This window comes from Bacillus cereus group sp. N8 (genome assembly GCF_016483685.1).
In the GTDB taxonomy this organism is placed as follows: domain Bacteria; phylum Bacillota; class Bacilli; order Bacillales; family Bacillaceae_G; genus Bacillus_A; species Bacillus_A proteolyticus.
On the sequence record NZ_JAEHBK010000007.1, the window covers coordinates 1 to 115,343 of the forward strand.

A 115,343-nucleotide genomic window follows, 5' to 3' on the forward strand; every position below is an offset into this window, starting at 1 on the left:
ATTGGCAGCCACTCTCGCAAAGGAAACTGCCATGATAATGCCTGTATTGAGTCATTTTTCTCCCATTTTAAATCGGAAATGTTGTATTTGAATCATTTTAAAACAGAAGCAGATTTAATACAAGCAATTGAAGAGTATATTTATTTTTATAACTATAAACGGTTCCAAAAACGACTCAACCACCGAGCTCCGATAGAATATCGAATCTCGATGGCTGCTTAGTCTTTTTAATATTGTCTACTTGACAGGGATAAGACCACGTAAAGCCGTCAGCCTCTTTCTTTATTATATATTACGCCTTATGACACTCTGGACAAACGCCATAAATTTCTAAGCGATGACTATTAATAACGAAGCCTGTCGTTTTCGCAGCTTCCTCTTCAAGCTGTTCCAAACCTCCATAAGGAAAATCAACAATCTTACCACATTTTTCGCAAATCACATGATAATGTTGACTTGTAACATAATCAAATCTACTTGAAGCGTCTCCATAAGTTAATTCCTTTACAAGTCCAACCTCTTTAAATACACGTAAGTTATTATAAACAGTTGCAACACTCATATTTGGAAACTTACCTTCTAATGCTTTATAAATGTCATCCGCTGTTGGGTGCGTCATAGATTCCACAAGGTACTCTAAAATAGCATGACGCTGTGGAGTAATGCGTACACCCGTATTTTTCAGCATTTCTAGCGCTTCTTTTAATTCTTCTTTGACCACCGTCATGCACCCCGATTCTATACGGATTATTATTTTATAATTCTTATAAAGAGTGTACTCCTTTTCTTATAAATCGTCAATATTTCTACTATAAGTATGTGGTTTATTTTTGTATATAGGCTTATTCTTATGTATCTTTCCCTATTTTTTATACATTTACATAGAAAAAAGTGCGACATAATCGCACTTGGAATACTATCATCTGAGGAGGTATGCCCTACACTTCACTTTATGTAAGACGATAAAATATGTATAGACACTCGCCTTACTTCTATATATTTTACCTCCCCAATGGATTTACTTTATATAAGAAAGAACATCTTCAATATGTCCCTTCACTTTCACTTTACGCCACTCTTTTACAAGCTCACCGTCTTTATTAATAAGGAATGTAGAACGCTCGATTCCCATGTACTCTTTTCCAAAGTTCTTTTTCAATTTCCAAACATCGTACAATTCCGCTACCTTATGATCCTCATCTACTAAAAGTACAAATGGAAGTTCATGCTTCTCAATGAATTTCAGATGTCTGTTCGCTGAATCGGGACTTACACCAAGAATAACTGTATCTTTCTCTTGAAATACTCCATATGCATCTCGAAAATCACATGCTTCAGTTGTACACCCTGGAGTCATATCTTTCGGATAAAAATATAGAACTACGTTTTTACCACGAAAATCAGCTAAGCGAACTTGTTCCCCGTTACTTCCCTCTAATGTAAATTCTGGAGCCATTTCTCCTACTGTGATCATTGTTATCACTCCTATTCTTTTCTTTTACTATATCAAATGCGATCTTATTTTTCATTGTCTATTACAGACCTCATTACAAAAGCAAACGGTAGTGTATATCCAATTAGCGCTTCTGCAATCGCAATCCATCTCCCTATTCCAATCGGAGCTATATCACCGTACCCAACGGACAATAAAGTAACTGCGCTAAAATATAAGCAAATTTCTACAAGTTGAAAAGATTGAGCATGCAAGCTTTCTCCATCTTCTTTTAAAACTGCAAAGCCCATTTCTTCTAATACAACATAACTTAACCCAAACGCAATCAATACCGTTGTATAAATTAAAAATAAGGAGGCTAAATTATAAAGCGAAAAGAAACGCCTAGAATCTGAATATGAACTCCATAACAATTGGACACTTCTCAAAATAGCAATTGCTGCAACTAATAGAATAAATCCCCATAACATGTCCTCCACCTCATTTTATATGTATGAGACAGCCATTGGATTTATCCCTTAGAAACAAACAAGCTTCTATAATTAATTCCCAGCACCCCGGTACCTTTTTACCCCTTGATTCCAAAGAGTTATTGCAATCGTAAAACAGATAATACCAACGAATGGTGTTGCAAACGCATAGCTATTCCACTCTGTTTTTCTTAAAAAGTATGCTGCTGGATATACCCCCACAAATGCAAACGGTAAAACAAACGTTAAAATAAAGCGAATAACACGGTTATAAATATCAACAGGATAGCGTCCATAATTCCCTATGTTATACATAAGCGGCATAATCGAACTTTTCGCATCCGACCAAAACCCAAGGCTTGCAAGCGTAACAAATATCCCGCCATACACAAGCGCCCCTCCCCCTACCATTAGTAGGAATAAGAAGAAATCATACCAGTAAAAAGATAACTGTAATTCTACTGCTGCATATCCCATTACAATAATTCCTGTAATCGCTCCAATTAAAGATTCAAGTTCCATTCTTTCTAATATAATTTGAAACAAACTATGAATCGGTCTCGTTAATATACGGTCCATTTCTCCTTTAATAATGTAACGATCATTAAAGTCCCATATGTTAAAGAAAGCTGAGAAAATGGCAAACGGTACTAAAAAGAAACCATAAATAAAGATAACTTCTTCTCTACTCCAGCCTTTTAATGCTTGCGTATGTCCAAACACAACGAGAATAAAGATTAAATTAACAGCCTGCAGTGATAAATCAGAAAGTAATCCAACGATAAAATCGCCCCGATACTCCAATTTTGTTTTTATATATTGGCTTGCATATTGCAAAAATAGGTTTATATATATCATCTCATCATCCCCCTTGTACAATTAGACGTTTTCTCGCCGTTCTCCACATGAGTACAATTGGAATAATAAGTACAATTGCCCAAATTACTTGGAATAATAATGCCTCATACAATTTACTTCCTTGTATACCTTCTGAAAAAATCATACTCGGAATATAACTAATGGCCTGAAACGGTAAAAATACCATTGCTTTTTGAGCCCATAACGGATAAAAACTAATCGGTAATAATAAACCAGAAAATAAATCGATAACAACACGTTTCGCATACATAATTCCACTATTATTAAATAAGAAGAATGTGAGCATTCCGGTCATTAAATTTATTTGTGTATTAATGATAAAACTAAATATTAAAGATAAGAAGAAAAATAACCACGTTTGAAAATCCGTTGTAATTTGCAATGAAAATAATAAGGTAACGATAACCATACCTGGAATTGAAAAGAATGCAAAACGAAATATCCCTTCACCGAGACCTTGCATCACTTTCATCCCTAAATAGTTATATGGACGAATCAGTTCTACCGCTACACGTCCTTCTTGAATTTCCATCGCAATTTCTCTATCTATATTATTGAAATAAAAAGCACGTGCCATCCATGCGATCGCAATATACGTAGTCATTTGCGAAATAGATAAACTTTCAATATTCTCTTTTCCACTATAAATTGCTTGCCATAAAAAATAATACGCACCGATATTAATTGTATAAATTAAAATCCCGCTGTAATAATTTGTACGATAAGCAAGCATCATTAAAAAGCGAATACGGATCATTTCAATATACTTACCCATGCTTAATACCTTCTTCATAAATGTTACGAATAATTTCCTCTGTAGACACTTCGTTAATTTTTAAATCTTTAATTTGAAAAGCTTGTACTACTTTAGAAATAAGCATTGAAATAATAATTTCTTCATTCGGGATTTTAGCAACCCACGCATTTTCCTCTTTCGCTTTTGACCAAACGACATGACTATCTGGCATAACCATTGATAAAGCCTGATAGGAAACTGGTGCAATAAATTGAAAATGTATTTCCTTCTCTGCTCCCCACTGCGCACGAAGATTATTTAAAGAACCGTCATACATAATGTTTCCTTCATCAAGCATGATGACACGTTCACATAAAGCTTCAATATCAGTAATATCATGTGTTGTTAATAAAATTGTTGTTTTATAACGTTCATTCATCTCTTTTAAAAATTCTCGTATTTTCAGTTTCACAAGAACATCAAGTCCAATTGTTGGCTCATCTAAAAATAATAATGGCGGATTATGAATTAACGCTGCTGCCAATTCACAACGCATTCTTTGACCAAGAGATAATTTCCGCACCGGTTTATCCAATAAAGGACCGATATCTAACGTTTCAATTACGTGCTCCATATGTTCCTTATACTGAGCATCCGATACACCATACACTTTTTTGAGTAAACGAAACGATTCTTGTACCGCAATGTCCCACCATAACTGCGAGCGTTGACCAAACACAACACCAATTGTTCTTACAAAGTCTTCTCTTTGTTTATGTGGATTCATTCCATTTACTGTAATCTGCCCTGATGTCGGAGTCAAAATCCCCGTAAGCATTTTAATTGTTGTTGATTTACCAGCACCATTTTCACCGATATAACCAACCATTTCACCTTGTTTTACAGTAAAAGACACATCATTTACTGCTGGTACTATTTTATAATTACGATTTAATAAATCGCGAAATGCACCCTTTAAACCCGGACGACTTGAATAGGCTGTAAACTCTTTACGTAACCCTTGTACCTCAATTACCGATTTCATAATCGGACCCCCTTCCTAAATGTCACAACGAATAGTTTACCCAACTGCCTTCTCTATCACAAACAATACGTCTTTTCGAAAAACATGTTAGAATAATACATAGATTTTTGTAAGGAGATGAATGGTAGTGAAATTCACAAAATCAGAAGCATTACATAAAGAAGCATTAGAACATATCGTTGGCGGTGTTAATAGTCCTTCCCGTTCTTTTAAAGCAGTTGGCGGCGGCGCTCCTGTTGCAATGGAACGCGGGAAAGGCGCTTATTTCTGGGATGTAGACGGAAATAAATATATCGATTATTTAGCTGCATACGGTCCTATTATTACTGGACATGCTCACCCGCATATAACAAAAGCGATTACAACAGCCGCTGAAAATGGTGTACTGTACGGAACACCAACAGCACTAGAAGTAAAATTCGCAAAAATGTTAAAAGAAGCAATGCCTGCATTAGATAAAGTCCGCTTCGTGAACTCTGGTACAGAATCAGTAATGACAACTATTCGTGTTGCTCGCGCTTACACTGGTCGCACAAAAATTATGAAATTTGCTGGTTGTTACCACGGCCATTCTGATTTAGTACTTGTAGCAGCTGGATCTGGTCCTTCTACTCTCGGAACTCCTGACTCAGCTGGCGTACCACAAAGTATCGCTCAAGAAGTTATTACTGTTCCTTTTAATAATGTAGAAACTTTAAAAGAGGCATTAGATAAATGGGGTCACGAAGTAGCAGCGATTCTTGTAGAACCGATTGTTGGAAATTTCGGTATTGTAGAGCCAAAACCAGGATTCCTTGAAAAAGTAAACGAACTTGTTCACGAAGCTGGCGCATTAGTAATTTATGATGAAGTTATTACTGCTTTCCGCTTTATGTACGGTGGTGCTCAAGACTTACTTGGTGTAACACCAGATTTAACAGCACTTGGTAAAGTTATCGGCGGCGGCCTTCCAATTGGCGCTTACGGTGGTAAGAAAGAAATTATGGAACAAGTTGCTCCGCTCGGCCCTGCATACCAAGCTGGTACAATGGCAGGAAACCCTGCTTCTATGGCATCAGGTATTGCATGCCTTGAAGTACTTCAACAAGAAGGTCTTTATGAGAAATTAGATGAACTTGGCGCAATGCTTGAAAAAGGAATTTTAGAGCAAGCGGCAAAACATAACATCGATATTACAGTAAACCGTCTAAAAGGTGCATTAACTGTATACTTCACGACAAATACAATTGAAGATTACGATGCAGCCAAAAATACAGATGGGGAAATGTTCGGTAGATTCTTCAAGCTAATGCTTCAAGAAGGTATTAATTTAGCACCTTCTAAGTACGAAGCATGGTTCTTAACGACAGAACATACAAAAGAAGATATCGAATATACAATTGAAGCTGTTGGAAGAGCATTTGCTGTTTTAGCAGACAATAAATAATACTGTTATTACAAGGAAAAAAGAAAGCTCACCTTTCTTTTTTCCTTTTTTCTATTTCATAAATCCCGCATTAATAGTATAATTATTCATAATTATCTGTTTTATATTCTTTTAGATCGTTATTATCTCTGTGTACAAGGTGATTTACACCTTAAATAGTAAGATTATTCATTCTTTTACAAGAGGGGGGATTGACGGATGCTCAATAAAAAAAATACATGGACACCGTCTTTATTTCGAGATTATAGAAATGCAGAACATGATGCGTGTGGAATCGTTTCTGTTATGGAAAAACGAAGAATTCCTACCAAAGAAAACATCGACCTTTGTATACAATCACTAGTCAAAATGAATCATAGAGCTGGTTTTATTAATGGCGAAGGGGATGGTATCGGAATTCATATCGACATACCAAAAGCACTTTGGAATGAAAAACTGAAAAGTAGCGGATATAATCCAACGATTGTGGATCATCCCCACTTTATCGTTGGACATTTTTTTCTAAACAAAAAAGAAAATATTGTTGATTTAAAAAATTACATTCGCACGCAATTAAACAACGAAAGCTTTACTATTGTTTTCGAAAGTGATGATGTAATAAATTCCGATGCACTCGGCCCACTTGGTAAACAGGAAGAACCTTTATTTTGGCAAGTTGCCCTTATCGCTGAAAATGGAGTTAAAAATATTGAGCAAACATTATTTGCTGTAACGATAAAAATAGAGGAAAACGAAGCGATTCACGTTGCTTCATTAAGTCGTGATCACGTTGTATATAAAGTTCTAGGTGCTGGAGATACACTTGTTGCCTATTACAACGATTTACAACACCCACTTATCGCTTCAACTATGACACTAGGACATAATCGCTATTCTACTAATACATTATCTAATTTTTTTCGTGTACAACCATTTAGCATTCTCGGACATAATGGTGAAATTAATACAATTGCCAAATTACGTGATCAAGCCGAAATGATTCATGTACCACTTACTGTCGGGGGAAGTGACTCCCAAGATTTAAACCGCACCTTAGAAACCCTTCTCGTTCAGTACAACTACAGCTTATTTGAAGCAATGGATATATTATTTCCACCAATTATTAATGAAATAAAACTTTACGAAACAAACTTACAAAACTTATACACTTATATACGTGAGGCTTGGGGGCATTTCGCCCAAGGTCCAGCTGGCATCATTTCACGTTATAAAGATGAAGCTGTTTTCAGTGTCGATTCTCTTGGATTGCGCCCAGTTTGGAAAGTAGAGACAGAGAGCTCCTATATTTTCTCTTCTGAACCTGGAGTTGTATCACCAACTGAGTATGTAGCAGGGCCGAAACCACTCGCGCCTGGAGAAAAAGTTGGACTAAAATGGAATGAACAAGATGAGCTTATTCTCTATGAATACGACAGTTATCAAATTGAAGTATATAACCGTTTTAAGAAACGAATCGATATTACCAATTATCATGTAAACTTATCTATCCCTGAAACGAAAGAAACAAAAGGGTTATGTGATTCTGTTCAAGTTGAAACGAAGCAATACGTTGCTTTCGGCTGGGATCGAGAACATATTCAACTCCTTGAACAGATGGCAACAAAAGGTGTCGAACCAATTCGTTCACTTGGGCATGACTCACCACTTGCCGCACTTGATACAGATAGACGAAATATTGCCGATTTCATTAAGGAAAGTGTAGCCGTTGTGACAAATCCAGCCATCGATCGTGATCGAGAAGTTGAACACTTCTCCACACGTACTGTACTCGGAGAACGTCCAAGTTTATTAGATAACTCTAAACAACCATTTGTAATCGAGATGCTTTCTCCAATTATTTTAGAAGGAAATTTAGCTCAGCCTATCGCGGCAGACTTACAGACGATTACGTACGAACAACTTATACAGCTATTCACCACTTATAGCTCTGTCTCTACAATTTCTGTTACATTTAGTCCATCAGAAAATTTACAAAGCGCGTTAAATCGAATTAGTTCCGAAGCGATAGCATCCGTTAAAAATGGGGCTTCCCTACTATTATTAGATGACGCTAACTCTCATCAAAATGAACTATTATGGATTGATCCACATTTAGTTACCGCTAAAGTACATCAAGCATTAACTGAAAATAACTTACGCCGGAAATGCTCTCTCATTATACGTTCCGGTGCCCTTCGCTCCTTACACGATATCGTCACACTATATGGATTGGGGGCAGACGGTATTAATCCATATTTATTATTCGCAACTGTAAATGATGGAACAAAAGCACCAATTACTAATTTGTATACCGCACTTAATAAAGGCCTAGAGAAAGTAATTTCAACGATTGGAATTCATGAATTACGCGGTTACGGTCGCCTCTTCTCCTCTATTGGATTACATGAGGAAATCGCAAATACATTACAAATTACAAATTTCTTCGGTTCAAATGATTTAGCTTTTTCACTTGAAGCAATTGCTGAAGATGCAAAAATTCGTGCCATTGATTATAACAATCCACAAGTTAGAATGAGAAAATCATTTCATATATTCCCGCGGATTTGGAAAGCAATTGGTGATGTTGCCAAAGGAAACTCTTATGATGATTACCGCGAAAAGTTAAGTGAATTAGAAGAAAATAACTCTATCGCAATCAGGCACCTTATTCAAACAAAACAAACAAAACATGTAATTCCGACTGAAGAAGTGTCCATCGGCATACACAATCATGATTTACCATTTATTATTAGTTCCATGTCATTCGGTTCTCAAAATGAAATAGCCTTCCGTGCATATGCAGAAGCTGCTGATCAGCTAAACATGATTAGTTTGAACGGTGAAGGTGGCGAAATTAAAGATATGATTGGCAAATACCCAAATACACGCGGACAACAAGTTGCATCTGGTCGATTTGGAGTAAACGCTGAACTACTAAATTCATCAAATTTAATTGAAATAAAAATTGGTCAAGGAGCAAAGCCTGGTGAAGGTGGACATTTGCCTGGTTCAAAAGTAACTGCCAAAATCGCTGAAGCACGTAATGCTACAATTGGTTCGGATTTAATTTCACCTTCTAACAACCATGATATTTATTCAATTGAAGACTTAGCCCAAATGATTACAGAAATTAAAACGGCTAATCAACTTGCAAAAGTAGCTGTAAAAGTCCCTGTCGTTCCTAATATTGGAACAATTGCTGTCGGTATTGCAAAAGCTGGTGCTGATTTTATTAACATTAGCGGGTTTGATGGTGGAACAGGTGCTGCACGTATTCATGCATTGCAACATGTAGGTCTTCCTGTAGAAATCGGTGTTAAAGCGGCACATAACGCTCTATTAGAAGCACATATGAGACATAAAGTAGAGATTTGGGCAGACGGTGGTATCCGAAGCGTAAATGATGCCTTAAAAATCATGCTCCTTGGAGCAAACCGGATTGGATTTGGTACATTATCAATGATTGCCATCGGCTGTACAACTTGCCGTGGTTGTCATCTCGATACGTGCCACGTCGGAATTGCAACACAAATTGAATCTGAAGCTCAAGCAAAAGAACATGGACTGCGCCGTTTCGTTCCACGTGAATTAGAAAGCGCAGTTGCCGGGTTATTAAACCTATTCACTACTTTCGGTACAGAACTAAAGCGTTTAACAGGGCAGCTCGGTTACACAAACTTACAAGATATTGTCGGACGATCAGATTTATTAGAACAAATTCGAGGCAAGAACTTATTAGACTTACGAAACTTAATACAAACGATAGAAGATTCATCCGTGAAAATAACGGAATCTGTACAAGAAAAACAATTTGAATCAACTAATTCTCTCCAGTCAAAAGAATTAGTAAGCGTCGGCGTAGAGCAACGTGTAATGGGCGGTCTAGAATCCTGTTATCGTGTTCGTAGTAAATTATATGAAAACACTCATCTTGAACCACTTACATTAAAGTATACAAACGGTTCTGTTCCTGGAAACGGATTAGGCGCGTACAATAGCGAGAACTTATTTATACACGTAAACGGCGGTGCGCAAGACGGCATTGGGAAAACTTCATTTGGTGGTGGCATTTATATAACGAAAGCAAAAGGAAAAGATGGAACATATTATAACGGTTCTGTCGGAAAAGGATTTGGATACGGCGCTCAAAAAGGTGCATTATACGTGCAAGGTAACGCTGATGCTCGTGCTGGCATTCGCCTTTCTGGGGCAGACATGATAATTGGAGGTCGAATTACAAAACCACTCCGTGAAAAAGAACAAGGGAATATAGGCGTATATTCCAATATAAAAGGGTTTGCTTTTGAATATATGACAAATGGTCGTGCTCTTGTTTTAGGAGATCCTGGCCCATGGATTTGTGCCGGCATGACTGGTGGTGTTGTTTATTTACGTCATGAGCCACACTTAGGTTTAACAGAGCAAGCCTTAAAACAAAGAATCGCTAAAGGTGCAAATGTAACATTGCAGCCAATTAGCAAAAATGGTTTGCAAGATGTAAATGAATTATTATTAGACTACATTCGTGTATTAAATGAGCATGAACAATATGAAGAAGTCGCTTTATTAACACCATTATTAGATAATATCCAGCTTCACTTCTATGAAATTATCCCGAAAAAAGAACAGGCGGACCCATCTATCTCAACTGAATGATAAAGTGAAATTTTAATCAGTGGAGGGCCATCTCCCACTGATTATTAGCCTTCACCAATCGGGCATTAATGCGGGATATGTACAATATTTATTTTCATAAAAAAATTGACGAAGCAAGCATCGCATAGTAATCTATAATAACAATTTGAAACCTGCTGAATTTCAGCAGGTTTTTTTATTAAAGAATAGATGTTTAAAGAGAATTTGGAGAAATTATAAATTGATTGTAATTTATTTATTAAACTTTTTAACATCACTAAAATATCACTTGCTAACATATTGTAATGAATGTATAGTATCATGTTGTACATTCATTATGACAAGAGAAAGGATATCAATAAGGGTATGAAACTTGGTGCTCGCATTTTAAAAACGGGTATTGCCATTACATTAGCTTTATTTGCTTGTATTTTACTTCACTTACCGAGTCCGGTATTTGCGGGAATCTCAGCTATCTTCGCTGTTCAGCCGTCTGTATACCGTTCGTATTTAACGGCACTTGAACAAATTCAAGCAAACGTAATTGGTGCGGTATTCGCTATCGTATTTGCTACTGCTTTTGGACATAATCCTTTTATTATTGGATTAACATGTATATTAGTAATTGCTCTTACATTACAATTACGATTAGAAAACACAATATCAATCGCTCTAGTTACAGTTATCGCCATTATGGAGTATCAAGGCGAAGATTTCTTTAATTTTGCCTTACTTCGCTTTGCGACGATTATGATCGGAATTATTGCGGCTTCACTTGTAAATTTAGTATTTATGCCGCCAAAATACGAAACAAAGCTTTATCACCGTATCGTTGATAATACAGAAGAAATTGTGAAATGGATTCGAATGAACAGCAGGCAAGCTTCTGACTTTACAACGTTAAAAACTGATATTGATCGTATGAAAGAAAAAATGATCAAACTAAACCATTATTATTTGCTGTATAAAGAAGAAAGAAGCTACACGAAAAAGGTACAGTTCGCAAAAATTCGTAAGCTCGTTTTATTCAGACAAATGTTAGCGACAACAAGCCGCGCTTTAAGCACGTTAAAGTCATTACATCGCACTGAAAATGAACTGCGCTATATGCCAGAAGAGTTTCAGGAATCTATTCAAAACGAACTTGATTCATTAACGCATTATCACGAACAAGTTTTATTAAAATTTATTGGTAAAGCAAAGAAACAACAATCCGTTGAGATGCTTGATGAAGTTGAAACAGGTAAACAAGAATTGATTGATATCTTTATGGATTATCAAAATAAGGACGATGAGGAAGCATATAAAATATGGTTACACCTCTTCCCTCTTATTTCTTCAATTATTAACTACAGTGAGGAAGTAGAGCATTTAGATTTACTTGTGGATAGCTTCTACACATACCATAAACCAGAGAGTGAACTCCAAATCGAAGATAAAAAAGAAGACGAATAAAAAACAGCTCCTTTTATGCTAAAGGAGCTGTTTCTGTTATATGCTGAAGTTGATATAGATTGTAATAAAATCCCCTCTTTTTCATTAGCTCTTCATGAGAACCCTTTTCTTTTATTTCACCATCTTCAACATAAATAATTGTATCAACATGCGTAATCGTCGCTAATCGGTGTGCAATGATAATTGTTGTCCGATCTGCCGCTAACGCTTGCAGTGCCTCTTGAATATATCGTTCATTTTCTAAATCTAAAGCGGAAGTTGCTTCATCTAATATAAGTAAAGATGGATTCTTTAGAAAAACCCGCGCGATTGCTACACGTTGTCTTTGCCCACCCGATAATTTCACACCACGTTCCCCAACGACAGTATCATAGCCCTCTGGCAACTCTGTAATAAAATTATGAATTTGTGCAGCTTTGGCAGCTGAAATCACTTCCGCCTCTGTAGCTTTCGGATTACCATATAAAATATTAGCCCCGATTGTATCGCTAAATAATAAATTATCTTGTAGCACAATTCCAATATGACTACGTAAATTTCTCATATTATACTTTCTTACATCTATCCCGTCTATATAAACTGCACCTTCAGAAACATCATAAAAACGTGGAATTAAACTAGCAAGAGATGACTTTCCTCCTCCACTTGCCCCTACAAGCGCAACCTTCTCTCCTGGTCGCATAATTAATGACAGATTATGCAATATTTCTTTTTCATCCGCATTATAACGAAAAGAAACATTATCAAATATAACTTCTCCATCTAACCTTTTCGTTTGCACCGCATTTGGTACATTAACAATATCGTATTTTTCATCTAACAGTTCAAACACTCGATCCATCGAGGCGAAAGATTGCGTTAATGTTGTAGATGAATTAACGAGGCGACGAAGCGGACTATATAAACTATCCATATATCCAACAAAGGCCACCATAGTCCCCAATGTTAATGACCCTTGAATTACCTCATACGCCGCAAAACCAATAACGAGTAACGGCCCTAAATCCGTTAACGTATTCACTGCCGAAAACGTTCTCGCCGTCCAACTTGTATGCGCTAGTGCTTTCGTTAAAAATTCATTATTTCTCTTTTCAAACTGGCCCCTTTCATACTCTTCTAATGCAAAGCTACGTGTCACTTGCATCCCTTGAATACGTTCATGTAAATATCCTTGCATCGTTGCTAACGCTTGTGAACGTTCTTTCGTCAATTTTCGGAGACGTCCGAAAAAATATTTCACTGCAACAACATAAATAGGTAAAATCAATAAAGCAACAAACGTTAACTTTATATTCATAGAAAACATAACAATAATAGCAATCGCAATTGTTGCAGTATCTAACCAAACATTCATTAAACCGGTAATTACAAAATCCTTCGTTTGCTCTACATCATGGATTACACGTGAAATAAGCTCTCCTGTTTTTGTGTTCGAATAATAACGCAAGCTCAATTTTTGCAAGTGACCAAAAATATGTTTCCGCAAATCATATAGTATTGTATTGGCGATACGTTGCGCGAAATATTGACGATAATATTCAATCGGTGGCCTTAATACTGCAAAAATAAAAAAAGCTATCCCAATCGCCGTTATTAATTGGGACGTTTTATCTTGAAGTGAACCCCCACCTTGAATTACATCGTCGATAATATACTTTAATAACCACGGCATAATAAGCGGGATACCGAACTTAACTAGACCGATAACAATTGTAATAGCAATAAGCCATCGATATGGTTTAACAAATTGTAAATATCTTTTTATACCTTGCACATAATCCCCCCTCTAATAGGACAAACCTGCCGGGAAATCCCCTGCAGGTTTGTTTTAATTTCTGTACATTAAATATCTTTCGTACCACATATCTACGAAATCCGGTGCAAATGGACCTTTTCTTTGATGAATCCACTGTGTTAAATGCGCTACATTTCGTTTTAAAATTGTATCAATAACAGGTGGATACTGCATGATTTGACTATGCTTTTCATACTCATCTTCATCTAAAAGTGTATATGTCATATCCGGATACACTTTTATGTCTAAGTCGTAATCAATATACTTTAATGCTTCAGAGTCATATGCAAAAGGAGAGCTTAAATTACAATAATAATATACTCCTTCTTCTCTCAGCATTCCAATCACATTAAACCAATAATTAGCATGGAAGTAACAAATCGCAGGTTCGCGAGTAATCCATGTTCGACCATCTGATTCCGTAACTACTGTACGATCATTTGCTCCGATCACAAGGCTCTGCGTCCCTTTTAAAATTGTTGTCTCTTCCCACATTCTATGAATGGAGCCATTATGTTTATAACTATGTATTTGTACCTTTTCTCCTTCTTTGGGAAATCCCATATATGCTCCCTTCTTTCAACCGCAAATGCTTTTCTTAAGTTGTCTTAACTACCCCTTGAACTGCATTCACTTTTTTTCTATTATAACTTTTTTGTCAAAATTTTAAAACTAAAGCGATAGGACACTTGTTTTCATGAGGAATATAATGAAGTTTATATTATTGAATACCACATCACTAACCCTTTTAACGAAGGAACATTCCCTATGAATTAGCAATACGTATTTTAGAAGATCCAACGAAGATATAACAAAAAGAAAAGCCCCCTCACCTCTGTTTAAGAAAGGACTTTTCACCTAAAATCAACAACATATCTCACCCTTAATTTGAAATTGTTTTTTCGGTTTCAAAAGATTGAATCACATTATTCGTTTGCTGTTCAAATTTTTCATGTAAAAGTTTTAATGCTATTTCTGTTCTATATATTTCTTGACGGATAAAATGCAATTCTTTTTTATCGCACGTATCCCTTTCACTCATTTCAATTTGCTGATACTTCTCTAAATGCGATTGTAACTTTAAAAGCTCATCCATCGTTTCCAACTGCTCTCCTACCAACTTATCAAAATCGTTCATCACTTACCCCCTTTTAAATTCATTCGCCAGTTATAATTCCTATTACATATTTCTAATCGCGCACTTCTTTCTCCTTTGACTACATTTGTTGACTTATTAGAAGTTATGTCGTTCCCTTTATTTTCATTACAATGACCCGCACACATAGAAAACACTTCTCTCGAACGGAGAAGTGTTTTTCCATCATTACTGATTTGAGCTAGAAGATTGTGATTGTTTTGCAGCTGATTGTGCATTTTGTTTTTTCACTGCATGCACATCTGTTTCAGTTGCAAACTCTGTACCATAACTAGCATTTGCACTCTGAGCAGCAGAAGCTTGTGCTTTCTGTGCCTCTGATTGTGCGTTCGCTTGTTTTACTGCTTGTACATTCGTTTCAGTCGCAAACTCTGTACCATAGCTAGCATTTGTACTTTGAATGCTAGCACCAGAAGTTTCCTTATTATAACCTTGTTGTTTTTTACTCATCTTTCTCACCTCCACAATCAATAATGTAACCAATTCAATTAGAAGTTATCCTTAATTTTCTTTAAAAAAATTCACGCATATATCTCTTATCACTCATTCAAACTACATATGATGGAGGTGGGAATATGTATACTGGACGTGATATGACTGAGCTAACTATGATTTCCAAAAATGAATGGAACAAAGATGAATTGGCTCATTTTCATCATTCATTTCAGCAAATTATGCCTTATCTAAATGTAGAAGGACAAACGATTTATAAAGAAATTGTGAAAGAAATCGAGTCACGTGGCGGATTATAAAAGCATGGATTTTTAGCCTCGAAATACAAATTTCCCCCAATAAAAAAAACGTGTTCCAAAGTTCTAGAACACGTTTTTTTCATTTATTGCATTGTAATTTTCTTCACACAATTTTCGTAAATTGTACGATGCGATTTCGAGAAAGGTAACTGTTCAAATGCTTCTTCCGATACAATTTTCAATGTATCTGTTTCCACAATATCACCGGTTACTTTTCCGTAAAATATAAATATATCCCAAGTACGATGTGTAAAAGTATGCTGTACATTCATGGCGTATTCATCCATGGAAACCGTGAGCTCAAATTTTTCTTTCATATAATCTGTAAGCTGCTCCTTCTGATTTCGGATCCCTTCGCCAAGTTCAACATTTGGAAATTCCCACATATTAGCCAACAACCCGGTATCCGGACGCTTATTAATTACGTAACGACCATCTTCAGTTTGAAGTACTCCTGCAACAAGCGGTACCATTGTAGGTGCTTTCGCTTTACTCTTTACTGGTAATTCTTTTTGAACACCCTCAGCGTATCCTCGGCAATGTTCACGTACAGGGCAAAGTAAACAAGATGGATTTTTCGGTATACAAATTAATGCTCCTAATTCCATCAAACCTTGATTAAAATAGGATGGATTTTTAGCTGAAATAATTTCACGCACAATCTCTTCAAACACTTTTCTCGTTTTTGGTTTTGCAATATCATCCCACACTGATAAAATACGAGATAATACGCGCATAACATTTCCATCAACCGCCGGCTCGGGTATACCGTATGCAATGCTTAAAATGGCACCTTTTGTATATGGTCCCACTCCTTTTAGTTTTTCGATTTTCTTTACATCGCTCGGTACTTCCCCGCCGTATACTTCTTTTACTTCCTTTACTGCTGCATGTAAATTTCGCGCTCTAGAATAATAACCTAAGCCTTCCCATGCTTTTAATACGTCTTCATCATCGGCATTTGCTAACGCTTCAAGCGTAGGAAACTTCCCCATAAAATTTGCGTAATATGGTTTTACAGCTTCCACCCTTGTTTGCTGTAACATAATTTCCGAAACCCAAACACGGTATGGATCTTTATTTTTTCGCCACGGTAAATCACGTTGTTCTTTTTCAAACCAACCAATTAAATCATTTTGAAATTGCTCTATGTTAAACTTATTTAATATTTCAAGTGTCAAACTTGATCCCCCTCATTTTTTTGCATATACGTACTATTATAAAGATTTTAGGAAAAAATTTAAGTAAGATGACATAGGAAATAGAAGGCAAAGGACTTGAGGTATCGAATAAAAAGAGTTACATTAATAAAAAACGGAGGTGGATTTCTATGGACACAGCCACTCACCTTGTTATGGGCGTTACTCTAGGCAGTTTGGCAACATTAGATCCAACCATAGCTCAAAGTGATGTTGGGCCACAAGCAGTGATGCTTGCAACAATTGCTGGTTCCAATATTCCTGATATCGATACAGTTTTAAAATTACGTAATAACGCTAAATATATAAGAAATCATCGCGGGATTACTCATTCCATTCCTGCAGTAATTCTTTGGTCATTCCTTATAAGTGGCATCTCGTTCGCCTTCTTTTCAGACGCTCCATATCTGCATCTACTACTTTGGTCATTTATTGCCGTCTTTCTTCATGTCTTTGTGGATATTTTCAATGCCTATGGTACACAGGCATTAAGGCCCTTCACCAAAAAATGGGTAGCACTTGGCATAATTAATACGTTCGATACTGCCATTTTCTTTATCCATATACTTGCGATTGCTTGTATGCTTGTCGGATCACATAAAGGATATACTGCTTTAGCAGCGTATATATTAATGTTTGTTTACTACATCGGCCGCGTTATGATGCATCGAAATATTAAAAGTGTAGTATACAAACGTTTCAAAAATGTAGAGAAAGTAATTATTTCTCCTTCTTACAAATTTTATCATTATCATTTAGCCGTCGTTACAACGGAACATTACTACGTCGCAAGATGGCACCGCGGTAACATCCTTGTATACGATAAATTTGATCGCGTACCGTTCCCGAATACTGCCATTATGCAGGCTGCTGTGCGAGATGAAAATATATCTGCTTTCTTATCTTTTTCACCTGTATATCGCTGGGATATTTTCGATTATGATAACTATTATGAAGTTCGATTCATTGATTTGCGGTATCGAAGCAAAGATTATTATCCATTCGTCGCAATCGTTCAACTCGATCAAAATTTAAATATTATTAGTTCATATACTGGATGGATTTTCAGCGAAGAAAAACTTCGAAAGAAATTAGAATTGCTTCCACATTAAAAAAAGCGACTTAAGTCGCTTTTTTTTAATGTTTCAAATGATCTTCTTGATTGATTAAATGGCTATACTTTGGATTATTTGTACGCATTTCATGAAGGCGCGCTCCATGATTATTAATCCATGTTCGTACTACTTGCTCAGTCATTTCCTCACCTTGGTAACGACCTGATTTCGCATAAGTTGTTTGAAAATCTTCCCACAGTAATTCAACCCACGCACGAGCTTGTCCGTAAGAAAGCTTGTCATTCTTGTCTAATAATTCTTTCGTTAATGCTTCATAAATATCATTCATGTTCTAGTCTCCTTTTACCTATTTATCCCTTCATTTCTAAAGGATAGTTTCTTCTATTTTGCACATTCTATAAGTGATACTTCTTAAAGAGGTATCAACTGATGATGAGGAGGGCGTTCGCAATGGGTAAACAAGCCGAGTTTTGGTCTGAGTCAAAAAACAACAGCAAAATCGACGGTCAGCCGAAAGCGAAATCACGCTTCGCTTCGAAACGACCTAACGGCACAATTAACACGCACCCACAAGAACGTATGCGTGCTGCAAATCAGCAGGAAGAGTAGTACAGGTACAACCTAAAAAATTAACTTCCTACACGAGGTGATAAAGATGAGCTACCGTGATCGTTTAGATAGTCGTTCTGAATTATTTAACCATACGTGGACTCGTCCGAAACATGCGAAAGCGCAAGTTAACGGACAGACGCAACAGACCCAGTCTCTCATTATATTGGCCAATGAATGTAAAAAACGCCAATTTTAGAATCTCCTATCTCCTTTAACGCCTACCAAAGATGAAAACCAGAGAGATATTCGCTCTCTGGTTTTTATTTTTCTTGCAACAAGGAGATTGGTATCCCAATCTCTTCATTATCGTTTTGCTTATAACCCCAAGCAAATACCCCATTGAAGTACGTGATTTTAAATAATACACCAGGTTCTTCTACTAATTCATATGTCTCACCAATATGGAATTTGTTTATATCAGTCATGTAAGCACGGGCCATGGCCATCTTTCTCATTAACACATCGAATTCATTTACAATTCCAAGTTGCTCAGCCTTTACTGCTTGCTCCTTCAAAGCCCCAATTTCTTCTCTAAGCTCATGCGTTGTCATTTCACTGTAGCGTTTTGGCATATTCATTTTATTATTCCCCTCATCCCTCTTCACGTTTCATTTGTAAAAATATCTCTATCTCATCAATAGAGAATCCTTTTCGATATAACGCTTGTTTCATCTTATTTTCGAATGTCCATCCATCATACTTCTTATATTTCTCATAATATTTATTCCCATGATAGTGTAACGCTTCTTGTTGCTGTTCGTCATCTTTTTCGTCTTTCAATTCTTCTAGACAAATTTGAATCACATCTCTAGAATATCCTTTACGCACAAGCATTTCGTCTAACTTTAGCTTCATTTGTAAAAAGGAATGTTTTTGATAAGATCTTTTCTTCTTTTCTATAAGAACCAAAGCATTTTCAATTTGCTTCTCCTTTGGATACTCTTGTAAACTATGTGTAATGATTAGATCCTGAACACCTTTATTTAACAGCTCTATCTTTATAACAGTCGGACCTTTTCGATTCACATTACTTTGCGTTCGCGTATATAAAATGGCATACTCTTTATCATTAATATATCGGTCATGTAATAATTTCGAAACGACTTCAGAGATGATGGCCTGTCCCACTTCTTTTTTTCGTAAAAAATCTTCTATTTCTTGTTTTGTTCTCATTTGATAGGATAAATAGGAGATTGCTTGTAAATATGCTTTTTGTACCTCTTCATTGTACAAAATATTTCCTAACGCTATTTCATCAATTTCTAAGCCTTTTTGTAATCCGTGTTTCATTAAGATTACTTGATCCACACTAAATCCGTACTCTTCACCTTGACCTTTATCAATATAAATATTAAATCGTTCTTTCGATCGTTTTTGCACTTCTATTTTTGTAATGACAGCCATACTCTCACCTCTCTACTATTTTAACATAGTCGAGGAACATTTTTGTTTTTCAAGAATATATATAATGAGGAGGAAATGATTGTGAAAATCGCAATTTCTGGTGGCTCTGGCTTTATCGGCAAATACCTTTCTAGTTTTTTTATTCAAAAAGGATATACTGTTTACATTCTCACTCGAAAAAAAACTACTAAAACTTCACACACTAACCTTCAATACGTACAATGGACACCGGATTTACAGACCTTCCCCCTCTCTTCTATCGATGTAGTTATTAATCTAGCTGGAGAGTCTATTAATAGTAGATGGACAAAGAAACAAAAAGCAGCAATTTTAAACAGTAGAATTCAAACAACAAAAGGACTCATTAAACAATTGCAAGCACTTGGTACAAAACCACACACATTTATTAACGCAAGCGCTATTGGATACTACGGAACATCTGAAACAGAGTCTTTTACCGAGCAGCAAGAAATTCCAGGAAATGACTTTTTAGCAGAAACAGTATTTTTATGGGAGCAAGAAGCATCTAAAGCATGTTCTCTTGGAATAAGAACAATCTACTCAAGATTCGGAGTCGTATTAGGTGCAGACGGAGGAGCTCTTCCAAAAATGCTACTTCCCTATCGATTCTATATGGGAGGTACAATTGGATCTGGAAACCAATGGTTATCATGGATTCATATAGACGATGTCGTTCGCATGATTGACTTCATCATACACAAAGAAGAAATTGATGGTCCTCTTAATATTACAGCCCCCCTACCTATAAGAATGAAGGAATTTGGAGAAACCATTGCAACTATAATGGGAAAGCCTCATTGGTTACCTGTCCCTTCATTTATGCTTCACGCTTTATTGGGTGAGATAAGTATACTTGTACTAGAAGGGCAACATGTATTACCTATTAAAGTAATTGAACATGGGTACCAATACACATTTCCGACAGTAAACCATGCATTACAAAATATACTTTCGCATACAATGTAGTACTTCTAAAACACAGTTTTACAAGGGGTCTAGGATCCAGAGCATTACTACACAAATAACCTTTCAGTTACTTTTTCTTAAATTCCATTAACATTGTAAAGTAACAGAAATGAGGTACCTATGAAAATATTGCTCAAACAAGCCATTGTGTACCCTATTACATCTCCAAAGTTCCAAGGTGATGTACTCGTTATAGGCGAACGAATTGCTGAGGTCAAACCTTCTATTCAGCCTACTCAAGATATGACCGTTATAGATGCGCGAGCTCTTCATCTCTTACCTGGATTTATTGATGTCCATACTCACCTTGGTCTCTATGATGAAGGCACTGGTTGGGCTGGAAATGATGCAAATGAAACCTCTGAAGTTTCAACACCGCATATCCGTTCTTTAGACGGAATCCATCCTTTTGATATTGCATTTCAGGATGCTGTACAAAATGGTATTACAACTGTTCATGTTATGCCTGGGAGTCAAAATATTATCGGGGGTACTACTTGTGTAATAAAAACTGCTGGAACTTGTATTGATCATATGATTATTCAAGAACCTGCTGGTTTAAAAATTGCCTTTGGAGAAAACCCTAAAAAAGTTCATAGTAACGGAACAAAAGAATCAATAACACGTATGGGTATTATGGGTTTACTTCGAGAATCATTCTACGAAGCACAACACTATGGACATGAAGCTGATTTTCGAATGCTTCCTATTTTAAAAGCACTTCGCCGGGAAATACCAGTACGTATCCACGCTCACCGCGCAGATGATATTACTTCTGCTCTACGCTTTGCAACAGAATTCAATCTTGATTTACGTCTTGAACATTGTACAGAAGGACACTTTATTGTTGAAGAGCTTTCGAAACACAATTTGAAGGTTTCAGTTGGCCCCACTCTTACACGCCGTTCTAAAATCGAACTTAAAAACAAAACATGGGATACTTACCATATATTATCAAAAAACGGAGTGGAAGTTTCTATAACAACAGATCATCCCTATACACCCATTCAATATTTAAATGTTTGTGCTGCTGTCGCAGTAAGGGAAGGATTAGACGAGAAAACTGCATTGGAAGGAATCACTATATTTCCAGCGCGAAATTTACGTTTAGAGGATAGAATTGGAAGCATTGAGGTTGGAAAAGACGCCGATCTCGTGTTATGGACACATCATCCTTTCCATTATTTAGCCAAGCCTGTACTAACTATGATTGATGGGAAAATAATTTACAAAAAAAATAAAAAAAACTAGTTTATTTTTTTGACTAGATAAAGTATTATACGATTATAAACTGAATGAAACCATAATCAATTTGTGTCGTGATTATCATTTTCAAATTGATGAATGGGGAAGGCAAATGGTGCGCCACCAGCGTTATAAACTGGTTCTAGTGGGTTCGATTCCCACCCCGAAATTTTTTAAAGATTGATATAAAAATTTCGAGGGTGGGGTGCTTTTTCGTCATGCTACCCTCGTGTGAGGAGGAGTTAGTGTGTTGAAAAAACGCGACTTACACGACAGCCACGTTCTATACGAATTAATGGTGGATCCAGCTGTCTTCCCTTTTGTGCGTCAAAAGGCTTATTCTTATGAGGAATATTTATTTTTAACAAAACAAACGATTGAAGCTGAAGAGCGTGGGGAATTAATTTCACGCACAATTTTAGATGAATGGGGTAACCCTATCGGAACAATTACTTTATTTGATGTGCAAGAAAAAGCCGGGTTCCTTGGAACATGGCTTGGAAAACCGTACCATGGCAAAGGCTATAATAAATTGGCGAAAGATTCATTTTTTAGCGAACTTTTCTATGAATTAGATATTGAAACAATTTTTATGCGTATTCGCAAAATAAATATTCGTTCTATTAAAGCTGCCGAAAAATTACAATATGTAAATCTAGCAAATGAAACAAGAAAAGCCGTTTATGATGAAATTAATGCAAATGAAGAAGTTTATAACTTATATGAAATTCCAAAAGATCAATATACACTTGCTACAATGCGAGATACAACATTCCAAGATGCTCATCAATTAAAAGAAGCATAGTCTAAATTTTTTGAAATGATAATTATTCAATACTAGTTTGACATATATGTATATCACCCCATGTCTTTGGAAACGATAGATAGTGACTTTAAGACACGAGGTGATTTGTAATGGATAAAAAGAAACGTGACAAAGCGAAAAACACATTATCTAGTACACAGGAAGTTCTTTATCAACGAGAATTTCGAAAAGCAGATCGTGCAGCGGGATATCGCTCAAAAAGTATTTAAAGTGAAACTGAATAATTAGAAGGTTTTCCCCCCTAATTATTCAGTTTCATTGTATAAGATTTTCCAATTAATTAACAAAAAAGGTTCCTTATTTATAAGGAACCTTTTTTGTGGACAACTTTATCCACAAAATCCATAGAATTGTGCATAAATTCCAAAAATCTTTTGCGAATTCATTTATTTAACTAAACACCAAACGCACGAATTGTGGATAATTTTCTAAAAATTGTGGACTATGTGGATATAGTTGTTAATATTCCGATTTTACTGTCTAATGAAAGCGCGATCCTTTGTGGATAAGTTAATAATTCAGGCTTACTTTTGTTACAATAATAAAAAAACCCTCTTTAAAAGTTTAAAAGAGGGGTTTCATATTAAGTAAAAGATTCGGCAAGAGCTGGTGATTTAATAGGTATACGACTCGGCTCTGCATGATTTTCTGCCAAAATTGCATCCACGATATGACCAGCTGGTTCAGGACGATAAATACTTTTCATCGCTTCTTTCATTTGGAGAAGCTTTATATCATCTTGCAATAACGCCTCTGTTTTTGCAAAAACTTCACTATCATCACGGATTACAACTGCAGCCCCTTTTCTTTCAAAATACAACGCATTTTCATTTTCTTGTCCTGGGACAGGCTTATATAAAATGACAGGTACTTGTAATGCTGCTGCTTCGCTTAATGTAATACCACCTGGCTTCGTAATCATACAAGAAGTAACACGGAATAACTCATCAATGTTTTCAACATAACCAAATACTTTTAAAGCATCAGAACTTTGCTCCTGCAGCCCCAATAATTCCTGCTTTAAAGCTTCGTTTTTCCCACAAACGACAACTACTTGTAAGTTTGGTACTGACATAAATGACTGGCATAGTTCTTTTACACTTCCTAGCACACCATGAGCACCTGCTACAATTAGTAAAATCTTTTTATCCTTACATAACTGATATTTATTATATATAATTTCTGGATTGATCTTTAGCTCAAAACTACTACGAATCGGAATCCCGGTTTCAACAATTTGCTCTGCAGGCACACCAATATCAACCATCACTTTTTTCACATGATCGGTTGCTACAAAATAACGATCTACTTCTCGATGGATCCATATTTTATGAACGCAAAAATCTGTTAATACGTTATAAACAGGAATAGAAATACCTATTTGCTTTTTCAATTCTGGTACAGCGATGATTGGAAAGGTATTAATAACAATATCCGGTTTCTCTACCTCTAATAGCAACTTCAAACGCTTTCTTCCAAAATTCGCATACCACGATGCTATTTTTTTATCATAAATTTTCTCTACACCATAATAAAACAAACGATATAATTCTTTTCCTATCGTATAGCTTTTTAAATATAAATATTTTGTAATATCGGTTATAACTGGATGTGATTCTCCAAACAAGTCGCATACAATTACATCTTTGATTCCTTTTTGGCGAAAGGTTTGTTCTAATGTTTTCGCTACTTGCACATGACCGTTACCGTAATGTGCAGTTAATATTAAAACCTTGGGGTTTTTTATCAAACAAATCCACTCCTAGCTTTTTGTTTCTCCATATTGCATATACGACAATAGGAAAAACATTTTCCTTAAACATTACATACTCGGATTCCAATATTCCCCTGTTAGCTATGTACCTGTCGTGGATATGCAAAGCATATAAGATTGACCCCTTAATCCTATCTGTGCTCATATCTTTACATTATACTTTCCTATAAGAGCTTTCGCAATAACTTACAAATGTTCTATATTCCATGATACTCACTCTTTTACTTCTTAATTCTTTTTACTATTTTGATTTCCCTTTACAATTATGTAAATTTCTCCGCTTACTCTTTACAAAAATATGGATATTCTCTCTTCAGTATACTCTGTTCTGAATATATACTCTAGATTTTATTATAAAGTGAAACTTTAATCAGTGGGGGTTTTATTCATCCCCCACTGATTATTAGCCTTCACCAATCGGGCGTTTACTGTCCACAAATAGCGGGATAAAGAAACAAAAAGTCTAATCCAATATTTGGATTAGACTGCTTTTAAAATATGTTTCGCATGCTCAACATTTTCTTCTGTCGGTGGATTCACATCCGCAAGTGGATACTTATGTCCAAGTGCCTCCCATTTATAAACACCAAGTTTATGGTATGGTAACACTTCCACTTTCTTAACATTCGATAGACTTTGAATAAAGCTTGATAATTTTTGCAGATCCTCTTCACCATCGGTAACACCAGGAACCAATACATGTCTTACCCAAATTGGTTTCTTTTTATCCGATAAATAACGAGCAAATTGTAAAATGTGTTCATTTGGTTTCCCTGTTAATTTACGATGTTTCTTTGAATCAATATGCTTCAAATCCAATAAAACTAAATCTGTATAATCCATTAAAATATCTAGCTTATTTTGGAATTCTGGTTCTTCAGAATAACAACCGCCAGAAGAATCGATCGTTGTATGGATACCATATTCTTTACACTTTTTAAACAACTCAATCAAGAAGTCTAGCTGTAATAGTGGCTCTCCACCGCTAACTGTTATACCGCCTCCAGAAGCTTCAATAAATGGAAGGTAACATGTCACATCCTGCATCACTTCTTCAACTGTTATTTCTTTACCTTTACCGATTTCCCACGTATCAGCATTATGACAATATTGACAACGTAATAAACACCCTTGTGTAAATATGACATAACGAATCCCTGGGCCATCAACAGTACCACAAGACTCTACAGAATGTATTCTTCCTTTTACCATGTTACTTCCTCCTTTATTGAAACAGCCTCCCCCCGCTATATATTAAAAGCGGAGGGACACTTTTTTCACTTACATGCTTTCATGCATTGTACGGTTAATTACATCAATTTGTTGTTCACGAGTTAATTTAATAAAGTTAACAGCGTAACCAGATACACGAATTGTTAATTGGGGATATTTTTCAGGGTGCTCCATTGCATCCATTAATGTTTCACGATTAAATACGTTAATATTTAAGTGATGCCCTTCTTTTATTGCATATCCATCAAGCATAGATACTAAGTTGCGTACTTGTACATCATCTTCTTTACCAAGTGCTTTTGGAATGATAGAGAATGTATTAGAAATACCGTCTTGTGCATCTTCATATGGTAATTTAGCTACAGATAATAGTGACGCTAATGCACCTTTTGTATCACGTCCATGCATTGGGTTTGCGCCCGGTGCAAATGGCTCTCCAGTACGACGTCCATCTGGAGTGTTACCAGTTTTCTTACCATATACAACGTTAGATGTGATTGTTAAGATTGACATTGTATGAACAGAATTACGGTATGTTTTATGTTTGCGAAGCTTGTTCATAAATGTTTTCACAAGATTTACTGCGATTTCATCTACACGATCATCATTGTTACCGTATTTAGGGAAATCTCCCTCAATTTCGAAATCAACTGCAATACCATTTTCATCACGAATTGGTTTTACTTTTGCGTATTTAATTGCACTTAAAGAGTCTGCTACTACAGACAATCCTGCGATACCTGTTGCCATTGTACGAAGAACATTTGTATCATGAAGTGCCATTTCAATACGTTCATAGCTATATTTATCGTGCATATAGTGAATTACATTTAATGTATTTAAATATAGACCAGCTAACCATTCCATTGTCATATCGAATTTATGCATAACTTCTTCATAATCTAATACTTCAGAAGTAATTGGTGCGTATTCAGGACCAACTTGTGCTTTTGACTTTTCATCTTTACCACCGTTAACCGCATATAGTAATGCTTTCGCTAAGTTTGCACGTGCTCCGAAGAACTGCATTTGTTTACCAATTCTCATTGCAGATACACAACAAGCAATACCGTAGTCATCGCCGTAATCAGGACGCATAATGTCATCATTTTCATATTGAATTGCTGATGTTTTAATAGACATTTTCGCACAGTAGTTTTTAAAGTTTTGCGGTAACTGTTTGGACCAAAGAACTGTTAAGTTTGGTTCTGGAGCTGGTCCTAAATTATCTAATGTATGCAAGAATCGGAATGAGTTTTTTGTTACTAACGGACGACCGTCTAACGCCATACCACCGATAGATTCAGTTACCCAAGTTGGATCACCAGAGAATAGTTCATTGTAATCAGGTGTTCTTGCAAATTTCACAAGACGTAATTTCATAATGAAATGGTCCACAATTTCTTGTGCTGCTTCTTCTGTTAAAGTACCATTTGCTAAATCTCTTTCAATGTAAACATCTAAGAATGTAGATGTACGTCCAAGACTCATTGCTGCCCCGTTTTGCTCTTTAATTGCTGCAAGGTAAGCAAAGTATAACCATTGGAAAGCCTCTTGTGCATTTGTAGCTGGCTTAGAAATATCGAATCCATGAGAAGCAGCCATCTGTTTTAACTCTTGAAGTGCACGCATTTGCTCAGATAATTCTTCGCGTAAACGCATTGTCTCTTCGCTCATTACACCGCCAGTTAAATTAAAATCAGCTTTTTTCGCTTCAATTAAACGATCTATACCGTACAATGCTACGCGGCGATAGTCACCGATAATACGTCCACGTCCATATGCATCTGGAAGACCAGTAATAACACCTGATTTACGAGCCGCTTTCATTTCTGGTGTGTATGCATCAAATACACCTTGATTATGAGTTTTACGCCAGTCTCTGAAAATACTGCTAAGTTCTTTATCCATTTCATATCCATACGCTTCACAAGCTTGTTCCGCCATACGAATACCACCATATGGTTGCAAAGAACGTTTAAATGGTTTATCAGTTTGGAAACCGACCACTTTTTCAATATCTTTATTTAAATATCCTGGTTCATGTGATGTAATAGAAGAAACAATTTTTGTATCCATATCAAGAACGCCACCGTTTTCACGTTCCTTTGTTGTTAAATCCATTACTTGATCCCAAAGTTTTTTCGTTTCTTCAGTTGCTTCCGCTAAGAAAGAGTCTTCTCCCTCGTAAACGTTTACATTATTTAAAATGAAATCGCGAACATCAATCTCTGCTTTCCATTTTTCACCTTTAAAGTTTTCCCACGCGTTTTTTACATTTTCTAATACTTGAGTCATCCTAATCTCCTCCATTTTTGATTAGTACAGGACTACGTTTTTTTATATAACAGCTTACACACTTAGAATACTACTTTTTTTCGAAAGTGGACGAAATAGTTGTGACATGTTTGTGAAATGTTGAGCAAACCACTACATACATAGTGTTAACCTCATACAAAACTCTTTAGAATTAACCCTTTCTTTAATTGTATTTTTTTGGTATCCTTATATACGAGTCCTATTTTGTAATATAAAAACGATACCCATTGTAGAGCTGTAATACTCTTATCTCCTAATCTGTTATAGTTTTTATAACGGAACAAAAAAGTGTACATATGTTGTACACTTTTTTTTGTTACCTATAAAACATCTCTTTTTCTATTTCCATCATAGAATCCACCACGACCGCCCTTTAATGCGATTAATTGCTCTACCCCTTCTATATGATCACCTATAATTCGCAAGACAGCTGGAGGATGACCTATTTTTGCAAAATGTTCACTAAGGCGAATACGGTTCATCTTATCGACCTCAACACGACTTACACATGCGATTTCGAATCCTGAAAGAATAGCTTTCACTTGCGCTACGCAAGGTGACAGTAAAGATCTATATCCAATTGATTTCAAACACGACCTGCTAAACGCATTAGGTACAGCAATAAGAGAGCCTACACCTAAATCTTTTCGATTACAAGCTACATTTAATGCATATTTAAATGCAGTTACAAAATGCAGTGGTACTCTCAAATCTAAATAATGATTTAAATCATTTAATGCGACATCTGTTCCATCTGCAATTGCTTTTGCAAAGGGATATAGCTCACTAGCAGGAATAACAAAATCGCCGTCTATAAATAACACAATTTCTCCTTTTGCAAAATAAGTTCCAAGCGAACGCCCCACATCGTTTCCAAGTGCTTCTTTATATACAATTGTTGTTGCTCCCTTGTCTTTTGCAATTGTTGCCGTTTTATCGGATGAACCATTTACAACAACGATGATTTCAAAAGGTTCAATTTTACGAAGCTCTTCTATAACGTTCCCAATTGTTTTCTCTTCATCTTGTACAGGAATAATTACCGATAATTGCTCTCCTTTATACAAATTAGATGTAACGCCCCATCCTTGAGAAAATCCTTCAAAATTTAAAGTATGATAGACACTCTCTCTTTTCCTATTCCCATCATAATATCCTCCGCGCTCATCGCTGCCTACTATTCGCTCTGCTACAGCTTCTATATGATCACCTATCATTCTTTTTTCAGATTGAGAAAGATCCGTGCCATATGCAGCATGCTCGAGTGGACGAAATTTATTCGGCGTAATAACGTCAATTGCACAATGACGACTAATTTTCCATTTACTTTGTGCTAAGCGTAAATGAGCCACAATAGGATTAACAAAACATTCATATCCAATACTTTGAGCAACTTCTTTCGTCAACGCATGGGGTACAGATAATAAAGAATCAATTTTTAATTCTTCGCGCTCTAACATTGCATTTAATATTTGGCGCCATACTGTAATAGAATGTGGTTTTTGATTCTTTAAAAATAATGCGTCCAAATTATTTAAAGCGATATCCGCCTGATCATGCAAAATCGGATTAAGGAATAATTGTAATTTTGAAGTTTGAATAGCAAAATCACCATCTACAAACAGTAATACATCACCTATCGCATGTTTCGCACCAACTGCACGTCCAACGTCGTTACCAAGTGACTCTTTATACTGGATTACTGTACATCCTAAGCTCTCAGCAATCGCTTCTGTGCCATCATTACAACCATTTGCTACTACAATAATCTCTACTGGATTTAGTGGTTTTACCGATTGAATCACATCTGAAATCGTATCCACTTCATTACATACAGGAATAATAACCGATAATGACTTAGCCATTGTTTTCTTCACGAAACCATTTAATAGTTTCTTTCAATCCCTGTTCCCACGTTACTGTCGCTTGAAATTGAACAAGTTCTCTTAATTTTGTTACGTCTGGTCTTCTATTTGGAATTTCCTCAAAACCATGTGGGTATACTTCTTCAAAAGGAACATGTAGAATTTTCGAAGAAGAATTCGTTAGTTCTTTGATTACTTCTGCTACTTCTTTAATATTTTTTTCATTCTCAGAACCTATATTAATAATTTCACCATTTACATTCTCACCCATTGCGCGAATTGTTGCCTCGACCGCATCACTTACATACGTAAAGCAACGTGTCTGCTTTCCATCTCCATACACGAGAATATCATCACTTTGCAAAGCCGCACGAATAAATCGTGGTATTACTCCTGCATACGGACCATCTTTCGCTCTTGGACCATAAATATTAAAATAACGAACAATCGTTACAGGTAAACCTTCTAATGCGTATCCTAAACATAATGTCTCTTCTAACGTTTTACAAACTGCATAACTCCAGCGTATTTTAGAAGTTGCACCGTATAAACGATCTCCTTCTTCAAAGAATGGCGGCTCTCCCTTTCCATATACTTCAGAAGTAGATGCAAATACTACTTTCTTCTTCCCTTTTAACGCTGCTTGCAAAATGTTCCTCGTCCCATCAAAATTTGTTTCAATAAGCTCTACACTTTTTTCCATTGTCGTTTTAACACCTAATATTGCCGCTAAATGAAATACTACATCATGTTGATTTACTAATTCATAAATAGAACTTTTATCCAAAACACTTATTGGAATAAACCGAATTTCTTTCATTAATTCATCATGATATTTATTTTTCCCTTTATAGAAGTTATCCACAATCGTTACTTCATAACCTCTTTTCACCAATTCTTCAGCTAGATGCGACCCAATGAATCCTGCTCCACCTGTAATCAAACATTTCTTACTCATACACTCACCTTCTTTATAATTCCACGTGTATCTATTAATCGCTCAATGCCTTTAAATAGATTCCAATCGATATTAGAGTGATCCGTTACAATTAAAATACAATCCGCTTGTTTAATTCTTTGTTCATCTAATGGGACGGATTGATATAGTGTATCTCCAATTTTCGCTGTAGAAATATACGGATCATGATATTCTATCTTGTATCCTTCTTTTATTAATAATTGAATAATTGGCAACGCTGGTGATTCTCTCAAATCATTTACATCTTTCTTATATGCAATTCCTACAATTAAAATCGTTGCTGGTGATTGCACCACACCTTTTACTTTCCCGATTATTTTCTCTGGCATTTCTTCATTAATTACATGTGCTACCTCAATTAATTGACTAATTGCTCCAGCCTTTCTTATTCTCCATTGAAAATACAAAGGATCTACCGGGATACAATGTCCCCCTATTCCTGGTCCTGGCCAATACGGAGTAAATCCAAACGGTTTTGTAGATGCAGCTTCAAGCGCCTCATAAAAATTAATATTCAAACTTTCACAAAGTATATTTAACTCATTTACTAATGAAATATTAACTAAGCGCTGAATATTTTCAAATAGCTTACACATCTCGGCTACTTTCGGAGAGCTAACTGGAACGACTACATCAAATATAGTGCTATACAAATCCTGTACTTTTTGTTTACACTGCTCGGTTTGTCCACTAATAACTTTCGGAATTGTTTCGACTGAATACTGGCTATTCGCTGGATCAATTCGCTCTGGAGAATACCCAATATAATAATCTTCTCCTACCTTTTTACCTGTTTGAGAAATAATAGGAATGATAACTTCTTCCAGTGTACCTGGATATGTGGAGCTTTCAAAAATGAAGGTTTGTCCTTTTTGAAGGTGTTGTTGTATATAATAAGAGGCTGAAACGAGGGCACTTAAATCGGGTTCTTTATTCTCATTAATTGGCGTTGGCACAGTCACAATAACATACTCACTATTTTGGAACTCCGTAACACCTTTATCTGGTGTATTTACTATTAATTTTCTCTCGTTCAATAAATTTTGTAATACGTTAGAAGAAACATCAGGAATATAACTTTCTCCTTTGATTATTAATTCTATCTTCCTAGTATCTTTATCTAATCCAAGTACAGCATGTCCTCTTTCTGCAAAAAGGACAGCCAAAGGAAGGCCGACATATCCTAATCCAATAATAGTTACTTTACTACTAGCATCCATCTATATTTTCTTCTTCCTTTCTCAATTGTTGAATTATATCTCTATCCCGCTCTCCATCTGTAAATCCTCCGCGTTCGTCCGTATATTGTAATAAATACGCAATCGCCTCAAGCTGATCACCAAAAATACGGTCAAATGCTGGAATACGTCCATTTACAAACCCATGTTGCTCTGGGCGTACTCGATTTGTTTTTATAACATCTACAAATTCCACTGCTGTAATAGAACATTCTTCTAAAATAGCTTTCATTTGAGCTAATGGGGGAATGATAAGAGAATCATATCCAATTTTCTCTATTACCTTTTTACGCATAGCATGTGGTACTGCCGTTAACGAGTTGTTCCATAAGTCTGGTCGTTTTGCTACCAAATTCACGAAATATTTCCCCATACTAATTGGATCTGCCGGATGAAACATATCTAACAAACATTGTAAATCATTTAATGCCACATCATTCCCGTCTTCAATAGCATGCAAAAATGGAATTAGTTTTTTTGCCGGAATAGCAAAGTCACCATCAACAAATAAACAAATATCTGCCGTAGCATGCATAGCCCCTATCGCTCGTGCTACATTATGTCCAAGCGCCTTCGTGAATTCAACTACAATAACATTCTCTAACTTTGCTTGTTTAATCGTCTCACCATCTGCTCCATTTGCAACAACTATAATTTCATCTACACCTGCTTTTTTCACTTCTTGTATAACAGATCTTATAGTCATTTTTTCTTCTGACACTGGTATAATCGCACTATATTTCGCCTGTTCCTTCTTTAATAAAACTGGTTTATACTTCCCTATAAACTCTCTATCCCTGTTCCCCTCCGAAAAACCGCCACGTTTACCATATGTTTCGATTACATATTGCAAAGCACGTAAATGATCACCCATAATACGACTAGTCGCTTTCGGATAAGGAGAACCTGGTGATGTACCAGTATGCACAGGACGAACTTTATTTGTGTGAATTACATCGACCGAAGCCATATCAACAATATCTACTCCTCTAGACATCGCCATCGCTTGAAATAATGCTGGATCTGCTAAATTCCACCATCCAAGCCTCTCGATAACTTCTCTACTCATCGCATGTGGAATTGCGATTAATGATCCGACAACAAGCTCTTTTTTATTCAAATAACGATTCAACATACATTTTCCAACTGTCGTATAATGTGGTCTCACCTTTAAATACACAGACCATGTTAAATTATTCACAACAATTTGATGCCCCCGCTGGATTCCTTTCACGAAACGTTGTAGCTCTATATTATCAATAACGATATCACCATCTAAAAATAATACGATGTCACCATTTGCTTCTCTAGCTCCAATTGCCCTTCCAACATCATTGCCAAGAGAATGTTTATAATAAATCACGCGGCAATGATGTTGGAAGGCTATTTCTTTTGTCTCATCTGTCGATCCATTATCTACTACGATAATTTCATAAGGCTCGAGCTTCTCCACTTCTACTAAGACTTGTGATAAAGTACTTGCTTCATTATGCACCGGAATAACAACTGATACTTTCATACTTGCATCACTCTTACCCTTCCAAGCGAACATAAGAAATAATAGGAATACGTACAAGTACATCTTCCGGTGGTCCATAAGAAGGAGAAGTACGAACACTTACTGCCCCGTCCGTCACAGATAAAAGAATACCTGCAACGATTTCTACAGCTGTCACAACTTGCACTAACTCACCAACATGGTTACGCAATTCATCAGTAAATAACATATATAAGTCTCCTTTCTTACACTTCTTTAATTGATATAATACTTGTAAATGGTAATAAAACTTCAGTTCCTATTCCTTCTTGCAGCGTTAAGAAATCGTCACCAACTGCTACAATAACACCCGTTAACTGTCCAACTGTCACAGTAATTTCGACGTTTTTACCTAAATACTGCTTTGCAATTTCTTTAAATGGTGATGTATTACATTCTTTTAAAATGTTACAAATAATAGATTGGAATTGACTTGATTCTATAAAATCTTCCGTAGCTTGCTTAGAATTTCTTTGAATAAACCTTGCGAAGTTTTGCGAAAATAAAAGTCGTTCCACAGCAGGCAATAACTTATTATCTAAAAAATAATCTAATTGTCTATTAAACAATCTCGATAACTTTTTCCAATACTTACCGAACAGACACATACACTTCTCCTCCTATTATTTTTAAATTATAAAAATACATCCATACATCTTAATGTATACAAAACAAACTTTTTTGTGATAGGTAAGACATACATTTTTCAACGAAACAATATGTTCTAATCACACAAAAAAGATAGATGGTATCCCATCTATCTTTATATATATTTTAATTTTTAATTGTAACTATCGCAGAGACACTATAATAAACTGCTCGTGGTAATTCTGCCTGTTCACTTATAGAAGCTGTAACAAGTGAACCACCACTTGCCGAGAAATACTTAGCAGCTTCTAACGGAATACCATCTTCTTTCACATCAATATGCGTGCCATCTCGCCAGTCTATTTTCTGCATTGTTGCTGAAAGGTCTCCAGTCACTTTACCAAATTCTTTACCATTCACCCCTAAAAAGATCCATTCCCACTTTGTTAAACTTAGTACTTGTTTCAACTCTCCAATTTTCTTTCCATCTACATCAGAAAAAATATAGAAATTACGTACTCCCATCTTCTTTTGAACACGCAACAATCTTTCTCCCGAGTGATTATATAAATAAAATTGTTGCTTATGTAGTCCCTTAAAAAGAAAAGAAAGTACAGCTTGCCATACACGTTGAATAACAAAATCATACTCTTCTTTTAAAAAACCTACTGTATTTCCATCTAATCCAAAGTACGTTATTACTTGAAATACCCCTACCTCTTTGCGAACAACAAATTTTTGTTGCTCAAATAATTCAGAAGTCTCTATATTATAATTTTCCTGTTTAAGCATTTTTGATCTTCGTTTTTCCGTAAAGCTATATATTAATAATCCAAATGCTGGTAGTACAACACCTATTAATTTTAGATTTTCTTTCTCCGAAGTGAATAGCATCCCTTTGTTATATTCCATCACTAATACAATTGCGACGATAATCCATACAATGACAGATACAAACAAAATTCGTTTCGCATTACGTGCGTGATGCTTATGTATGCTCATATCCCTCCCCCTTTTCCATTTATCCCGCATTAACGGGCAGTAAGACCCCCACTAATTAAAGTTTCACTTTATTTCATTATCCCATTGCACATACACTTCCTCAATAAAAAAAGACTATCCAAAAGGGATAGTCTTTTACACTTCAATATTTCGTAACATCGTATAAATATCGTTATTCACTTTACCAAACGATTTAATGTTATTTTGAATGTTAGATAATAAAACAACATATACACTACCATTTTTACTAAATCCATTTAAGCAATTCCAACCTGGCATTACACCATGATTTGAATAACTGCCCGGATCGACATACCAGCCAAATCCGTAATCTTTTTTGACGGCAGTAAACATTTGATTATAACTCTCTTTCGAAATTAATTTTCCAGAGAATAGCGCTTCATTAAATAAATATAAATCATGTGCACTCGTATATATATCACCACAACCATATAGCTGTGACATACTTGGAATATTAGGTGTTGTCATATTGTTATTTACGATTTTATAACCCGTTGATGGGAACCTTGTTTGCTCTAACTCTTTACCGAAACCAGAATGTTTCATACCCGCAGTAGCAAAAATATGTTGTTTAATATATTCTTCTAACGGTTGTCCACTTACCTTCTCAGCGATATAGGCAAGTATTGAATAGTTCGAATCGGAATACTTCCATTTCTCTCCTGGACTCCCAATACGCTTTTGCTTTCCTATTCTTTTTATTAATTCCTCATGAGAAATATCCTCTGTTCCTTGCTCATATTCAGGAATTCCTGATGTATGTGTTAATAAATGTTTTAACTTTATACCACTACCTTGCGGGAAATCTGGAATATACTTTGCAACCGTATCTTCTACGTTTAATTTATTTTGATCTTTTAATTGCATAATAGCAGTCGCTACAAATGCCTTCGAAATAGAACCAATATAGAAAGTTGTTTCCGAATTATTCGGTACTTGCTTCTCTTTATTCGCCATACCATATCCTTTATTCAAAAGAACTTTCCCGTTCTTCACAATAACAGCTGTCCCGCTAAATCCTGCATTTTGTAAATATTGATCCAATTGAGCGTTTTCATTAATTTCTTGAGGCGGCCCTTCAGCAGGTTTCTCTATAACTTGCGCCTGCTTTATCTGTTCTTCCTGTTCTTTTTGTTTTCTTTGTTTTTCAGCTTCTTGTCTTTTCATTTCTTCTTGCTTTTTTATCTCTTCTTGCTTCTTCATTTCTGCTACTGCTTTTAAAGTTTCCTCTTTTTTATTATGCGCAACAATTTTTGTATACATGAAATATACAAGTGAACATAGTAGGACGAGAATGATTGTTCTTTTTATGTATACAAACGGACGACGTACTTTCCCACTAACAGTATTTTTTTCCTGATCCATGATTACCCTTTTCCCCTTATTTACCGATAATTTAATTCATCTACACAAGACTTTTTTCAAATCATTTCAGTAGATTATAGACACTCCATTCTATGTCATCCCTACTTTATCACGCGCTGAACATATTACCAACCTATATGTATAAAAAAGAAAAAGAAAATTTACAAAAGTAAGATTCCCTTTAAAATTTCAACATAATAAAAGAGGATATCCTGTAAAAGACTGGTGTTATCAATCTTTTTGGATATCCTCTTATCTAACTATTTATACGTTTTTTTTCATATCATCGGCAACAGATTCAACATTTGTACCTACGATAACTTGTACACTTGTGTTACTTAATTTCATAACACCTTTTGCACCAGCACGTTTTAATGCTGCTTCATTTACTTGACCAGCATCTTTCACTTGTAAGCGTAGACGTGTTGCACAGTTATCAATAACTGTTAAGTTTTCTTTTCCACCTAAAGCTGCTACGTAAGTTTCACCAATTGAACCTGCAACTGGTGCATCACCCTCTTCAGCTAACTCATCGTCATCTTCACGACCAGGAGTTTTTAAATCGAACTTCTTAATTAAGAAGTAGAATACTACGAAGTAAATTGCTGCGTAAATTAAACCGATTCCCGCTAGCAATACTGGTTTTGTTGCAATACCAAAGTTTAAAACGTAATCGATTGCACCGGCACTAAATGAGAAGCCATCGTGAATGCCAAGTGTTGTTGTAATGAATAAAGAAAGACCTGTTAATACTGCATGAATACCGTATAATACTGGTGATAAGAACATGAATGAGAATTCAATCGGTTCTGTAATACCAGTTAAGAATGAAGTTAATGCTAGACCACCTAACATACCTGTAACCATTTTACGCTTCTCTGGTTTAGCAGCCGCAATCATTGCGAAACACGCTGCTGGTAAACCGAACATCATGATTGGGAAGAAACCAGTCATGAACATACCTGCTGATGGATCTTTTGCAAAGAAGCGTGCAATATCACCATGAACGATATCACCAGCTGCATTTGTAAAGTCACCAAGTACAAACCAGAAGTATGTGTTCATTACATGATGTAAACCGATTGGGATTAATAAACGGTTTAATAATCCGAATAAACCAGCACCAACTGACCCTAAGTTCACGATGCCGTGTGCTACCGCATCAATACCACTTTGAATTGTTGGCCAAATTTGACCGAATACTAATCCTAAAAGAAGCATTACAATAGAAGTAATGATTGGTACGAAACGTTTCCCCGCAAAGAAACCTAACCATTCTGGTAATTTAATCTTATGGAATTTGTTATATAGTAATCCAGCAACAACCCCAGCAATAATACCACCAAGTATGGCCATATTTATTTTTGGCGTTAACGCCGCTGCTTTTGAAACTTTTGTCATTGTATCTGCTAATTTAGTTGGATCTACTGAACCTACTAAATCCTGAACACTTTTTAATTTATCATTCAGCTCCGCTGCTGAATATGCCTTACTTAGAGCGTTCGTTGTATTTTGTAAAACAAGATATCCGATTGCCCCAGCAAGTCCTGCTGCTCCACTACCATCAATAGACAAACCGATTGCAACACCAATTGCAAAAATAAGTGCTAAATTATCAAAAATTGCTGCACCGGCCTGTGCCATAACAGGAATATTAAATACGTCTTCTTGTCCTAAACGAAGCAATAATCCTGCTGCTGGTAGTACGGCGATTGGAAGCATTAACGCTTTACCAATACGTTGTAAAAACTGCAACATTTTAATTCCCCCTATCAAATTTATGAAATCGTTATCATTATAATTACGCTTTAGAAAACGCTTTCTATTACATAATCATAATAACATATAGTTGTATAGATGTGTAGTTTTTATTTTCGAACTTTTTATGGATAAGTTTTCTATTTCCAAACTGTTATATAAAAGGGAAATTCTCCTTGTTAGCTACACAATATACAGACAAAAAAACTTATTATAGCACAAATAACTTTCGTTTTATCATTCCACTTTTTCATGTTATTATTTATTTCTGAGCATATCGGGAAAAGTAAACTTAGTTAATTCGAAATAGGAGCGTTGGTACTATGCAGTGCATTGAAACAAACAACTTACAACAGTTGTTAGAACAAGTAAAACCATATACGAAAAAAGGAAAGCTTGCTACTTATATCCCCGAACTAGGAAATGCAAATCCAGATGATTTAGGGATTGCCATTTTCCATAAAGAAACAGAATATATCCATGCTGGCAACTCACAAACACTATTTACTCTTCAAAGTATTTCCAAAGTAATTACACTTGCACTTGCCCTTTTAGATCGTGGTGAAGAATATGTATTTTCTAAAGTTGGAATGGAGCCAACTGGTGATCCTTTTAATTCTATTATTAAGTTAGAAACGACAAGTCCTTCCAAACCTCTTAATCCAATGATTAATGCAGGTGCACTAGCTATTACAAGCATGTTGGCAGGAAAAAATAACGAAGAAAAAATGGAGCGTATTCTTCATTTTGCACGTGAAATAACAGATAATCCTACAATTAACTATTCTTCTAAAGTTGCCAATTCAGAATTAGAGACTGCTTACTTAAACCGTTCACTTTGTTACTATATGAAACAAAACGGCATTATAGATTGTGACATTGAAGAACTTATGGATTTATACACTCGTCAATGTGCAGTTGAAGTAAATTGTATCGATTTAGCACGTATTGGCTTAATTTTTGCAATGGATGGCTACGATCCATACAAGAAAAAACAAATTATCCCTAAACATATTACAAAAATTTGTAAAACATTTATGGTTACTTGCGGGATGTATAATGAATCTGGTGAATTTGCAATTCGCGTTGGAATCCCTGCAAAAAGTGGTGTAGCGGGCGGTATTTTCGGCTGCGTAAAAGGCGAAATGGGAATCGGCATTTTCGGACCCGCTTTAGATGCAAACGGAAATAGTATCGCTGGTTTTAAAATTCTTGAATTACTTTCTGCCCAAGAAGGCTGGAGTATATTTTAATTTCGGAAGTTATCCTGCTATACTAGCAGGATTTTTTATTTCACGAAAAATTTAGTTTCACCAATCATTAATAACAAAATAAAAACAATAATGAAAGTTTCGCTTTATTATGCATATTTGCTCCCCCCTCCTGAATAATATAGTACAACCTAACGCTATATGTGGAGGTGTAAAAGATGAAACTGATATTTCAAATGGAAAAACAACCTGTTCTTGAAAAAACAATTCTTCTTTTTATATTGAGTATTGTAGAAAGCTTGAAGTTAAAAGTTGTTTCACTCGATGAAGCTCACCGATACATATTCAATTTAGAGGTGCTTGAATTATTAATGGATCGGAACATCGATGATCAAGTACTAGAGCTTATTCATTTCGGAATGGGACTTGAAGACATTCATCATGTGCTTCCTGAAGAACTTGAGCATACTATCGAAGAATTAAAGTGGCTTTGCATCCAAGTATTAAGTGAGTACAGTATGCATGAAGAATCGGAACAATTAATTGAAGATATACGTTAAAAAAGCACCTATGTAGGTGCTTTTAATGTTTTTTTAAACTATTTTTATACGTTTCAATATTAACAGGTAATTCTTCCTCTTCTAATGTATGCTCATTTACATCTTTATGAATATGAGCACCTTTAGGCGGTTGATGATCATACCCTTTTTTCTTATGATCAAATGCTTTCCCACGTCCCATACGGATCCCCCTTTCTTTAAAAGAAATCAGTATTAGTATGAAGAGAAGTATGTCGATATATGCAATCCCTTACCAAATTTCCAAGGAAATACTCGAACATTGTATTCTATTCTTCTTACAACAATTGGTCTATCCCAATGAGAATTAATAAAACGCCTGCAATTATAGTCGCCCATTTCCCTAAGTATTCAGCTAAAAATCGTTTTCCTACATACGCAAAACCACTAATACAAATAAAACTAAACACCCCAGAAATACATGCTGTAAGCCAAAGATTTAAATTTGTTACTCCAGCATCAAATCCACCTGCAATATTATTTATAGATAATGCAACTCCTAAAACAATTGCTTCAGAAAAACCAATTGTTTTAGAACCATCAAAATCTGCTTTTTCTGGATCACGCAAAATCCCCATAAGTACACTACCATCCTTAGATTCTACGGTGTCTTTTTGACTCAAGAAAGGCTGACATAAAATAAATACCCCAATTATTCCTAAAACAATTGCTCCAATAAGGTTTGCTGTAAACTCCGAAATATATAATGCAATCCAATTCCCAAAAAATCCAGCTAGTAAAGTAAATGAAAATCCAAAAAATGCGATGATAAAATTGTTAAACCACGAAATTCGAATTTTACGAATGCCATACGCAATCCCAACACCTGCATTATCTAAATTGGACGCAATTCCAATTAAAAGAATTGAAAATAAACTTGCCGTACTCATAGTACAGTCACCCCTTTTCTCATATTTCCATGTATATTATGAAAATGTTGAGCAACTGTGCCTGTCTGTTTCATATACTTGTAATAAATGCTCAACATTTTTTCAACAATAAAAAGGAGTGCCTTCACTATGCCTAAAGAAAACCCAAACGATCGACTTGGTACATTAATAAAAAAACTTTTAAAAGAACGTGCCTTATCAATGCGACAGCTAGGAATACTTACAAATATCGATCCTGCTACAATCTCAAGAATTATGAATGGCAAACAACCGCCAAAACAAAAACATCTACAAAAATTTGCTGAGTGTCTTCAAGTTCCACCTCAATTGTTATTTGATGCGATGTATCCTGATTCTCCTCACATAAATAAAGAAAAGACGGATATGTACACATCTCTTGATACAATTCAGCAAACTCTGCAATCCTCTAACTTATTTGATTTCGACTACACAACAACGCGCGTAAAACAAGAACTTGAAAACTATGAACGCTATGCTCAAACAACAGAAGGTGAAAAACGTATTCACGAAAGTTTCGCAAGTAAATTAGAACAAATTGATAGCGCTGGTCCTTTTATTGAACAATTAACAGATATGTATCAACAATTTTGCAATGAGACTATTTCAAACGAAGAACGTGCGGTTCTCGGAGGCGCATTATTGTATTTCATTTTATCAACAGATATTATCCCCGATTATCTCTTTCCAATTGGTTATTTAGATGATGCGATTGCCGTTGAATTAGCAAAAGAGAAATTAATCGAATTAAAACGAAAGACATAGAAAAATAAAGAGCTATTTCAGTTGTTTCTATTCAACTCTGAAATGGTTCACTAAAAAATCGTACAAGTATACATACCTGTACGATTTCAACATACTCATCTATTTTTTCGTATGACACCATTCATATATAAACGCTGTTATTACTTTTGTAAATTCAATTAACTGCTCAACTTCAACTTTCTCATTTATTGAATGAGCTTCTTCTAATGTACCTGGTCCGTAAATTACAGCTGGAATGTTAAACTCACTAAACCATCCGCCATCAGTTACTGTAGCAGACATATCTAAAGTTGCGACTTTCTGTAATATATATTCATGTGCAGAACTTAGTTTCTGAATAGCCAGATGACTACTATCTACTTCTAAAGAGGGAAAAATTTCACCTCGATCAACAATCATTGATTCTCCGCCCCACTTAAATTGTAGTGGGTTCTCGCTTAACCATGGATCTGCTGCTGCCACTTTTCCTAAATACTCTTCTATTTCTTCTATTATTTGTTCATGCGTTTCATTTGGATAAAAGTGTACTGTTATCCATAACCGGCACTCATCCGCAATAAATGCTGCATGACGCCCCCCTTCAATGACAGCAGGATTAATTGTTGTCGCCCCTGATGGATATCCTTCATACGTTTTCATTACTGCCCAATGACGCTCTAACTCCTGTAAGCTTTGAACAATTTTCATCATTTTCTCAATAGCACTCGCTCCAAATAAACGTCCTCCAGCATGAATCATCTGTCTACGTGTTGCATCATGAAACGTTTGTGGGCTTTTCACTGTAATCCATCCAGTAATTACGCCGCCCTGCCCTTGCATATGTAAATTACTTGTATCCACTACTACTGCAAAATCAGCATCATATCCACGCTTACAACATTGAAGTGTTCCGGCTTCTCCCACTTCTTCTCCAATTACCGATTGAAACATTAGGTCACCTGGCAATTCAATTCCCGCTTCTTCTAAAAGCTGAATTGCAAATAAGGCTCCAGCTAGTCCACCTTTCATATCTGCCGCGCCTCTCCCAACTAACCAACCATCTTTTATAAACGGCTCAAACGGATTTGTTTCCCACGCCTCATCTACTGATACTTCAGCTACATCCATATGGCCATTAATAATAAGACTTTTATATAACTCACTTTCCGTCCCTTTTTTTACCCCAACAACATTCGGATCATTTGGATATACATCCCATTTATCAATACTAAAATGTCGTTTTTTTAGAAACTCTGCAACAAATTCTTGCGCCTCATTTGTATTTCTCGCTGGCGGTGCTGGTGTTTCAAAACGAATTAAAGTTTTTGTAAGTTCTAGTAGCTCCTCTTTTCGTAAATCAATCTGTTCTAATAGCTGTGAAACTTCTTGATTCATTGCTAATTCCCCTTTGCATACGTAGTATGTTTCCAGCTTTATTTTCACAAAAAAAGAGACTGTTTACAATTCTACAGTCTCTAAATTAAGCACAAGTTTCGAATATATTTATAAACTTTCTACTTCTGTCGTATTTACTTTTTCAGTATGTTCTATTTTGCTATCCTTATTTCTTGTCGCACGATAAAACAGTAAACAAACAATCATAAATGGAATACCACAATACAATGCCATTCTTTGTTCCGGAATAAAAGCCATGCCAACAATTACTGTTAAATTTAAGACTAACGCGAGAAGTGGCACAAATGGATACAGCGGTGTTTTAAATTTCAAATCTTTAATATCCCCACCCTGCTTTACGTATGTCCTTCTAGCCAATAGATTAGATAGGGCAATAGATGCCCAAACTAATATCGCTCCGAACCCTGCAATGGAAAGAAGCCACAAATAAACTGTATCTTCCGCATAGATACCTGATAATAATGAGAGGCACCCTACAATCGTGCTTACAATCAATGCATAGATAGGAACACCGTTTTTAGACAACTTACCAAAAATCGGGCTAATCATTCCTTGATTAGACATCGACCATAGCATACGGGAAGTTGCATATAATCCTGAATTCGCAACTGATAGTACCGCTGTAATAATAACGAAATTTATAATATCAGCCGCATAAGGAATACCAATTTTATCAAATACAACTACGAATGGACTTTCTATCACGCCTGCTTGCTGCCAAGGAAATAGTCCCGCAAGAATAAAAATAGATAGTACAAAGAAAACAAGTATGCGCCAAACTGTATTATTAATTGCCTTCGGGATCGTTTTCTCTGGATTTTCACTCTCACCAGCTGCGATACCAACTAGTTCTGTTCCTTGGAAGGAAAAATTAACTGCAATCATCGTAATTAAAATTGCTGATAATCCATTTGGGAACAGTCCACCATAATCAGTAAAGCTAGAAAACATCGGTGCTGGCTCATTTCCTTTCATATCTAGAAAACCAAACATTGCTGCCCCGCCTAAAATGATAAATGCAATAATTGTAATTACTTTAATACTTGCAAACCAGAATTCAACCTCCGCAAAACTTCTTGAAGATAACGCATTAATAACAAAGAGCAATACGGCAAACACTACGCACCAAATCCATGATGATACATCTGGAAACCAACGTTTCATTAATATACTAACTGCAATTAATTCAATGCCTATCGTAGCCGTCCAGTTTAGCCACGACATCCATCCCACTACATAACCCGCTGCAGGTGAAATATGTTTTGTAGCATATGTTTGATACGATCCTGCATCAGGCATCGCAACCGCTAACTCTCCAAGACAGAGCATCGTTAAATACATAACAAATCCACCGACAAGATACGCTACAATTGCTCCTCCAGGTCCAGCTTCATGAATTGTATAACTGGATCCTAAAAAAAGCCCAGTACCAATAACCCCTCCGAGTGCAATCATAAATATGTGCCGACTTTTCAATTCCCTTTTTAATCCTTGGCTTTGATCCATCATATAAATCCCCCCTTTTCACTTTGCAAACCCATTTAATGTAAGCGCTTTTAAAATTATTCATAGTAAAAATAATTATTTAAAAGATCAAAATACATATTACTTCTATTAATCGCTACCTGTTATTAAAAGGTCATCCCTCACTGTTATTAATAGTTTTTGATCAGCGATAGCTTCTCCCTCTACCACTTCTAATGATTCGATATAACCACTGATTCCCACTTTGATTTCCACTTGCTGCTTATCTTTTGTTTCAATTAACGCTAATTTCTCCCACTCATATACGTAAGAACTTTCAGTAACAAATAATTTCTCTACTTTCCCGTAACAAGGACTATACACGCCTTCTATAACCGTCTTCACTTAATAAATTCCTCCTCTTAATTAATTTGCACTGAAATGTCGCATACCCTATGAAAAGTTCTAATTCCCTCACTCCTTCAATTTAAAGATTTCCATTATTATTTATGCAAGATACGTACCAACCTCAATATCTATATAAAAATTAAGATTTTGTACAAAAAAATCTACATAACTGCAAAATTTTTCTATCGTTTGAAAAGTTTTAAAAGAAAATAGCAAAAAAATTTTGCGGTTTTATGAGAATTTTAATAAAATTATAAAAAGTCAGTCTTCATAGGGTGAAACGAGGAGAAGATAATACATGCATACAGAAGAAATCAATTTTAAAAAGATTATTGAAATGAATATGCTATATGAAAATTTACTCAATGAACTAGATATTGGGATTCATATTATTAATGAGGAAAGTAAAACGATTATCTATAACCGTAAAATGATGGAAATTGAATCAATGGACCGCTTAGATGTGCTATATAAAAGTCCTTTAGAGGTATTTGCATTTGAAGAAAATAAAAATAGTACTCTTATAGAGGCATTAAAATTTGGGAAAACAAAAAAAAATATAAAACAAACGTATTTTAACAATAAAGGGCAAGAAATTACGACGATTAACGATACTTTCCCTATAATAGAAAATGGAAAAATTAAAGGTGCTATTGAAATTTCCAAAGAGGTAAGCCATTTAAAACAAACAATGAAAACGAATCTTTCTCGAAAACAAAATACTAAGTTTACCTTTGATCACATAATTGGTGATTCTAAAGCGATTCAATCGGTCATTGCAGAAGCAAAAAGGGTAATACGTACACCATCCTCCATACTTATCATCGGGGAAACGGGGACTGGTAAAGAGTTATTTGCGCAAAGCATCCATAATGAAAGCCAGCGTTCAACAAAACCATTTATTTCACAAAACTGCGCCGCTATACCAGAAACATTAATGGAAAGTCTACTATTTGGTACGAATCGAGGTGCTTTTACAGGAGCAATAGATAAACCTGGTTTATTTGAAGAAGCAAACGGCGGAACTTTGCTATTAGATGAAATCAACTCGTTAAGCCCCGCACTTCAAGCTAAGTTACTCCGGGCTATACAAGAAAAAACAATACGAAGAATCGGAGGCACACAAGAAAAAGAAATTGATGTTCGTATTATAGCAACTATTAATGAAGACCCTCTTGAAGCTATTGCACATAATCGGTTAAGAGAAGATTTATATTACCGATTAAGCGTCGTTACTTTATGTCTTCCACCTTTACGGGAACGAAAAGAAGATATTGTATATCTTGTTCAGCACTTTATCGAAAAGTACAATATTCAATTCGGGCTCGGCGTAACCGATGTAGATGTACATGTAAGAGAATTCTTTTATGCATACGATTGGCCCGGAAACGTACGAGAATTTGAACATATAATTGAAGGTTCAATGAACTTAATAGAAGATGAAAATATCATTACAGCGTTTCATATACCAACTCGCTTTCGCGAACGAATAAAAAAAGAATTCAATATGCAACCTTCACTAACTAATTACAATGCTGATACACCTAAAACTTTAAAGCACACAATAGAAGAAATGGAAAAGAACTACATCCATCAAATTCTTAAAGAAAATAAAGGAAATATCTCACAAACCGCAAAATTTTTAGGATTGAGTAGACAAAACTTACAATATCGAATTAAAAAATTGCATTTACACATATGAAATGAACCTTTCTCTAGGTGTAAAAAAAATGGAAAAATATATTATAATAAACATATACCACGCTAGAAAGGGGCTATATATATGAGTAATGATAAAAAATTAAAGTTATTACACTACTTATACCTTCTCCCTGCCGTTCTATGTATGATGTTATTCATTAATGGTGATATGAGTAGCTTCCCTTATGCAAAGCTACTAGGAACAATTAGCGGCTCCTTTGCGGCTATTATGCTTGCTTCTTTTTGGAATTTGAAGTTGCGTATGAAGAGAGAGAAATCTTCTTAATTTCAGAGTGCAAAAAAATCGAGCCTTATCAGCTCGATTTTTTATTTATTATTAAAATTCAACATTCTCCAAATACAAACCACTCGCCTCAGCAAGGCAATTAATTTGATTACGCTGTTTTTCCTCTAAAATGTTTGGAATTGCTTCAGCATCTAATTGTCCTAATCCAACTTCAATTAATGCCCCAACAATTTTTCGCACCATGTTATGAAGGAATCCATTACCACTTACTCTAATTTGTACAAATCCTGCCTCTTCCATCACATCAAGTGTATACACTTCACGAACCATAGACTTTTTCTTAGACTTTGCATTTGAAAAAGCAGTAAAGTCATGTGAACCAACTAAATGTTTCGCAGCTTCTTTCATGCTTTCCACATTTAATTTTTTATTCACGTGCATGCTGTGTTTACGCATAAATGGGTTCGTATGCTCTTCATTCCAAATTTTATATAGATATGTTTTCGCCTTAGAATTGTAACGAGCATGAAAACGATCTGATACTTCTTCTACACTCGTAATACTAATATCATTTGGTAAGTATTGATTTAAATACTTTTTCACTTTATGTTCCACTAACTTTTCATCACTTTTAAAATTAGCTACTTGATTCAAAGCATGTACACCAGCGTCTGTTCTACTACAGCCGATAATTTCAATTTCTTTCCCGACCAATTCAGATATTACACTTTCGATTTTTCCTTGAATCGTATTATCATTATTACCGAGACGTTGCCACCCTTTATAACGCGCACCGTCATACTGAATCGTTAATTTATAATTGTGCATAGTATTCTCCTTCATAGAAAATATTCCCTCATACCATGAGGGAATATTAATAAACTTTACTTTCTAACAAGCTTCACTACATTTTCTACATGAGCAGTATGTGGGAACATATCAACTGGTTGTACATATTCCACTTCATAACTCTGCATTAATGCATTTACATCACGTGCTAGCGATGACGGGTTACAAGACACGTAAACAACTTGTTTCGGTTTCACTTTTAAAATTGTTTCCAGTAATTTATCATCGCAACCTGTACGTGGTGGATCGACAACAATTACATCTGGACGCCATCCTTCTTTTACCCACTTTGGTAACCATTGTTCCGCTTTACCAGCTTCATACTTTGTATTTGTGAATCCGTGGCGTTTTGCATTTTTCTTTGCATCTTCAATCGCTTCTGGAATTACATCCATACCACGTACTTCTGCTGCATCATTCGCAAGCCAAAGACCAATTGTACCAACACCACAATACGCATCTACAATTTTCTCATTTCCTGTTAAAGCAGCTGCTTTTTTCGCTTCATCATATAAAACAACCGTTTGCTCTGGATTCAATTGGAAGAATGCACGTGCTGATAATTCAAATGATAAATCACCAAGTGTTTCTTGAATTACTTCTTTTCCAGCTAATTTAAACGTTTTGTCGCCAAAAATAACAGATGTTTTACGCCAGTTTACGTTTTGCATAATTGATTTAACCGCTGGCATCTGTTTTTGTACTTCTGCGATAAATTGTTCTTTATTTGGCAATTCTTCTTTTGTTGTAATAAGTGTGACTTGTACTTCCCCTGTTTGAACTGCAGTACGTGTCACAATTGTACGTACTAAACCTTTTTGTTTTTTCTCATTGTAAATAGAAACATTTAACTTTTCTAATATACGTCTTACAACTTTTGTCGCTTCATTCGTTGCCTTATGTTGAATCATACAATGAGAAATATCAATTAACTGATGTGAGTTTTGTTTATATAGTCCTGTAATAACCTTTTCATCTTTACGTCCCACTTGTAATTGACTTTTATTACGATAATGCCATGGATTTTCCATGCCAAGCGTTGGACGAATTTTCTCTTCTAGACTGTTATTCATATACTTCTCGAATGCTTGTACAACGATATCACGCTTTTGATTTAATTGTTCTTTATAATCTAAATGTTGCAATTGACAGCCACCACATTCCTCATATACTGAGCACGGTGCTTTCACACGATGTGGTGATGATTTACGAACTTTTTTCACTTTTGCTTCAGCGAAGCCACGCTGAATTTTCGTTGCTTCAGCAACAACTTCTTCTCCTGGTAATGCCCCTGGAATGAAAACAACTTGTCTCTTAAAATAACCAACGCCTTCTCCGTTAATCCCAAGACGTTTAATTGTCACAGGGAACGTTTGACCAACTTCCAACTTACTCTCATGTTGCTTTTGTATCATTATTACACCTCTACTCTATACTTTTCCATAAATATAACGCTGCATAACTGCAGTATGGTTCACACTCTTGTTTCACTTTTTCTAAAAATGCATCATCAGGTTTATCATCTAATTGAAATACACCTTGCACTGCGCGCTGAATTCCAATGTCTGCTTTTGGAAACATATTTTTTCGTCCAAGCCCAAACATTAAAAAGTTTTGCACTGTCCATGCTCCAATACCCCTTATTGGTAACAATTGTGCCGATATTTCTTCTTCTGTTTCATTTTCTATCCTTGCTAAATCTAATTTACCGCCTACGATATGCTTTGCTAATCCTACCATATATTCAGCTTTTCGCTGACTAAACTTCTGCTCTCTCAATTCCTCTATTGGAATATTCGCTACTCTTTCTGGTGTTGGGAAAAATAAAACGCCATTTCTTTCTGTCCCATATCGTTTTACAAATTGCTCTGTTAGCACAGTAGCAAATTTCAAATTTATTTGTTGATGAATAATACAGCGAAGAAGACAAGCGAAATAATCGAATTCTAAAATAATTGGAGTATAAGCATATGTTTCAAATAGTGGACGTAATGATGTGTTTAAAAAATGATTTTGTATATTTTGAAACGGTTCATTCCAGTGAAAAATGGATCTCATTCGTTTCATTACTTTCTCTTGATCTCCTGCCTGACTAGAGATCCAAAACTGTGGATTTTGAACAGTACCAATCCCCTGCAAACGAACAACAATCTGTTCTTCGTCTATAAACATCGGGACATAAATTACTTTCTCGTCTAATTGAATGACGTTTAACGGGTCGAAAGATAAACGCTTTAGCACTTCCCCAAAATGGTACGGATATTCTAACGTAACATGTTCGCTCCACATACGTTTCCCCATCCTTTTTACACATCATTATAGCATGAGAAAACCGCAAGCATACATGCTTACGGTTGATTGCTGTTTACTAAATCATCTAGACTTTTAAAATGATACCCTTTCTCGCGCAAATCATCAATGATTTTCGCAAGTGCTTCTGCATTATCTTTTGATATTGCATGAAGTAATAAAACAGACCCTGGATGAATCATCGTCATTACATTGTTATGCGCATATTGCCACCCTCTTTGCTGATCTACTTTCCAATCAAGAAATGCAAGCGACCAAAACACATTATAGTATCCCATTTCTTTCGTAAGAGCTAGCGTTCGTTCACTAAACACACCTCGCGGAGGACGTACATATTTCACTTCTTTTTGTCCTGTCACTTTTTTAATTTCTTCCGTTACACTTGTTAATTCTTCACGAAGCTTTGCATCGTTTACTGCTGTAAAATCAGGGTGACTCCAAGAATGATTACCAATAATATGTCCTTCATTTTTCATTCTTAATAATAAATCTTTTTGTGTTTTTATATAGTGCCCCGTCACAAAGAAAGTTGCTGGTACTTTTTTCTCCTTCAGTACATCTAAAATCTTTCCTGTATATCCATTTTCGTATCCATTATCGAATGTTAAATAAATGTCTTTTTTCTTCGTATTTCCTAAGTAAAACCCACCATTTTTTTGTAGTAATTCTGTATATAATTTCCCTGCATCTGGCACCGTTTCATTTTTAGGACGTGGGATTCCCCAGTTATGTGGTGTATTCGTATAAGCAAATGTTGAAACTGGAACAAGTGCCATCATAATTGAAAAAATGAGACCTATATATAACCATTTATATTTCATAAATAGTCTCCTTTCCATATATAATCGTACCTGTAGTTTCTGTTTCCCTGCTTTCTTTCATGCTGAACATGTTTTTCTATATATACCAAAAAATGTACCTCGAATCATTCGAGGTACATTTTTACTTACTTAAATACAGGCTCTTTAAAGCTAGCTAGTTTTTCAAGTGAAGTTTTATCAACATCAGCATGTAAGCTGTTACCATGAGAGTCCATCGTTACAACTGCTTTAAAACCTTCAATGCGTAAATGCCACATTGCTTCTGGAATTCCAAATTGTAAGAAATCAACATCTTTCACTTCTTTAATACATTCAGCATAATATTGCGCCGCACCGCCAATTGCGTTTAAATACACGCCGCCGTGTTCTTCTAATGCTGCTAATGTTTTTGCACCCATGCCGCCTTTACCAATTACAGCACGAATACCGAATTTCTTCATAATATCCCCTTGGTATGGCTCTTCACGAATACTTGTCGTTGGTCCTGCTGCTTTAATTTGCCAATTGTCATTCTCGTCTTTCACTACAACTGGACCACAGTGATAAATAACTTGTCCATTTAAGTCTACTGGACAATCGTTATCCATTAAATGTTTATGGATTGCGTCACGGCCTGTATACATCATGCCATTAATTGTTACAACATCACCAACGCGAAGTTCACGAATTTGCTCTTCTGTAATTGGTGCTTGCAATACAATTTCACGTTGCTCTGTTTTTTCTTGTACTTCTTGCTGAAGTGTATCGTCACCTTCTTGATATAGCCAATCCATAATTTCTCCTGTTTCAGGATGGATTTTTACACCAAGGCGGCGATATGCCCAGCAATTATACGCAACAGATACATAGAAGCTAGCTGGCAGGCGATTATATACGCCAATTTTACAACCAAGTAAAGTTGTTTCTCCGCCGAATCCCATCGTACCAATGCCAAGCTTATTCGCATTTTCTAATACGTACTCTTCAAGTTTTTGTAACTCTGGTACTGGATTGATGTCATCTAATGTACGTAATAATTGATTTTTTGCTAATTCGTAACCTGATGTGCGGTCTCCCCCGATACCAACACCAATTACACCTGCACTGCATCCTTGGCCTTGTGCTTGATATACCGCATGAAGAAGGCATTTACGAATTCCTTCTAAATCACGGCCTGCACGTCCAAGCCCTTCTAATTCACACGGTAAGCTATATTGAATATTTTTATTCTCACATCCGCCGCCCTTTAAAATTAAACGTGCATCAATGTAATCTTTTTCCCATTGCTCAAACTTAATAACTGGTGTTCCCGGTCCTAAATTATTTCCACTATTATCCCCAAAAAGAGAATCAACAGAGTTAGGACGAAGTTTACCATCTTTTGTCGCCCGCTCAAGCGCACTATAGATAGCTTCCTTCAGTTTTAATTGATTCACACCAACTGGCGTATAAATTTTAAACGTTGGCATCCCTGTATCTTGGCAAATTGGCGAGATATTATCATCTGCCATTTTAATGTTATTTGTAATTGTGCCAAGTGCCATCGCTGAACGAGTCCCTGCGTTTTCTCGCTCTTTCGCTTGTTGAATCGCACGACGAACATCTTTCGGTAAGTTCGTTGACGTTTCAACAACTAGTTGATACATGCTTTCTTGAAGCTTTTCCATTGTTACTTCCCCCTCAATTGTGAACGCTACCAAAACGTTATGAGATGAAAATTCCATTGTTATGCTCTTCAGCTTTTTATTTATTTCACGCTATTAAAGTATAAATGAAATTTTTCACAACTTGATTATACCTTTTTTTCTATATTCCTTCTATTATCCGTACAGAAAAAGGCTACCAATTTTGTACTGGCAGCCTTTTTAATATATTATTCGTCTTTTTTAAATTGCTCACATTTTAATTCTAATTCATCTAACATCGCAAGAAGACGATCTACATCTTCTAACTCTACTTCTTCAGGTTCAATTGTATCAATTACTTCAATGAACATATTTAAACGCTCTTTTAAATATACTAATTGTGTATCTTTATCTTGAATTGCTTTTCCCATGAAGGCACTCTCCTTTTAATTCGAGTTACTTTTATTATACCGCAAAAATGATTGCTATGGGCATGTAATTTCATCGATTTTGTAACAGTAATTCATTCTAATGTAAGCCCTCTCTCTTTTTCCACAAAAAAGTTTCACTTTATAAAAAGCACATATTCTTCTATTATAGAGAATGGACAAATTGTTATTTCAATAGTCAAAGGAGTATTTCATATGACGATATCACAAATAATGAAGCCGATTACTCCTTCTTACGATCCATGGGAAGCGTATATGGACCTTGAAGAGTACGGCAAACTACTATTAACAAACGTTGAGTTTACAACGACGACGTTATGCAATATGCGTTGCGAGCATTGCGCTGTTGGTTACACATTACAGCCGAAAGATCCAAATCCGCTTCCGATGGAGCTTTTATTAAAACGATTAGATGAGATTCCTCATTTACGTTCTTTAAGTATTACAGGCGGAGAACCTATGCTTTCCAAAAAATCCGTCGACAATTATGTAACACCACTCTTAAAATATGCCCATGAACGAGGCGTTCGCACTCAAATCAACTCAAACTTAACTATAGATTTAGCACGTTACGAACAAATTATTCCCTACTTAGATGTATTGCACATTTCACATAACTGGGGAACAATTGATGACTTCGTTGAAGGCGGATTTGCAATGATGGAGCGTAAACCTACTTATGAACAACGCGCAAAATTATTCGAAAGAATGATTACAAATAGTAAAGCTCTATCAAATGCAGGTGTACTCGTATCAGCAGAAACAATGTTGAACAAAAGAACCCTACCACATATGGAACATATTCATCGTCAAATTGTCGAAGAAATGGGATGTAAGCGTCATGAGGTTCATCCGATGTATCCGAGTGACTTCGCGAGCAACTTAGAAATTTTAACGAAAGCTGAAATTCGTGATGCAATTGAGCATTTACTAGAAATTCGCGATGAAAATGTATGGATGTTATTTGGGACTTTACCTTTCTACGCTTGTAGCGATGACGAGCGAGACGTCGCCACATTTAAGAAATTACAAGAGAGCAAAAATGTCACAGTTCGTAATGATCCAGATGGCCGTTCTCGTTTAAATGTAAATATTTTCGATGGAAATATTATTGTGACGGACTTTGGTGATGTTCCACTTCTAGGAAACATACAAACAAATACGTTACAAGAAGCGTATGAAAAATGGAGCGCTTCAAAAACAGCAAAATCATTAAGCTGCCACTGTCCTGCTGTAAAATGCCTTGGACCGAATGTTCTTGTAAAAAACAGCTACTATCCGACAGAAGATTTCTTATCAAAAACAGCAAATATTACATTATAAATAAAAACGTCAGCTTATAAGCTGACGTTTTTCGTGTTATTGCGAATGCGATGAAGAAATAAATTTAAAAAACAAATGATCGTGAATTGGAATAGCTGCCCCAATTCCTTGAGATGTAATATTTTTCACGACAAGCCTTTTTTGATTCCCTTTTAACACAAGGTAGACTTCGCCAAATGTTACTTTTCCTTTTTCATTTACTGCTGGTGTATAAGCGTATAAATATCCAAGTTGACTCGGACTAATATTATACACACGCTCATGTCCTGTACCATAACCAATGGTCGTTTTAAATGAAAGTGGCAATTGTACTTTTTCAAGCGCTTTTAAAAGCATCATTTTTTTCACATCTGCAGCATCTTTCATATCTGCTGTTAAATCACCTTCGATTGTCTTTTGGGTTTCTTGTTTATAGCGAAGTGGGTATAAGCGATCCCCTCCGCGATTGTCATATACATTTCGATTTACTTGCTTATATTCCCAGTTAATCGATGTATCTATTGATTCATAATTTAATGCCCATTGACCTAAATAAATTTTTGCTCGGTATCCTACCGCAAGTGGTGCATTCGAAATTGTTGTTTCATTAAACATCCGAATTAAATCAGGGTTTTCAATTTTGATATTTGCTGTTTTCAATAGTTCTTGCGCAAACTTACTTGGCTGTAAACGAGGTAAATCTTGTGCGTCATTTGGAAATGTATTATCTTTTGAAATATTTAAAACAGATGAAGGCATTTTTACTTCTACCGTTGTCTTTGCAAAACTACTGTTAGGAAATAATAAAATAAACGAGACCATGGTTGAAAGACATATGCTGTATACTCGTTTCACCTGTCTGGCTCCTTCCTACATAAAGGTATATACTACTTTGTTTATTGTTTTCTCTGGGCACAATTGTTATGCCTATTTTTCATAATAAATAAAAACCAATTCCCATAATGACATACGCCGCTAATAAAGTGCCTCCTTCAAACCAGTTTGTATCCCCATCATTTGAAATTGCAATCGTTAAGAAAACGGCTGTAATCATGGACACAAGTTCTGGTATTGTAAATACTAAAGGCATCCTTTGTGCAAAGAACATGGATAGTAGTACTAATACAGGAGCAACAAACATCGCGATTTGTAATGTAGAACCTACTGCAATTTCTACTGCGATATTCACTTTATTTTTATACGCCATAATAATCGCAGATGCATGTTCTGCTGCATTACCAACAATTGCAACGATAATAACCCCTATAAATAACTCCGACCAGCCAAACGACTTTGCGACCGTTTCAAAAGTATGTACGAGGGCCTCTGACACATAAGCAACTGCAAGTGTTGCTATCGCTAAAATGAGTAACGCTTTACCTTTGGACCACTCTGGCTCTTCCTCATGCGCTACCTCATCACTTTTATGTTGATATACACCACGGTGCGTAACTAACTTAAATAACAATGCAGCAAGGTACATAATAATCATGATAATAGAAACACCAATACTTAATTGATACGTCTTTCCAGCATCCATCTTCATTGAAAAAATCTCTGGAATAACAAAGGCTACAACAACAGCAAATATTAATAAAGCTGAATTGTGCCTTGCATCATAAACATTGAAGCTTTGCCTTTTATACTTAAGGCCACCTATAAAGAAAGATAACCCTCCTACCAGTAATAAGTTTCCAAGTACAGAACCAGTTAAGGAAGCTAAAACAACTTCTGTTAATCCTGCCTGAAGTGCAAAAATTGAAATGATAAGTTCAACAGCATTACCGAAAGTTGCATTCAATAAGCCACCTATCCGGGGCCCAGAAACGATTGCCAAACTTTCTGTCGCTCTCCCCATAAAACCCGCTAATGCAATAATCGTAATGCAATACACGGCGAACATAATTGTTTGAGGCCAATGAAGCGTTTTTCCAAGTACAGAAAGTGGTACCCCAATCAGCGCTACTATAAGAAATATTTTATTAAACATGCTTTCCATCCTTCCATCGTATGTATTTCTCCTCGATATTATTATTATTCATCTCCTAACTTGTCCGATTTCATCACAATTACGTTTAAAAAATCGGGTTGAAGAAAACAGTATGAAAGATATTTAAATTGTTTTGTTTAGACGAAACAATTACAAATTATGAAAAGAGGTTACAAGCATGCACTTAAAAGAAAAAATAGCAACTATTATTCAAGGTCAACGCACTGGTGTATTATCTACTGTACGTAACGATAAGCCACATAGTGCCTTCATGATGTTTTTCCACGAAGATTTTGTACTATATGTTGCAACAGATCGAAATTCAAAAAAAATAGCAGATATTGAAAAAAATCCAAATGTACATGCACTACTTGGACGTGAAGGAAAAAAATTAGATGAAGATTATATTGAAGTTGAAGGATTAGCTTCAATCGAGGAAGACTCCACATTAAAAAACAAGTTTTGGAATAATAGCTTAAAACGTTGGTTACTCGGCCCTGAAGACCCTAATTACGTATTAATAAAAATCAATCCCGATACAATTTATTACATCGATGGTGCTGGTACGACGGAGCCCGAGTTTTTACGACTATAAAACAAAACAAGCCCCCTTTAGGTGGGCTTGTTTTGTCGAAAAGTTCTTCTGAAAAAAATAATAAAATAGGTGGAACTTTCTAAAGATTCTGTTATATAATAGCAGTAACTTAAATAAACTGTATTAAAACAGATTGAGGGGAGAAATAAAATTGATGAAAAGAGAAGAACGAAAAAACATGATTGAGTTTATCGAAAAGAAAAAAGGGATTGAACGTGACGAATTATTATTTATGACTGATGATGAAGTAGAGCATATTTATAATGTAACGTACTTTTTATATGAGGAAATTGCAGAGTAGTATAATAATCCCCACCTTATTAAAAATATAAGGTGGGGATTATTTCGTTTTTATACATGAGAATGATTTTCATGTATAATAATGTAAGATTGGAGGAATTTTACTATGAGCTCATGGCTATTATTCGCACTATTATCAGCAATTGCTGCTGCCCTCGTATCTATTTTTGGAAAAATCGGCTTAGATGGAATCGATGCCAACGTCGCAACGACGATTCGTTCTATTATTATGGCACTATTGATGGTAGGAGTTATTATTATACAAGGTAAATTTCAAAATATCGGTGATGTCCTCCTAAATAAAAAAGCACTGCTATTTATCACATTAAGTGGAATCGCTGGTGCTTCGTCATGGCTATTTTATTTTCTTGCATTAAAAACAGGAAAAGTCTCACAAGTAGCACCTATCGATAAATTAAGTGTAGTATTTTCCATTATTCTCGCGATAATTATACTCGGTGAAAAGTTAAACTTTATGACTGGTATTGGTGTAGTCTTTATTACAGCTGGTGTATTATTTATTGCTTTCAGCTAAAAAACCGCTATTATTAGCGGTTTTTTCTTTTCCTTATGTAAATCCACACAATCAATGCTACAATTGCCGAAACTAATAAAATCCATATTCCATAATGATGTAAACTATATTCAACGAAGCGCCACTTCTCTCCTAGTTTCCAACCTAGGCCAATAAAAACACTTATCCAAATTAGTGCACCACCGTAAGCATACAGACAAAAACGCCACCATGTTAAATTCGAAACCCCAGCAAAATATGCTGTTAAGTGACGTACTCCCGGTATAAAGTAGCCAATCATTAAAAGAAACGGACCGTATTTTTCAAATAAAATATGTGTTTTTTCAATATGATGTTCTTTAATTCTAATTTTCGGTCCATATTTTTTTAAAACAGGGAGCCCAAGTTTTAACCCTAATATGTAACTTAATGTAATGCCAAGCATTGCACCTGCCATTCCACTTAAAAAAGCAGCTGTTCCTGACATAACTCCTTTTGAAATGTTATAGCCTATAAAAGTCAATAAAAACTCATCCGGTATAGGTAATCCAACAATCCCGCCAGCTAAAGCTATAATAATTCCAAAATACCCATAATGTGCGATTAACTCGCCAATATGTTGCTCCATTCGGAAGACACATCCTATGCACGATCGTTATTCCATATTGTGCCCGTTCTATCTTCAAGCCAAACATGGTATACATATTCACTATACATTGTTTTTATAATGAACTCTACTTCTACTCCGTTCCTTTAACAGAGATTGAATCCGTAGTTTTTTGTCCCCTCCCCACCGATTATTAGCCTGCACCAATCGGGATTTTACGGGCAGCAGGGCTCCCACTTAACTTCCCTGCATTCGCTAATTTTTGGAGTAGGAGTCTTACTGCCTATAAATAGCCAGATTAAAAAATAAAAATTCATGGGCTTATTTTTTTGTTACAATAAAGGAAAGTTACTTTTTGCAACGGTTTAACTCTCAGGAAAAATGATATATCTAGCAAAAACATAGTTTGGTCTATATGATGCAACTTCTACCTATTAGAGTAACACGCACCCTTTTACATACAACATCATTTTTCTAAATTATACAGGGGGAACGAACATGACCATTGAAAAACAATTTATCCAAAAGATTTACTATAAAACATTTTTAACAGAAGACTCTTCCATCCCGGTAACGGAAGTACTCGGTGAAGCATATATAAATGAATCAGAAAATGAATTCTCCAATATATCTAATATTCGCTTCGCACAAGGTGAAGTTTATTTTCAAACTAAAGACTTTGAAGCCGCTATATTCAAATGGGAGAAAGTAAATAATGAACTTGCTCTCTGGGCCATGAAGAATATTGCAGATGCTTATTTCGAATTAGATTTCTTACCAAAAGCAGAAGAAATTTATACATCTATCCAAACAGAAGATACAACTCTTACGATGGAAGTTTCCCTACAACTTCTTTCTCTTTATATCGAGCAAAACCGTTTAGGTCTAGCATTTAAGACGATTAGTGAAGCTGTTGCGTTTCAACCGGACTATCCAAATATTACTGCAATCGCTCGATCATTCTATGAAAAACAAGAAGATTGGAATAATGCTATTGAACTAGCGGTTCAAGAAGGAATTCGAACAAAATCATTACACTGGTTTGATACTTTAATCAATTATGTAAACAGAGGCTTTACCAACAAAATAAAACCTGAGTATTTCTATGAATCTTTAAAATCCTTATACGCTATTGATCAAGTTCAGTTTAAAGAACTTGTTATTTCACTTTGGAATAGCTATGAAAATGAATCATTCCATCTACCTTGGATTCAAACAATAAATCACTTATTCTTACATATTGAAGTAGATGCTAATGACGATTGGAATGAAATTTCTACTCGCTATCAAGAGACGTACTTCGAATTGATTACTGGACAACATTTCATGCACGAATTACAAGGACTTGTACCAGATTTATTAACAAATTGGTTTAGTTTAACAAAAGCGGAAGATTCTTTACTTGTCTCCGCAGCAGTATTAGCATGGAATGAAGTTTCACCGACAACCCTAGAATCATTACTTGTAAAAAGTGCAGGTGCCTTACTTTCAAATGCATCAGCTCATTCAAATGTTGATATGGCTGATGTATCAACATTATTTGAAACGATTGCTGTATGGGCTGAGAAGAATGATGTAGATTTAGGTCATCAATTCACACTACTTGTTCGTGAGTTATACGATTTAAACGTTGCACAACTTCTAGTAGCAGGAGCTAACGATTATGATAAATCAGCCTTTATTAACTCTATACTAGGCGAAAATATATTAAATGAGACTGTAACAACTGCAATTACATTTAAAGATGATAGTCAAACTGAAATAACTGAGCTTACAGAGCTAGATATACGAAATATACCAAACTTTGACGAACTTCATAACATACTGGCGGTACCTTCTCAGCCAGAACTAGAAAAAAAATGTATTGAAGTTAAATTACCAAGTAGATTTTTACGAAAAAATAAGTTTTCATTCCTTGTCACACCTACTATGCATGGACAACTTGACAAAAACAGCTCTCATTTCGAATACTTACAGGCAGCAGATAGTCTCATCTATGTACTAAATTCAGCTTCACCATTACATGATGAAGAGCTCAATACATTACTATATATTCGTGAGCAAGTACCTAATTTACAGATTCAATTCATCTTACAAACAATTGATGCGAATACTAGCGAAAACATCACGAACAACATTAAAAAGAAAATACTCGTACATTTCCCTGAAGCACAATTGTTCCCTTATTCTCCTTCCCAAGAGAGTAGTGAACAGCTAGGTAATGTAACAGACTCTATTCTTTCTAACCTTACTCAGCGTAACGTGGAAAAAGAACGCATTGAAAAATTATTATGGTTTATCCAAAAAACAATTGCATACCTTTTAAATGAACGTGTGGAATTAGAAAATACGTTAGTGAAATCAGTCCGCTGGAATAAGCATATTTTAGTAAAACTTGATGGTTTTATTAATAATCTTACTGCCATCCAAAAAGATAAAATTCGTTCTATTACAGAATCTTATCTTTTAACGAAAGAAGAGATTACGCGGGATATACATTCTCAAATCCCTGAATTGTTGCAGAGTTGCTCTGATCTTGTTCAAGAAGATAGTGATTTCAAATTAGTCCATGAAGAACTAAATGTAGCAATGAATGAAAGAATTCAAAAGCATGTACAGCAAGTACTTCTTCCTAAGTTTACTCAGTCTATTCAAGAGTGGATTGAAACTGCTCATAATGAATTCATCCAAGCTCAGGCTTATTTAGATGAAATGGGCGATACCTTTAATAAACTCTATGAGGAAGAGCGTATTAAACTTCCTTGCGATTTCAAATTACTAGATGACTGGGATAGAGATGTTGCAAGAATGACGAACAGAATTACAGTGGCTAACATCAATATTTTATTACGCTTTACACCGACACAATTTTTCTTAAAAAGTGCAGGAAAGCTATTCGGTAATATGCAAAAAAATCAATCTATGCTATCAAATAAATATAAACAATATATTGAAACTGAAGATTATACAGAAGTTGCTCAGATGATTTCAAAACAATTCTTCCTACAATTTGAAGTATTTGAAGGTGCGCTAGAACGTGATATCATGATGTTCTTTAAAGACCCTCTTAGCATATTGAAACAAACTGTAGAAGCGGCTCAACTTGAAATACAAGAAGATGAGCACACTTTGACAAAGCTAAGAACAAACCCAGAAACTTATCATGATCCTTTAACACTATTTAAATTGCAATTGTTACAAAAGAAATTCATGTTAAATATTGAAACTATCGCTTCACAAGAAACAATAAAGTGAAACTTTAATCAGTGAGGATTTTTGTTCATCCCCCCACTGATTATTAGCCCGCACCAATCGGGCGTTTATGGGCAGTAGATCTCCCATCTAACTTCTTTGCTCCACCTGAATTTTGAGGTGGGAGTTTTACTACCCACAGATAGCTGGATAAATACAACACCAACTGTTTAAATAAGAAAAACCAAGCAACTAATTCGCTTGGTTTTTCTTATTTTTAATTTACAATTTTCACATGTTCAAATGGATAATATATCGCCATGAGCTTTCCTAATACTTCAGTTCTATCAATGAGTCCTAAGCCGTTCCTACTATCCCTACTAACTAAACGATTATCTCCCATCACAAAAATTTTATTTTTAGGAATTGTAATCGGTCCAAAGTCTTCAGTTAAATTGATAAGTAATTTTTCTGCCTGTTTTTTATTATTATTTAAATACTCTTCGTTTTTCACTTGATGATTAACATATAATTGATCATTCTTCATCTCAATTACATCTCCTGGCAATCCAATAACTCTCTTCACGTAGAAATTATCTGTCTTCACGACAATAATATCCTCTCTCTCATAACTTTCAAATCTCTTGGCAAGTTTATTAATGATTACTTTATCTCCATCTTGTAAAGTCGGCCTCATCGATGCTCCTTTTACAGTCGTAGGAAAAAACAAAAAGATTTTTGCCAAAAACACCAATAAACATGCTATTGCAATTATTTCAAAGAATTCACGCAAACGTTTTTTCTTTTGCATCATTCCACCATCTCATCATCTTTTTATTTTTATTATAAATACTCCAACCGATTAATTTCCACAAAATTCTGAATTATAACATTAGAATATTATAAATATAAAATAATAATCATCGCAAATTTACTATTCTTATATATTACTAAACTGGCATTTTCCTATGAAATTCCTGCTTAGTAAATATACTATGCTGCATAAATTAAACAAACAAATATAGTAGCATAGCAATAAAAAAAGATACTCTCAAAATAGCCTATCTACTATTTTTGAGAGTATCTTTTTATAATCCTACATATACAATACACATCTGCGCTGCGACATATGTAAACCAAATCCAAAGTGGTTCATACTTCAGTTTGCGCCCCCCGATATCTGTAACACCGATAATAAAATCAGAAATCACGAACAATAAACCACCAAGTGCTGGTACCCACCATATTCCTGTATTCTCGTAATATAAGGCGAATGCAAAACAAGCCATCCCTCCGACCCACAAACCGTAAATTAGAGCCCCTATCGTAAACAATTTATCCTGTTTTTCATTTCGGATAAAAAAGAACCATCCTATAATTAGAAAGAGTCCGTATACGAGTAAACCAATCCAAAAACCATTCCATGAAATACCTGTTTGTAAAAATGCTTTCACATAGAAACAATGTGCAAGAGCGAAAGTAACCATTCCTCCAATTAATCGATGACCAATTGGAATCAATCCTGCCATAAATAAATCTCCTATAGTTGATAAAGTCATACCAAGTGCCACCCATGTACTATATTCTACCGACGGATCTTGTAACCATATCCAAATTGCACTACCCGTTAAAGAAAAACTCAGAATAAGACGAACCGCTAACGGCAACGGCATATTATTTCTCGTTCTTTTCGTCTGTCCTATTGCATAAATTGCTCCCGTTAAAAAAAGAATAATTTGCCCGACTAACACAATGTAAAGTACATTCATAATATGTTCTCCTCAATAAATGCTTTTTCTATCTTTTTTTCGTTACATATAGCACGTTTTCCTTTTTCTATGCAAAAAAAGAAGAACATTGCTGTTCTTCCATTTTAATAGATTTTCTATTCTCTATGCTACCTGTTTTTCTTGCTCGATTTTTTGTTTAGCCGGAGTACGATTTACTACAATAATTCCCGCTGCGACACATGCTAAACCAAATAGTACGAATGAATGAATTGCTTCTCCTAAAATCATACTTGATAATAACACACCAAACACTGGTATAAAGAACATATACATCGATACTTTTCCTACTTTGTTATATTTCATAATTGTATTCCATATACAGAAACCCGCTGCCGATAAGAAAGATAAATATATAAGCATAAGTATTGCTTGTAGGTTAAATGTAAATGGCATCACTCCGACTTGAAATGCACCGATACATAGTAACCCAATTGATCCAAAAATCATTTGGTATGCTGTCATATACCCAACATCTAATGTTTTACTTCCTTCTTTTGCTAGTATATTTCCATACGAATACATCATTGCTGCCCCAAGAAGTAATAAGCTACCTATTCCAAAATGGAATGATAAGCTTCCGTCACTCGGTACATTCACCAAAATCACACCACAAAAACCGATAGATACTCCAATTATTTTTCTCATATTTAGAGCATCATCTTTATATAAAAAGTGTGCGAGTAAAATTTGAAAGAATGATGATGTTCCTGAAATAATCGCTCCTTCAATTCCTGAACTGTAACTCATTCCAATATAAAAACATATATATTGAAGAAAAGTTTGGAACAAACCAATTTGTACTAACTGCTTTCCTGTCCCTTTTTTGAAATGCATATCTTTTCCTAACGCTTTAAAAAAGAATAAGAGCATTACACCAGATAAGAAAAAGCGATAGCCAGCAAATAATATTTGTTCTCCGACTTCATGTGGCTGAATTCCAAGTTCAGCATAACTTAATTTAATAAAGGGAAATGCGCTTCCCCATAAAAACGTTGCCACTATTGCAGCAATAAATACGCCAATCGGATGGGTGAAAAATTTCTCTGTCTTCAACTTGCTGTCTTCCTTTCCGATCTTTTTATGAACAATATTCATATATACCAAAGGAAGTGCAAAAACACAAGTTTTCCGTTTATAATAGAAACAAAAACATATCATCTCATAAAAACATATGCTATACTGTAGAATAATTACAACATAATAACTATTAAAATCAGATTCAACAGAAATGCTGCTATCCGTTACGGATGGCAGCTTTCGTCGTTTTATAGGGGTTTCGATTTTGATTCTTTTTCTCAATAAGAATTCGGAAGGAGCGAGTAGTAATGAACGCAGAAGTAAAAACATTAAAAGCACAAGAAGATATTTCTCATCCCTCTTTATGGGATACATTAAAGAAACATTATGAACTTATATTTGCAATCGCATCTGGTATTTTCATTTTAGCTGGTTGGTTATTCACAAAAAACGATGCAATAAGTGCAGGTATCACTTTCTATATCCTCGCTTATGTAATTGGAGGATTCGCAAAAGCGAAAGAAGGTATTGAAGACACGATTGAAGAGAAAGAGCTAAATGTTGAAATGCTCATGATTTTTGCAGCTATCGGTGCCGCAGTTATCGGTTACTGGGCAGAAGGTGCTATTTTAATCTTCATCTTTGCATTAAGCGGAGCAATGGAATCTTATACATTAAGTAAAAGCCAAAAAGAAATTTCAGCGCTTCTTGATCTACAACCGGAAGAAGCATTACGTATTTCCAATGGAACTGAGGAACGTATTCCCGTTGGACAATTAGAAATTAACGATATTATTTTAATTAAGCCAGGTGAGCGTGTTCCTGCTGATGGCACAATTCATAATGGTGAAACAAATATTGATGAAGCAGCTATTACAGGAGAACCTATTCCGAATGAGAAAAAATTCGGCGATGAAGTATTTGCCGGCACTGTAAATTTACGTGGTGCTATCGAAGTTAAAATTACGAAGCCGAGCGATCAAACATTATTCCAAAAGATTATTCGTCTCGTTCAAAGTGCACAAAGCGAAAAATCACCATCACAACTATTCATCGAAAAATTTGAAGGAACATACGTAAAAGGTGTACTACTCGTTGTTGCACTTATGATGTTCGTTCTTCATTTCTTACTTGATTGGAGTTGGAATGAAACGTTTTATCGCGCTATGATCTTACTTGTAGTCGCTTCTCCTTGTGCGCTAGTTGCAGCCATTACACCAGCAACTTTATCAGCAATTTCAAACGGAGCGAGAAATGGTATTCTCTTTAAAGGTGGTATTCATTTAGAACGTCTAGCTTCAGTAAAGGCGATTGCCTTTGATAAAACAGGAACATTAACACAAGGAAAACCTACTGTTACAGATGTATATGTTCGAGAAGGCATAGCAGAAAGTGAAGTACTTTCTATTACAGCAGCGATTGAAAGTCACTCTACACATCCTTTAGCAGAAGCGATTGTTAAATATGCAAAACATGCTTACGACATTACGATAAAAAAACCAGAAAACGTTGAAGATGTAACTGGTTTTGGATTAAAAGGAATACTAGAAAACAAAGCTTATAAAATTGGTAAAGCTGATTTTATCGGGGAAGAAATAAAGACATTTCATAATGGCATTTCTGCCTCACTTGAAAAAGAGGGAAAAACTGTCGTTTATATTAGTGATGAGGATGGTATTCTTGGACTAATCGCTTTAAAAGATACCCTTCGTCAAGAAACGATATCTGCTATTCTTGATTTGCAAAGCATTGGTGTAGAAGCAATCATGATTACTGGTGATAATGAAGAAACAGCAAAAGCAATTGCCCATGAAAGTAATATAAAAGAATATTACGCATCATGTTTACCCGAAACGAAAGTTGAAACGATAAAGCAGTTAAAAGAAAAGTACGGCATAGTCGCCATGGTTGGAGATGGTATAAACGATGCACCTGCCCTCGCTACTGCTAATATTGGTGTTGCAATGGGTGAAGGAACAGACGTGGCATTAGAGACTGCAGACGTTGTTCTCATGAAGAACGAATTATCTCGTCTCTCTCAAGCAATCCGTTTATCAAAACGAATGAACCGTATTGTGAAGCAAAATGTAATCTTTTCTCTAGCTGTAATTGCAATGCTGATTTGTTCTAACTTCTTGCAATTTTTAGCTCTTCCATTCGGTGTTATTGGCCATGAAGGAAGTACAATTCTTGTCATTTTAAATGGTTTGCGATTATTAAAAGGAAATAAATAAAACGGGTCCCTCATAGAGGACCCGCTTTTTTTAATGGTAGCTATTGTGACCGTTCGCACTGCTGCTCGTTTTATGCTTTGGATGCGAACTGCTCTTTTGTTTGTTATTTTTATTATTGTGGTTCTTTTTATTATTACTCATGAAATATCCCCCCTGTTCCCTTTTATTATGGAACAAGAGCTCATTTTTCATTACGGGAATTATTGTCACCCGTTCTATAATGATGGAGTAAACCATTAATTTCACCGCCAAGTAAAATTACCCACCCAGTTAAGTAAAACCATAACATTAAAATAATGATACCACCGAGACCACCATATGTATTAGCGTAATTTGCAAATTTATCTACATAATAGGCAAATGAGTACGATACCACAATCCATCCTACAGTAGCAAATAAAGCCCCCGATATGACTTCTCTTCGCTTTAATTTCCGATCAGGCGCAAACGTATATAAAAAGCTAAATAAGGCGAACAAAACGAAGAAACTCGCTACTAATCGTGTAATACTCCACACGTAAGAAAAACTATCCGATAAACCAATTGCTTTAAATACAGCTGCCCCAATCACTTGTCCGAAAACTGGAACAATGAGTGCAAACACAATCATAAAAATGATCGCTAATGTAAACACAATTGATAACACTCTCGTTTTAATAAAAGAACGTGTTTCTGTTACATCATACGCATGGTTAAAAGCATTCATAATAGCATTCACCCCGTTTGAAGCAAACCATAGCATCGATAGTAAACCAAATGATAATAAACCACCATTTTGCTCGTTTACAACTTTATCTACGTTTACCTCAATTAAGTTCATCGCATCTTCTGGTACGTAAGGTTCTAATAAATTGAGCACACTTTCTGTTTGAAGGTCAATAAAGCCAAGAAGCGTAATTAAGAAAACAAGCCCAGGAAAAATCGCAAGCAAGAAGAAATAAGCGAGCTGTGCTGCCAAGCCCGCTACATCATCGCGCATCGTCCGGTCATATAAATCTTTCCCAAACGAAAAAGTACGATGTCTTCTTACTTTTTCTATAAATTTTCTCATATATTTTTAAACGCTTTTCTTCTCTTCTTTATTTTGCTTTAACTCAATGTATGCTTCAGTTTTTTTTCCCTCTGCATTTGAGTCTTTCATAAATAATTCACGCGCTTCTTTCATACCACCATCTTCAGCTACCACTGGCTCTTCTTCCGCTTTAAGCTCATCTACCTTCGTAGATACAGCCTGAATTTCGATCGTTTCTGGTTTTTCTACTAGCTCAACTTTTTTCTTACTAAAAATTTCTTTCGTTTCTTTTAACGTCTCTACAACAGACGGTGTTAATTTTTTAATTTCTGCTACTTTCGCTTTCACTACATTAAAATCAGCAAGTTCGCGTCCTTTATCTGTAACAGTTTGCACTTTTTCTTTTATCTTCGCATTTTCACCAATTTCAATCATCTTTGTTTTTGCTTTTTCTGCTGTATTTTTTACTTTTTCACGATTTTCTTTCTTTAACATAGATACAGCTACACCTGCAGCTACACCAAGCGCAATGTTTCGAGCAATATTATTTTTCTTTGCCATATTCCTTCACCCTTTCATTTCTTATGTTAGAAAGTATTACTTTCTAAGCTTCCTCATATTCCTTGTTCATTTCGAATGAAAGCTAATAGCTTTGCACACCCTTCTGTTACAAGGTCATACACTTCTTGGAAGTTCCCTGTAAAGTAAGGGTCAGGAACGTCTGTCCAGCCACCGTCTGGAACAAAATCGGACAGCATACCAATATAGCCTCCAGTTTTACCTAAACTTTTTAAATCTGCTATATTCTTGTTGTCCATGGCAATAATATAATCAAACTTTGTTAAGTCTTCTTTTTCTACTTGCCTTGCTTTAATTCCTTCAAAAGCGACTTCATTTTCTTTTAAAATTTTTTGTGTTCCTTTATGTGGCGGATGACCAATATGCCAATCTCCAGTTCCTGCAGAATCAATGACAATTTTCTCTTCGAGTTCCTCTTTTACGACAAGATCTCGAAAAATCGCTTCTGCCATTGGAGAACGGCAAATATTCCCAAGACAAACAAACAATACTTGAACCATATTTTTGTTTCTTCCCGTTGCCATAAACTTATAAAAATTTATAAATTATGTTTACTTCCCTGTTCTATGTGTCCAATTTTGCCTAAGCTACTCTTGTTTAGTATAACACTCCGAGGGCGTAAATTCGGATACAACGAATCCTACATATTAGCATTAACGTTTACGTGTTAGTTTGCCAATTGATAACGCGACAAATTGATAGATGCATTCAAATCCCTATCTATCCGAAGACCACAATCACATTGATATAATCGGTCAGATAATCTCAAGTCTTTCTTAATGCTTCCACAACATGAACACATTTTTGAAGATGGATACCATTTATCAGCTTCAATAAATTCAATTCCATATTTTTCGCATTTGTATTGAATTTGTCTCTTAAATTCGTATAAACCTTGCTTTGCTATCGCTTTAGCTAAATGTCTATTCTTCATCATCCCTTTGATATTCAAGGTCTCCATTACAATACGATATGGTTTGGTTTTCACGATATCGTTTGTCGTTTGATGAAGATGATTAACTCTGATATTCGATAATCTTCTATGCAGGTGTCGTACCTTTTTTTCGATTTTTATAATGTTGCTCGTTTTGACGAAACAGTTTCCCTCCTTATTCATTTGATATTTCCGAGAAACTTTACGCTGCAACCTTTGAAGGCGTTTCTCTGCCTGTTTTACTGATTTTGTTTTGTTAATGTTTTTGAACCTTTCACTATCTGAGCATATTGCTAACTCTTTTATGCCAATATCTATTCCGAGTGAAGCATCTGTTAGATTTTCTTTGGAAAATTCTTGTTCAACACCAACTGATACATACCAATACTTCCCGTCAAAACTAACCCTCGGATTAGTATATTTGCAACCCATAAGAAGTTGTTCGGAAGTTTTTATCCAGCCGATTTTTTCAATCCAAATTTGATTCTTTTTCACTTTCAATTTGACATTATCATTATAAAAGGATGGTTTTGATTTCTTTCTACTCTTGAAGCGTGGTTTATCTGATATGCCTTTGAAAAATCTCTTGTATGCGTTGCAAGCATCTTTAACAGCTTGCTTTGTGATATTGTTTGATACTTCATATAGCCAAGTATATTCTTCGATTTGTTTTAATGTAGTCAACTCTTTACGAATAGTACCATCAGATATGAATTTTCCACCATTTTTGTGATTTTCTTCTTGCTTCCCCAGTGTCCAGTTGTATGCCCAACGAGCTACTCCAACTGATTTCCAAAGCTGATGCTCCTGCTCTTTAGTGGGCTTTATCCTTATCTTCTTCGCAAGTATCACTATTCATCAGCTCCTTAATCATTTTTTTAGCTTTGTTCGCCCGTTTACCTTCTTGGTGCATTTCTGAATATATACTTATAGTATAAACAACCAATTATTAATTATAAAGGAAATCCCTACTAATTTAATAGGATTGAAAAGTTTCATTAACGAAAATGATAAAAAAATGTTAAGATAACCTTATGTTATTTTAAAGGGGGACACTTCGGTGGATTTATCCGTAAAATCAGAAGCAAACGTTGAATATATGGTAGAAGCTATTAAAGAAAAATTACGCATGGTTAATGCTGGAGCAATGAGAGCTGCTAGTTTTAACGAAGAAATGTACGAGGACTTACGTGACATTTATGAGCACGTTATGAAACGTGAAACTTTCAGTATTAGTGAAATGCAAGCTATTACTGAGGAATTAGGTACATTAATTAAAAAATAACAAAGAGCCTCACGTATTCGAGGCTCTTTTTAATTTCAACAAATTCATGACAACTCTTCTCTCTTCCTCCTACTTCCATAAAATACTGTACAATGAAAGTAGAACCTCATCTTAGATTTTTCTCCATACATACTACTCACAAATAATAGCAACACTACCATTGCTAACTGTTTTTACTGGAGGTGCTGACTTATGAGCAATTGGTACAGTAAGACGAAAGATCAAACATTAATCGATTTAGAAACAAATGCACAGTACGGTTTAACCGATGAAATCGTAAATGAACGTTTAAAGCAATATGGCCCTAATGAATTAGCTACAAAACAAAAACGTACTTTATGGCAACGTATTTTCGCCCAAATTAATGACGTCCTCGTATACGTCCTTATTATAGCTGCCCTTATTTCCGCCTTTGTAGGCGAATGGGCCGATGCAAGTATTATTGCACTCGTTGTAATTTTAAATGCTGTTATCGGCGTAATCCAAGAGTCTAAAGCAGAACAAGCTTTAGAAGCATTGAAAAAGATGGCAACACCTAAAGCTATAGTAAAACGAGATGGTGAACTAAAAGAGATTCCATCTGAGCACGTTGTTCCAGGTGATATCGTTATGCTTGATGCCGGGCGATATATACCATGTGATTTACGGATCATTGAAACTGCGAATTTAAAAGTTGAAGAATCTGCTCTAACTGGTGAATCTGTCCCTGTCGATAAAGATGCAATCTATCACCCTTCCATGCAAAGTGATGAGCAAGTACCACTAGGCGATCAAAAAAACATGGCCTTTATGTCAACGCTAGTAACATACGGACGCGGCGTCGGTGTCGCTGTTGAAACTGGAATGAAATCACAAATTGGGAAAATCGCAACTCTTTTGCATGAAGCTGAAGATGATATGACACCACTTCAAAAAAGCTTAGCACAAGTAGGAAAATATTTAGGATTTGTCGCTGTAGCTATTTGCGTCATTATGTTTCTCATCGGTTTTTTACAAGGAAGAGATACTTTGGAAATGTTTATGACTGCAATTAGTTTAGCTGTTGCAGCCATTCCAGAAGGCTTACCAGCTATCGTTTCCATCGTTCTTGCAATTGGTGTTCAGCGTATGATTAAACAAAACGTTATCATTCGTAAACTACCAGCTGTTGAAGCTCTCGGTTCTGTCACAATTATTTGTTCAGATAAAACAGGTACATTAACTCAAAATAAAATGACCGTTACTCACTTTTATAGTGATCGCACATACGACCAGCTAGAAAATTTGAATGTAAATAATGATGTACACCGTCTATTATTAGAAAATATGGTTTTATGCAACGATGCCTCTTACAGTGCCGACTCACAAACAGGGGATCCTACAGAAATTGCCCTTCTTGTTGCCGGAAGCTCTTTTAACATTCAAAAAGATCATTTAGAAAATACACATGAACGTGTTAACGAATTGCCTTTCGAGTCTGATCGTAAAATGATGTCAACTGTACATACGTACGATGAAAGCTACTATAGCATGACTAAAGGTGCTATTGATAAACTTTTACCTCACTGTACCCATATCTTTATAAATAATAAAATTGAGGTCTTAACAGATTCTGATAAAAATCAAATATTAGAAGCTGCCGGGTCAATGTCGCAAGAAGCCTTAAGAGTACTTTCATTCGCATATAAACGATACGATTTAAACGCTGTGGATATAAATCATCTCGAAGAAAACCTCATCTTTATCGGTCTTGTCGGTATGATTGATCCACCACGCACAGAAGTAAAAGATTCAATTACAGAATGTAAAAAAGCTGGTATTCGCACAGTTATGATTACTGGTGATCATAAGGATACCGCCTTTGCAATTGCCAAAGAACTTGGTATTGCTGAAGAAAAATCTGAAATTATGATTGGAACTGAATTAGATAACATTTCAGATACAGAACTAGCAAATAAAATTAATCACTTAAATGTCTTTGCTAGGGTCTCTCCAGAACATAAAGTGAAGATTGTAAAAGCATTACGTGCTGAAGGAAATATCGTTTCGATGACTGGTGACGGTGTAAATGATGCTCCTTCTTTAAAGCAAGCAGATGTTGGCGTAGCGATGGGCATTACAGGAACAGACGTCGCAAAAGGAGCAGCAGATGTCGTGTTAACAGATGATAACTTCTCATCTATCGTGAAAGCTGTTGAGGAAGGTAGAAATATTTATCGTAACATAAAAAAATCAATTCTCTTCCTACTCTCTTGTAACTTCGGAGAAATTATCGCTTTATTTTTAGCCATTTTACTCGGCTGGGCAACACCACTACGACCTATTCATATTTTGTGGGTCAATTTAATTACAGATACACTGCCTGCATTATCACTTGGTGTTGATCCTGAAGATCCAGATGTGATGAAGGAAAAACCACGACATGCGAAAGAAAGCCTATTTAGTGGTAGCGTTCCTTTCCTTATTTTCAATGGCGTTGTCATTGGACTTTTAACGCTAATAGCCTTTATCGTCGGGGCAAAATTCTATACCGGAGATACAAATTTATTCCCTCTTTTCCCAGAACAAATTGATGAAGATGCCCTATTACATGCTCAAACGATGGCATTTGTCGTTCTTAGTTTTTCTCAGCTCGTTCATTCATTTAACTTACGTTCAAGAACGAAATCGATTTTTTCAATTGGGATATTTACAAATAAATATTTAGTCTTCTCACTTCTTATCGGTGTTCTTATGCAAGTTTGTATTATCTCCATTCCTCCTCTTGCCAATATATTTGGTGTACATGCATTAACAATGCGAGATTGGGGATTCGTTCTCTTATTAAGTATCATTCCGCTTGTTGTGAATGAAATTATTAAATTATTTAAGAGAAAATAAAAGGCAATGAGGAATATTCCTCATTGCCTTTTCATTTACCCCGCTATTTGCCAGGCAGTAAAACTCCCACCTCAAAATTCGGCTGGAGCAAAGAGGTTAGGTGGGATTGTGGCTGCCCGTAAACGCCCGATTGGTGAAGGATAATAATCAGTGGGGATGAACAAAACCCCCACTGATTAAAGTTTCACTTTAGCCTTGTAATTCTTTTTTGATGTTCTCTGTTAATGCAGCCATACGCTTACGGCTTTCTTCACGCTCACGTTTATTTTGTTCTTCAATTTGTTGTGTTTCTTGCATACCTCTTGAAATAATGTTCCAAGTCTCCTCAAGTGTTTCCATCTTAATACTAGAAGAACCTGATAATCTCGCCACTTCCACACTTTGAGTCGCGATATTTTGTGCATTTTTCTTAAGTAATTCATTTGTACGACGATCAAGTTCCGCCATAGAGTCTGCAACCAGCTTTTGACGTTTTGCATTTACGGCTTGAATAATACCATTTTTAAAGATAGGAATCGTTGTAATAAATGCTGTATTGATTTTACCGATTAATTTATTGTTACCGCGTTGAATCATACGAATTTGTGGCGCTGTTAATAGAGCAACCATACGTGCTTTTTCTAAGTCATCAATACGTTGTTCTAAAATTTCAACAGAGTTTTTAAGCGATTCTAATTCGATACCTGCTAACTGATCATTATTACGTACGCGCTCTTCGTACATTGGAACTAACTCTGTATTTAAACGTTCTAATAACATTTCCCCTGCTACTACGTATTTTTCTAAATCTAAATAATACTTTAAGTTTTGCTCATACAGGCCATCTAATGTACCAATTGATTTTTTCATTTCATCTTGATACTTCGTAATTTCCACGTATACTTTATCCATTTCGCGACCCATTGTCTGATACTTACTAAAGATTTGTTCGATCATTTTATCTGCTTTTTTGAACATGCGTGAGAAGAAACCACTTTTCTCTTCCGCAAAGTCTTTGCTATCAAATCTGTCCATAATTTTACCAAGCTGTTTTAATAATTCACCAGAGTCTTCTATTTTTGATAAAGACATTGTATGTAAAATTTGATCAGCGAAACGTGAAATTTCCATAGATGGTTCTTTTCCAAGCTCGATTAATTCTAATTGATCTTTAATATCTACCGCATTATAAATACGTTGCACTTCCGCATCTTGTCTAAGTTGTAACCGAACATCTTGTGCAGTTTGCTCATTTAGTTCTGTTTTCGAATCTAGTACGACTGGGTTATTCATATGGTATTCTCCCTTTCCTTATAAAAATGGACGAAATAGTCCTTTTATTGTTTGTGATAAATTTTTATAGGCTGATGAACCATGAAACTCAAGGTCGAAATTAACTTCTTCAAGCCAATGTGAATCAAATGCTCCTACTTCAATATACGGTTCAATATCGTTTCTCCCCGTTGGGTTGAAGTGGAATACATCTACTCCAATTTGATTTAAAAACAATAATAAAACAGCATCAGAACGGCTTAATTCTCCGCTCTTCTCATTATTAAATATAACAATTTTCGGTACTTCTTGCGAATAATCAAATTTCTCAAGTTGCTCTAAAATGTTCGGTGGAATTTGAGAAAGCTGTGCAAAAACATAAAGTGCTACATCTTGTTTCGTCTCTTTCGCAATTGGTTTACACATTTCACTTTCGCACGTATGAATGATTGCCTCTGCAATACCATGCTGTAAACCTTCTGGTAAACGTTTATGCGGCCACCAATGACTATTCATAATTAAATCTGGATGTAATTTTCCCCCGCGGTCCAATGCATCTCGATAATGATATTGGAAATTCGCTTTTTGTTCTTTCGTAAACGGAAATGTATTAATTAATAAACTGTTATCAAATGATGTAACAGCCTTTAATCGTTGAAAATATTCTTTATCATTCTTTGACACACCTGATATTTTTGCAAATAAAGAAGGAATATAAATATGCTTGTTTTCAACAAAGAAGGTTGGGCGTACAAATGCCTTTTCTTTCGTAATTAAAAAGAGTTCATCATATGTTGTTTTTAATGTACGTGCTACAGGTGTATATGAACGGAATTGCCACGGCTTATACAGCAGTGAATTATCGTGGTGAAGTACTTGCTCGATTTCTTTTGAAGCTTGATAAGCTACTGTTGCGACGCGCTCACGACGCCGATCGGGAAATGATTCCAATGAAATACGGCCCGAATGAGATACGACAAAAGTCCTTCCTTCCTCATCTATATTCTCAAACCCATCTTTTCCTTCAGGGTGATAATAAAGCACATCGCAGCCGAGCATAATAAGAAAGTATAAGAAATATATACGACTCTCCGTCGCATCACCGTACCAAACGATACGCGGCATTTGTTTCTTATAATTAATCGTAGAGAACCACTTCGTTACGTAATTTTCACTTAATTTAATCATATCGATTAAGAAACGACGGAACCCTTCTGTTTTTAAAGATTGATTATGTTGTTTTTCATACAATTTTAATACCGAAATAAACGTCGTATGTATATAATGCTGTAAGTCAGGATTGTCTACTTGCGGTAATAGTTGTTTTCCAGACAAATGGGCTACAAGTCTATTTACTGTAAGTCCATTCGGTGCTTCTTGATGTAATGTAAAAACTTCTTGAATATGGCGCAGTTTTTCGGGATCAATTACCTTATTTAAATTTTGTTCATGCAAAACCTCGATCCCTTTTGCTTCACTATAATCAAATAACTCATTGAAATATTCATCTACATCATTGGGAACACCAAGAATACGAGTTGCTATATAACTAAATTTCATCTCATTCTCTGTCAGTTCATATTGTGGACGTTTTTCTAAAAGCGCTTCAAATTGCTTTAAATCTGATTCTTCTTTTAATGCACATGGTTGAAGTGTAAAACGTGAAAACACAACAGTTCACCTCCAAAAACATTTACGTTTTTTATAAAGTCTCTCTTCTATTATAAACTATTTTTAGTTATAAAAAATGGGCGCTCGCATAACGAGCAAACCCATTTCAATTATTTATGTTCATTTTTAGTAGCTGCAACTTCTTCTTTAGCTTGTCCAGAATTCTTCATGTAGTGAAGTATAAATGTTGCTCCAAACGCTACAACTAAAATAATAAAGAACGCTGTATGACTTACTTCAATATGAATAACAGACAGTAGCATTTTTACTGCAATAATTAAGATTAAAATATAGGCTGTCGTTTCAAGTTCTGGAATACGCTCTAACAATTTTAAAAATACGCCAGCGATACCACGCATCATTAAAATACCGAGCATTCCACCTAATAGTAAAATCCAAACTTCATTCGATACACCAAACGCAGCAAGTACGCTATCTACAGAGAACGCGATATCCATTAATTCAACCATCGCCACCGTTCCCCAGAAAACACCGAACATTCTGAAGAGAATACTATTTTGGTTCATACCATCAGCTTCCTCTTCTTCTGCATTACCTTTTCGTTTATCAATGAAGTATTTAATTGAAAGCCAAGCTAAGTAAAGTGCACCTAACACTTTTACCCATGCTAATTTAATTAAGTACATTCCAATTCCAATCGCGATAAATCGGAATACATACGCTCCAATAAGTCCATAGAATAATGCTTTTTTACGTTTCTCTTCCGGAAGGTGTTTTACCATTACCGCTAACACAAGTGCGTTATCAGCAGATAGTAACCCTTCAAGTACAACAAGTGTACCGATTAATCCCCAAGATACTGGATCTTGCAACACTTTAATCCACATGTCCAAGTCAAAAAACTGAGCATACGTATCAAGGATTCCTTGCAAAATACTCATCTTACCTTTATCCCCTATTCTTTGCTAGATTTATAGAAAGGTCAAAAAAAGGAAACGAATGTCGTTTCCCTTCTTATGCATCCAAGCCATACGCTCTTACAAGCGCACCTAAGCCACCTTGGAAACCACTTCCTACTGCATTAAACTTCCACTGTCCATTATGACGGTATAATTCACAAAAGACAACTGCTGTTTCAATGGAGAAATCTTCCCCTAAATCAAAACGAAGAACTTCTTCGTTTGTTTCTTCATTTGCTAAACGAACGAATGCATTTGCAACCTGTCCAAAGTTTTGATTACGACCTTCACCATCATAAATTGTAACTGTAATAGCAATTTTATGAACATCTGCTGGAACCTTTTTCAAATCTACAACAAGTTGCTCATCATCACCGTCACCTTCACCTGTACGGTTATCTCCTGTATGTAAAACTGATTCACAAGGAGACTGTAAATTATTATAGAAAATAAAATCAGTTTCCTTCGTACATTTCCCGTTCGCATCTAATAAAAAGGCAGATGCATCTAAATCGAAATCAGATCCACCATCATAAGATTTAATATCCCATCCAAGACCAATTACCGCTCTTGATAAACCTGGGCTTGTTTTAGCTAAATCAATTTTCTGTCCTTTTTGTAATTGAATAACCATGCATATTCACCTCTATATTTTAATTTCAAAAAATATATCCATCAGTAAATATACATTTCACTGATGGATATATAAGTCTATTACTCTACATCTAAACCAAAGTTATTACATAGAGAACCTAATCCACCTTGGAATCCACTTCCGATTGCATTGAATTTCCACTCACCTGCGTGACGGTATAATTCACTTACTACTACTGCAGTTTCAATAGAGAAATCTTCTCCTAAATCGTAACGAATTAATTCTGCATTCTTTTCTTCATCCATAATGCGTACGAAAGAGTTAGAAACTTGTCCGAAGTTTTGGCTACGGCCTTCACCATCATAAATTGTGATTGTGAAGCAAATACGTTCGATATGTGCAGGAACATTTTTTAAGTCTATTTTAATTGTTTCATCGTCGCCTTCACCTTCACCTGTACGGTTATCTCCTAAATGCTCTACAGCACCATTCGCACCTTTTGGGTTATTATAGAAAACGAAATCCTCTGCTCCTGAAACTTTACCGTTAGCACCTACTAAGAAGATACTAACATCTAAATCGAAATCGCTTTGTCCGTCATAACGATTCGTATCCCAACCAAGTCCTACAAGAACTTTCGAAAGACCTGGGTTTGTTTTTGTTAAGTCTACCTTTTGTCCTTTTTTCAATGAAATTGATGCCATATACAATTCCTCCTTGGTTTATCTTATTGGTAACGTGATACAATCTCACTTAAGTTTTTATCTTGTGTTCCTTCTCCAACTGCTGAAAACTTCCATTCGTTTCCGTCTCGATACATTTCCCCTGCAATTAAAGTCATTTTGCCAGCGTAATTATCTGACAAGTTATAACGTGCTAATTCTTCACCTGTTTGTGGGTTTTGAATACGAATATATGCATTGCGAATCATTCCAAAATCTTGACGACGATTTACACAGTCATAGATATTTACAACGAATACTAAACGATTAATACGGCTCGGAACTTTATGTAATTCTACGAAAATTGTTTCGTCATCACCAGCACCTTCACCTGTTAAATTATCTCCTGAATGAATGATACTACCACAAGTAGAAAGTTTGTTGCCAAAATAAACTAGATCATTTTTGTTTAAAAAACGATCTCCTTCTAACATAACAACAGATGCATCACAATCTACATTTGGTTTACTTCCAAATAAAGAAGACAGAAAACCACCTGATTGCCCAATTGGATCCCAGCCCAAGCCAACCTGCAGTTTTGCCACTCTCGGTTGTCCTTTCGTTAAATCGATCTTTTGTCCTTTTTCTAAAATAATAGGCATGAAGTTTCTTCCTTTCTACAAAGCATTTTCCGAATCGGAAAATATTGTATTCTTCTCTTATATTGTAGCATTATTTATCTAGTGAGAAAAAGGATAAATTCTCAATTATATGAAAACATCCATATAATTTACTTATGATGATGTAAGAAGTGGTAAATGGAACCAATCATTCCTGCACAATTGCCGCTTTGCGCAAGTTTAATCTCACAATTACTATAAATCTCTTGATTTAAGTATGTTCCTATCTCTTCCTTCACTTCATTTAAGAAAGCATCTCCTCTTTCAGTAATTCCCCCACCAATAATAATCATTTTCGGATTAAAAATATAAGCAAGGTTACTAATTCCAATCGCCAAATGTTTAAAGAAAATCTTCACGGCTTGAGTAACACCACTATCACCCTTATCATATAATTCAAAAATTGTTTTACCATCCCACTCTTCTTCACCTTTATATCTTCGTACAAGATGAATTAATCCCGAAATTGAGGCAACCTCCTCAAAAGTTTTCCCTTCTATTAACATATTCCCCCATTCCCCAGCTCCAAACGAATGTCCACGGTATAATTCCCCATTTATAACAATCGCTCCACCAATCCCCGTTCCAAGCGTGAGCATAATAAAATCACTTTCTCCCCTCCCAGTCCCTTTCCATTTCTCACCAAAGGCTGCACAATTAACATCATTTTCAATAGATACAGGAACTTTTAATATTTCTTGTAATCTCTCAACAATAGAAATATCAGCATAATGTGGAATATGATCCACCCCTCCCGTTATAACTCCTTTATCAATATCAACAATTCCGGCTGTACTAATACCAATTCCGGAAATATCATGTTCAGTCATTAACTTTTTTGATAAATATATAAGCTTTTGAACAATTTGTTCCCCTCCCAAATGAATTTCTGTTGGGATTTTTTTTTGCATTAGTACTACCCCTATTTCTGAAACAATTCCATATTTAATTTGCGTACCACCAATATCAAATGCAATATATTCTTTCATCCGTTGCCACTTCCTCTACTGTTATGAGTGTAAATTCTCCATCACTCTACTATTTGTAGGGAATTTACATTAACTCTTTTCTCTCTTTAGAAATACACCACCTTTTTCTATATATAGTTTTTTTTGCATAAAACTCTTTTTCCTATGAAATATTACAAAAGGGATATTTTTTAGATGGAACAATAATTTTTTCTTCAGGAGGAAAACAATGACAAAAATCTTCATTTTAGCATCTACACTTTCTTTATCCTTTTTTAGCGGCTTAAATATTGGTAATGCTGCAACGGAAAACTTCCACCCAATAACAAACGCTATTGTACAAAATAACGATAATTTAGCAGAAGGTAATTCAAAAGATAATAATAAACCTCCAGGAAACAATGGTTCTCAGGACGATAGTGGTTCTGACGGCAACGGTTCTGGTGGCAGTGGTTCTGGTGGCACCGGCTCTGGTGGCAACGGTGCTCGTGGCAGTGGTTCTCAGGGCGGTAACCGTGTTAAAGGCGATAGCAGTTCTCAGGGTGGCAACGGCTCTCAAGGCGGCAACCGTATTAAAGGCGATAGCAGTTCTCAGGGTGGCAACGGTTCTCAAGGTGGCAATGTAAAAGATAACGCGAAAAAACAAGGCGATAAGTTACCTAATACGGCAACACATTATCCTGCATCTGTTTTAATGGGACTTTCAACATTCCTAATCGGTATGTTACTATTTATTCGCCGTAAAAATGCAAAATAAAAACACATCATTCCATCTAAAAAATACATGAAACAAATTGTAAAACTAAAAAGGACTTTGGATTGCATTTTATTATGCACCCCAAAGTCCTTTTCATCATCTATCAAAAAGAGCATTAATACGCTTTTCCCCAATACACCATTTTCTTAGCTTCTTTACCACAGCAAATACATTCGTCAGCTAAACCTTCTTGTTCGAACGGAATACAACGTGAAGATACTCCAACTTCGTCTTTTAGCTTTTCTTCACAAGCTAGTTCTCCGCACCACATTGCTTTAATAAAGCCTTGTTTTTCATCAGCTATTTTTTTCATCTCTTCGAAATTCGTCACACTATAAGTACTCTCATCTCTATATACTTTTGCTTTATTAAATAAAGAATGATGAATCTCCTCAAGTAATGATGGGATGCGCTCTTCTAATCGATCCATTGATATAAACTCTTTTTCTTTCGTATCTCTTCTTATAAGTACAACTTGATTCTTTTCAATATCTTTTGGACCAACTTCTACTCGAATTGGAATGCCCTTCATTTCATACTCATTAAATTTCCAGCCTGGTGTTTTATTGCTAGCATCTATTTTTACACGTGCAACCTTCTGAATACGTCCTTGTAACTCTGTTGCTTTTTCTAAAACACCTTCTTTATGCTGAGCAATAGGGACAATAACAACTTGCACTGGTGCAACTTTCGGCGGCATTACAAGTCCATTATTATCGCTATGAACCATAATAAGTCCACCTATCATTCTTGTTGATACACCCCAAGATGTTTGATGTACATATTGCCATTTACCATTACGATCTAAAAACTTAATATCAAATGCTTCAGAGAAATTCGTCCCAAAGTTATGAGAGGTTCCTGTTTGAAGCGCTTTTCCATCATGCATTAAACTTTCAATCGTATAAGTTGCCTTTGCTCCCGCAAACTTTTCTTTGTCTGTTTTTTGTCCTTTAATTACTGGTATCGCTAAGTAGTCTTCACAGAAAGAAGCATATAGATTTAAAATATTTAACGTTTCAGCTTGAGATTCTTCTGCTGTTTCATGAATTGTATGACCTTCTTGCCATAAAAATTCAGTTGTACGAAGGAACGGTCTCGTTGTCTTTTCCCAACGAACTACTGAACACCACTGATTATATAGCTTTGGCAAATCATTATATGATTGCACAATCTTTGAAAAATGCTCACAGAATAAAGTTTCAGATGTAGGGCGTACACAAAGTCTCTCCGCTAACTTTTCATCCCCACCATGTGTCACCCATGCTACTTCAGGAGCAAATCCTTCAACATGATCTTTCTCTTTTTGTAATAAACTCTCTGGAATAAACATTGGCATATACACATTTTCATGACCAGATTCTTTTAGTTTTTCATCCATTACTTTCTGCATATTTTCCCACAATGCATAACCATATGGACGTAAAATCATACACCCTTTTACACTTGAATAATCAACAAGTTCTGCTTTTTTTACAATATCGGTATACCACTGAGCAAAGTCCTCTTCCATCTTTGTAATGGCTTGTACTTGTTCTTTTGCCATAGCCTTTCTTCCTCCTTTAGACAATAAAAAAAGCCCGCGTCCCCAAATAGGGACCGAGCTTTGCCGGCGTTACCACCCTGATTCATACACAAAAATTGTATATGCTCTCTTCTTGATAACGGGAAATTCCCGCTGCATATGCAGAACTCAAAGGCAGGTTCCATATTGCCTTTTTAAGAATCTTTCAGCCTGGCGGATTCTCTCTCTGCTAAAAAGGTTGAACATGTACTAATCCTTTTTCATCGTTATAACGAAATAAATTTGTTGATTATCATAATACAAATTCTTTTTTTAAACAATAGCTAATTTTCTTATTATTATATATTCTTTTCATTTTTTGCAGTTTTATACGTAGCTTTTTCGCGAGATTTTTACAAGTTGATGTGCAATCATACCGATAAGTGTACCTAGTAGAACGAAGAAACCAATAAATCCATATCCCATTCCTTCCCATCCACCAATAACCATCATTGTAACGGGAAAGGATGCTAAGCAAAGAAGTATTAAACTAAGTGCAAATATAATATCAAACTGTTTGTCTGGAAACCGTTTCTTTAGTAAATACGAAATAGCAAATACAAGAAAAATAGTGATTCCACCAATGATGTAAAAGATACCAAAGCCATCTAGCCAATCCATAGTATTCCCTCCTTACATTCATTCTCTTATAATTATTATATGTTTAATTTTTCTGAAAATAAATAATAAATTTTATTCAGAAACATATTTTTATTACCAGGTATTAATAGTAATATATAAGAATAGGTTTTATATAATCAGGAGGTCTATTTTATGAGTAAAGCATTAACAAATCATGTCATCATATTATCTTTCGACTGTTTATCAGCTTTAGATTTTCCTATATTACAAAAACTCCCTAATTTCCAAACATTAATAAACAAGGGTGCGATTGCAAAAAAAGTGGAACCTATTTATCCTTCTGTAACATATCCAAGTCACTCAACAATCGTAACTGGTAATTATCCTAATAAGCATGGCGTTGTCAGCAATACATTACTTCAACCAGGACGTGAGTCACCAGATTGGCATTGGTATCGAAAGTCCATTAAAGGAACAACTTTATACGATGAAGCACGCAAAGCAAATTTAACGACAGCTGCCCTTTTATGGCCTGTTACTGGAAGAGCAAATATCGATTACAATTTACCAGAAATTTTTCCAAATAGACCGTGGCAAAATCAAATTTTAGTTTCATTATTTAGCGGTAGTCCGCTATATCAATTAGATTTAAATCGTCGTTTCGGCCATATACGAAATGGACTGTCACAGCCTGAACTTGATGATTTCGTCCTCGCTTCTACTGTACATACAATCCATACGAAAACGCCTAATGTTATGTTCGTACATTTTACGGATTTAGATACTCAAAGACACTATCATGGCTTTGAATCTAAAGAAACAATAGCTGCAATCCACAGACACGACGAACGCCTTGGAAAAATTATTCAAGCATTAAAAGAAAGCGGGATATACGAAGACAGTACAATTATTGCACTTGGCGATCATAGCGCTTTAAGTGAAAACAAAGCAATTCAATTAAATGTACTGTTTCGTCAAAAAGGACTTATATCCGTAAATAAAAGTGGAAAGTTACTAGATTGGAAAGCTTATTGTCAAAGCTGTGATGGATCTGCCTACGTACATGTAAAAGATAAAAATGATACTGAAACGATTAAAGAGATTCAACTTCTTCTTGAAGAGCTTCTTCAGAATAAACAAAACGGAATTGAATTTATTTTGCACGATGAAGATGCAAAAGAACGTGGTGCTGATGGTAATTGCTTATTTATGCTAGAGGCCATAGAAGGTTATTATTTCATTGAAAATTATACAGGTGATTTCATAAAAGAAATTAATAGAGAAGATGTTACTTCTAGCAAGAAATATACATTTGGAACACATGGATATTCCCCGACAAAACCTAACTATGAAACAATTTTTATGGCTGCTGGGAAAGGCATTCAAAGTGGCGTTACAATTCCGTATATGAGACTGATTGATGAAGGTCCCACTATCGCTAGGTTACTCGGTTTGCACTTAGGTGAAACAGACGGCGCAATTGTAGAGGATTTACTTCAATTGTAAAGAACTGTGTATATATGTAAAAGTTATGTAAAAATCATCACTGTTTCTCTTTTTATAATTTTTATTTTTGTACACTGTTAGTAGAACAAATTTAAGGGGGAACATTATATGAAAAAAATGTCCAGACAAGAAAAAAGCTGGATATTATACGATTGGGCGAACTCGGTATATTCGCTCGTCATTACAACTGCATTATTTCCAATTTACTTTAAAGCAGCTGCAAAAGAAGCTGGACTATCTGGTGCAACTTCAACAGCCTATTGGGGATATGCAAACTCGTTCGCTACACTTTTAATTTCTATACTTGCTCCTATTCTCGGCACAGTTGCTGATTATAAAGGATTTAAAAAACGATTTTTCACATTCTTCTTTGGACTTGGTATTATATTTACAAGTATGCTAGCAGTTGTTCCAACATCTCAGTGGTACTTATTACTAGGATGCTATATGCTCGCATTAGTCGGCTTTGCTGGAGCAAATATTTTTTATGATGCATTTTTAGTAGATGTTACCTCTAAAGATAGAATGGATCGAATTTCTACAAGAGGCTTTGCATTAGGTTATATTGGAAGCACAATTCCTTTTATCGGTTGTATCGCTCTTATTATTCTTTCTCAAAAAGGAACTATCCCCTTATCAGTCGGAATTGCTAGTCAAATTTCTTTCGCAATAACAGCTCTTTGGTGGGGGTTATTTACAATTCCAATGCTAAAAAATGTAGAGCAAACACACTATATTGAACGCCACCCAAGACCAATTGCAATGAGCTTCAAGCGCCTTGCTGATACTTTTAAAAATATTAAAGAATATAAAACTGTATTTATGTTCCTAATAGCTTACTTTTTCTATATTGACGGGGTCGATACAATTATTACTATGTCTACCGCTTACGGAACAGATCTCGGTATTAGTGCAACTAATCTATTAATCATCTTATTTGTAACACAAATTGTCGCTTGTCCATTCGCTTTATTATACGGAAAACTATCAGAAACATTTACCGGTAAAAAAATGCTATATGTCGGTATTATTATTTATATCATTATCTGCACATATGCTTATTTCTTAAAAACGACACTTGATTTCTGGATTTTAGCAATGTTAGTTGCTACTTCTCAGGGCGGGATTCAAGCACTTAGCCGTTCATATTTCGCAAAACTAGTACCGAAAGAATCTGCAAATGAATTCTTCGGATTTTATAATATCTTTGGTAAATTTGCGGCAATTATGGGTCCAGTATTAGTAGGTGTCACAACACAATTAACAGGAAAAACAAACGCTGGTGTTCTTAGTATTATTGTATTATTTATTATCGGTGGATTCTTACTCACTAGGGTTCCAGAAAATAATACATCCGTTACACCACCTAGTCCAAAGACTAAAACGCTATAAGAAAAGATCCTCTTCTCATAAGAAGAGGATCTTTTTTATTTTTAACGGTGCGCCTTATAATGAACGACTCTACTGCTTGTACAAAAATAATTTATCAACAGTTGTTCCTAATACTTCAGCTAAACGGAATGCTAACGCTAAGCTTGGATCATATTTATTATTCTCAATTGCATTTATCGTTTGTCTAGAAACCTTGCATTTATCCGCTAATGCACCTTGTGAAATATTATTTTCAGTGCGTAATTCATAGATTTGATTTTTCACACCATTTCTCCTAACCTGTAAAATTATTTTTACAACATCAGTATATAATTGGCTCATATAGTTGTCAAAAGTCCCTCAAAGAAAAAGGGAGCAATTTTGCTCCCTTAAAATATTTATTTCGAAGCTAACGAATTTGTTAGTTCCTCTTTATTAGCGACAGCTTCTTTCTTTATTTGCATACGTAGAACTGGCCCTATCGCTAATAAAATAAGTGCCATCGCTATACAAAACACAGTAACTAGTGAAGTTAGTTCCTTTAATCCTCCAGCTAGTGAAGTTCCAATTAACATTGCCCCCATAAACAGTGGTAAAATCGTCCCATTTACTCTTCCAACCATATTTTCTGGTACAAGTTGAATCATAAGCGTACCGACAACGATATTAACACAAGCTAAACAAATTCCTGTACCAAACCTCATGAAACTAGTAATCCAAAACGATGTAGATAGGCCTTCTACCAAAAATGATATAGCTAGCACACTCACACCAAATACAAACATCTTTTTCGGATTTACTTTTGATGTGAAAACTGCAGCAACAATACCACCGATTAACATACCTATTCCATCAGCTGCGGCTAAATATTGAACTGCTTCCTTTTCCATTCCAAGGCGTTCTATTACAAGAAACACCTCTAATGGATTCGTTAGTCCAACAGCTAAGCCCATAATGGTGAAAGTGATCGTAATCATACGTAAATTTTTCGTATGAAGAACGTATTTCCAACCCTCTTTTATATCATTTTTTAATGAATCTCTCGCCACCTGCTCTTGTTCAACCCATTTTGGTAAAAATGAAAGAGCGATAGCAGATAACAAAAATAAAATGATTAAGCTATATAGTGATGTAAATAAACCAAGTTGTGTATACACAAGCGATCCTACCACTGGTCCAAAAATCATAAATAACGACTGTAATGTTTGGTTAAATGCAATCGCATTTGCTACCTGTTCTTCCTTTACATAGCGCTTAAATATACGCGAAGATGATGGCTGAGAAAATTGACCTACAATCGCGGAAATGAGTGTTGCAAAAAATATAGACTGCCAATAATCCAGCTTTAACAACAAGACAATTCCTATAATAGACAGTACACTTAACACATCCCCAGCAACCATTGTTCTTTTCGGATTCCAGCGATCAGCTAGCGCACCACCGATAAACGAGAAAATAAAGATAGGTGCATATTCCATAACTGATAATAAAGAAACAGAAACCGGATCATTATTCGTTCGCTCCATTATGAAATATAAAAGAGCCATATTTCTGATCCAAATTGCAATTTGTTGTAAAATATCAGATGCCATAACGAGCATAAATGCTCGGTTTTTAAATAAAGCGTTCATTTTCATTCCTCCTTTTATAAACCGACCGTTCAGTCTAATTTGTTTTGTAAGAAAAGCAGCTGACTTATTATTTAGCTGCCATTCCTTTTAACAATACATCTATTGCCTTTTTATAAATACGTTTTAGCTCTTTATGATCTAACTCGTAGTAAAGTACTCCAAGCCCCGATAATAATCCATTCACAATATACATAAGATCGCGCGTATTATCTTCACGAAACTCTCCAGACTGTATGCCTGTTTCAATTAATTTCTCAAACATAACATATGATTCTCTAGTTAAAGCTAACAGTTCATCCAGAATCTCTTTACTTACAACTTGACTCATAGAGAATTCCTCTATTGCATTCGAAATAGGTTGTTGTATATCCTCTACATAATATTCGGCGAGACCGTATAGTTTTTCAGTACTAGTACTATACAACTTCTCTTTTTCATTCCATTTCTCTAGCCAATCATACGTATGCTGTTTCACTACAAATAAAAATAATTCTTCTTTACTTTTAAAGTGATAATAAATACTTCCTTTACTTCGCCCTGTAATTTCACAAATATCTTCCATCGATGTAGCTGCATAACCTTTTTGTGAAAACAGACTTTCTGCTTTATATGCAATTTCTTTCTTTATCTCTTCTGCATTTCTTCTCATATTCACACCTCACTAAACCGACCGTTCAGTCTAATGATAACAAATAAAAAACCTCTATCGCAAGAGGCTATATTCCTTATTTAAGAAAACGTACTTTCAAACCACGTTCGAATCGTATGTATTATTCCAATTTTAAATCCTAATTTGACAAGAAATACGCCTCCCGCAGCTAATAAAAATAACACTACTTTCCCCTTATTTTTCACTTTCGGCTCCCTTTTCATTTCCATTCCCCTTAGTATGTTAAAAATATTGAATCAAACGTTTGTTTAATTGTTTTTATGTATAGGTAAGCCAACTAATCAAACGTTTGTTTAAAAAGAAATACGCCCCCTATAGGACGCATTCTCATCAATCACCGCCACCTCCACCACCATCGCAGCTGCCTCCGCTATCTCCACCGAAAGATCCTCCACAATCATGTGAACCTCCATCGTGCGAGCTATCATTATCAGATCCAGCAAAGAAAAATAATGGTGATGAACTGTTAGATGAATTATGAATGTTATTTTGTTTCGTAAGATTTACCTTCTTTTTGTTTGATCGAATTGCTGTTACGATCGTCCCAACTACAACAAATAATAGTATGACAATAATAAATTCCATATAAAAGCCTCCCTTAATCTTCGAATAATTGAATCGTTCTCTCTAGATTTTCAAGTGAAATGAAGCGCGATTCACGAAGAATCTCTTTTCCATTATGAAATAATAAAATCGTCGGTCCTGTAAATACCGCATATCGCCCTGCAATCTCTTGCATGTCTTGTAGTAATATTTCTACTTTCTCTACGTAATCATAATTCTCTAATACATAGTTTACTTTCCGTAGCATAACATCACAAACGCCACAATTTTCCGTTTTAATAAATAGAAGTACCAATTGTTGTTTTTCAATATATATCGCTAATTCTTCTATCGTTTCAAATTTATTCATCTTATCCCTCTTAACGTAATTTACGAAATACTTTACCCCGCATTAACGGGCAGTAAGACTCTCACCTCAAAATTCAGCTGGAGCGAAGAAGTTAGGTGAGAAGTCAACTGCCCGTAAATGCCCGATTGGTGAAGGCTAATAATCAGTGGAGGATGAACCCCCTCCACTGATTATAGTTTCACTTTATCTTGATACATACGAAATGCTGAACTATCTTTAATCTTTCTCTTTTCCATTACTTGCTGAAAGCGTAGTGTTTTTGCTGTTAACTCTTCTTGTAATTTTTTTCTCTCTGCTTCATCATAACAACAAGCGATTAAATCCTCTATTTTCAATATATCTTTTTGCAATTCCATTTCTGGTGGAATCATGCCTGCATTTTTCAAGATTTTATAACTCATTCTTAATTCTGGAGGTACCATTGAAAGATCTTCTAATTGTAGTGGTTTTCCTTGTCCCGGAATATTATCAAGATCACCATTCCGTATCGCTTGACGAATTTTTTCCTCAGCAATGTTCAAAAACACATCCACACTATCCCCTCCTTTACATATTTTTACTATTATTTTACATGAAATTTCATCATCCTGCTACGTCATTCCAAATTGACTCCACAAATTCACCGAAAATTCTTTTAAACGATATATAAAATTAATAATGTATAAAAAGACGGTAATATTCCTGCGCACCATAAGAGTGCTTCTTCATACAATTCTCATGTAAGAGTTCTCGAAAATCATGTTAATCACAAAGAAAAGGCATTAGCTCATAAAAGCTAATGCCTTTTCTTTGTGATTATTGTTAAACGTTCCATTCTTCGATATTCCATATTTTCGTTATCCACGCTTCATAGAAAGATGGCTCATGTGAAACAATTAAAACCGTACCTTTATATTGTTTTAACGCTTCCTGTAAAGCCCTCTTAGTCTCTGTATCCAAATGGTTAGTTGGTTCATCTAAAATTAAAACATTGCTTTTAGTTACGATAAGTTCGCATAACCGTACTTTTGTTTGTTCTCCTCCACTTAATAATTGAATAGGTTTTAATACATGTTCTTCTTTCAATCCGCACTTTGCTAATGCTTGTCGGATTTCTTTTCTTGTCATGTCTGGCCTTCCTGCCCATACTCTCTCTAGTGCAGTTATTTCTGAGGAAAATTCCTCTTGTGCAAAATAAGCGGGTTTTACTCGTTCCCCAATAGAAACTGCACCGCCTAACGGTTTTATTTGTCCTAGTAATGTTTTTAACATTGTTGTTTTTCCAATCCCATTATGGCCAATAATCGCAATCTTTTCCCCTTTTTTCACTTGAAAATCCAATTCCGAAAATAACGGTTCACCATAACCAATTTTCAGTTTCTCTACCTGTAATATACGACTCACTGGCTCAGTATAAACATTAAAATCAAAACGAGCGCGAGGTACATCGTTAACCTTTTCAACCTTTTGCATTTTCTCTAATACTTTTTCACGACTTTTTGCTTGTTTCGCTTTACGAATTTTATTTTTTTGAATAAAGCTCTCTAAATGTGCAATTTCCTTTTGCTGTTTCGTATATGCTGCTTGTAATTGTTTCTTTTGCAGTTCATAATTACGCACAAAACTATTATAATCACCTACATAGCGCTTAATTGTGCGCTCATCTAGATGGTAAATAACTTTCGTAATATTGTTCAAAAATACTTCATCGTGCGAAATGATAATATAAGCTTTTTCATACATTTGTAAATATGATTGCAACCATTCTATATGAGCTGTATCTAAATAGTTAGTTGGCTCATCTAATAATAAAACATCCGCTTTTTCTAAAAGGAGTTTACCAAGTAATAACTTTGTCCGTTGACCACCGCTTAACTTTGAAACATCCTTTTCCATTCCTACTTCAAACAACCCTAAGCCAGTTGCTACTTCTTCAATTTCTGTATGAATTTGATAAAAATTAGAATTCTCCAATATAGTTTGTAACTCTCCGTACCTTACTAACAATTTCCCTACTTCTCCTGCTCCAGCCATCTCTTCTGTAAGTTTTAACATTTCACGTTCAAACTCATACAGATTAGAAAACGCACTCTGCAAGTATTCTTCAATTGTTATACCTTCTTGCAAATCGATATGTTGTTGTAAAAAGCCAATCTTCACATGCGGAAACCATTCAATTTTCCCATCATCATGTATAAGTTCTCCTGTTAACAAGCGTAATAATGTTGATTTTCCAATTCCATTTTTCCCTACTAGCCCAACATGTTCACCCTTTAATAATCGAAAGCATGTATTATATAAAATGGTTTTCTCACCATATGAATGACTTACATTTTCTACTGTTAATATACTCATTTTTTCTCTCTCCTTTTCTTATGATCCATAAGCTAAATAGAGAGAACAACAGTATAAAGCCTTATTTAGTTATACATATAAAAAATGGGTAAGGTGAATACACCTTACCCATTACATATTATCGTAAGAAAGGATTAAGGTTCTTTACCTGCTGTCTTCAATTTAGCTTATTTGTTAAAAATGGGCAGACTTCTCCCATATCAAGCTAAAACCATTTGAAGAACAGTTGATAAAGTCATTTTATCCTTTCACTCCTTTAAAGTTTGTTATATTAAGAGTATAAACTACTCTCTTATATTCTATTCTCTATTTTTTCTTTTGTTCCTTCTCAGTTTTTTCATATTCTGCGTAAATTTATTTATACATCTTTTCTAATGCGTATGGCCTTGTAAAGGTTAGCGTTAATGATTTCCAAATATAAATTCTTCTTTTAATTCGTGATGCTCCATACCATACTTCATTAATAAAATATGATTTTTTAATACAACCTTTCCTTCTTCAAGATTATCAGCTGTTAATGAATCGACCATTTTTTCTATAGATTTCATTTTCCTCCTCCTAAAAAAAAGCCTCTTAACAGTCATCATACCAAAAGCTGTTAAAAGACTTTTTTCTATTTTTTCATGTAAGGAGCTAATACTCTTAAAATTTCTTCCTTATCCTTCTTTAACTCAAGTGATGTTAACATATCCATCGTTCGTGGCCTAAGTAACTTCACTTGTACCTCTCCAACAATTGATGCTGGTCTTTGAGATAAAATAAATATGCGATCAGAAAGTAAAATTGCCTCATCTAAGTCATGTGTAACCATAACAATTGTCTGCTTTTCTTGATGCCAAGAATTTAAAAGCCAACTATGTACTTCCATTTTTGTAAATGCATCTAATTTTCCAAAAGGCTCATCCAGCAGCATAATTGGCTTTTCACATAAATATGTGCGAAGGAAACTAATTCTTTGACGCATGCCACCTGATAACTCATCTGGATAATGATTCGCATATTCATCTAGCTCAAACTGCTTTAATGCTTCCATTCCTTCTGCTAGCCTTTGCTTTTTAGACTTCCCTTCGATTTCCAATGGAAGTACTATATTTTGCAAAGCTGATCGCCACGGTAGTAATAAATCTTGTTGCGGCATATAACTTACAACATCTTGTTTTTTCACATGTTCCTCGTTATAAAATACCTCTCCACTCGTTGGCTCTTCAACACTCGCAATCATATTTAACAAAGTACTTTTCCCACAACCACTTGGACCTACAAAAGAGACGAATTCCCCCTCCTGTATAGAAGCACTAATATTTTTTAATACATTCTTTCCATCAAAAGCTTTTACAACCTCTTTTATTAATAATCCACTCATTTTTCACTTGGAAGGAATTCATTTGTAAAGGCATCTTTCACATCAATTTTCTTCTTAATAACTTTGTTGTCATATAAGAAATTCATGTAATTCGTCCAAACTTCTTCCTTCTGTACTCCCCACGCTTTTGCATCATCTTGATACTTTGTACTTAACCACTTTTGACTTTCTTTCACTAATTCTTTATTCACATCTGGAACAGATTTAATTAAAATATCCGCAGCTTCTTTCGGTTCTTTAATTGCAAAATCATAACCTTCTGTCGTTGCAGTCATAAACTTTTTCACAAAATCTTTATCTTGCTTCGTATGTTTTTCACTTGTAATAATAACAGGACTATAGAAATCAAGCGCTGGATCTAAGTCTTTCACCATAATCGTATTTAACTCTTTTCCTTGACGCTTCGCTTCAATTCCATCCCATCCGTAATAAATCCATTCGAAATCTGCATCACGACCGATTGATTTGAAGAAGTCTGTTTGTCCAAGAATAATTTTTTCGACTTTATTAAAATCAGCTTGATGTTTCTCCATAATCGTTTTTAACGTCGCTTCTTCTGCTGGTCCTCCCCAGCCGCCATAACGTTTACCTTCAAAATCTTTCGGTGACGTCATATTATCTTTTTTTAGCGATGCAAAAGCAGAGGTATTATGCTGAATAATTGCACCAACAGAAACAACTGGGATTCCTTCAACACGAGCTAACGTTACATTTTCTTGTGCGCTTATCGCAAAGTCCGCTTTCCCAGAAGCAATCATCTGCTCTGCCGTTACATTATCACCAGGCTGGATAATTTCTACATCAAGCCCTTGCTTTTTGTAATAATCTTTCGTTTGCGCTACATATAAGCCAGTATGATTCGTATTTGGAAACCAATCTAAAACGACTTTTACTTTTTTATCTTTACTTGAACTTTCTTCTTTCTTCGCCGGATTACACCCGGCAACACCAACTGCTAATAATGCAGCTAACATAATTTTTAAACCTTTTTTCATTTTCTGCCACCCTTTCTGTATATCCATGGTGCTGTTATTCTTGCCATAAATTCAACAATAAAGTACAGGCATAATGTCACCATAACGATAATCGCTGCAACACCAAATACACGAGCTGTTAAAAAGGATTTTGTCGCTCTCGTGAGCATAACCCCTAATCCTTCACTCGCTCCAAGCCATTCTCCAATAATCGCTCCCATCACACTATATGTAACAGCTATTTTTAAACCTGAGAAAAAGTACGGGAGCACCGCTGGAAATTTTACTTTCTGATAAATTTGCCACTTTGTCGCCTTCATCGTTTGTAGCAACTTCAGCATATTTTTATCTACCGTTTGGAAACCTTCTAAAATGCTAAGCGCAATTGGGAAGAAACAAACAAGAATAACAACCATTACTTTTGGCAACATTCCGTACCCAAACCAAATAATAAATAATGGTGCGAGCACAACGATTGGAATTGTTTGCGAAATAACGAGCAACGGATTCATTAAAATCCGAAATAAAGGGATAACATCCATAATGATAGCAATACTCGTCCCAAGTATAATTGCAAAAAGCAACCCAATTATTACTTCCTGTAACGTTTGCACCGTATTCGGTAATAGTAAATCTTTCATTCCAATTAACTCTTGCACAATTGCTGACGGCTTTGGTAAAATCCACGGCTCAATTTTAAATAATGAAACAGATCCTTCCCATATAGCAATGAGAAGGATCAGCCAAATTGTTGTAATTATTTTAGATCGCTTCTGGTTTTGCATATTCATCACGGTACTTCCAAACTTTTTCGTCAATCGTTACGCCCGTACTTGGACGATAGTGAATTTTAATAGAAGTGATTACTTCTTCTGCTCCAGCATCGACGCAAGCTTGTTGCGCGCGTTTAATGACGTCAAGAAGTACATCTAATTCTCCTTCCAACGTTGTTTCCATTGCTCCTACTTCATAACGAACTCCCGATTGTTGTACAACTTCAATTGCTTTATCAACAACGGAATACACATCTTTGTTCTTCGCTTGTGGTACTACTGAAAATGAAATTGTAACTTGTTGTGACATAATAAAATCCCCCTTACAAAATATGTTTCAAAAAAAGAAAAGGCTTTCCTACCATGTAGGAAAGCCTTGTATACAAGTTATTCTATAATAACTTATGCTACATCACTTTAAAGTAACTCCCTACGCTGGCATTATCCAGATCAGGTTGAGGGTCGATGTATACTTACATCCTCTCAGCCAATTGGCTCCCCGGTTCTTAATTCGTTTTCATTGTAGCATGATTTATTTTATTGAACAAACAAAAGCATGTATAATCATTTCATTTAACTTTTGAATTCCCCAATTAACTCTTGTAACTCCTGTGAAAGCCAGCTTAAAGAACTAGCTAATTCAGCAATATCTTGTACAGACATTTCCTGTTCTTTCATGCTTTCTTCAATATTACTACTATTCGCATACGTATTTGCGATAAGTGATAGTTCATTTACAACACGAACAATATTTTGGCTATTATGCAATATATCACTTGAATTGCTAGAAACAACTCTAACTTGATTTGTAACAGATTGTGTTGACTTTGAAATTTTTTCAAAGAAAGCACCACTACTTTGAACAAGTTTAATTCCAGATTCTACTTCTTTTGAAGCTTTTTGCATTGAAACAACAGCTTCTTCCGTTTCAGCTTGTGTTTCCCCTATTAATTTTGCTATATCTTTTGCTGATACTTCCGTCTGCTCTGCTAATTTACGCACTTCATCAGCAACAACGGCAAATCTCCTTCCGGTTTCCTCAGCACGCGAAGCTTCCATAGAAGCATTTAAAGCTAGCGAATTAGTTTGATTTGAAATACCTGCAATTACTGTTACAATATCACTAATTTCTTTTGATCTTGTTTCCAAAGAATAAACGATAGAAGATAAATCTTGTACTGTATTTTGTATTATGTTCATTTGATTAATCGTCTGTTCAATAACACCATTTCCTTTTACTGAATGATGCTCCATACCTTCAGACTCTTTCGCCATTTGTTTTGCAGCATTCGTTATCTCTTCCATCTTATCTTCCATTTCATATAGAATACTTAAATACTGTGGTACTGAAGTTTCTTGTGACTGAGCGCCAGCTCTTAACTCAACCATAGAACTTACGATTCCTTGGACTGCCATGCTATTCTCTTTCGTACTCACTGACAATTCTTGTGAAGATGAAGAAACCTGTTCTGCTGTCTGCTTCACTTTATCTATAATTCCTTTAAACTTCTCGATGGTATTATTAAAATACGCATTAATAATACCAATATCATCTGGTCTTTCCTCTAATTTAATACTTAAATCACCTTCACCGACTTTGCGTAATCCTTCACGTAAATCTCGCAATGGAGCAAGTGCGTTACGTACAATTAAGAATTGAATAACAGTTGCAATTAAAACAGAAATACAAATAAACATTAAACCTTGTACAATGAATTTTTTCTTTGTAATAGGAACAATAGAGGCATCTACATCGGCTGCAACAATTGCCACAATATTATCTTCTCCATCTTTAATTGGCTCTAATATCGTTACCCATGATCCTAATTCGTCTTCATATACTTCTGTCATATTTGCTTTTTTCGTGCTCATTACTTTATCATATGCTTTCATCCAACGATCTGGTTGTTTATAATAGTCTCCCGGCTTTACTTCAACAACATTTGCTAAACCTGTAGACAAACCGACGATTTGCAACTCACCTTTTTCATTTTTTTTCGCTCCAACAACATACGTTTGTCCAACACTGTTCAATTCTTTCGTTGATTCATCTAATTTCTCTGTTAATTTCTCTCTTTTTTCTCTTTCTGCCGTTGGGTCTTTTGCAACATCTCTCAATATTTCTGCATCTAATTTATGTAATACCGTATCTCCTGTTTCAAAAGAATGCCTTTCAAATATAGACATCATACTATTTTGAAACATGTTAAAACTTAACGCTCCCATAGTACCAACAAGCGTCAAAATAACTGACACAGTTAACAATACATTTTTTTGAAGAAATGATAGCTTGTGCCAATATTTTTTCATTAACATCACCTTTCTTAATTAACTTAATATAAAGTAAAGCTATTAAAATATAAACCTTATTAACGAATGATAACAGTTCTCATTTGTTTATAAATAAAAAAAAGACCAATGAAAAAGCATTGGCCAAGACCAACCCTATCCGTCCGGTAACTGGCTAGCATAGTCGTTTGACCTTAGCCCCTGTAGTTTTGCGTCCTCATGTTTCCATAAGTTTGCCTTTCTCGCTGAACGAGTTGAACGATATGGGAGTTCTATGAGAATTAAAATATTCTCTTCCAAAGATTACAACATAAAAATTAAAATGTCCACCCATTTAAAGATGTAAATATAAAGTTTTAATGTATTATTTTTTCGAAATAATTTAACAAAGTTCGTGAATGTTACATTTCTTGTGTTATATAATAAAAAACGTATACAACACAAGGATTATTCTGGATATTCATTTAATTTTCATTCAAATTAAACTATTCGAATATATCTTAACTTACTAATTTCGGAGGTAGTTTATCATGTTTTGGCTACAATTTCTTACGTTACTACTCTGCATTTTTATTGGCGCACGCTTAGGCGGAGTTGGTCTAGGAGTAATGGGTGGCGTTGGTATGGCAATACTTGTTTTCGTCTTCCACTTACAACCTACAGCTCCTCCTATTGATGTAATGCTTATGATTTTAGCAGTAATTACAGCTGCCGGTGCTTTGCAAGCTGCTGGAGGAATGGATTACCTTGTCCATCTCGCTGAGAAAGCATTACGAAAAAATCCAAAGCGCATTACATTTTTTGCTCCTATTGTTACTTATTTATTCACGCTATGCGCGGGAACTGGTCATGTCGCTTATTCTGTACTTCCCGTTATCGCCGAAGTATCTCGCGAATCAGGAATTAGACCTGAACGACCAATGTCAATTGCCGTTATCGCTTCCCAACAGGCAATTACAGCTAGTCCAATATCGGCTGCAACAGTTGCACTTTTAGCAATGTTAGCCGACTATAAAATCACCTTGTTAGATATTTTAAAAGTCAGCATCCCTTCTACTTTCATCGCTTGTATGGTAGCTGCATTCGTTGCTAGTAAAATGGGAAAAGAATTAAATGAAGATCCTGAATACTTGAAGCGATTAAAAGAGGGAATGATCCCTAAACTTGAAGAGAAAAAAGAATTTGTGGGTGTAAAAGGTGCTAAATTATCAGTTATCCTTTTCCTAGTAGGAACTTTCCTTGTCGTACTTCTTGGTTCATTTGAAGCACTTCGTCCGGGATGGATGGTTGACGGGAAGTTAGCTCGTCTTTCCATGCCAAACACAATTGAAATGGTTATGTTAACTATTGCAGCTCTTATTATTATTTTCTGTAAACCAAATGTAGAAAGCATTGTGTCTGGTAACGTCTTTAAAGCGGGGGCAACAGCAGTTGTTGCTATTTTCGGTATCGCTTGGATGGGAGATACTTTCTTTAACGGAAACTTAAATATGATTCAAGGATCAATTCAGCACTTAGTGACTAGTGCACCATGGCTATTTGCTATCGCATTATTCATTCTATCTATTTTACTGTATAGCCAAGCAGCAACAGTTCGTGCTTTAATGCCACTTGGACTATCACTTGGTATTCCACCAGCTTTACTAATTGCAATGTTCCCTGCAGTAAATGGATACTTCTTCATTCCAAACTACGGGACAATCGTTGCTGCAATTAACTTTGACCGCACTGGTACAACAGGCATCGGTAAATATGTATTAAATCATAGCTTTATGATTCCGGGCCTAATTGCAACATTCACTTCTATCGGAATTGGAATGCTCTTAATTTCCATTATGTTTTAAATAAAAGCACAAACCTACAATTTTAAAGGGTTTGTGCTTTTTTAATCAAACGTTTGTTTAAATATTTTTAACCGTCCATTCTTCCATTATGTTCTTTACTATTTGTGTAAAGTCCTCTGGGAAAAGATGACCTAATCCTTTTCTCACAATTAATTTACAGTTCACATTATATTTCTCGAACATAGACATTACTTGAAGTGTGTTTTCATAAAATTGATCTTTATCTCCCGTGACAATATATCCTTTCACATTCGTTATATCATTCGATATAACGATACTTTCAATTGCCTCTACATCTCGAATAGCAGGTATAACCGCAATAAACTTTTGAGTCGCTAACATATTCTTTAACGCTAACTCTATTGCTATCTTCCCCCCTTGAGAAGCTCCCGCGATGATGATATCTTCCAAGTTATATTTATTTGTAAAATCATTAAAACTTTTCATAACATCTTTTATAGCTATCTCATGATTATCCCAGCTATAAGAATTCATTCCATATATTTGTGAGGATTGAGAAAAACCTAACATATACTCACGTAGTATTTCTTCTTCACACCAATATGGTGCAAAATCATTTATGTTTGATCCTCTCCAATGTAAAGAAAATATACCTGCCTGCGCTTTTTCATTTCCATAAGTAAATAATTTTGACTGACTCATCATCTGATGCCCCTTCAAAATCTCTTCGCACTTTTTGACTATTGGCTTAAAATCTATTTTATCCTGTAATCCTTTTAAATCTTCATCATGCATGAGTGTATATGGGTTCCACCAAATTCCCCTTTGTATGGCTTCATTAAGAATAGCAATTGCCTCTTCATGCTTACCTTCCACTGAATATGCACAAGCTTGCCAAAAACTCGTTTTATCCATTCTTTCAGGAAACTCCCTTTTCGTTTCATCTATGCATCTATAAACGGCATCAAATTCCCCTTTTTCAAATAAACGAAACAACTCATTTTGCAACTCTACAAACCTATTCCGTTTCAAACAATCTCCTCCCTATTTCTAATTTTTAATATCAAAAACAAACAAAAAGCTATGTAGCGTTTTAATACTACATAGCTTTTTTCTACAAACTCTTACTTACTTCCTCTACTAGCTTCTTCGTACTCTCATACGCAGATTCCGCTAAACTAATCGCAGAAATAACAGAGACACCATCCGCACCGGCTTCTATAACCGAAGCGGTATTTTCAATCGTAATCCCACCGATACCAACAATCGGTATCATAATTCCTTGTTCTCTAAAGTGGGTTAAACCTTTCGTTCCTTGAACTGCTTTCGTATCTTTTTTCGTACTCGTTGGGAAAATAGGGCCAACACCTAAATAATCAGCTCCGTTTTCAATTGCCCAGCATGCTTCTTCAATTGTATGGGTAGATACACCAACAATTTTATCTCCCATTTTTTCACGAACAGAAGTAATTCCTTCATCATCTTGTCCAACATGCACGCCATCTGCATCTAACTCAAGAGCTAGTTCCACATCATCATTTACGATGAATAGTACACCATACTCCTTACAAATTTCTTGTAGTTCTTTTGCGAAACAAATACGTTTCTCTCCCGTTAAAGCGCCTTCCCCCTTTTCACGAAATTGAAAAATTGTTATACCGCCTTCAAGTGCATCTCTCAATACTTGTAGTGGCTCCTTCGTACAATTGTTACTTCCCATAATAAAATATACTGGTAATAACCTAGACATTTTATCCATTGTAATACGCGACATCTAGTTCCCCTCCTTACTGTATAACCTCAATCTTCCCATACTTCTCAATATCATCTGAAGTTGTATTCGCTAACTGATTTAAAAATTCAATTTGGAAACTACCAGGTCCCTTTTCCACTGTCTTAGCAGCTGCCAGTTCCGCAGCTACACCATAAAACGTTAATGCCGCTACTGCTGCATTTACATAATCCTTTTCTACTGCTACAAATGCTCCTATTACAGAAGTTAGTAAACAACCAGTTCCCGTAACTTTCGTTAAAATGGGATGACCATTTCGAATAAGAATAGTTCGCTCTCCGTCTGTAACAACATCTTCTTTTCCAGTAATCACCGCAACTGTATTCAATTCGTCTGCTGCCTGCCTTGCAATACTTACGACATCGCCATTTCCAGCACCGGCTTCTACCCCTTTAATTTCCCATCTTTCATTAATAACGTTCGCTATTTCAGCTGCATTTCCGCGGATAATCGCTAAATCGATTTCAGCCGGAATATGTCTCGCAACTTCTGTCCGATAAGAAGTTGCGCCTGCACCAACTGGATCAAATAATACTGGTACATCATTCGTGTTTGCTGATTTACCAGCAAGCAACATTGCTTCTACTTCTTCAGGACGAAGTGTCCCCATATTTAATACTAACGCTCCAGCAATGCTAGCCATTTCTGCTACTTCTTCTTTTGCATACGCCATTACAGGCGATGCCCCTAACGCTAACAAACCGTTAGCTGTAAAATTTGTTACAACAACATTTGTAATATTATGAACGAGCGGATTAGACTCTCTCACCAAATCCACTACTTTACTAATTTCTTTCATATTCATCCTTCTCATCCCCTAACTATAATGATGGGAGATACACAAAAAGGCACTTTGCGCGTACGCAAAGTGCCTGAACATGTGCTTTTACACTCTCCCTACGCTGGCATTATCCAACAGGTTCAAATGGTCAATGACGGACTAGTAGTCATACTCTCAGTTTGCATCCACAAACTCCCATGTGTTTATTATTCATCTACTTCAAAGTCTACTCTTATTCTAGTAAAATAACAAGTTCTTTCCTGTTATAGAATGATAGAGATCATAACTCTCCTGGTTCAACCATTCTTTGCCTTTATATAAGTAAAACTCTCACACGTATATTTCATTACAAATAACTCAAACCGTCAGCAAAACTGAATAGAACAAAGATGTATGCTATATTTAACGTATGGAAATTTGAAAGGATGTTTTTAAATATGGCAAAAAGTATTGTAATTGCTGAAAAACCTTCTGTTGCACGTGATATCGCACGTGTACTGAAATGTGATAAAAAAGGAAACGGCTATCTTGAAGGTAGTAAATATATTGTTACTTGGGCTTTAGGCCATCTCGTTACATTAGCTGATCCAGAAAGCTATGATGTGAAATATAAAAAGTGGGATTTAGAAGATTTACCAATGCTACCTGAGTGTTTAAAACTAACAGTTATTAAACAAACAGGGAAACAGTTTAACGCTGTGAAAAGTCAGCTTATTAGAAAAGATGTAAATGAAATCATTATAGCTACTGACGCCGGTCGTGAGGGAGAGTTGGTCGCACGCTGGATTATCGATAAAGTTAAAATGCAGAAACCGATTAAACGTCTATGGATTTCATCTGTTACCGATAAAGCAATTAAAGATGGCTTCGCAAATTTAAAACCAGGAAAAGCATATGAAAATCTATATGCTTCGGCTGTCGCACGTTCAGAGGCTGACTGGTATATCGGGCTTAATGCGACTCGAGCATTAACTACTCGCTTTAATGCCCAACTAAATTGTGGTCGTATTGTGTTGTATCCTGTCAATAGCTAGGGTGAAATTAATTTTACTAGTATTTATACGACTTGTATGAATTACGCCCAAACAATTCCGGTTGCAATTATTGTTTCATACATTAAAATATTATATTTTTCTTCCTCAATCCGTCCCCCCTTATATAAAATGTTCGTAACTACTCAGCTAGCCCCTAGTTAAAAACGTGAGACAAGTAAAGTTAATCGCTACGCAGCACTACCTCTGAGTTTTTGCTAGACGCAAATTTAATTCACCTGTTCTAATCCATTCTTGGATTCTCAGAAAAATAGATTTCCCTTACTTTTTAACGTGCCCATATAACTTCTAATTCGTAAAAAATTGCGAGCACCATATTCACTCCAGAACGAACCATTTATTTTTTGTGTTAGTTTTGACGTATGTCTCGTTCCATTTGATTGTTATCAACTGGAAAATTTCAAAGGGCGTATAGCACTAAAAGCAAACACACCTAATTCAGGTGTGTTGAGGAGTGTTAACACAATTGTAGGTTTGAAATAAAGTTTGAGCAAAAATTGATCACAAGTGTTGATTTTATAATAGAAAAAACCCACGCATTTTGAAAAAAGATTAATCAAAATGCATAGGTTAGGCTTTAATGCGGAGTTCATTTTTATAAAAAAGATTGATTAAAAACTTTCTTGCTTTAAAGTACATTAATTTAACCTTTACTTTTTATATTCCTACCTCTTCTTTTTTATAATCTTCCACTAATTTTTTTATAATTAAATCAGCAACTGTTACTGCACGCTCATTTTCAAATCCTTGCTTTCTTAAATAACCTTTTATTGCTAGCTTCATTTGAGCTTTTTTACTATCAAACTTAGTCCAATCAACGGTATAATTTTTTGCGATAACATTAGTTAATTCTCTTTGAAACTTTTCATCTTTTTCTAATTCAGAACCTAAAAATATACTGTTAAAGATTTTCTCAGAAATAGCCACCGTCTCTTCTTCCGGTTTTTCTGATTCTTTTGGTTCTTCCGGTTCTTCTGGTTTTTCCGGTTCTTCTGGTTCTTCCGTTTCCTCTGGTTCTTCTGGTTCTTCTGGTTCTTCCGGTTCTTCCGGTTCTTCTGGTTCTTCTGGTTCTTCCGGTTCTTCTGGTTTTTCTGATTCTCTCGGTTCTGCTGGTTCTTCTTCCGGCTGAAACTCAAAAGATACATCGTTAATATTAATTACATCATCTTCAATAGAAGTAACATCAATATTTTCTAACCTTATTGATTGAATTTGTAAATTTGTCACACTATCCACTTCTACTAAGAAATCTAAAGATGTTTTTAATTCATAGAATATCCCTGTTTTACTAGCTTTCATTTTCCCTTTCATTTTAAACTTAAAGCATATATTTCCAACTTCGTTTAAATCAATCATCTTTTGAATAATTTCAAATTCATTTACTGTACATAATACCCCATTTAATTCAACTTCTTGAAATGCCTTATTTTCAAGTTCAATTAATAGATTACCTATTATATTATTTATATTTTCCTGAACTATTTCTAATTTAATTTTTGTACTTTTTTCAGCAGAATACTTTTCTATATATAAATCTAATTCTTGTTTTTCATCTTTATCATAAATTTTAATATGTTTTCCGGTTACATTATTAAACTCAGCCTCTAATTCTTTTTTGAATCCTTTATCTGCAGTAAAAAATATATATTCACCTTCATTAAAACTTGCAAACTCCAACAACGACTCCCAAATTAAAACATCTTTAAATCCTTTATCCGAACCTTTTTCTTTCCCATCAAAAGGTGCTTCTTTATTTAAAGCTCGTTCTACAATTCTTATAAACTTTTCTTTATTACATATAGGAAGTATGTTAATGCCTTTTCTTAAAATATACTGTTCTCTTTTTTTTCCCAAAAAATCTGTATAAATAAATTCTTCATCTACTTTTAAATCTATTTCATAAATCTGTTCAAATTTCGAATAAGATTTTTTAATTGATTCAATATAATTATTGTAAGATTGCAATTGTTGCTTGAATAATTCTTTTATCGTAATTTCAGGAACTAATAATTCAAATTTATCTATTACATCATTTCTTTCAATCTTCCCTTGAACATCATCATAAAACTTATTGAACATAAACCTTGAAAAATCCTTATGCTCTCTAATATAAAGTATATTCGTATCAAAGATAATATATGTCTTCATAAATTCCATCCCATCATTGTTATACAAGTTAACTAAGCTTTATTTATGGATTCTGCCATTAACTCCGCCTGTTCAATTACTATTTCAATTGCTTGTTTACTTATTTCTGGTGGATAACCGTACTTCTTAAGCAATCGTTTGACAGTGATACGCATTTTAGCGCGAGCTGATTCACGTAAGTTCCAATCAATACTCATATTTTCTTTAATTGACTTTGTTAATTCATGTGCAATTAATTTTAGCATATCGTCACCTAAAACTTGCTCTGCTGTTTCATGGGAAGCGAGCGCGTCATAGAAAGCTACCTCTTCTTTAAGCATTCCTGTTTGTTCTCCGCTTTTGTATGCTGCGTCCATTTCTTTGGCTAATTGAATCAACTCTTCAATGACTTTAGATGTCTCAATGGTGCGTTTGTTGTACTTATTCAACGAATTCTCTAGCATCTCTGAGAACTTACGTGCTTGAATTAAGTTACTACGTTGTACGTTTTTCACTTTACCATTCAATAAGCGATTTAGAAGTTCTACTGCTAAGTTCTTGTGTGGTAATGCTCGTACATCTTCTAAAAATTTATCCGATAGAATTGAGAGTTCTGGATTCTGGATACCAAGTTCTTTATAAATATCAACGACTTCTTCAGAAATCACTGATGTTGAGATGAGTTGGTTAATTTGAGCATCCATTTGTGAGGTGGTTTTCTTCTTACTACCGTCACCAATCGTTTTGACAATGCTGGCCTTCACTGCTTTAAAGAAACCAATTTCATCATTTAATTCTTCTGCTTCTTCTGTCGTTGCGCAAAGTGCATATGCTTTTGATAGCTCAGTTACTGTGTTTAAGAAGCGTTTCTTCACTTCATCACCTAACCCAATTACATAATCCATTGTTGTGACAATTGCTTTAAAGCGTTCGGATGATTTTTCCGATTTAAAGCCTGTATATTCATGTCCATGTAACAGTTCGAGGATCAGTTGGTGCTTCTCTAACATGATATCAACTGCAAGTGATGTATCAACGCCTGCTGTCTGTCTGTCACTATCTGTATATTGCTTCAAAGCTTCTTTTAAGCTATCTGCAATCCCAATGTAGTCAACAACTAAACCACCTGGCTTATCTTTGAATACACGGTTCACACGGGCGATCGCCTGCATCAAGTTGTGTCCCTTCATTGGCTTATCAATATACATCGTATTCATAGAAGGCACATCAAAACCTGTTAACCACATATCACGTACAAGAACGATTTTTAGTGGGTCATCGTTATCTTTCATACGGCGTGCTAAAAATTCACGCCGCTTTTTATTGCCGATAAATGGCTGCCATTCTACTGGGTCACTCGAAGAACCCGTCATGACAATTTTAATAACACCTTTATCGTCATCATCTGAATGCCAATCTGGACGTAATTTGATAATTTCTTTATATAAATCAATTGCAATACGACGCGACATCACAACAACCATCGACTTACCGAACATCGCTTTTTGACGCTCCTCGTAATGATGGATAATGTCTTGTGCCATTTTTTCAATACGTGATTCAGCACCTGCGATTGCTTCTAAACGTGACCATTTTGATTTCAACTTTTCTTTAACTGCCGTTTCTTGATCTTCTGTAATATCCTCATAGTCCTCATCAATTGCCAAACCATCCGGTAAGTCGAGAGGAATGACACGTGATTCGTAGAAGATTTTGACCGTTGCACCATCTTCTACTGCTTGTGACATATCGTATACATCAATATAATCACCGAATACAGCAGGGGTATTTTTGTCGCTTGCTTCAACTGGTGTACCAGTGAAACCGATGAATGAAGCATTTGGTAAGGCGTCACGCACATACTTCGCAAAACCGTATTTTGTTTCGTCTTTCGTAACCGTTGCACTAAATCCATATTGTGAACGGTGCGCCTCGTCCGCCATCACAATGACGTTCGCTCGATCAGTCAAGCATGGCATTTCCCCTGTATCTTCATCGGGTGCGAACTTTTGTAATGTCGTAAAGACAATCCCACCAGACTCAACGCTTAATAACTCACGTAAACTGTCACGCGAATCTGCTTGGCTAGGCGATTGACGTAAAATAGCTTGCGACATAGAGAATGTTTTATATAACTGATCATCTAAGTCATTACGATCTGTTAAGACAACAAGTGTTGGGTTATTCATCACTTTAATTAACTTCCCTGCATAGAACACCATCGATAAACTTTTGCCAGATCCCTGTGTATGCCACACGACACCGATTTTATGATCACCGTCTTGTGCAGTGGCTACTTTCGCCTTCTCAACAGCTTTATTCACCGCATGGTATTGATGATAGGCTGCTAAAATTTTGAATGTATCGACACCATCTGTTTGGAACAGAATAAAGTTTTGCACAATATCCATTAGACGACTTGGCTCAAGCATCCCTTTTAACATTACTTCAAGTTGTGGTTCTGCTGAACTTGCTAGTGCTTCACCATCTACAGTGCGCCACTTCATAAAACGTTCTTCGTTGGCTGTTAATGAACCAACACGCGCATTAATCCCATCACTCGTCATTAAAAAAGCATTGTAACGGAACAATGTTGGAATCGCTTGTTTATACGTTTGTATCTGGTTGTAAGCATCCGTAATATCGACATCTTCATTCGTCGCATTCTTCAACTCAATCACAACTAGTGGCAAACCATTCACAAACACGATGACATCTGGACGCTTATTTGTCTGACCTTCAATAATTGTAAATTGATTCACTGCCATAAAGTTATTATTCTTTGGATTAGCAAAATCAAATACATACACTGATACGGTTGGATTATAGCCATCTTTTCCTTGTATTTGAATCTCAATCCCATTCGTTACAAATTGATGGAACTGTTTATTGTTTAGCACTAAATTCGGCGAAGCATTTGCAATAATCTTTTGAACGGCTTCCTCAATCACTTTCGCATCAATCGTTGGATTAATCTTCTTTAAAGCATCTCGTAAACGATCGACTAACACAACATCATGAAATGTTTCACGCTCCGCATCATCACCATCAGGAGCAATATCAGGACCTTCAACAATTTCATAATCCATTTCTTCTAACCATTCAAGCGCAGCAATTTCCAATTCGGATTCATTGTATTTAAACAACTACCCCACCTCCAAATCATCAGGTAATTCAATTTCACCTGAAAGAAGTTTTGGGAGAAGATCGTCGCGGAGTTGTTGTAAAGATTTATTTTCTTGTATTAGGTTTTCTTTTTGAATTAAAAGCGCTTCTGTCGTTTGATGATATTTATCAATACTATTAATTGCAGGAATAACAAACTTATAATCATTCAAATCATTTTTAGAAATATTTAAATACACACTTCCACTTGCTGTATATTGAAATGCATTAAACGCACTATTTAAAACCTCATATAAAAACTCTTTATATAAGCTGTTTAAAGGTCTAGCTATTCCAGATCCACGTCCAATAGCATAACTATCATCTAACTCTGTTATTAAACCAATTGTTGCTCGTACCCCAAATACAAAGTCACCTTTTTTACCAATTTTTTTTGGATCAGAGGTATATTTACTAGGAGCCAAGTTTCTATTCTTAAAGTCTGCAGCACCATTTAATAACGGTAATCCTATATTTTCTGTGTTATATGTATCACTTTTAGGGGATTGACCCATAACAATTTCTGCAATATTTGATAGCTTATCTATGGTCCATCCTTTAGGTATCTCTCCCAACTCACTTTCCACCATTTCGCCACCACTTGATTTATACTGTTTTCCTTCTGCATTCGGAAATTCAAAATCAATAAACCAACGTTTGAAGATGGTCTGTGAGAGTTGTTCTAGCTTAGAAATCAAACCACTATTCAAGTTTAATTTCCTTTCAATTAATACTATAAAATTAGAAATTTTACGCTGTTCCCCTAATTTAGGTATTTTGACTTTTAAGTTTTTCAAATCATTTATAGTGATTTGTGATTGTGCAGAACCACTATCTAAATATCTTAAATTTAGTGAGTGAAGATATAGTTGCATAAACTTCTTATCACATATTTTTTCATTCAAATCAATAATAATGGCTAAATTAGTAATATAGCTTTTAGCAGGAGCCAACTTTACATCTCCAGTTCCTCCTACTCCACGAGCAACCACTATTAACATAGGTTCCTCATACATATATTCAGAATAGTAACCTGATACTTTATATCCTGTATAAATGGGGTAACCTGTTGCTACTTTGTTCTTTGAATTAGGCATCTTACCATATTTAAAAGTAGCCAAATCATTTAAACTAAATTCACTATATTCCATATCCAATTCCCCCTAATGCTCGACGGATTTGGTCTTCTAGCTCTTTTGATTTAGCGAATTGCTCGGATAGTTCGCTCGTTAAACGTGCCATTTTCTCTTCAAATGGTTCACCATCATCTTCTTGCTCAGCTAACCCAACATAACGTCCAGGCGTTAAAACATGGTCATTCGCCCGTACTTCTTCTAGTGTTGCTTCTTTACAGAATCCAAGTTCATCTATATAGGCTTGTTCGCTCGTTCCTCGCCACGCATGGAATGTATCCGCTACTTTGTTTATATCCTCTATGCTGAATTCTTTCAGCGTACGTGTCGCCAGGAAGCCTAGATTACGTGCATCGATAAACAAGATTTTATTGTTACGTTCACGTTTACCTGTTTTCGTTTTATTTTTCGATACGAACCATAGACATACGGGAATTTGCGTTGAATAGAATAGCTGACCAGGTAATGTCACTATACATTCGACTAGATCATTTTCAATTAAATTTTTACGAATGTCACCTTCACCACCTGTGTTAGAAGACATCGAACCATTCGCTAAAACAAATCCTGCTGCACCTGCTGGCGCAAGTTTTGACACCATATGTTGCACCCAAGCATAGTTGGCATTTCCTTTTGGTGGAATACCGTATTGCCAACGAACATCATCTGTTAGTTTCTCGCCGCCCCAGTCACTGATATTGAATGGCGGATTCGCAATTATATAGTCTGCCTTTAAGCCCTTATGCAAATCATTATGGAATGTATCCGCATGATGAGCACCTAAGTTTGCATCAATTCCTCGGATCGCCAAGTTCATCTTCGCAAGCTTCCATGTTGTTGGGTTTGACTCTTGTCCATAAACAGATAAATTATCAATACGCCCTTGATGTTCTTTGACGAATTTTGATGATTGTACGAACATCCCACCTGAGCCACATGCTGGGTCGTATACACGACCTTTATATGGTTCTAGCATCTCAACAAGTAATTGAACAACTGTTGAAGGTGTATAGAATTCGCCGCCATTCTTTCCTTCTGCACTCGCAAATTTACTTAAGAAGTATTCATATACTCGTCCTAAAATATCTTTTGAACGACTTTCTTCGTCACCAATCTTAAATGAGAACAGGTCGATTGTTTCGCCTAAACGTGTTTTATCGAGTTCTGGACGTGCGAATGATTTCGGCAGTACCCCCACTAATAAAGGATTTTCTTTTTCAATTGCAACCATCGCTACATCAATTAATTGACCAATCTCAGGTGTTTTCGCATGGTCATTGATGAAAGACCAACGTGCTTCTTTTGGCACGAAGAAAATATTATCCGCTAGGTATTCATCACGGTCTTCCTCATCTGCCCAATCATCCGCTTTTAAAGCTTCGTACTTTTCTTCAAACGCATCCGATACATATTTTAAAAATAGTAATCCCAATACAACATTTTTATATTCACCCGAATCCATCGACCCACGTAATTTATCTGCCATCTGCCATAACTTTTCTTCAAAACCTAAGTTTGCTGTTGCCACTTTGTTGCCTCCCATAACATCTACTAAGTATTCTTTAATCTATATCTATTATATCAACTAAATTCTAAAAAAAATCCTAAATATACAATATCTACTAAAAAAGAATATCTAAATGGACTAAGCTATAATGATAATTTATCAAATAATAACTTCACTCTATATTTATAATCCTTTTTACTATGCTTTGCTCTTTGCATTTTCACACCTTGCTGTTCTAATGTAGGCTTGGAATAAAGTTTGATTAAATCAACTTAATAAACCTTTATAAAAGAGGCAAATAGAAAAAGCGTGTTTTTAAAAAAAGATTGATCAAAACACGCTTTTTCTATATTCAATTGAATCATCCTTTTATAAAAAGTTTGATAATTCTTGTTATCCTTGCTCAATTAAAATGCGCTAGGAAAGGCCATCACTTATTGTTTGAATCAATGGAATCATCTTGAAGCTTTTTTATTAGACGGTCATTTAGAAATTGATAACAATAGAAGTGAACGTTCTATTAAACCGTTTGTAATCGGGAGAAAAAATTGGATGTTCTCAAATACACCGCGAGGCGCTAGAGGAAGTGCTATCATGTATAGCGTGGTTGAGACCGCAAAAGAGAACAATCTAAGTCCTTATCATTATCTTCGTTATTTGTTTAAAACGCTACCCAATATCGATTTAAACAATAAAGAAGGAATCGATAAACTCTTGCCGTGCTTAACGAATTTATCGTCTAGATGCAGAGTACCGAAAAAAGTGAAATAAACAAAAAAAACAACTCCAAAATCAACTTTTATTGTATATTTTAGAGTTACTTTACGTTTACCAAAGATTTGTGCAAGGATTATGTGAACATCTAAAACACCCTAGCGTTTAAGTTTTATATAAAAGGATCACCGTAAAGAAAAGACACCCTTATGAGTGCCTTTCTCTGATTTGATGACCACTTTAATTTATTCAATATTTATTTTATATAGCCTATTTGCCTTAAACCCAAAGAAAAGGAATCACTTTATCGCAACCGGAAGGAATAGGAACGCAAATCCTCTCAAAAGTGAAAAAGAAGTTTTAAATAAGAACGCTCTCCAAAAATCAGAACAAATAACTACAAAATTAGATATCCGTACTTATGAAGGTAGAATCTTATCGTACGCACCTGTTGGTTAGTCTGCTTAAAAAAGTTCAAAGGGGGCAGCTAAAAAACATAACAATATCAAATTATTTATTTAATGTTGCTTATTTTCTTTTTTATGTATTCTGAAAAAAAACTTGCATAACTATCCCTTAAAGGAAACCATATTTCTCTAAGGTCCTTCTTTATTCTTTCTTTATCTCTGATTTCTATTAAATGACTAATATATGAATCAAAACATAACTCATTAGAATTAGCTTTTGAACGATACATTTGTATCTCCTCATCGGTCCATCCTAAATCATTTAAAAGCTTCCACTCTTCCCGTACAGGCTGTCCACGCCACATATATGTAAGGAGCCCTTTTACCATATCGGAATTATCATACATCTCTATTAATTTTTTATGTAAGTCTTCTAATATCTGATAGTATTGTTTCCAGCTTGGGAGTTTAGAAAGCTCTTCATTTAAGTCAGCAGATGTTTGTATAATACCACCATTCTCATCATCTATGACAACAGTAGGTCTATAAACTATTCTATCTCGTATATAACAAATTTTTTCATATCCTATTGTTTTAAATTCTAACGAAATAAAATGGTCATAAATTAATTTAACAATTTTATTTTTTATACACTCTCTATTTCTAAGTGATTTACAATAGTCCTTAATGTTAGAGTGAGAAATCATTGATGCTATATCTCTTTCATGCTGTTCTTGATTATTCCATCTTTCTGGAGTATCCTCATGAGAATTCAATAACTTTTTATTACCCTCTAATGGTACCTTATTATTTTTTAATTTCTTCATTACTATTATTTCATATTCCTCATCTAAAAGCATACAAAAAGTTATTAAATGATAGACAGTATAATATGCAAATACTGTCTCACTCATTTTTAAACTTCCCGTACCATATTTAACGGGAATATCTTGTAATACTTTAAGCTCAGAAAGTCCAAATAATGTTTTATGAAACGACATAGCCGCTACCTGAGATAAGTATATGTTATTTTCTTTATGATTTCTTTTTAGAATAAATTTAGAAGATCCTTCTTTTTGTATAAATACGAATTTCCCCGTTAAGGAGACAACTTCTTTACACATATAATCCCTCTCTTTTAAATTATATTTTAGTTTTTTTGCATAAAACAGATACTATAAACTTAAATCTTTAAAGAATCGTCCAAATGTACTATCTATGTCCTTCACATGTATGTCAGCGTAAGATTTTATATTTTTCACCATTCTATCTGTTCCGTTGTTTTTAAATTTTTTTATTTCATATAAACAAGAGAGAATATCAGGATTAAATCCCTCTAACAGCTCAAATTTATTTAGTAACATCTTGTAATCCCTGGCATTATTTATTGCTAGAAAAATATCAAAAGAATCCCTTGGACGTTTCACAAGGTGTACACTCTTTGCCTTCGTCAAAATACATCCCGCTTCATCCATTAATTTAAATGACTGCTCATTTTCCATACCTTCAGAATCTTGTGAAAGCAGATTATACTCAGTGAAAAATTCATTCTTAAATAATACATTTGTTTCTGGTAATACCATTGATCTAACTAGTTGATGACGCCCCTTGTACACAGGAATTTCTAGGTCAAGATGCTCAACAAATAAATCAGGGTTTTGTTTTGTTTCAGACGGATGTAGGAGATCTACATTAAATACCATTTCAACCTCGTTTACTTTTAGTACCTTAAGTAATTGAAAATCATGCTTCGCAGACAATAAATAACCGTTTTTTATAAACTGACCTATTATATCTCTTAAAGCATTTATTGTCTCTCCATCTTCAAATAGGATATCCACATCTTTAGTTCCGGGATGAATTTCATTAGGATTATTTAAGAAAAAAGGTGACCAACCACCCATAATAATATATTTTTTCTCATTTTCATTTAGTATTCTTACAACATCCCCCAGAAGACCTTTTGCCGCTTCATGGACACTAGTATAACTAAATCCCTTCAAAATGACCCCTCCTTATTAAAAAAAATTTCTGTATATTACATTATATCGAAATTCACAGATACAAAACATAGTCGTGAAGCTACTGAACCTTATGCAACAAAATTTATAAAGTTTAAAAAATCGATTTAACCTTTTTATATAGAATTTGGTAGAGTGCATTAAATAAGAGCATGTCTTGAACAATCCTTTTCAAAACATGCTCTTCATATTTACTTTTAAATCAAAGTTCAAAAAGTTAATTTAATCGAACATTATTTTAAAGCTACATAATTAGTGTTAATCTAATTGGATTTCATTTGAAATCTACGGTTATACTTAGCTTTTTATTAGTCGAACTTAAATCCTTTTAGAGCTTCTGCCAGTGCATTATTTATTGGTTCTTCTTTATTCTGCTGCTTTAAATATTTCTGAACAGTACGTTTATCGACTTTACCACCAGATTCTTTCTTACGCCTTGCTTCAAAAGCTGATAGCTTTTCACGATAGCCGCATTTACATACAAAGATTTGTCCCGCCCCTTCACCACGAAGTTCTAGTTTCTTCTTACATTGTGGACAGCGTGCATTGGTTACTCGTGATATATTTTTACGGTGACCACATTCACGATCTTGGCAAACAAGCATTTTTCCTTTTTTGCCATTCACCTCAAGCATAGGTTTACCACAGTCAGGACATGACTTTGTAGAGATGTTTTCATGTTTGTATTTTTTGTCACTTGATTTAATTTCCTTCACGATTTCTTTAGCATGCTGTTTCATTTCATTAATAAAGGCATCTTTTTTCAGCTTGCCTTTTGCAATTAGTTCAAGTTTTTGTTCCCACTCCGCTGTCGTAGCTGGTGAACGCAATTCTTCTGGAACTAAATCTAACAATTGACGACCTTTTGCTGTGATGTAAATATCCTTGCCACCACGTTTTTCGATTAGGAATGAATTAAATAGTTTATCAATGATATCTGCACGTGTCGCTACAGTACCTAATCCACCAGTTGATTTTAATGTATCAGCAAGTTGTTTATTTTGCGTATCCATATATTTTGTAGGATTCTCCATTGCTGAAAGTAAAGTCGCTTCGTTAAATCGAGCAGGTGGCTTTGTTTGACCTGATGTTTGCATAATAAGCTTTATAGTTAATATATCGCCCTTTTCAATGCGAGGTAGAAGTTGCTCTTTTACGTCATCAGTTGCATCATCGTCTTCAAAGCGATTTTCGTATACTTCCTTCCAACCAGCATGTAAAATTGTTTTTCCGCGTGCAATGAACGTTTCATTGCCAACCATTGTACGTAACGTTAGTTGCTCGTATTCGAATGCTGGGAATAAAACAGCTAAGAAACGTTTTACAACTAAATCATAAATTTTACGTTCTTTATCTGTGAACGTCGAGAAATTAACATATCCTTCTGTTGGAATAATTGCGTGATGATCGCTTACTTTACTATCATCAACAAATGACTTATTAGATTTTATCGGTTTATTTAAAATTTTATGTGCTAAAGAACGGTATTCTCCTACGCCACATGCCTTTAGACGCTCTGGAAGTGTTCCGACGATATCAGATGAAATGTAGCGTGAATCCGTACGAGGATACGTTAGCACTTTATGCTGTTCATACAACTTCTGCATAATGTTTAATGTTTCTTTAGCAGAGTAGC

109 protein-coding genes, 4 pseudogenes, 3 riboswitches and 1 other annotated feature (1 of these 117 running past the window's edge) are annotated in these 115,343 nt (G+C 35.3%); of the genes and pseudogenes, 31 read left to right on the forward strand and 82 right to left on the reverse strand.

Annotation, left to right across the window (positions count from 1 at the left end; genetic code table 11):
• On the forward strand, positions 1–222 hold a 222-nt coding region (locus JDS80_RS12845), incomplete at its 5' end, for an IS3 family transposase (RefSeq protein WP_199638737.1).
• A 70-nt stretch (positions 223–292) separates the two neighbouring features.
• On the opposite strand, the gene perR is transcribed toward JDS80_RS12845, so the two are convergent.
• The 6 genes from perR to JDS80_RS12875 form a co-directional block, all read right to left on the reverse strand.
• Complete coding sequence (perR, locus tag JDS80_RS12850) at positions 293–721, reverse strand: peroxide-responsive transcriptional repressor PerR (protein ID WP_000237831.1); 429 nt, start codon at positions 719–721, stop codon at positions 293–295.
• 297 nt (positions 722–1,018) lie between these two features.
• Positions 1,019–1,474, reverse strand: coding sequence for a thioredoxin-dependent thiol peroxidase (bcp, locus tag JDS80_RS12855; protein WP_002017422.1), 456 nt, complete (start codon positions 1,472–1,474; stop codon positions 1,019–1,021).
• A 44-nt stretch (positions 1,475–1,518) separates the two neighbouring features.
• Positions 1,519–1,923: a potassium channel family protein gene (locus JDS80_RS12860; protein WP_071770979.1), complete on the reverse strand. Its 405-nt coding sequence runs from the start codon at positions 1,921–1,923 to the stop codon at positions 1,519–1,521.
• A 72-nt stretch (positions 1,924–1,995) separates the two neighbouring features.
• Complete coding sequence (locus JDS80_RS12865; RefSeq protein WP_071745402.1) at positions 1,996–2,781, reverse strand: ABC transporter permease; 786 nt, start codon at positions 2,779–2,781, stop codon at positions 1,996–1,998.
• A gap of 4 nt (positions 2,782–2,785) precedes the next feature.
• Positions 2,786–3,577: an ABC transporter permease gene (locus JDS80_RS12870; RefSeq protein ID WP_071745401.1), complete on the reverse strand. Its 792-nt coding sequence runs from the start codon at positions 3,575–3,577 to the stop codon at positions 2,786–2,788.
• Positions 3,570–4,583 carry an ABC transporter ATP-binding protein gene (locus JDS80_RS12875; protein ID WP_071745400.1) on the reverse strand — a complete coding sequence of 338 codons (1,014 nt, stop codon included), beginning with the start codon at positions 4,581–4,583 and terminating at the stop codon, positions 3,570–3,572. Before JDS80_RS12875 ends, JDS80_RS12870 begins: the two co-directional genes overlap by 8 nt.
• Before the next feature lie 121 nt (positions 4,584–4,704).
• On the opposite strand from JDS80_RS12875, the gene hemL reads away from it, so the two are divergent.
• From hemL to JDS80_RS12890, 3 genes are all read left to right on the forward strand, one after another.
• Positions 4,705–6,009 (forward strand): glutamate-1-semialdehyde-2,1-aminomutase, encoded by a 1,305-nt coding sequence (gene hemL, locus JDS80_RS12880; protein WP_199638738.1) that lies wholly within the window; start codon positions 4,705–4,707, stop codon positions 6,007–6,009.
• A 198-nt stretch (positions 6,010–6,207) separates the two neighbouring features.
• Entirely contained in the window at positions 6,208–10,644 is a 4,437-nt protein-coding gene (locus JDS80_RS12885) for a glutamate synthase-related protein (protein ID WP_199638740.1), read from the forward strand.
• Between the two features lie 345 nt (positions 10,645–10,989).
• Entirely contained in the window at positions 10,990–12,078 is a 1,089-nt protein-coding gene (locus tag JDS80_RS12890) for an aromatic acid exporter family protein (RefSeq protein WP_199638742.1), read from the forward strand.
• Positions 12,079–12,091: 13 nt separating this feature from the next.
• Here JDS80_RS12890 and JDS80_RS12895 read toward each other — a convergent pair whose 3' ends face one another.
• From JDS80_RS12895 to JDS80_RS12910, 4 genes are all read right to left on the reverse strand, one after another.
• The gene (locus JDS80_RS12895; protein WP_199638744.1) at positions 12,092–13,852 is read right to left on the reverse strand and encodes an ABC transporter transmembrane domain-containing protein; all 1,761 of its coding nucleotides are present in this window, start codon (positions 13,850–13,852) and stop codon (positions 12,092–12,094) included.
• 54 nt (positions 13,853–13,906) lie between these two features.
• Positions 13,907–14,437, reverse strand: coding sequence for a nucleoside tri-diphosphate phosphatase (ntdP, locus tag JDS80_RS12900; protein ID WP_000506627.1), 531 nt, complete (start codon positions 14,435–14,437; stop codon positions 13,907–13,909).
• 319 nt (positions 14,438–14,756) lie between these two features.
• Complete coding sequence (locus JDS80_RS12905; RefSeq protein WP_071745395.1) at positions 14,757–15,011, reverse strand: YgaB family protein; 255 nt, start codon at positions 15,009–15,011, stop codon at positions 14,757–14,759.
• Positions 15,012–15,197: 186 nt separating this feature from the next.
• Positions 15,198–15,479: a gamma-type small acid-soluble spore protein gene (locus JDS80_RS12910; RefSeq protein WP_199638746.1), complete on the reverse strand. Its 282-nt coding sequence runs from the start codon at positions 15,477–15,479 to the stop codon at positions 15,198–15,200.
• A gap of 125 nt (positions 15,480–15,604) precedes the next feature.
• On the opposite strand from JDS80_RS12910, the gene JDS80_RS12915 reads away from it, so the two are divergent.
• A complete protein-coding gene (locus JDS80_RS12915; RefSeq protein WP_002094743.1) occupies positions 15,605–15,781 on the forward strand; it encodes a hypothetical protein in 177 nt (58 codons plus the stop codon).
• Between the two features lie 83 nt (positions 15,782–15,864).
• Here the strand turns inward: JDS80_RS12915 and mutY are convergent, their stop codons facing one another.
• Positions 15,865–16,962: an A/G-specific adenine glycosylase gene (gene mutY, locus JDS80_RS12920; protein WP_199638748.1), complete on the reverse strand. Its 1,098-nt coding sequence runs from the start codon at positions 16,960–16,962 to the stop codon at positions 15,865–15,867.
• 149 nt (positions 16,963–17,111) lie between these two features.
• On the opposite strand from mutY, the gene JDS80_RS12925 reads away from it, so the two are divergent.
• Positions 17,112–18,092, forward strand: a complete 981-nt coding sequence (locus tag JDS80_RS12925) for a metal-dependent hydrolase (protein WP_071745393.1) — start codon at positions 17,112–17,114, stop codon at positions 18,090–18,092.
• A gap of 25 nt (positions 18,093–18,117) precedes the next feature.
• On the opposite strand, the gene JDS80_RS12930 is transcribed toward JDS80_RS12925, so the two are convergent.
• The gene (locus JDS80_RS12930; RefSeq protein ID WP_000998161.1) at positions 18,118–18,384 is read right to left on the reverse strand and encodes a YfhJ family protein; all 267 of its coding nucleotides are present in this window, start codon (positions 18,382–18,384) and stop codon (positions 18,118–18,120) included.
• Between the two features lie 122 nt (positions 18,385–18,506).
• Here JDS80_RS12930 and JDS80_RS12935 point away from each other — a divergent pair, with 122 nt between their 5' ends.
• Positions 18,507–18,665: a small, acid-soluble spore protein K gene (locus JDS80_RS12935; RefSeq protein WP_000517891.1), complete on the forward strand. Its 159-nt coding sequence runs from the start codon at positions 18,507–18,509 to the stop codon at positions 18,663–18,665.
• 46 nt (positions 18,666–18,711) lie between these two features.
• Positions 18,712–18,864, forward strand: coding sequence for a YpzG family protein (locus JDS80_RS12940; RefSeq protein WP_000122093.1), 153 nt, complete (start codon positions 18,712–18,714; stop codon positions 18,862–18,864).
• A gap of 64 nt (positions 18,865–18,928) precedes the next feature.
• Here the strand turns inward: JDS80_RS12940 and JDS80_RS12945 are convergent, their stop codons facing one another.
• Both JDS80_RS12945 and recX read right to left on the reverse strand, forming a co-directional pair.
• Complete coding sequence (locus JDS80_RS12945) at positions 18,929–19,246, reverse strand: YfhH family protein (protein ID WP_071745392.1); 318 nt, start codon at positions 19,244–19,246, stop codon at positions 18,929–18,931.
• A 13-nt stretch (positions 19,247–19,259) separates the two neighbouring features.
• Positions 19,260–20,072: a recombination regulator RecX gene (gene recX, locus JDS80_RS12950; protein WP_199638750.1), complete on the reverse strand. Its 813-nt coding sequence runs from the start codon at positions 20,070–20,072 to the stop codon at positions 19,260–19,262.
• 81 nt (positions 20,073–20,153) lie between these two features.
• Between recX and JDS80_RS12955 the strand changes: the two genes are divergently transcribed.
• The 4 genes from JDS80_RS12955 to JDS80_RS12970 all read left to right on the forward strand — a co-directional run bounded on the left by JDS80_RS12955 (position 20,154) and on the right by JDS80_RS12970 (position 23,339).
• On the forward strand, positions 20,154–21,059 hold the full coding sequence (locus JDS80_RS12955) for a TIGR01777 family oxidoreductase (RefSeq protein ID WP_199638752.1): 906 nt from the start codon (positions 20,154–20,156) through the stop codon (positions 21,057–21,059).
• Between the two features lie 120 nt (positions 21,060–21,179).
• Positions 21,180–22,310: an amidohydrolase gene (locus JDS80_RS12960; protein ID WP_000698292.1), complete on the forward strand. Its 1,131-nt coding sequence runs from the start codon at positions 21,180–21,182 to the stop codon at positions 22,308–22,310.
• A 241-nt stretch (positions 22,311–22,551) separates the two neighbouring features.
• The gene (locus JDS80_RS12965; protein ID WP_000914737.1) at positions 22,552–23,109 is read left to right on the forward strand and encodes a GNAT family N-acetyltransferase; all 558 of its coding nucleotides are present in this window, start codon (positions 22,552–22,554) and stop codon (positions 23,107–23,109) included.
• Between the two features lie 110 nt (positions 23,110–23,219).
• Entirely contained in the window at positions 23,220–23,339 is a 120-nt protein-coding gene (locus tag JDS80_RS12970; RefSeq protein WP_000358484.1) for a YfhE family protein, read from the forward strand.
• 374 nt (positions 23,340–23,713) lie between these two features.
• Here JDS80_RS12970 and JDS80_RS12975 read toward each other — a convergent pair whose 3' ends face one another.
• The 13 genes and pseudogenes from JDS80_RS12975 to nagE form a co-directional block, all read right to left on the reverse strand.
• Positions 23,714–24,880: a diglucosyl diacylglycerol synthase gene (locus JDS80_RS12975; protein WP_071745389.1), complete on the reverse strand. Its 1,167-nt coding sequence runs from the start codon at positions 24,878–24,880 to the stop codon at positions 23,714–23,716.
• A gap of 504 nt (positions 24,881–25,384) precedes the next feature.
• A complete protein-coding gene (gene pflA, locus JDS80_RS12980) occupies positions 25,385–26,116 on the reverse strand; it encodes a pyruvate formate-lyase-activating protein (protein WP_071745388.1) in 732 nt (243 codons plus the stop codon).
• A gap of 69 nt (positions 26,117–26,185) precedes the next feature.
• Positions 26,186–28,435 carry a formate C-acetyltransferase gene (gene pflB, locus JDS80_RS12985; RefSeq protein WP_098888556.1) on the reverse strand — a complete coding sequence of 750 codons (2,250 nt, stop codon included), beginning with the start codon at positions 28,433–28,435 and terminating at the stop codon, positions 26,186–26,188.
• A 152-nt stretch (positions 28,436–28,587) separates the two neighbouring features.
• A pseudogene (locus tag JDS80_RS12990) lies at positions 28,588–28,808 on the reverse strand (hypothetical protein).
• The gene (locus JDS80_RS12995) at positions 28,777–30,321 is read right to left on the reverse strand and encodes a glycosyltransferase (protein WP_071745386.1); all 1,545 of its coding nucleotides are present in this window, start codon (positions 30,319–30,321) and stop codon (positions 28,777–28,779) included. Before JDS80_RS12995 ends, JDS80_RS12990 begins: the two are co-directional and overlap by 32 nt.
• Positions 30,314–31,279 (reverse strand): NAD-dependent epimerase/dehydratase family protein, encoded by a 966-nt coding sequence (locus tag JDS80_RS13000; protein WP_199638754.1) that lies wholly within the window; start codon positions 31,277–31,279, stop codon positions 30,314–30,316. Before JDS80_RS13000 ends, JDS80_RS12995 begins: the two co-directional genes overlap by 8 nt.
• On the reverse strand, positions 31,276–32,520 hold the full coding sequence (locus tag JDS80_RS13005) for a nucleotide sugar dehydrogenase (protein WP_071745384.1): 1,245 nt from the start codon (positions 32,518–32,520) through the stop codon (positions 31,276–31,278). The genes JDS80_RS13000 and JDS80_RS13005 overlap by 4 nt, the downstream gene beginning before the upstream one ends.
• Positions 32,510–34,120, reverse strand: a complete 1,611-nt coding sequence (locus JDS80_RS13010) for a glycosyltransferase family 2 protein (RefSeq protein ID WP_116733448.1) — start codon at positions 34,118–34,120, stop codon at positions 32,510–32,512. Before JDS80_RS13010 ends, JDS80_RS13005 begins: the two co-directional genes overlap by 11 nt.
• Positions 34,071–34,265 (reverse strand): LSm family protein, encoded by a 195-nt coding sequence (locus tag JDS80_RS13015; protein WP_000899472.1) that lies wholly within the window; start codon positions 34,263–34,265, stop codon positions 34,071–34,073. Before JDS80_RS13015 ends, JDS80_RS13010 begins: the two co-directional genes overlap by 50 nt.
• A gap of 16 nt (positions 34,266–34,281) precedes the next feature.
• Positions 34,282–34,683 (reverse strand): LSm family protein, encoded by a 402-nt coding sequence (locus tag JDS80_RS13020; RefSeq protein ID WP_071745382.1) that lies wholly within the window; start codon positions 34,681–34,683, stop codon positions 34,282–34,284.
• 166 nt (positions 34,684–34,849) lie between these two features.
• Positions 34,850–35,665 (reverse strand): sugar ABC transporter ATP-binding protein, encoded by an 816-nt coding sequence (locus JDS80_RS13025; RefSeq protein WP_199638756.1) that lies wholly within the window; start codon positions 35,663–35,665, stop codon positions 34,850–34,852.
• A gap of 135 nt (positions 35,666–35,800) precedes the next feature.
• The gene (locus tag JDS80_RS13030; protein WP_199638758.1) at positions 35,801–37,051 is read right to left on the reverse strand and encodes a serine hydrolase domain-containing protein; all 1,251 of its coding nucleotides are present in this window, start codon (positions 37,049–37,051) and stop codon (positions 35,801–35,803) included.
• Positions 37,052–37,315: 264 nt separating this feature from the next.
• Positions 37,316–38,809 carry an N-acetylglucosamine-specific PTS transporter subunit IIBC gene (gene nagE, locus JDS80_RS13035; RefSeq protein ID WP_199638760.1) on the reverse strand — a complete coding sequence of 498 codons (1,494 nt, stop codon included), beginning with the start codon at positions 38,807–38,809 and terminating at the stop codon, positions 37,316–37,318.
• A gap of 323 nt (positions 38,810–39,132) precedes the next feature.
• On the opposite strand from nagE, the gene glsA reads away from it, so the two are divergent.
• Positions 39,133–40,062: a glutaminase A gene (glsA, locus tag JDS80_RS13040; RefSeq protein ID WP_071745378.1), complete on the forward strand. Its 930-nt coding sequence runs from the start codon at positions 39,133–39,135 to the stop codon at positions 40,060–40,062.
• 176 nt (positions 40,063–40,238) lie between these two features.
• Positions 40,239–40,580, forward strand: coding sequence for a DUF3969 family protein (locus tag JDS80_RS13045; protein WP_000766602.1), 342 nt, complete (start codon positions 40,239–40,241; stop codon positions 40,578–40,580).
• Positions 40,581–40,602: 22 nt separating this feature from the next.
• On the opposite strand, the gene JDS80_RS13050 is transcribed toward JDS80_RS13045, so the two are convergent.
• Positions 40,603–40,761: a hypothetical protein gene (locus JDS80_RS13050; RefSeq protein ID WP_199638762.1), complete on the reverse strand. Its 159-nt coding sequence runs from the start codon at positions 40,759–40,761 to the stop codon at positions 40,603–40,605.
• A 115-nt stretch (positions 40,762–40,876) separates the two neighbouring features.
• Entirely contained in the window at positions 40,877–41,488 is a 612-nt protein-coding gene (gene ytaF, locus JDS80_RS13055; RefSeq protein ID WP_199638764.1) for a sporulation membrane protein YtaF, read from the reverse strand.
• 129 nt (positions 41,489–41,617) lie between these two features.
• Here ytaF and JDS80_RS13060 point away from each other — a divergent pair, with 129 nt between their 5' ends.
• Positions 41,618–42,271: a DUF1232 domain-containing protein gene (locus tag JDS80_RS13060; protein WP_071770993.1), complete on the forward strand. Its 654-nt coding sequence runs from the start codon at positions 41,618–41,620 to the stop codon at positions 42,269–42,271.
• A 99-nt stretch (positions 42,272–42,370) separates the two neighbouring features.
• Here JDS80_RS13060 and JDS80_RS13065 read toward each other — a convergent pair whose 3' ends face one another.
• From JDS80_RS13065 to JDS80_RS13075, 3 genes are all read right to left on the reverse strand, one after another.
• On the reverse strand, positions 42,371–43,645 hold the full coding sequence (locus tag JDS80_RS13065) for an acetylornithine deacetylase (RefSeq protein WP_199638766.1): 1,275 nt from the start codon (positions 43,643–43,645) through the stop codon (positions 42,371–42,373).
• A gap of 108 nt (positions 43,646–43,753) precedes the next feature.
• The gene (locus JDS80_RS13070) at positions 43,754–45,175 is read right to left on the reverse strand and encodes an amino acid permease (protein ID WP_071745374.1); all 1,422 of its coding nucleotides are present in this window, start codon (positions 45,173–45,175) and stop codon (positions 43,754–43,756) included.
• 105 nt (positions 45,176–45,280) lie between these two features.
• Complete coding sequence (locus JDS80_RS13075; RefSeq protein WP_071745373.1) at positions 45,281–45,535, reverse strand: biotin/lipoyl-containing protein; 255 nt, start codon at positions 45,533–45,535, stop codon at positions 45,281–45,283.
• A 301-nt stretch (positions 45,536–45,836) separates the two neighbouring features.
• Between JDS80_RS13075 and JDS80_RS13080 the strand changes: the two genes are divergently transcribed.
• Positions 45,837–47,240, forward strand: coding sequence for a sigma-54 interaction domain-containing protein (locus JDS80_RS13080; RefSeq protein ID WP_199638768.1), 1,404 nt, complete (start codon positions 45,837–45,839; stop codon positions 47,238–47,240).
• A gap of 81 nt (positions 47,241–47,321) precedes the next feature.
• On the forward strand, positions 47,322–47,525 hold the full coding sequence (locus JDS80_RS13085; protein ID WP_071770997.1) for a hypothetical protein: 204 nt from the start codon (positions 47,322–47,324) through the stop codon (positions 47,523–47,525).
• A 51-nt stretch (positions 47,526–47,576) separates the two neighbouring features.
• Here the strand turns inward: JDS80_RS13085 and truA are convergent, their stop codons facing one another.
• The 6 genes from truA to JDS80_RS13115 form a co-directional block, all read right to left on the reverse strand.
• Positions 47,577–48,314, reverse strand: a complete 738-nt coding sequence (gene truA, locus JDS80_RS13090; protein ID WP_199638770.1) for a tRNA pseudouridine(38-40) synthase TruA — start codon at positions 48,312–48,314, stop codon at positions 47,577–47,579.
• Between the two features lie 56 nt (positions 48,315–48,370).
• Positions 48,371–49,750, reverse strand: a complete 1,380-nt coding sequence (gene rlmD, locus JDS80_RS13095) for a 23S rRNA (uracil(1939)-C(5))-methyltransferase RlmD (RefSeq protein ID WP_000615190.1) — start codon at positions 49,748–49,750, stop codon at positions 48,371–48,373.
• A 10-nt stretch (positions 49,751–49,760) separates the two neighbouring features.
• Positions 49,761–50,624: a DNA-3-methyladenine glycosylase family protein gene (locus tag JDS80_RS13100; protein ID WP_199638772.1), complete on the reverse strand. Its 864-nt coding sequence runs from the start codon at positions 50,622–50,624 to the stop codon at positions 49,761–49,763.
• A gap of 59 nt (positions 50,625–50,683) precedes the next feature.
• Positions 50,684–51,466, reverse strand: coding sequence for a delta-lactam-biosynthetic de-N-acetylase (gene pdaA, locus JDS80_RS13105; RefSeq protein WP_071745368.1), 783 nt, complete (start codon positions 51,464–51,466; stop codon positions 50,684–50,686).
• A 125-nt stretch (positions 51,467–51,591) separates the two neighbouring features.
• Positions 51,592–53,112, reverse strand: coding sequence for a class I fumarate hydratase (fumA, locus tag JDS80_RS13110; RefSeq protein WP_199638774.1), 1,521 nt, complete (start codon positions 53,110–53,112; stop codon positions 51,592–51,594).
• 206 nt (positions 53,113–53,318) lie between these two features.
• Entirely contained in the window at positions 53,319–53,501 is a 183-nt protein-coding gene (locus JDS80_RS13115; RefSeq protein WP_000513558.1) for an SE1561 family protein, read from the reverse strand.
• Between the two features lie 213 nt (positions 53,502–53,714).
• On the opposite strand from JDS80_RS13115, the gene yfkAB reads away from it, so the two are divergent.
• Complete coding sequence (gene yfkAB, locus JDS80_RS13120) at positions 53,715–54,842, forward strand: radical SAM/CxCxxxxC motif protein YfkAB (protein ID WP_071771001.1); 1,128 nt, start codon at positions 53,715–53,717, stop codon at positions 54,840–54,842.
• Positions 54,843–54,878: 36 nt separating this feature from the next.
• Here yfkAB and JDS80_RS13125 read toward each other — a convergent pair whose 3' ends face one another.
• Positions 54,879–55,676 carry a YfkD famly protein gene (locus JDS80_RS13125; RefSeq protein WP_002094746.1) on the reverse strand — a complete coding sequence of 266 codons (798 nt, stop codon included), beginning with the start codon at positions 55,674–55,676 and terminating at the stop codon, positions 54,879–54,881.
• A 79-nt stretch (positions 55,677–55,755) separates the two neighbouring features.
• Positions 55,756–56,811, reverse strand: a complete 1,056-nt coding sequence (gene cax, locus JDS80_RS13130) for a calcium/proton exchanger (RefSeq protein ID WP_071745364.1) — start codon at positions 56,809–56,811, stop codon at positions 55,756–55,758.
• A gap of 178 nt (positions 56,812–56,989) precedes the next feature.
• Here cax and JDS80_RS13135 point away from each other — a divergent pair, with 178 nt between their 5' ends.
• The 3 genes from JDS80_RS13135 to JDS80_RS13145 all read left to right on the forward strand — a co-directional run bounded on the left by JDS80_RS13135 (position 56,990) and on the right by JDS80_RS13145 (position 58,241).
• Positions 56,990–57,406, forward strand: coding sequence for a pyridoxamine 5'-phosphate oxidase family protein (locus tag JDS80_RS13135; RefSeq protein WP_071745363.1), 417 nt, complete (start codon positions 56,990–56,992; stop codon positions 57,404–57,406).
• Positions 57,407–57,560: 154 nt separating this feature from the next.
• On the forward strand, positions 57,561–57,707 hold the full coding sequence (locus JDS80_RS13140; protein WP_000817786.1) for a BH0509 family protein: 147 nt from the start codon (positions 57,561–57,563) through the stop codon (positions 57,705–57,707).
• 105 nt (positions 57,708–57,812) lie between these two features.
• Positions 57,813–58,241, forward strand: a complete 429-nt coding sequence (locus JDS80_RS13145) for an EamA family transporter (RefSeq protein WP_199638776.1) — start codon at positions 57,813–57,815, stop codon at positions 58,239–58,241.
• A 13-nt stretch (positions 58,242–58,254) separates the two neighbouring features.
• Here the strand turns inward: JDS80_RS13145 and JDS80_RS13150 are convergent, their stop codons facing one another.
• Positions 58,255–58,848: a DedA family protein gene (locus JDS80_RS13150; RefSeq protein ID WP_071771003.1), complete on the reverse strand. Its 594-nt coding sequence runs from the start codon at positions 58,846–58,848 to the stop codon at positions 58,255–58,257.
• A 477-nt stretch (positions 58,849–59,325) separates the two neighbouring features.
• Between JDS80_RS13150 and JDS80_RS13155 the strand changes: the two genes are divergently transcribed.
• Complete coding sequence (locus tag JDS80_RS13155; RefSeq protein ID WP_199638778.1) at positions 59,326–62,082, forward strand: tetratricopeptide repeat protein; 2,757 nt, start codon at positions 59,326–59,328, stop codon at positions 62,080–62,082.
• A gap of 214 nt (positions 62,083–62,296) precedes the next feature.
• On the opposite strand, the gene lepB is transcribed toward JDS80_RS13155, so the two are convergent.
• The 3 genes from lepB to JDS80_RS13170 form a co-directional block, all read right to left on the reverse strand.
• Entirely contained in the window at positions 62,297–62,833 is a 537-nt protein-coding gene (lepB, locus tag JDS80_RS13160; RefSeq protein WP_000983287.1) for a signal peptidase I, read from the reverse strand.
• Between the two features lie 274 nt (positions 62,834–63,107).
• Positions 63,108–63,788 carry a lysoplasmalogenase gene (locus JDS80_RS13165; protein WP_071745359.1) on the reverse strand — a complete coding sequence of 227 codons (681 nt, stop codon included), beginning with the start codon at positions 63,786–63,788 and terminating at the stop codon, positions 63,108–63,110.
• A gap of 123 nt (positions 63,789–63,911) precedes the next feature.
• On the reverse strand, positions 63,912–64,862 hold the full coding sequence (locus JDS80_RS13170) for a DMT family transporter (protein WP_071771005.1): 951 nt from the start codon (positions 64,860–64,862) through the stop codon (positions 63,912–63,914).
• Between the two features lie 272 nt (positions 64,863–65,134).
• On the opposite strand from JDS80_RS13170, the gene JDS80_RS13175 reads away from it, so the two are divergent.
• On the forward strand, positions 65,135–67,060 hold the full coding sequence (locus JDS80_RS13175) for a heavy metal translocating P-type ATPase (protein WP_199638780.1): 1,926 nt from the start codon (positions 65,135–65,137) through the stop codon (positions 67,058–67,060).
• A 181-nt stretch (positions 67,061–67,241) separates the two neighbouring features.
• Here the strand turns inward: JDS80_RS13175 and JDS80_RS13180 are convergent, their stop codons facing one another.
• From JDS80_RS13180 to JDS80_RS32340, 5 genes and pseudogenes are all read right to left on the reverse strand, one after another.
• Positions 67,242–68,111 carry a YihY/virulence factor BrkB family protein gene (locus JDS80_RS13180; RefSeq protein ID WP_098888568.1) on the reverse strand — a complete coding sequence of 290 codons (870 nt, stop codon included), beginning with the start codon at positions 68,109–68,111 and terminating at the stop codon, positions 67,242–67,244.
• Between the two features lie 6 nt (positions 68,112–68,117).
• A complete protein-coding gene (locus JDS80_RS13185; protein WP_199638782.1) occupies positions 68,118–68,633 on the reverse strand; it encodes a DUF4075 domain-containing protein in 516 nt (171 codons plus the stop codon).
• 53 nt (positions 68,634–68,686) lie between these two features.
• The gene (locus tag JDS80_RS13190) at positions 68,687–69,151 is read right to left on the reverse strand and encodes a low molecular weight protein-tyrosine-phosphatase (RefSeq protein WP_199638784.1); all 465 of its coding nucleotides are present in this window, start codon (positions 69,149–69,151) and stop codon (positions 68,687–68,689) included.
• 167 nt (positions 69,152–69,318) lie between these two features.
• Positions 69,319–70,437 carry an RNA-guided endonuclease TnpB family protein gene (locus JDS80_RS13195; RefSeq protein WP_199638786.1) on the reverse strand — a complete coding sequence of 373 codons (1,119 nt, stop codon included), beginning with the start codon at positions 70,435–70,437 and terminating at the stop codon, positions 69,319–69,321.
• Positions 70,400–70,489: pseudogene (locus tag JDS80_RS32340) on the reverse strand (IS607 family transposase); the annotation flags it as partial. The gene JDS80_RS13195 and the pseudogene JDS80_RS32340, both read right to left, overlap by 38 nt.
• A 156-nt stretch (positions 70,490–70,645) precedes the next feature.
• On the opposite strand from JDS80_RS32340, the gene JDS80_RS13200 reads away from it, so the two are divergent.
• Together JDS80_RS13200 and JDS80_RS13205 are read left to right on the forward strand one after the other, a co-directional pair.
• Positions 70,646–70,870, forward strand: coding sequence for a DUF1128 domain-containing protein (locus JDS80_RS13200; RefSeq protein WP_002010236.1), 225 nt, complete (start codon positions 70,646–70,648; stop codon positions 70,868–70,870).
• A gap of 192 nt (positions 70,871–71,062) precedes the next feature.
• A complete protein-coding gene (locus JDS80_RS13205; RefSeq protein WP_199638788.1) occupies positions 71,063–73,729 on the forward strand; it encodes a cation-translocating P-type ATPase in 2,667 nt (888 codons plus the stop codon).
• Between the two features lie 189 nt (positions 73,730–73,918).
• Here JDS80_RS13205 and JDS80_RS13210 read toward each other — a convergent pair whose 3' ends face one another.
• The 7 genes from JDS80_RS13210 to JDS80_RS13240 all read right to left on the reverse strand — a co-directional run bounded on the left by JDS80_RS13210 (position 73,919) and on the right by JDS80_RS13240 (position 80,497).
• Complete coding sequence (locus JDS80_RS13210) at positions 73,919–75,001, reverse strand: toxic anion resistance protein (protein WP_098888572.1); 1,083 nt, start codon at positions 74,999–75,001, stop codon at positions 73,919–73,921.
• Positions 75,002–75,019: 18 nt separating this feature from the next.
• A complete protein-coding gene (locus tag JDS80_RS13215) occupies positions 75,020–76,651 on the reverse strand; it encodes a YceG family protein (protein WP_199638790.1) in 1,632 nt (543 codons plus the stop codon).
• Positions 76,652–76,761: 110 nt separating this feature from the next.
• Complete coding sequence (locus JDS80_RS13220; protein ID WP_071745351.1) at positions 76,762–77,553, reverse strand: TerC family protein; 792 nt, start codon at positions 77,551–77,553, stop codon at positions 76,762–76,764.
• 73 nt (positions 77,554–77,626) lie between these two features.
• The gene (locus tag JDS80_RS13225) at positions 77,627–78,205 is read right to left on the reverse strand and encodes a TerD family protein (protein ID WP_071745350.1); all 579 of its coding nucleotides are present in this window, start codon (positions 78,203–78,205) and stop codon (positions 77,627–77,629) included.
• Positions 78,206–78,285: 80 nt separating this feature from the next.
• Positions 78,286–78,870: a TerD family protein gene (locus JDS80_RS13230; protein ID WP_000146733.1), complete on the reverse strand. Its 585-nt coding sequence runs from the start codon at positions 78,868–78,870 to the stop codon at positions 78,286–78,288.
• Between the two features lie 23 nt (positions 78,871–78,893).
• Positions 78,894–79,490, reverse strand: a complete 597-nt coding sequence (locus JDS80_RS13235; protein WP_001121596.1) for a TerD family protein — start codon at positions 79,488–79,490, stop codon at positions 78,894–78,896.
• Positions 79,491–79,618: 128 nt separating this feature from the next.
• Positions 79,619–80,497: an ROK family protein gene (locus JDS80_RS13240; RefSeq protein ID WP_199638793.1), complete on the reverse strand. Its 879-nt coding sequence runs from the start codon at positions 80,495–80,497 to the stop codon at positions 79,619–79,621.
• Between the two features lie 208 nt (positions 80,498–80,705).
• On the opposite strand from JDS80_RS13240, the gene JDS80_RS13245 reads away from it, so the two are divergent.
• A complete protein-coding gene (locus JDS80_RS13245; RefSeq protein WP_199638795.1) occupies positions 80,706–81,233 on the forward strand; it encodes an LPXTG cell wall anchor domain-containing protein in 528 nt (175 codons plus the stop codon).
• A 115-nt stretch (positions 81,234–81,348) separates the two neighbouring features.
• Here JDS80_RS13245 and proS read toward each other — a convergent pair whose 3' ends face one another.
• Together proS and JDS80_RS13255 are read right to left on the reverse strand one after the other, a co-directional pair.
• Positions 81,349–82,779: a proline--tRNA ligase gene (proS, locus tag JDS80_RS13250; protein ID WP_199638797.1), complete on the reverse strand. Its 1,431-nt coding sequence runs from the start codon at positions 82,777–82,779 to the stop codon at positions 81,349–81,351.
• Between the two features lie 45 nt (positions 82,780–82,824).
• Positions 82,825–83,031: a binding site (T-box leader), on the reverse strand.
• A gap of 93 nt (positions 83,032–83,124) precedes the next feature.
• Positions 83,125–83,418 (reverse strand): YesK-like family protein, encoded by a 294-nt coding sequence (locus JDS80_RS13255; protein WP_071747284.1) that lies wholly within the window; start codon positions 83,416–83,418, stop codon positions 83,125–83,127.
• 153 nt (positions 83,419–83,571) lie between these two features.
• Between JDS80_RS13255 and JDS80_RS13260 the strand changes: the two genes are divergently transcribed.
• Positions 83,572–84,885 carry an alkaline phosphatase family protein gene (locus JDS80_RS13260; RefSeq protein ID WP_199638799.1) on the forward strand — a complete coding sequence of 438 codons (1,314 nt, stop codon included), beginning with the start codon at positions 83,572–83,574 and terminating at the stop codon, positions 84,883–84,885.
• 108 nt (positions 84,886–84,993) lie between these two features.
• Complete coding sequence (locus tag JDS80_RS13265; RefSeq protein WP_071747282.1) at positions 84,994–86,277, forward strand: MFS transporter; 1,284 nt, start codon at positions 84,994–84,996, stop codon at positions 86,275–86,277.
• A 69-nt stretch (positions 86,278–86,346) separates the two neighbouring features.
• Here the strand turns inward: JDS80_RS13265 and JDS80_RS13270 are convergent, their stop codons facing one another.
• From JDS80_RS13270 to JDS80_RS13335, 14 genes are all read right to left on the reverse strand, one after another.
• Positions 86,347–86,598 (reverse strand): helix-turn-helix transcriptional regulator, encoded by a 252-nt coding sequence (locus tag JDS80_RS13270; protein WP_083596166.1) that lies wholly within the window; start codon positions 86,596–86,598, stop codon positions 86,347–86,349.
• Between the two features lie 56 nt (positions 86,599–86,654).
• On the reverse strand, positions 86,655–87,887 hold the full coding sequence (locus tag JDS80_RS13275; RefSeq protein ID WP_199638801.1) for an MFS transporter: 1,233 nt from the start codon (positions 87,885–87,887) through the stop codon (positions 86,655–86,657).
• Positions 87,888–87,954: 67 nt separating this feature from the next.
• Positions 87,955–88,536, reverse strand: a complete 582-nt coding sequence (locus tag JDS80_RS13280) for a TetR/AcrR family transcriptional regulator (protein WP_071747280.1) — start codon at positions 88,534–88,536, stop codon at positions 87,955–87,957.
• An 80-nt stretch (positions 88,537–88,616) separates the two neighbouring features.
• On the reverse strand, positions 88,617–88,760 hold the full coding sequence (locus JDS80_RS13285) for a hypothetical protein (RefSeq protein WP_016089473.1): 144 nt from the start codon (positions 88,758–88,760) through the stop codon (positions 88,617–88,619).
• 127 nt (positions 88,761–88,887) lie between these two features.
• Positions 88,888–89,142: a hypothetical protein gene (locus JDS80_RS13290; protein WP_199638803.1), complete on the reverse strand. Its 255-nt coding sequence runs from the start codon at positions 89,140–89,142 to the stop codon at positions 88,888–88,890.
• A gap of 13 nt (positions 89,143–89,155) precedes the next feature.
• Positions 89,156–89,470: a thioredoxin family protein gene (locus JDS80_RS13295; RefSeq protein WP_071772393.1), complete on the reverse strand. Its 315-nt coding sequence runs from the start codon at positions 89,468–89,470 to the stop codon at positions 89,156–89,158.
• 170 nt (positions 89,471–89,640) lie between these two features.
• Positions 89,641–90,003, reverse strand: a complete 363-nt coding sequence (locus JDS80_RS13300) for a DnaJ family domain-containing protein (protein ID WP_071747278.1) — start codon at positions 90,001–90,003, stop codon at positions 89,641–89,643.
• A gap of 268 nt (positions 90,004–90,271) precedes the next feature.
• Positions 90,272–91,804: an ABC-F family ATP-binding cassette domain-containing protein gene (locus tag JDS80_RS13305; protein WP_071747277.1), complete on the reverse strand. Its 1,533-nt coding sequence runs from the start codon at positions 91,802–91,804 to the stop codon at positions 90,272–90,274.
• A 401-nt stretch (positions 91,805–92,205) separates the two neighbouring features.
• Positions 92,206–92,352 (reverse strand): hypothetical protein, encoded by a 147-nt coding sequence (locus tag JDS80_RS13310; RefSeq protein WP_175546560.1) that lies wholly within the window; start codon positions 92,350–92,352, stop codon positions 92,206–92,208.
• A gap of 65 nt (positions 92,353–92,417) precedes the next feature.
• Positions 92,418–93,167: an ABC transporter ATP-binding protein gene (locus tag JDS80_RS13315; protein WP_199638805.1), complete on the reverse strand. Its 750-nt coding sequence runs from the start codon at positions 93,165–93,167 to the stop codon at positions 92,418–92,420.
• Positions 93,164–94,162 carry an ABC transporter substrate-binding protein gene (locus JDS80_RS13320; protein ID WP_199638807.1) on the reverse strand — a complete coding sequence of 333 codons (999 nt, stop codon included), beginning with the start codon at positions 94,160–94,162 and terminating at the stop codon, positions 93,164–93,166. The genes JDS80_RS13315 and JDS80_RS13320 overlap by 4 nt, the downstream gene beginning before the upstream one ends.
• Entirely contained in the window at positions 94,159–94,932 is a 774-nt protein-coding gene (locus JDS80_RS13325) for an ABC transporter permease (RefSeq protein ID WP_071747274.1), read from the reverse strand. Before JDS80_RS13325 ends, JDS80_RS13320 begins: the two co-directional genes overlap by 4 nt.
• On the reverse strand, positions 94,904–95,224 hold the full coding sequence (locus tag JDS80_RS13330; RefSeq protein ID WP_000082898.1) for an MTH1187 family thiamine-binding protein: 321 nt from the start codon (positions 95,222–95,224) through the stop codon (positions 94,904–94,906). The genes JDS80_RS13325 and JDS80_RS13330 overlap by 29 nt, the downstream gene beginning before the upstream one ends.
• A 100-nt stretch (positions 95,225–95,324) precedes the next feature.
• A riboswitch (TPP riboswitch) is annotated at positions 95,325–95,426 on the reverse strand.
• Between the two features lie 61 nt (positions 95,427–95,487).
• Positions 95,488–97,224 (reverse strand): methyl-accepting chemotaxis protein, encoded by a 1,737-nt coding sequence (locus JDS80_RS13335; protein WP_199638809.1) that lies wholly within the window; start codon positions 97,222–97,224, stop codon positions 95,488–95,490.
• 142 nt (positions 97,225–97,366) lie between these two features.
• Positions 97,367–97,451, reverse strand: a riboswitch (cyclic di-GMP riboswitch).
• Between the two features lie 282 nt (positions 97,452–97,733).
• On the opposite strand from JDS80_RS13335, the gene JDS80_RS13340 reads away from it, so the two are divergent.
• The gene (locus tag JDS80_RS13340) at positions 97,734–99,047 is read left to right on the forward strand and encodes an anaerobic C4-dicarboxylate transporter family protein (protein ID WP_071747272.1); all 1,314 of its coding nucleotides are present in this window, start codon (positions 97,734–97,736) and stop codon (positions 99,045–99,047) included.
• Positions 99,048–99,104: 57 nt separating this feature from the next.
• Here the strand turns inward: JDS80_RS13340 and JDS80_RS13345 are convergent, their stop codons facing one another.
• The 3 genes from JDS80_RS13345 to thiM form a co-directional block, all read right to left on the reverse strand.
• Positions 99,105–100,040 carry an alpha/beta hydrolase gene (locus tag JDS80_RS13345; protein ID WP_098888196.1) on the reverse strand — a complete coding sequence of 312 codons (936 nt, stop codon included), beginning with the start codon at positions 100,038–100,040 and terminating at the stop codon, positions 99,105–99,107.
• An 82-nt stretch (positions 100,041–100,122) separates the two neighbouring features.
• The gene (gene thiE, locus JDS80_RS13350) at positions 100,123–100,782 is read right to left on the reverse strand and encodes a thiamine phosphate synthase (protein ID WP_199638811.1); all 660 of its coding nucleotides are present in this window, start codon (positions 100,780–100,782) and stop codon (positions 100,123–100,125) included.
• Between the two features lie 13 nt (positions 100,783–100,795).
• The gene (gene thiM / locus JDS80_RS13355; RefSeq protein WP_199638813.1) at positions 100,796–101,605 is read right to left on the reverse strand and encodes a hydroxyethylthiazole kinase; all 810 of its coding nucleotides are present in this window, start codon (positions 101,603–101,605) and stop codon (positions 100,796–100,798) included.
• A gap of 72 nt (positions 101,606–101,677) precedes the next feature.
• Positions 101,678–101,790: riboswitch (TPP riboswitch) on the reverse strand.
• A gap of 228 nt (positions 101,791–102,018) precedes the next feature.
• On the opposite strand from thiM, the pseudogene JDS80_RS13360 reads away from it, so the two are divergent.
• Positions 102,019–102,591: pseudogene (locus tag JDS80_RS13360) on the forward strand (toprim domain-containing protein); the annotation flags it as partial.
• A 699-nt stretch (positions 102,592–103,290) separates the two neighbouring features.
• Here JDS80_RS13360 and JDS80_RS13365 read toward each other — a convergent pair.
• The 4 genes from JDS80_RS13365 to JDS80_RS13380 are packed head-to-tail and all read right to left on the reverse strand — an operon-like array spanning position 103,291 to position 110,586.
• On the reverse strand, positions 103,291–104,781 hold the full coding sequence (locus JDS80_RS13365) for a PIN domain-containing protein (RefSeq protein ID WP_199638815.1): 1,491 nt from the start codon (positions 104,779–104,781) through the stop codon (positions 103,291–103,293).
• Positions 104,782–104,813: 32 nt separating this feature from the next.
• Complete coding sequence (locus tag JDS80_RS13370) at positions 104,814–107,906, reverse strand: type I restriction endonuclease subunit R (protein WP_199638817.1); 3,093 nt, start codon at positions 107,904–107,906, stop codon at positions 104,814–104,816.
• Complete coding sequence (locus JDS80_RS13375) at positions 107,907–109,076, reverse strand: restriction endonuclease subunit S (protein ID WP_199638819.1); 1,170 nt, start codon at positions 109,074–109,076, stop codon at positions 107,907–107,909.
• Positions 109,066–110,586 carry a class I SAM-dependent DNA methyltransferase gene (locus tag JDS80_RS13380; RefSeq protein WP_346011372.1) on the reverse strand — a complete coding sequence of 507 codons (1,521 nt, stop codon included), beginning with the start codon at positions 110,584–110,586 and terminating at the stop codon, positions 109,066–109,068. The genes JDS80_RS13375 and JDS80_RS13380 overlap by 11 nt, the downstream gene beginning before the upstream one ends.
• Before the next feature lie 390 nt (positions 110,587–110,976).
• Between JDS80_RS13380 and JDS80_RS13385 the strand changes: the two are divergent.
• Positions 110,977–111,336: pseudogene (locus tag JDS80_RS13385) on the forward strand (IS66 family transposase); the annotation flags it as partial.
• Between the two features lie 457 nt (positions 111,337–111,793).
• Here the strand turns inward: JDS80_RS13385 and JDS80_RS13390 are convergent.
• The 3 genes from JDS80_RS13390 to JDS80_RS13400 all read right to left on the reverse strand — a co-directional run.
• Positions 111,794–112,810: a hypothetical protein gene (locus tag JDS80_RS13390; protein ID WP_199638823.1), complete on the reverse strand. Its 1,017-nt coding sequence runs from the start codon at positions 112,808–112,810 to the stop codon at positions 111,794–111,796.
• A gap of 51 nt (positions 112,811–112,861) precedes the next feature.
• Positions 112,862–113,689 (reverse strand): hypothetical protein, encoded by an 828-nt coding sequence (locus JDS80_RS13395; protein WP_199638825.1) that lies wholly within the window; start codon positions 113,687–113,689, stop codon positions 112,862–112,864.
• A gap of 326 nt (positions 113,690–114,015) precedes the next feature.
• On the reverse strand, positions 114,016–115,343 hold the 3' portion of the coding sequence (locus JDS80_RS13400) for a DNA topoisomerase III (protein ID WP_199638827.1). The gene runs 859 nt beyond the window's last position; the window shows 1,328 of its 2,187 coding nt (coding positions 860–2,187); its start codon lies beyond the right edge, outside the window — the gene reads right to left on this strand; its stop codon occupies positions 114,016–114,018.

What these genes read in the sequence shown, in the direction of transcription:
- JDS80_RS13260 (WP_199638799.1), top strand. Translation starts at nt 83,572, where the DNA reads ATGAGTAAAGCATTAACAAATCATGTCATCATATTATCTTTCGACTGT.
- fumA (WP_199638774.1), bottom strand. Translation starts at nt 53,112, where the DNA reads ATGGAAAAGCTTCAAGAAAGCATGTATCAACTAGTTGTTGAAACGTCA.
- thiM (WP_199638813.1), bottom strand. Translation starts at nt 101,605, where the DNA reads ATGAATATGAAAGAAATTAGTAAAGTAGTGGATTTGGTGAGAGAGTCT.
- JDS80_RS13210 (WP_098888572.1), bottom strand. Translation starts at nt 75,001, where the DNA reads ATGAATAACCCAGTCGTACTAGATTCGAAAACAGAACTAAATGAGCAA.
- JDS80_RS13000 (WP_199638754.1), bottom strand. Translation starts at nt 31,279, where the DNA reads ATGAGTAAGAAATGTTTGATTACAGGTGGAGCAGGATTCATTGGGTCG.
- rlmD (WP_000615190.1), bottom strand. Translation starts at nt 49,750, where the DNA reads ATGATACAAAAGCAACATGAGAGTAAGTTGGAAGTTGGTCAAACGTTC.
- JDS80_RS13060 (WP_071770993.1), top strand. Translation starts at nt 41,618, where the DNA reads ATGCCTAAAGAAAACCCAAACGATCGACTTGGTACATTAATAAAAAAA.
- JDS80_RS13230 (WP_000146733.1), bottom strand. Translation starts at nt 78,870, where the DNA reads ATGGCATCAATTTCATTGAAAAAAGGACAAAAGGTAGACTTAACAAAA.
- recX (WP_199638750.1), bottom strand. Translation starts at nt 20,072, where the DNA reads ATGGCTGTCATTACAAAAATAGAAGTGCAAAAACGATCGAAAGAACGA.
- JDS80_RS13015 (WP_000899472.1), bottom strand. Translation starts at nt 34,265, where the DNA reads ATGTTATTTACTGATGAATTGCGTAACCATGTTGGTGAGTTAGTGCAA.
- JDS80_RS12945 (WP_071745392.1), bottom strand. Translation starts at nt 19,246, where the DNA reads ATGAATATGCCAAAACGCTACAGTGAAATGACAACGCATGAGCTTAGA.
- JDS80_RS13180 (WP_098888568.1), bottom strand. Translation starts at nt 68,111, where the DNA reads ATGAGAAAATTTATAGAAAAAGTAAGAAGACATCGTACTTTTTCGTTT.
- JDS80_RS13310 (WP_175546560.1), bottom strand. Translation starts at nt 92,352, where the DNA reads ATGAAATCTATAGAAAAAATGGTCGATTCATTAACAGCTGATAATCTT.
- JDS80_RS13185 (WP_199638782.1), bottom strand. Translation starts at nt 68,633, where the DNA reads ATGGCAAAGAAAAATAATATTGCTCGAAACATTGCGCTTGGTGTAGCT.
- JDS80_RS12870 (WP_071745401.1), bottom strand. Translation starts at nt 3,577, where the DNA reads ATGGGTAAGTATATTGAAATGATCCGTATTCGCTTTTTAATGATGCTT.
- JDS80_RS13315 (WP_199638805.1), bottom strand. Translation starts at nt 93,167, where the DNA reads ATGAGTGGATTATTAATAAAAGAGGTTGTAAAAGCTTTTGATGGAAAG.
- JDS80_RS13265 (WP_071747282.1), top strand. Translation starts at nt 84,994, where the DNA reads ATGAAAAAAATGTCCAGACAAGAAAAAAGCTGGATATTATACGATTGG.
- JDS80_RS13325 (WP_071747274.1), bottom strand. Translation starts at nt 94,932, where the DNA reads ATGAATATGCAAAACCAGAAGCGATCTAAAATAATTACAACAATTTGG.
- JDS80_RS13080 (WP_199638768.1), top strand. Translation starts at nt 45,837, where the DNA reads ATGCATACAGAAGAAATCAATTTTAAAAAGATTATTGAAATGAATATG.
- proS (WP_199638797.1), bottom strand. Translation starts at nt 82,779, where the DNA reads ATGGCAAAAGAACAAGTACAAGCCATTACAAAGATGGAAGAGGACTTT.
- JDS80_RS13190 (WP_199638784.1), bottom strand. Translation starts at nt 69,151, where the DNA reads ATGGTTCAAGTATTGTTTGTTTGTCTTGGGAATATTTGCCGTTCTCCA.
- truA (WP_199638770.1), bottom strand. Translation starts at nt 48,314, where the DNA reads ATGCACAATTATAAATTAACGATTCAGTATGACGGTGCGCGTTATAAA.
- JDS80_RS13140 (WP_000817786.1), top strand. Translation starts at nt 57,561, where the DNA reads ATGAAAAGAGAAGAACGAAAAAACATGATTGAGTTTATCGAAAAGAAA.
- JDS80_RS13225 (WP_071745350.1), bottom strand. Translation starts at nt 78,205, where the DNA reads ATGGTTATTCAATTACAAAAAGGACAGAAAATTGATTTAGCTAAAACA.
- JDS80_RS13280 (WP_071747280.1), bottom strand. Translation starts at nt 88,536, where the DNA reads ATGAGAAGAAATGCAGAAGAGATAAAGAAAGAAATTGCATATAAAGCA.
- JDS80_RS13070 (WP_071745374.1), bottom strand. Translation starts at nt 45,175, where the DNA reads ATGATGGATCAAAGCCAAGGATTAAAAAGGGAATTGAAAAGTCGGCAC.
- ntdP (WP_000506627.1), bottom strand. Translation starts at nt 14,437, where the DNA reads ATGGGATTTCCCAAAGAAGGAGAAAAGGTACAAATACATAGTTATAAA.
- JDS80_RS13330 (WP_000082898.1), bottom strand. Translation starts at nt 95,224, where the DNA reads ATGTCACAACAAGTTACAATTTCATTTTCAGTAGTACCACAAGCGAAG.
- JDS80_RS12860 (WP_071770979.1), bottom strand. Translation starts at nt 1,923, where the DNA reads ATGTTATGGGGATTTATTCTATTAGTTGCAGCAATTGCTATTTTGAGA.
- JDS80_RS13045 (WP_000766602.1), top strand. Translation starts at nt 40,239, where the DNA reads ATGAAACTGATATTTCAAATGGAAAAACAACCTGTTCTTGAAAAAACA.
- pdaA (WP_071745368.1), bottom strand. Translation starts at nt 51,466, where the DNA reads ATGAAATATAAATGGTTATATATAGGTCTCATTTTTTCAATTATGATG.
- JDS80_RS13240 (WP_199638793.1), bottom strand. Translation starts at nt 80,497, where the DNA reads ATGAAAGAATATATTGCATTTGATATTGGTGGTACGCAAATTAAATAT.
- JDS80_RS12910 (WP_199638746.1), bottom strand. Translation starts at nt 15,479, where the DNA reads ATGAGTAAAAAACAACAAGGTTATAATAAGGAAACTTCTGGTGCTAGC.
- ytaF (WP_199638764.1), bottom strand. Translation starts at nt 41,488, where the DNA reads ATGAGTACGGCAAGTTTATTTTCAATTCTTTTAATTGGAATTGCGTCC.
- JDS80_RS12960 (WP_000698292.1), top strand. Translation starts at nt 21,180, where the DNA reads ATGAAAATATTGCTCAAACAAGCCATTGTGTACCCTATTACATCTCCA.
- JDS80_RS13220 (WP_071745351.1), bottom strand. Translation starts at nt 77,553, where the DNA reads ATGAGTATTTTGCAAGGAATCCTTGATACGTATGCTCAGTTTTTTGAC.
- JDS80_RS13005 (WP_071745384.1), bottom strand. Translation starts at nt 32,520, where the DNA reads ATGGATGCTAGTAGTAAAGTAACTATTATTGGATTAGGATATGTCGGC.
- JDS80_RS13145 (WP_199638776.1), top strand. Translation starts at nt 57,813, where the DNA reads ATGAGCTCATGGCTATTATTCGCACTATTATCAGCAATTGCTGCTGCC.
- JDS80_RS13050 (WP_199638762.1), bottom strand. Translation starts at nt 40,761, where the DNA reads ATGGGACGTGGGAAAGCATTTGATCATAAGAAAAAAGGGTATGATCAT.
- JDS80_RS12940 (WP_000122093.1), top strand. Translation starts at nt 18,712, where the DNA reads ATGAGCTACCGTGATCGTTTAGATAGTCGTTCTGAATTATTTAACCAT.
- hemL (WP_199638738.1), top strand. Translation starts at nt 4,705, where the DNA reads ATGGTAGTGAAATTCACAAAATCAGAAGCATTACATAAAGAAGCATTA.
- JDS80_RS13025 (WP_199638756.1), bottom strand. Translation starts at nt 35,665, where the DNA reads ATGAGCATACATAAGCATCACGCACGTAATGCGAAACGAATTTTGTTT.
- JDS80_RS13100 (WP_199638772.1), bottom strand. Translation starts at nt 50,624, where the DNA reads ATGTGGAGCGAACATGTTACGTTAGAATATCCGTACCATTTTGGGGAA.
- JDS80_RS13255 (WP_071747284.1), bottom strand. Translation starts at nt 83,418, where the DNA reads ATGGATTGGCTAGATGGCTTTGGTATCTTTTACATCATTGGTGGAATC.
- JDS80_RS13205 (WP_199638788.1), top strand. Translation starts at nt 71,063, where the DNA reads ATGAGCAATTGGTACAGTAAGACGAAAGATCAAACATTAATCGATTTA.
- JDS80_RS13175 (WP_199638780.1), top strand. Translation starts at nt 65,135, where the DNA reads ATGAACGCAGAAGTAAAAACATTAAAAGCACAAGAAGATATTTCTCAT.
- cax (WP_071745364.1), bottom strand. Translation starts at nt 56,811, where the DNA reads ATGTTTAATAAAATATTTCTTATAGTAGCGCTGATTGGGGTACCACTT.
- bcp (WP_002017422.1), bottom strand. Translation starts at nt 1,474, where the DNA reads ATGATCACAGTAGGAGAAATGGCTCCAGAATTTACATTAGAGGGAAGT.
- lepB (WP_000983287.1), bottom strand. Translation starts at nt 62,833, where the DNA reads ATGATGCAAAAGAAAAAACGTTTGCGTGAATTCTTTGAAATAATTGCA.
- thiE (WP_199638811.1), bottom strand. Translation starts at nt 100,782, where the DNA reads ATGTCGCGTATTACAATGGATAAAATGTCTAGGTTATTACCAGTATAT.
- JDS80_RS12905 (WP_071745395.1), bottom strand. Translation starts at nt 15,011, where the DNA reads ATGAACGATTTTGATAAGTTGGTAGGAGAGCAGTTGGAAACGATGGAT.
- JDS80_RS13320 (WP_199638807.1), bottom strand. Translation starts at nt 94,162, where the DNA reads ATGAAAAAAGGTTTAAAAATTATGTTAGCTGCATTATTAGCAGTTGGT.
- JDS80_RS13295 (WP_071772393.1), bottom strand. Translation starts at nt 89,470, where the DNA reads ATGAATAAATTTGAAACGATAGAAGAATTAGCGATATATATTGAAAAA.
- JDS80_RS13305 (WP_071747277.1), bottom strand. Translation starts at nt 91,804, where the DNA reads ATGAGTATATTAACAGTAGAAAATGTAAGTCATTCATATGGTGAGAAA.
- JDS80_RS13290 (WP_199638803.1), bottom strand. Translation starts at nt 89,142, where the DNA reads ATGGAATTTATTATTGTCATACTATTATTTGTTGTAGTTGGGACGATC.
- pflB (WP_098888556.1), bottom strand. Translation starts at nt 28,435, where the DNA reads ATGACTCAAGTATTAGAAAATGTAAAAAACGCGTGGGAAAACTTTAAA.
- yfkAB (WP_071771001.1), top strand. Translation starts at nt 53,715, where the DNA reads ATGACGATATCACAAATAATGAAGCCGATTACTCCTTCTTACGATCCA.
- JDS80_RS12970 (WP_000358484.1), top strand. Translation starts at nt 23,220, where the DNA reads ATGGATAAAAAGAAACGTGACAAAGCGAAAAACACATTATCTAGTACA.
- JDS80_RS12995 (WP_071745386.1), bottom strand. Translation starts at nt 30,321, where the DNA reads ATGGCTAAGTCATTATCGGTTATTATTCCTGTATGTAATGAAGTGGAT.
- glsA (WP_071745378.1), top strand. Translation starts at nt 39,133, where the DNA reads ATGCAGTGCATTGAAACAAACAACTTACAACAGTTGTTAGAACAAGTA.
- pflA (WP_071745388.1), bottom strand. Translation starts at nt 26,116, where the DNA reads ATGGTAAAAGGAAGAATACATTCTGTAGAGTCTTGTGGTACTGTTGAT.
- JDS80_RS13270 (WP_083596166.1), bottom strand. Translation starts at nt 86,598, where the DNA reads ATGAGCCAATTATATACTGATGTTGTAAAAATAATTTTACAGGTTAGG.
- JDS80_RS12890 (WP_199638742.1), top strand. Translation starts at nt 10,990, where the DNA reads ATGAAACTTGGTGCTCGCATTTTAAAAACGGGTATTGCCATTACATTA.
- JDS80_RS12915 (WP_002094743.1), top strand. Translation starts at nt 15,605, where the DNA reads ATGTATACTGGACGTGATATGACTGAGCTAACTATGATTTCCAAAAAT.
- JDS80_RS13275 (WP_199638801.1), bottom strand. Translation starts at nt 87,887, where the DNA reads ATGAACGCTTTATTTAAAAACCGAGCATTTATGCTCGTTATGGCATCT.
- JDS80_RS12935 (WP_000517891.1), top strand. Translation starts at nt 18,507, where the DNA reads ATGGGTAAACAAGCCGAGTTTTGGTCTGAGTCAAAAAACAACAGCAAA.
- JDS80_RS13375 (WP_199638819.1), bottom strand. Translation starts at nt 109,076, where the DNA reads ATGGAATATAGTGAATTTAGTTTAAATGATTTGGCTACTTTTAAATAT.
- JDS80_RS13235 (WP_001121596.1), bottom strand. Translation starts at nt 79,490, where the DNA reads ATGCCTATTATTTTAGAAAAAGGACAAAAGATCGATTTAACGAAAGGA.
- JDS80_RS13030 (WP_199638758.1), bottom strand. Translation starts at nt 37,051, where the DNA reads ATGGATCAGGAAAAAAATACTGTTAGTGGGAAAGTACGTCGTCCGTTT.
- JDS80_RS13365 (WP_199638815.1), bottom strand. Translation starts at nt 104,781, where the DNA reads ATGAAGACATATATTATCTTTGATACGAATATACTTTATATTAGAGAG.
- JDS80_RS13150 (WP_071771003.1), bottom strand. Translation starts at nt 58,848, where the DNA reads ATGGAGCAACATATTGGCGAGTTAATCGCACATTATGGGTATTTTGGA.
- JDS80_RS13085 (WP_071770997.1), top strand. Translation starts at nt 47,322, where the DNA reads ATGAGTAATGATAAAAAATTAAAGTTATTACACTACTTATACCTTCTC.
- JDS80_RS13155 (WP_199638778.1), top strand. Translation starts at nt 59,326, where the DNA reads ATGACCATTGAAAAACAATTTATCCAAAAGATTTACTATAAAACATTT.
- JDS80_RS13245 (WP_199638795.1), top strand. Translation starts at nt 80,706, where the DNA reads ATGACAAAAATCTTCATTTTAGCATCTACACTTTCTTTATCCTTTTTT.
- JDS80_RS13115 (WP_000513558.1), bottom strand. Translation starts at nt 53,501, where the DNA reads ATGGGAAAAGCAATTCAAGATAAAGATACACAATTAGTATATTTAAAA.
- JDS80_RS13340 (WP_071747272.1), top strand. Translation starts at nt 97,734, where the DNA reads ATGTTTTGGCTACAATTTCTTACGTTACTACTCTGCATTTTTATTGGC.
- JDS80_RS12925 (WP_071745393.1), top strand. Translation starts at nt 17,112, where the DNA reads ATGGACACAGCCACTCACCTTGTTATGGGCGTTACTCTAGGCAGTTTG.
- JDS80_RS13285 (WP_016089473.1), bottom strand. Translation starts at nt 88,760, where the DNA reads ATGAAAAGGGAGCCGAAAGTGAAAAATAAGGGGAAAGTAGTGTTATTT.
- JDS80_RS13390 (WP_199638823.1), bottom strand. Translation starts at nt 112,810, where the DNA reads ATGTGTAAAGAAGTTGTCTCCTTAACGGGGAAATTCGTATTTATACAA.
- JDS80_RS12875 (WP_071745400.1), bottom strand. Translation starts at nt 4,583, where the DNA reads ATGAAATCGGTAATTGAGGTACAAGGGTTACGTAAAGAGTTTACAGCC.
- JDS80_RS13065 (WP_199638766.1), bottom strand. Translation starts at nt 43,645, where the DNA reads ATGAATCAAGAAGTTTCACAGCTATTAGAACAGATTGATTTACGAAAA.
- JDS80_RS13020 (WP_071745382.1), bottom strand. Translation starts at nt 34,683, where the DNA reads ATGTGTCTGTTCGGTAAGTATTGGAAAAAGTTATCGAGATTGTTTAAT.
- JDS80_RS13165 (WP_071745359.1), bottom strand. Translation starts at nt 63,788, where the DNA reads ATGAATGTACTTTACATTGTGTTAGTCGGGCAAATTATTCTTTTTTTA.
- JDS80_RS12930 (WP_000998161.1), bottom strand. Translation starts at nt 18,384, where the DNA reads ATGAATGATATTTATGAAGCATTAACGAAAGAATTATTAGACAAGAAT.
- JDS80_RS13335 (WP_199638809.1), bottom strand. Translation starts at nt 97,224, where the DNA reads ATGAAAAAATATTGGCACAAGCTATCATTTCTTCAAAAAAATGTATTG.
- JDS80_RS12885 (WP_199638740.1), top strand. Translation starts at nt 6,208, where the DNA reads ATGCTCAATAAAAAAAATACATGGACACCGTCTTTATTTCGAGATTAT.
- nagE (WP_199638760.1), bottom strand. Translation starts at nt 38,809, where the DNA reads ATGTTGCAGTTTTTACAACGTATTGGTAAAGCGTTAATGCTTCCAATC.
- JDS80_RS13135 (WP_071745363.1), top strand. Translation starts at nt 56,990, where the DNA reads ATGCACTTAAAAGAAAAAATAGCAACTATTATTCAAGGTCAACGCACT.
- JDS80_RS12865 (WP_071745402.1), bottom strand. Translation starts at nt 2,781, where the DNA reads ATGATATATATAAACCTATTTTTGCAATATGCAAGCCAATATATAAAA.
- JDS80_RS13010 (WP_116733448.1), bottom strand. Translation starts at nt 34,120, where the DNA reads ATGTACTTGTACGTATTCCTATTATTTCTTATGTTCGCTTGGAAGGGT.